The following is a 98,665-nucleotide window of genomic DNA, read 5'->3' as shown; positions in this document are numbered from 1 at the left end:
GACAGCAGTGGGCTTGACCCGAGTATCCATGCCGCAAGCACTTCGCTTGAATTTGACCCCGGCCAAACCACAGCCTACGCCGCCTCCTCCTTCTGCCCCGCACTTTCCGCCAGCTTGCGCGCGGCGACGAAATCGACCTTGCCCGAACCCAGCACCGGCACCTTGCCGATATTGACCTCGGCCGGCACCATCATGTCCATGGCGCCCTTCGATTTGGCGAAGGCGAGGAATTCGGCGCGGGTGGCGGTTTCGGCTTCGGTCAAGAGCACCAGGCGCTCACCCTTCTTGGGGTCGGGCAGCGACGAGACGACCGAGAGCGCGCCCGGCCAGAGCTCGGCGGCCAGCGTTTCGACGGCGGCGAGCGAAATCATTTCGCCGCCGATCTTGGCGAAGCGCTTGGCGCGGCCGCGGATCTTGACGAAGCCGTCCTCGTCGATGGTGACGATGTCGCCGGTGTCGTGCCAGCCATCGGCGAGCGGCTCGAGCACGCCGGGCTTTTCGGCGCGCAGATACCCGGCCATGACATTGGCGCCGCGCACATGCAGCCGGCCGCCCTCGTCGATGCCGGGCACCGGTTCGAGCTTCCACTCCATGCCCGGCAGGATTTTGCCGACCGTGCCGGAGCGGTTGTACATCGGCGTGTTGATCGAGATAACAGGCGCGGTCTCGGTGACGCCGTAGCCTTCCAGGATGCGCAGGCCGAATTTTTCCATATAGGTGTGGCGGGTCGAGGCCTTCACCGGCTCGGCGCCGGAGAAGATATAGCGGATCGAGCGGAAATCATACGGATGCGCGGTCCTCGCATAACCGTTGAGGAAGGTATCGGTGCCGAAGATGATCGTGGCGTTGGAGACATAGATCAGCTCCGGCACGATGCGGTAATGCAGCGGCGACGGATAGAAATAGACCGGCACGCCCGAGATCAGCGGCAGCACCGTGCCGGCCGTCAGCCCGAAGGAATGGAAGACGGGCAGGATGTTGAACACCTTGTCGCCGCTGTGGAAATCGATGCGGGCGGCGGCCTGGGCGGCGTTCGACAGGATGTTGCGGTGGGAGAGCACCACGCCCTTCGGCGTGCCTTCCGAACCCGAGGTGAAGAGGATGACGGCGGGATCGTCCGGCCGGCGTCTGACCAGCGGCCGGCCCTTGCGCAGGAGGCCGCGGATCTTGTCGAGCGCGCCGATTTCGGCTCTGAGATCATCGAGCCAGACGATCGTCACCTGCTTTTCCAGCTCCTCGATCACCGGGCCGAGCTTGGCCTGGGCGACGAAGGCGCGCGAGGTCAGCACGTGTTTCACCTCGGCGGCCTTGCAGGCGGAGAGGATATTGGCGGCCCCGGCGGTGAAGTTCAGCATAGCCGGCACTTTGCCCGCGCTCATGACGCCGAGAATGGTGGCGGCGGCGCCATTGGCATTCGGCAGCAGGACGCCGATGTTCGCCTCCGGGAAGCGGGCGCGGAACTTGGCGCCGAGCACGGCGGCACCGGTCAAAAGCTTGCCATAGGTGAGGCTGCCGGTGACCGGATCCTCGACGGCGAGCTTTTTCATGCCGAATTCCTGGGCCGCCTGAATGACGCGGCCGAGTACGGTCGACGAGGTATCGGCGGTCTCGAACAGCAGGTTCGACATCACCTGATAGAGGGCAGCCCCCGCCGCCGTGCGGCGCTTGCGGCCCTTCAGTTCGGCCGGCACCTCCAGCTTCACCGGCTCGAGAATGGTGACCTTGACCTTGGGAAACAGCCGGCGGCGGATCTTGCCGTCACCGAGATAGGAGAGATAGCTCTTCTCCAGCCCGTCGATCTTGACCGGCACCACCATCGAGCCGGTCTTGTCGGCGACCATGGCGGCGCCGTCATAGACCTTCATCAGCGTGCCGGTCACCGTCAGGCGTCCCTCGGGGAAGATGCCGATCGGGCTGCCCTCCTGCACCACCTTGATCAGCGAGCGCGTCGCCATCGGCTTGGTGGGGTCGAGCGGCAGGAATTTGCACATTTTCAGGAAGGGCCGCACCCACCAGGCCTGGGCGATCTTGTAATCGACGGCAAAGGTCGGCTCCTCCTCGGTGATGGCGAGCGCCAAGGCGCCGTCGAGCAGGCTGACATGGTTCAGCGCAATGATCGGCGCGCGGCCGGCCTTCTTGATATTCTCCAGGCCCTCGACCTCGAGCCGCATGAAGGCGCGGAACAGGATCGAGATGAAATCGCGGAAGGCATTGGTCGGCAGCGTCTTCAGCATCAGCCAGGCAACGGCAAAATTGAGGATGCCGAGGCCGATCAGAATCTGCGGTATGGACGCGCCGAGCTCCTGGATGAGGGCGACGAGGCCGAGGCCGACGGTGATGAACAGCGCCGAGAGCACATTGGCGGCACCGATGACGCGGGCGCGGCGATCCTCATGCGCCCAGGTCTGCAGGGCGGCGAAGGTGGGAACGGCGATGAAGGCGCCTGATATGGCCATGCCGGCGAGATCGATGGCGACGCGGATGGTGTTTTCACCGGCGAAGAAAGCGAGGATGGTCGTCGCATGCGCGGTCGAGGCCAGGCCCCAGAGGTTCCAGGCGAGATCGAGGCTGAAGAGGCCGAGCAGCGCCGTTCCCACAGGGGCCGGCAGCAGCACGATGCGGCCCGACGACATCCAGGCGGCAATGCCCGAGCCGACGGCGACGGCAATGGCGAAGACGGTGAGATAGGCGGGCACGACGAGCTCGGAGCCGCCGAGCAGCTCGGTGACCATGGTCGGCAGGATCGACAGCACGAAGGCGCCGACCAGCCAGAACCAGCAATTCATCAGCGCCGAACGCCACAGGCGTTTGTCGGCGCGGATTTCCATGACGAGCGTGTAGCTGGAGCGGATGACATTGCGGTCGATCTCCAGATCCGGCGCCTTGGAGCCGGTCGCCGGAATCATCCGGCTCGCCAGCCAGCAGAGCAGCGACAGCCCCATCATCATCGAGCCGAAGAGCAGCACATTGTCGCCGCTGGAAAAGGCGAGTGCTGCGATGATCGTGCCGGCGAGGATGGCGATGAAGGTGCCGCCCTCGATCCAGGCATTGGCCTTCGGCAGGTCGCGGCGCTCGAGGTGATCGGGCAGGATGCCGTATTTGATCGGCCCGAACAGCGCCGAGATGACGCCGAAGCCGAAGAGCGCCGCCATCAGCACAAAGATGGAGGAGAAGCCGAGGCCGACGACGGCAAAGGCGGCAATGCCGATCTCGCATCGTTTCAGCAGTTCGGCGACCTTCGCCTTGTCATGTTTGTCGGCCAGCTCGCCGCCGAGCGCGGAGAGCAGCAGGAAGGGCACGATGAGGATGACGCCGGCAAGCGTCACAAGCGCGGCACCCTCGCTTGCCGACATCTTGAAGAGGATGAGGAACACCAGCGTGTTCTTCAGAAAATTGTCGTTGAAGGCCGTGAGGAACTGGGTCCAGAACAGCGGCGCGAATTTTCTAGACGTCATCAGATTGTGTTGCACGGCGGGAGTCCTTCTTTAGGCTCGCAGAGAAGGCCACAGAGTTGTTACCCATTGGTTGAATGCGGCAACAACTCTGCGCTGTGGTTAAGGAAGATCAATCTTCATCGCTACGATTGAATTTGACGAGCAGTTTTTCCGTGCGGGCGTCCTCGACCTTGCGGATCAGCTTCTCGGATTCGGCATTGTCGCGCAGCGTCTTGGTGATGTTCACCGTGGTCTGCACCAGCATCAATATGCCCATGGCGAGATAGCCTTTGCCCCAGAGATCGAGCGGCATCATGTAGAGGCCGAGCACCAGCATGAAGGCGGCGGCGCCGAAGGAGATGTAGGAGAAGCTGACCCAGCTGGCGGAATGTTTCTGGAAACTGTCGTTCATTGCAGTGGCCCTTCAATTTTTAGGGGTTATTGGTTGGATGGATGAATTCAGGCGGCCGGCGTGATGCGGCTCTTCAGCCGGGCGAGCACGTCATCGGCCGATGAGCTGAGCGGCGCGCCGCAGCCGGCATTGGCAAGCTTTTCGATGATGCCGGCCGGCCGGGTGGTGCTTTCCATGTCCTTCAGGGCGGCCGCCGTCAGCTCGTTCTGGCTCTGGCGCAGGCGCAGGCGGGCCAGCGTCTCCTCGGCTTCGTCGAGGGTCGCCAGGCCGGGGCCGGCGACGGCGATATCGAGCTTCTGCGCCTCTTCGGTCGCCCGCGCCAGCCGCTCGCCGCGCTGCAGCTCCTGCAGCCGCGTCTCGGCGGCCCGAACGATGCCCTTCAGCTTGGCAATCGCGGTGGTGAATTGCGCCTGCGCCTTTTCCGACGCATCACGCTCGGCTTCGAGAAAGGCGATCGCCTCGGCCGCTTCCCGCGCCAGCCCGTCATTGCCCTTGCTGAGCGCCGCGATGGCGCGGCTTTCGAGATCGGCGATGCGGCCGACAATCGTCTGATGCTGCGCCCGCTCCTGCTCGTTCTGGGCGATGGCGACAGCGACGCTGCGGCGCGCCGACTGGATCGACTGGGCGGCATCGCGGATCTGCTGGGCCAGCAGCGGCACGGCGTTGCGATCGGCAAACGCCTGCTCGGCATCATGCGCCCTGCCCCGCAGCAATGCGGAAATCAATTTGAACATTTCTTTCCTCCGGTTTATGAACGTTGTTCACGAGTGTTGTTATGGCAGAATCATGAACGACGTTCAAGATAAATTTTGAACGTCGTTCAAAAAATCGAAGTGGAATGGTTAATGGCCGGCAGGCGAGAAGAAAAACGCGAGGATTTGAAGGCGCGGCTGATCGAGGCGGCGCGCGAGCGCATCGCCCGCGACGGGCTGACCAATCTGCGCGCCCGCGACATCACCCAGGACGCCGGCTGCGCGCTCGGCGGCCTCTACACCGTCTTCTCAGACCTCGCCGAGCTCGTCATCCACGTCAACTCGTCGACGCTGAAGGCGCTGGAGGCCAGGCTGACACTCCCCGAAGCCCGGGACAAAAGCCCGACCGATCGCCTGCGCAACCTCGCCCAGGGCTACCTCGCCTTCGCCGTCGAGCACCGCAACCTCTGGAAAGCGCTGTTCGACCACTTCCCCCCCGACACCAGCCCGACCCCGCAATGGCACCTCGACGAACATCTCTTCCTGATGGACGTGATCGCCGAACCGCTCGCCGAACTGCAGCCCGACATGCCCCCCCAAGACCGCGCCATCCGCGCCCGCACCCTCTTCGGCGCCGTCCACGGCGTCGTCAGCATCAGCCTGGAGGGCCGGTTCGTGGGATTGCCGCTGGAGCGGCTAGCGCGCGAGGTGGACGAGCTGGTGTTGACGATTGCGGCGGGGGCAGAGCGGAGACGGGAAGCGGGCGCGTGAGTGCGGCTGGCGGTGGATTTGGCAGGAACGCTCCCCCACCCTCCGTCGTCCTCGGGCTTGACCCGAGGACCCATGGCCAAGCACTCTAGGCCCACCACGCCGCACGCCGAAAGGAACCCCCATGAGCCGCATCTTCATCACCGGTTCCACCGATGGCCTCGGCCTCGCCGCCGCCCGCACCCTCATGAACCAGGGCCATGACGTCGTCCTCCACGCCCGCTCCCGCGAGCGCGCCGCCGCCATATCAGACACCTCAACCGCCGCCCTCGGCCTCGTCATCGGCGATCTCGCCAGCGCCGCCGAGACACGCTCCATCGCCGACCAGGTCAACGCCATCGGCCGCATGGACGCCATCATCCACAATGCCGGCATCTACCTCGAACGCAGCCGCGGCGAAACGCCTGAAGGCCACGCCAAGACGCTGGCGGTCAACCTGCTCGCCCCCTATCTCCTCACCGCCTGGATCACCCGCCCCGACCGCCTGATCTACCTCACGAGCGGCATGCACCGCAGCGGCGGCGGCAGCCTCGACGATATCGACTGGAAGCGGCGGCCATGGAACGCCAGCCAGGCCTATTCGGAAAGCAAGCTCTACATCGCCACCCTCGCCGCCGCCCTCGCCCGCCACTGGCCGGACGTCTTCAGCAACGCCGTCGACCCCGGCTGGGTGCCGACCAAAATGGGCGGCGCCGGCGCGCCAGATGATCTTGAGATGGGGCATCTTACGCAGACTTGGCTGGCGACGAGCGATGATGCCGCCGCCAAGGTCAGCGGCGGGTATTGGTATCATCGGCAGCAACGGGAGGCGGCGGCGGCGGTTGGTGATGTCGGGTTTCAGGATGCGTTGGTGGGGAGGCTGGCGGAGTTGAGTGGGGTGCGGCTGTTTGCGGAGCGCGGGTGAGGTGCGAGACCAGAGGCAGCCCCCGACCGGTTCGAAGTGCGATCGGTTTGAGTCGCAAGCCGCTGCCTGAGGAATTTCCCAATCCGCCTGGAACTCGACAAATTATCCTATTGCACTCGAAACCACAGGTGAGACGTCTAAGACCAACACTCGGAGTCGCGTGCGGTGCTCCACTGGAACCAACGAAGACAACGCCTTTTCAAGTTGAGAAGCTGATTTCGGCGTTTCGATAGACGACGGAGGTTTTGGTACTGTATTAGGGCGTTTGCCTCCATACCAAAAGACGACGTACAGCCCAAAACCATTTGCTTCGGGGTCACGCGTATATAAACGATCAAGCTGTTCGGAGCACGCCGACCAGATTTCTGAATGGTAATCCCGTTTAAGTTCAAGAGGTAGTTTTTGGCCAGGAGGAGGCAGAAGGACAATATCCGCTCTTTTATCCTGGTTCATATGGCCTTCCGGCTCCACACGAACTTCTATAGGGTCGAAAACTGGCCTCAAATGCATCACCAACGCATCTCGGGCGGATTCTTCGGATTTCGGACTCGTGAGACGTCCATATGAATCTTCATTCCAGAACACTTTTAATGCATCAATATTGTTATTTCGAAGTTGCTGCTCAACAGACCGAATATGAAAAACGGCTAACTCTAAGAGGTCGGCCATGTTGGCAGGTCGGCCGTTATTGAGCGCCCGAACGGCGTTTTCCCAAGTGGGCTGTTGGAATTCCTCTTGCCGACGCAATGAAGCCTGATTGGCAAGTGCGTGGCGCAAATGCTGTTTGTACGGAGCCAGCGTACTATCTTCCGACAACTGCTCCAGCGCGCACTTTGCCTCCTTGCCGGTTCTGGTGGATAGTTCATCTATAAGACGTCGCGTGAAATCATTGGCGTCCCAGTTATTTTTGCGGCCACTCCACCCGTCTTCAGGGTGCGCTTCGATCGGGAAATTGGAGCCAAACTGTTCAACCAGAAATTTGGCTTTCCAATCTGGAAGACCTTTTAATCCGTCATGATCAGTATTGATTGGAAATGCAAAGACAGCATTTTGTAACGCCCAAAGCATTTCTAATTTTCGGTTCGTTTCGATGTGCTTTAGCAACATATCGGGCAGTTGCTCCTCACAGGTCAAAAATGCTGTGGCCAACCAAATTTCGCGTTGCTCAACTCCAATTTCGTGCTCGGGGCTAGTAAGGAGTTTCTCAATAGCGCTATTGATTTTAAGCAAGAACCCAACATTGCTGAGGGCACTCGCAAGCAGCGTCCGGAGTATCTGTGGTGAGGCATTTGGGAAACGCCTCAAAAGGTCAGCGGTCGAAGCCCCGGACGCCGCCTTCAGGAGCTCATTTTGCGTCAGTCGATAAATTGCGTCAGAGCTGGCACGCCCATTGGCGAGATCTTCTTTAGCACATTCAAAAAACACTCGAACTGCAAAGTCTGCCCGCTCTCGATAACTAGCATCAAGCCAACCATGTATAGCTCGCTTATATTGGTTCTCCGTCTTGTCAAAAACCGGATAGTAAAGCTCTATTGCCAGTGCGGCTTCCAGTAAACGATCCGAAACATCGACAATAGTACCTCGGTTCTCCCAATCAATGTCACATCCGGCGATTATCGCCCGCCACCAAGGCTGAAATCGCTCCTTTCGCCGCAGATCAAGAATCTCGGAAAGAGAGGGCAATTGATGACTCTTATTTGCTGCTGCTTGGAAAGCAGCAAGAACAGTCTCAGTTCTCTCTTCACCTAGTTCAGTTAGCAGACGTTCACGGCGATCCGGTGTGTCAGCCACATCGCTGAAGATCGCAAAATATACATTTGCACACCAAGCCAGCCACCCCTTATGTTCGCCAGATCGAATTAGCCCCTCTGCCGCATCGAAATCATTTCGATGTTTTTGTCTGCTTTCCTCTGTCTTCGATCTCTCTGCCAAAGTTCGAACGGCAGCTTCATGTTCCCAACGATCAACCGGACACAAGGAAAGGTCCGTGAATTCCTTGGAAAAGGGCTCGCTCTGACTATAGGCGTAAAGCTGCTCAAACAACGCGCGGCTGTTGGAGGCATTCTGATAGACGTAGGTCAATGTCGCCGCATACGCTTCAGCACGCCTAGAGGATAATTGATCGATGTCTTCAACCACGATCATTAGTCTTGAAATTAGAGTCTCTGTTCCGAATGCGTGCAGAATCGTGCCAAAAAAATCATTTAGAATGACCCACCATCTCTCTGAACTTCTAGCTGACCAAGCCAAATCAAAGAAATCTTGCACCAGATGAGGGTGCTCCAATAGCCAATTGCGTAATTCGCTATGTTCCGACGAGCCTAAATTGGTGCTCCTCCTAAACACATAAAGGGCGGTCAACCATTGCCAAATTTTAGCCGATCCGGGCACAGGCTCCTGCTTCAAGGCCGCAACCACCAGCCGGGAAAAAAAAGTGACTACCTCGCTCTTATGCCGCCAGTCCGCTTGGCAGTGAGCTTCAATCACTGGAAATAGCGCATCTACCACCTGCACTACATCTGCTTCGGGCATGCCTTCGCTGAGCAGCCACAACTCGCCAACGACGTGTCTTCCTCTATCCTTGAGGTAACATCTAATGAGTTGGGCCACGTCATCGGCCGTAAAACATTCAGAAAACAAACTACGAATAATTTCGGCGGCCAACCGACATTGATCTCCCGAGAGAAGCAATCTTTCTCTCGTGTATCGGCTTATGCGATCCGCCGAATGCGGCGCTGTTCGAATTAACGCTTTAAAAGCGCGCTGCCGATCACCATAAGGTGCCGCCTCGTTTTCGAGGATTGTGAATAAATCTTCCTCCATTTCAGGAAGTTGCGGACCGTACGCTATAGCATCGAGTACGAAAAATCTGATGTGATAGTTCTCAGGTTCTCCACCGAGTATGCTGCGGAACCCTTCCACCATGTCGTGGCCTGAAAGATTGCCCAGAATTTCTTCGTCAATACCCCATTGTGTAAACCAGGGATCGCGTTCCGAAAGGTCTTGCAAGGCGCCGAGTAAAGTTCTTCTCGCAGCCGGAGACAAAGCCTTCGGGTCTCCATACAGCACGACGGCCAGCGGTTCTTTTTGTATAAGCTGATATGCATGACTCGGAAGGAAAACTGGTAACCAAGCATAGAGGCCGCGTAGTTCTAATGCTGGAATGCCGTCAACCGAAATCAAGCTTAAAGCGCGTCCGAGTGGGTATCCGGCCTTAACTATCTGCGACACCCATTTGGCAGCCAAGAATTCAGCAATAGTTCTATGGCAATAGGTAACAGAGTGATCGCCACATGTTTGGAAAGCTCGTCGGCCAAGTACGCTTAACACCGCGTCCTTGTTGGCGAATGGAGCGCTGTCGTAGGCTGCCCCGCCCAGCGATGCACTGGAACGCCGTAAGCTAACGCTTGGCTCATCCGAGATCAACATAGAGGCACAAACTGCGCCCGCTGCAGCCTCAAGTTCCGGTGGTTCGAACAGTTGTTTTGTTTGGTGTTCTTTAGTTTCGTTGTGCTCGCGAACAAGCAGTTTTGCCGCTTCGTTGAAGAGTTGGAACCGGGTCTCCGGCCAGATACCGCCTTTTACGACATCAGCTAACATGGTTAGGGTCTGAGGATTCTTCAGAAGCGGGCCTACGCCGCGCTTTTCAGCTTCATCGAAAAACCGCTCCGCATCACGGATATCTTTCTGGAAGAGCACGGCCTTCTGTTCTTCTGCATCAAGATCGTGAAGTTGCACGACAGCAAAGCCACCGTTTGCCTCGAAGTACGGCCTGAATAGTGTCAGGTCCGTTTCGCCGAGCCAGTCTAAAGCTCGACAAGAAATCCGGACACGTGAAGGCTTTGTTGCGAGAAGTTTTTCGACAATGACTCCGATGGAATCCGGATGGTCACTACGTGACCGCTTCTCATCGAGAGCGTCTATAAAGATGGTTTTCCCGGCTATATCAGAAGTGGCATATATGCCGAAGTTTCTAGCATGAAAAAACGTGCCACCCTCAACCTTGTTGGCGGCTGTCATCAATGTAGTTTTGCCTGAACCGGGATCACCAAGGACCACTAGGTTTGAGTATCTCAAAGCCTCCCCGAAAGAGCACAGACTAGTGGCTGCGTGGGAATCGTCACGAAGCAAAATTCTGACACTTCGGTTCAACATGTGTTACCAGGAGATTGCCCATTCGGTGATGAGAGTGGTACGCAGACACCAATATTGCAACTCATCGCGGTACAATTATCTGTTTATACAACCTTATTTTGATAACATGAAAGCTACCGATAGCGGCATGATAAAATGCGGCCTGATCTCGCGCGACCGTTATGGATAAATGGCTGGGGCGCCTGGATTCGAACCAGGGGATGGCGGTACCAAAAACCGCTGCCTTACCGCTTGGCTACGCCCCACCAGAGCTTTCGGCGCAAGGCGCCGGCTCAAATCGACGCCTGATTAGCAAAGCTCTCCGTCTGTCACAATGACTAAGTTGCGCATCGGGCAGATTTATGCGCTGCAGAGCGCAGCGGCCCATGCTAGGAATGGGCGGTGTCATCGGCCTCGAGAGCATCGCCCCGCATGGAAAGCCCCGCATTCGACCTTGCTTTCGAGCCGGCCTATGGGCGGGCCGTGCCGGTTGCGGCTGGGGTCGCGCGGGTCACGGCGGAGAATCCCGGGCCTTTCACCTTTTACGGCACCAACAGCTATATCGTCGGCGCCGCCTCGGTCGCGGTTATCGATCCCGGGCCGGAGGATGAGGCGCATTATCAGGCGCTGATGGCAGCGCTTGGCGGCCGCGAGGTGACGCATATCTTCGTCAGCCACACCCATCGCGACCACTCGCCGCTCGCCCGCCGGCTGCAGGCGGCGACGGGGGCGGTGACGGTGGGGCAAGGGCCGCATCGGCCGGCGCGGCGGCTTAGGGATGGCGAGAGCAATCCGTTTTCCGAAAGCTCGGATCTGGACTTCGTGCCGGATATCGCGCTCGGCGACGGTGAGACCATATCGGGCGATGGCTGGGCGCTGACATCGGTACCCACACCGGGGCATACGGCCAATCATGCCGCCTTCGCGCTCGAAGGCCGCGATACGCTCTTCTCCGGCGATCATGTCATGGCCTGGTCGACCTCGATCGTCGCACCGCCGGATGGCGCGATGGCGGATTACATGGCCTCGCTCGAGCGGCTGATGGCGCGCCAGGACCGCCTGTTGCTGCCCGGCCATGGCGGGCCGGTGACGGCGCCGGCGAGTTTCCTGCCGGCGCTGAAGGCGCATCGGCTGAAGCGCGAGCGGGCGGTGCTCGCCCGCATCCGGACGGGCGACCGTACGATTGCCGAGATGGTGAAGGCGATCTACAGCGATACCGATCCGAAGCTGCATGGGGCGGCAGCACTTTCCGTGCTCGCCCATATCGAGGATCTCGTCGAGCGCGGCGAGATCGCGGCGGATGGGCCGCCTTCTCTTGCCGCCACCTACCGGCTGTTGTAAGCGGGAGATGGGGAGATTACCATGACGCGTGCCGCTTACAGCTATCGCAACGATGCCGGCGTGCCGGATTTTGCCGATGACCAGCCGCTGATCGTCTTCGATGGCGAATGCGTCTTCTGCTCCGGCTGGGTGAAATTCGCGCTGAAGCACGACCGGCAGCGGCGCTACAGGTTCCTCGCCGCCCAGACGCCGCTCGGCGAAGCGCTCTACCGGCATTATGGGCTGAATGAGCGCGATTATGAAACCAATATCCTCATCGAAAACGGCCGCGCCTTCTTCAAGTCGGACGGCTCGATCCGCATGGTGGCGGGCCTCGGCTTTCCCTATTCGCTGGTGAAACTCTTCCGGCTGCTGCCGCGCCGCCTTGCCGATGTGCTTTATGAATTCATCGCCCGCAACCGGCTGAAGATCGCCGGCCGGCAGAGCTGCATGGTGCCGACGCCGGAGCAGCGCAGCCGTTTCATCGCATGAGCGGCGAGCGGCTTTCGCTGCTGATTATCGGCGGCTACGGCACCTTCGGCGGCCGGCTGGCGCGGCTACTCGGCGATGAACCGCGGCTGAGATTGTTGATCGCCGGGCGTTCGCTTGAAAAGGCCGACGATTTCCTTGCCGATCTCAGATCCCCGAAAGATGGCTCCGAGGGCCTGGGAAGCACCAATCTCGGGGCAACGCTGCAGGCGGTGGCCTTCGATCGCGACGGCGACCTTACCGAACAGCTGACGCGGCTGCAGCCCGATCTCGTCATCGATGCCTCCGGGCCGTTTCAGAGCTTCGGGGAAGACCCTTACAAGGTCGTGCGCGCCTGCATCGGGCTCGACATCGATTACGCCGATCTCGCCGACAGCACCGGTTTCGTCGCCGCCATCGGCGGGCTCGATGCCGAGGCGAGAGCGAAGGGCGTTTTCGCGCTCTCCGGCCTCAGCAGCCTGCCGGCGCTGTCCTTCGCCGCGCTCGATGTGATGGCGCCGCAGTTCGCCAGGATCGATGCGGTGGCGGCGGGCATTGCCCCTTCGCCGCATGTGAAGATCGGGCGCAATGTCGTCAGGGCGATCGCGAGCTATGCCGGCAAGAAAGTGCCGCGGCTCAGCGATGGGCAGGTTTCGAGCGGGCATGGGCTGATCGAGGCGATGCGGGTAACGGTGGCGCCGCCGGGTGCGGTGCCGCTCAAGAGCCGGAAATTCCTGCTGGTGGATGCGCCGGATCTGGCGTTACTGCCGGCGCGTGTTGACGGCCTGCAATCGAGCTTCACCGGTGTCGGAACCGAGCCGCAGCCGTTGCAGCGCCTGCTCGGCCTTTTCGCCCGGCTCGTCCGCCTTGGCCTCCTGCCCTCGCTAACGCCCTTCTCGCGGCTGATGCAGCGCGCCAGCCATGCGTTTGCCTGGGGCGAACATCGCGGCGGCATGTTCGTGCGCGCCAGCGGCATCGATACTGCCGGCAAGCGGCTGACGACGGGCTGGCATCTGATTGCCGAGGGCGATGACGGGCCGTTCATTCCGGTTATCGCAGCCGAAGTGCTGGTGCGCCGGCTGCTGGCCGGCGAGCGGTCCGCGCCCGGCGCCCGGCCGGCGGCGGGCGAATTGCGGCTCGCCGATTTCGAGGCGGCCTTCCGGCGGTTCAAGATCATCACTGGCATCCGCCGAGAATGCGAGGCGGAAGCCCAGCCGCTCTACCGGCAGATTCTCGGCAGCGCCTTCGACCGGCTGCCGCCCGCCATATCAGCCATCCATGCCGGCGGCGCACGCACTGCCTCCGGCCGGGCGCGGATCGAACGCGGCAGGGGCTTTCTGGCGCGGGCGGTGGCGCGGCTGATCGGCTTTCCCGCAGCCAGCGAGGACGTGCCGGTCACGGTGCGCTTTGCCGCCAAGGGCGACACGGAGATCTGGACGCGGACCTTCGGGGATAAGAGCTTCCGCAGCATCCTGGCAGAGGGCAAGGGCCGCGACCGGCACCTGCTGGCCGAAGTCTTTGGGCCGTTCCGGGTGCTGCTCGCGCTGGTACCGGAGGGAGAGAGGCTGCGGCTGGTGGTGCGCGGCTGGCGGTTTTGCGGGATTCCGCTGCCGCTGTTCCTGGCGCCGGGCGGAGAGACGTATGAGGAGGAGCGCGACGGGCGGTTCCACTTCTATGTGGAGATCGGCGGGCGGGTGACGGGGCTGGTGGTGCGGTATAGGGGGTGGCTGGTGGTGGAATGAGCGATGGTTTGCGCTGGCTTTAGGGATTATAAAAATAACCCACCGCAGCCAGATAATTTGGATTCTCTTGCAATTGTGAGGCCTGCAAGAGGATCAAAGCCTTTCCATTGGTCGCATAGTAATTGCCCGCCTTCTCAGCGTTCGCGCGCCACTCTTTCTCCCAGGTGCCATTACTGCAGTCCAATCCAACCGGGGAACCGGCGGTATTCAAAACATACCGTTCGTATATCTCCTTGGGCACTGGCGTATTTGCCCAATCCTCATATTGCAATCCATCCGGGCTTTTCAGATCAGTTGGAAACGCTGCGATGCCACGACGGCGGATTTCTTGAGTTTGTGTGTACGACAACTGATAAATTACGGCCCCGCAAGTTCCGGTACCATTCTGCGTCGAACCGTGGGAAAGGCGCTGGCCTATTTCAAATTCCGGCGGCAACGCCGAAGTCCATTGACGTCCTGAGCAAGTGGGCAACGAGGCCAACATGACGATGACAAACAGTGAAACAACCGACCACGAGATCAAGGTATAGGGTCGCACGCTGAAACGCTGCCTCGCAAGCTCAAACACTGCCTAAAATTATCGATCAACCCATGCCCTAAGTTGAACGCGCGAATAAGCCCTCGCGCAGGGTATGAAACCTTCAATCGGATGGCAATCTCCGCTTCGTGCGATGGGGCGCGATGGGATGATATAGTAGGGAGGCCGAGTTCGCGGCACCATACGAATGTTGGGCCTGCCGCACATCCGCAATCGGCCAGTAACACGGCATCGAGCCCTTTCAGAGAACCGCCAGTCAGCGGACTACACCGCCGCCCTCCCCGTCATTCCTCCTCGAGGCGTGTCTGGCCTCGGCGATCTCAACATCGCGCGGCGGTTCTTGCGACGAGTGATATAGTTGAATTTCGGTCGTTTAAACTGAGACGATACGAGAGAGGAATTATTCCATGGGAGACCAAAAGCGCCCGCTGCAGCCTGGAGATGCCGCGCCCGCCTTCACACTCGCCGCAGCCAATTTCGAGGGAACGGTCTCTTTCGCCGAGTTGAGCGGTCGCCCGTTCCTGATCGGCTTCTTTCGCGGGCTGCACTGCCCGTTCTGCCGGCGCCAGGTCGAACAGCTTGCCGGCATACAGCCCATCCTGCGCGCCTCCGGGGTGGAGACCGTGGCCGTTATCAACACGCCGGTGGAACGCGCGCGCCTGTATTTCCGCCACCGTCCGACGCCAGTAACGCTGCTATGCGATGCCGACTGCCACACCCATCGGGCCTATGGCGTGCCCCATGCCGAGTTCCTGCCCGATGAGAGCAGCAAGCAGCCCGAATGGCCTTATAGCGCGACGATGGCGCAGTTCCAGGCGGCGCGCATCAACCCTACGGGGGAGTTGCCGGAACCGCTACAGCCGATGGAAGCCAATACGGTGCTCAACGCCAAGGACCGCTTCGCGCTTGATGAAGCCGATATGGCGATCTTCGCCAACCACGCCAGCCAGCTCGTCGGGCATTTCCTGGTCAATGCGAACGGCACCATCGCCTGGACTCAAATCGAGGCGCTGGACGGACCGAACAGCCTTTGCATCTTCCCGAATGCAGCGGAGATCATCGCCGCCGCGGACGACCTTTGACGCTGATCTACAGCGAATGTCTGCCAACGCTGCATCGTTATCGGGTGATTGCTGCCGCCTTTGGCGGCACCGGAAAAGCGGTCGCGTTTGCCGCGCCGTATCCCGGCCCTTCGCTTGGGCTCAGGGCGTTCGCAACTGCAATCGATTCACCGGATCGATTGCTGGCGCTTTGCGCCACCGTTGCTCACCCACCGGCGATCCCCAGGAGTTCGGCGTCAAGCGCCTTCAGATAGTCATCCGCAATCGCGGCGCTGAAGCCGAGGTCGTGCTGGCCGTAGCGGGAGGCGACGCGGATGTCGACGAAGGTGGTTTCGGCCTCCTCGCGCAGGCGGATCAGGATATCGAAGCGCAGGCCGAGGATCAGCGTGCGGGTGGTGGCCTGCAGCGTCACGCCGTTGGCACCGCGGATGAGCTTGGCGACATCGTCGTCATAGGGGCGCGGTGTCGGCACGGGAACGATATCGGGTGCATCGGCAACCGCATCGTCGCCCGGCTGCGGCTTGGGCGTCTTATCCTCGAGATCGCGGCCCGGCTCGGTATCGCCACTGCTCCTCGTGATTGTGAAGCCGCTTTGCTTCGCGACCTTGCGCACCGCCTCCAGCACCCGGTCGAGCGCGCCTTCGTAGCGCCGGCCGGTCAGTTCGGGATAGGCGACCATCTGCTTTTCACGATCTTCCGGCGTCACCTCAGGGTTACGCTTCAGCCAGATCTGATCGGCCTTGGGCGGCGAAAGCCAGTCCGGAACGGAAACCGGATCGGTGGAAACGTCGTGGATATCGGGCAGCGTCATGTAGCGCTCGACGGCCGAGGCGCCGAGGGCCAGCGGAAAGGCGGCGTAGATCAGCGCCGCCAGCGCGCTCAGCCCGCCTTCGGCGCCCGTCATCCAGAGGCTGCGCAGGCCGACGGCAGCAAGCAGGGCGGCGAGCAATGCGCAGCCGGCGGCGGCAATGAGAAGCAGCACCAGATAGGGCGTGGCGAGACCGCCGAAGCGATGGGCGATCATCACCGCCAGCGCCAGAACCAGCGAAAATGCCCCGAGCAGCCGCGAAACGCGCGCGGCGCTGGAAACGGGACGGTCGAAGCGGATGGCCATCAAACTTACCGGTTGCTCGTCAGCGCCGCGCCAGGGACCACGCAAATCGCCATAAACCTGTTTAGTGCAAGATTCGGCTAAATTGAAACCGTTGTCTCAAGCATATCGGGCGGAATCCACGACGAAGGCGCCAGCCATTCCATAAGCCCTTGCTGATATGTCAAAAAAAGGCCATTCTGCCGCGGTTTCATCTCCGATTGCAGGACAGGAGAGACGGGATGATTTCACCCGAGATAGCAGCAAGGCCGCAGGCGTCTGCGCTTGGCGGTATCGACCAGTCCGAACCGATGCTGCCGATGGAGCTCGTCGAGCTCGAACTTTCGCTCGAAGGTTATGCTGGCGGCGATGCCGGCTTCTGCGAGGCAGTGCGCCAGGCAGCCGGCGTACCGGCGGCGAATTGCTGTTCGACCTTCCGGCCGGCGGCCTCATCGAGGATTGCCGGCGCATCGCGGTGCTGCGCATCCCGGACGACGGTCACGAAATGCGTGTCGTGCTGGCGCTGCTCGACGCCAACGGCACGGAAATCCGCATGCAGGCGCCTGACGAAGAGACGGCGCATCTGATGCGCTTCGCTGATGCCTTCGTCGAGCTGCTGGAGCGGATCTGAGCTTCAGAGCCCGGCGGTCGCTGGAACCTCCGGCATCAGTTCCTGGTCCCGCTTGCCGTGATGAGGGCGACGAGGTCCTCGTCGCCAGTTTGCCGCGCGATAGCGAGGGCCGTCATGCCGCTGTCGTCCTTGGCATCGGGATTTGCACCACTCTCCAAAAGAGCGGCGACAACATCAGGCCCATTCTGCTGGTTACCTAGCTGGGCGACCAGAGGCGTTCGGCCGCGATTGTCGCGAGCCTCAATGTCAGCCCCCTTTCCTATGAGGACATTCACCGCGTCAGGGTCGGTGACGATATGAAGAATGGTGATCCCTTCGTCATTCCTGGCGTTGATGTCGGCTCCGGTCGCTAGCAGAAGCTCCAGGATTTGCCGTTCAAAATACATGTCGAGAAGGTGGATAGGCTGGAATCGGTATTCATCGACCGACGTCGCCAGGGATGGTTCGGCTGCAAGCATGGTTCTTACGGTCGTGATATCGCCCGCATGGACGGCATCATGGAATTTCTTGACGACATCCGTATTGGCTGCGGCGGCCGAACTGAATGAAAGTCCCAAGATGGCGATCACGCGCAGGAAAAAGCGAAGCATTGTTACCCCGAAAATTGGGTTGGATCACATGAGAGTTCGGATTCAAATCCAGCACCCGCGCTTCCGCGTTACCGCCGCTCGGCCGCCGCTTCCGCGAGGCTGCGGAAGGGAAACTTGCGCCCGCATTCGCATTTGAGCATGAAGGATTCCTGGTGGTTGGAAGGACGCTGCACACCAAAGCCGCGCGGCAGCTGATCGACCTTGAAATCCGGATGCTTGCGGTTGGGGTCGTCGATCTCGGAGGCCTCGGCAAATCCGGCATTGCCGCATTGCGGACAGCTGAGTTTCTTCGAAAATCGATCGCGGATGGCCATGCTCGTCCCCATGCTTGAGAGGTCCCCTCTTACAGAGGAATGCCGGCTCGTGAAAGTGGAACCATCTTCCGGCGGTGCCGTTCCCTTCTGGAAAGGAGGCGATCATGCCGAACAGAGATCCGATCCCGACACCGACGACCGACACACCGCGCGGCCCGACGCCGACCCCCGGCATTCCCGACCGCATCCAGGAAAAACCGCCGCTGACGCCAGCGCAGGACCCCGGCGACACGAAGAACCCGCAGGACCCGCCGCTCGATCCGGCACTCCTGCCGATCGGCGATCCGGCGGGAGCAGCGTGATTTTGGTGAGAGCGTTACACCCTCCCTTATACCTGTGCTCGTCACAGATATAAGGGAGGAGAGGTAGGGGCTTGCCTCAAGTAAGGACAGACCGGCTCTGCCTATCTCCTCGCTTGACGCCCGCACCCGAATGGCATTTCCTCAGGGAAAAGCAAGGAATACCTCTGATGCGCGTCCCGATTCTCATCACCGTCATAACCACGCTCGCCGCCGGACTTTCCGCCTGCCAGACGATGACGCCGGAGGAGCGGCGGGCGGCGGATGAGCTGCGTTGCCTCGGTTACGGGTTTCGCCGCGGCACCGATGGCTTTGCCACCTGCCTGCAGCGCATCGATCTCGACCGGCGGGCTGAATCGCGGGCGCAGAGCGCCGAACTGATGCAGAGCATGGCCTGGGATCTCAACGGGCCTTATATTTACCGCGAGCGCTGGCACCATCGTCATTAAGGCTCGTCGCCCGCAGGTGCTTTCCGGTCGTCTTGGTATTTTCCCGCTGGGCTTTCAGCTCTGATATGACCGCCTGCGCGGCCGCTAGCCTCGCGATCGGCACGCGGAAAGGCGAGCAGGAGACATAATCGAGCCCGATCGTCTCGCAGAAGCGGATCGAGGCCGGGTCGCCGCCATGTTCTCCGCAGATGCCGAGCTTCATGTCCTGGCGGGTGCGCCGGCCGCGTTCGGCGGCGATGCTGATCAGTTCGCCCACACCGTCGAAATCGAGCGAGATGAAGGGATCGTGCTCGATGATGCCCTTGCGCTGATAAGTCGGGATAAAGGCGGAGGCGTCGTCGCGCGAGATGCCGAAGGTGGTCTGCGTCAGGTCGTTGGTGCCGAAGGAGAAGAATTCGGCCGCTTCGGCGATCACATGGGCGCGAAGTGCGGCACGCGGCAGCTCGATCATCGTGCCGACGAGATAATCGATCTTCATGCCGGCCTCGTTCATCACATCGCCGGCAATTTCGTCGATGCGCGCCTTGACGTAATCGAGCTCGGAGCGCAGGCCGACGAGCGGCACCATGATTTCAGGCACGACGGCTGCACCCGTCTCATGGGCTGCGGCCACGGCCGCCTCGAAGATGGCGCGGGCCTGCATCTCGACGATTTCAGGGTAGGAGATCGCCAGACGACAGCCGCGATGGCCGAGCATCGGATTGAACTCGTGCAGCGCATCGACGCGCTGGCGCAAAGCCAGAGCCTCCATGCCCATGGCGAAGGCGACTTCAGCCACCTCGTCGTCGGTCTTCGGCAGGAATTCATGCAGTGGCGGATCGAGCAGGCGGATCGTCACCGGCAGGCCGTGCATGACGGTGAAGAGGCCGGTGAAATCCGAGCGCTGCATCGGCAGCAGCTTGTCGAGCGCCAGCCGCCTGCCCTTTTCGTTTTCGGCGAGAATCATCTCGCGCATGGCGTGGATGCGCTCGCCCTCGAAGAACATGTGTTCGGTGCGGCAAAGGCCGATGCCCTCGGCGCCGAAGGAGCGGGCGGCACGCGCATCGGCCGGCGTATCGGCATTGGTGCGCACCGTCATGCGCCGGGCGCGGTCGGCCCAGCCCATGATGCGGCCGAAATCGCCGGAAAGCTCCGGCTGGATCATCGGCACCTCGCCCTTCAGCACCTGGCCGGCGGAACCGTCGATGGTGATGATATCGCCCTTCTTCAGGGTAACGCCGATGCCGAGCAGTCGCTCGTTGCGTTGATCGATGCGCATGGTGCCGGCCCCGACGACGCAGGGCGTGCCCATGCCGCGGGCGACGACCGCCGCGTGGCTGGTCATGCCGCCGCGTGTGGTCAGGATGCCTTCGGCGGCATGCATGCCGTGAATATCCTCGGGGCTGGTCTCGACCCTGAGCAGGATGACCTTGCGGCCTTCCGCCTCAGCCTCCACCGCCTCTTCCGCGGTGAAGACGATGGCGCCGGTGGCCGCCCCCGGCGAGGCCGGAAGTCCCGCGCCGATGACCTGGCGGTTGACGCGCGGATCGATCGTCGGATGCAAGAGCTGGTCCAGGCTCGAGGGTTCGATGCGCAAGACCGCCTCTTCCTCGGTGATCACGCCCTCGTCGACCATGTCGACGGCGATCTTCATCGCCGCCCGCGTCGAGCGCTTGCCCGAGCGGGTCTGCAGCATCCAGAGCCTGCCGCGCTCGATCGTGAATTCGATATCCTGCATATCGCGGTAGTGGATCTCGAGTTCGGAGCAGATGCGGCTCAGCTCGCGAAACGCCTCCGGCATCAGCTTTTCCATCGAGGGCTTGTCGGAGCCGGAGGAAAGACGCCCCTCCTCGGTGATGCTCTGCGGCGTGCGGATGCCGGCGACGACATCCTCGCCCTGGGCGTTGACGAGGAATTCGCCGTAAAGCGCATTCTCGCCGGTCGAGGGGTTGCGGGTGAAGGCGACACCGGTGGCCGACGCATTGCCGAGATTGCCGAAAACCATGGCCTGGATATTGACGGCCGTGCCCCAGCCTTCCGGAATATTGTGGAGCTGGCGGTAGGTGACGGCGCGCGCGCTCATCCAGCTGGAAAAGACGGCGCCGACGGCACCCCAGAGCTGGACTTCCGGGTCCTGCGGAAACTCCTGCTCCAGTTCCTCTTCGATCAGCCGCTTGTAGAGCGAGACGATATGCTGCCATTCCGAGGCGCTGAGTTCAGTATCGAACTCGTAGCCGAGCTTGGCCTTCTCGTCTTCCAGTATCTCCTCGAAGGCATCGTTGCCGAGACCCATGACCACATCGGCATACATCTGGATGAAGCGGCGGTAACTGTCCCAGGCGAAACGGGCGTCGCCTGCATCATGGCCGAGCGCCTGCACCGTCTCGTCGTTGAGGCCGAGATTGAGGACCGTGTCCATCATGCCAGGCATGGAGACGCGCGCGCCGGAGCGCACCGATAGGAGCAGCGGCTGGCTGCCCGAGCCGAAGTGGCGGCCGGTGATCGCCTCTATGGCAGAAATGCCCGCCCGCACCCCGGCCTTCAGCCCTTCCTCGATGTGTCGGCCGTTCTTGTAATAGGTGTTGCAGGCGTCACTGACGATCGTCAGTCCTGGCGGCACCGGAAGCCCGAGGCGGCACATTTCCGCGAGATTGGCGCCTTTGCCGCCGAGAATCTCCTGGTCGCGCGCCCGGCCCTCTGCCTGCCCGTCGCCGAACGTATAGACCCACTTGGTCATATTCCCCCCAACACCAAACCGGGGCTAGCTTAATCCCTTGGTGTTGAAATGAAAATCGACAAGTGCGGCAAAATGTTGCGCCGCACAATAAATCTGCATGCTTGCTGGCTATCGAACCGATTGAAAGATTTCGGCGCATAAAAAAAGCTTTGCGGGACTGCAACATGTCCCGCAAAGCCTTGTTTCCGTCCGGCCAGGAAAACCGGACGGGGGGTCCCTCAACCCAGGAGCGGTTCCTAAAAATCGCTCTGACCTTAGTTTTACGCAATTCCCGGGAACCACTTTAAGCTTTTTCCGGGGAATTGCCCACGGCATCCGGTTTTGCCCTCTGCCGGAACACCGCTTCGCGAATTCGATATGCGCAACGTTGACTGCCTGCTTTTCAGCAAAAATATCAGGTTGCGTTGAAACAACTTCTAATGCAAGTCATCGCAAAGAGCATCACCCAAATGGGGTACAGGCCGCCCGAGAGCCGACCTTTTTTGGTGTTTAATGCCAGTCTTTTGATTTTTCGCAATTTTTGGACGCAAACCCGCTCAGTATCCGCGCTGGAATTGCTCTGGCGCTTCATCCAGTTCCGGACGCAAAGAACCACGTTACGCTTCTGTTGAGGTTGCTTTAGGCGATCTCGCGCAACCGCTCAGCCGTCTGCAGGTCGACGGAGACCAACTGGGAAACGCCCTGCTCGGCCATGGTGACGCCGAAGAGGCGGTTCATGCGGGCCATGGTGATGGGATTGTGGGTGATGATGACGAAGCGCGTTTCGGTGGAAGCGGCCATTTCGTCCATCAGATTGCAGTAGCGCTCCACATTGTGGTCGTCGAGCGGCGCATCCACCTCGTCGAGCACGCAGATCGGCGCCGGATTGGTGAGAAAGACCGCGAAGATCAGCGCCATTGCCGTCAGCGCCTGCTCGCCGCCGGAGAGCAGCGTCATGGTCTGCGGCTTCTTGCCGGGCGGGCGGGCCAGGATTTCGAGACCGGCCTCGAGCGGATCGTCCGATTCGATCAGTTGCAGCTCGGCCGTGCCGCCACCAAAAAGATGGGTGAACAGCCGCTGGAACTGGGCATTGACGATGTCGAAGGCGGCGATCAGGCGCTCGCGGCCCTCGCGGTTGAGGCTCTGGATGGCGCCACGCAGCTTGCGGATCGCATCGATGACATCGTCGCGTTCCTTGACCAGCGTTTCGAGCTTCTCGCTCAGTTCCTTCTGTTCCTCGTCGGCGCGCAGGTTGACGGCGCCGAGGCGCTCGCGCTCCATCCTCAGGCGTTCGAGCTCGCGCTCGACTTCACGCGGGTCGGGGAGAGCCTGCATGGCCGGACGCCCGGTCAGACGCAGCGCCTCGTGCGGGGGCACGTTGAGGACTTCGCGGATGCGGCTTTCGCTTTCCTGCCGCTTCTCGCGGGCAGAGACGAGGCGCTCCTCGGCGCGGCCGCGCCGTTCGCGGCATTCGGCAAGCTCGGAAAGCGCCGTCGCCGCCTTGTGGTCGGCTTCGCGCTGGATGCGTTCGGCCTCGGCCAGGAGATCGCCGGCGTTTCGGCGCGCTTCTTCCGCCTTCTGCAATTCGCTGAGCAGGGCGCGGCGTTTGTCATCGAATTCATCCGGCGCCATTTCGAGGTCGGCAGCCTCTTCGCGCGCCTCTTCCTCGCGCTCGCGCAAGGTGGCGACATGATCTTCTCCGCTTGCCGCGCGCTGGCGCCAGGTCTCGCGCTCCTGGCCGATCGCGACGATGCGGCGCTGGCGGGCCTCATTTTCCCTGGCGAGACTTTCGTGGCGGGCGCGGCTTTCGGCGAGCGCGCCGCGATCCGTCGCAACTTCGGCCTGCTGGAAACGCAGCCGCTCATCGATCTCGGTCAGATCGGGCGCATCCTCCAGCTCGATGCGGGCATTCTCCTCCTGGACGGCGATCTCTTCGAGCTGCGCGCCAAGCTGGCTGGCGGCCTCGCTGACAACGTCACGGCGGCGGATCAGGTCGCCAGAGGCGCGCTCGGCAGCCGCGAGCGCTTCACGCGCTTCGCCGAGATGACGCGCCGACAGACGGCTCATATCGCGCGACTCGGCGAGCCTCCGCTCCTCCCCGCGGATCGCCTCGGCGGCGGCAACCTGCCGCTCCTCAGCTTCCACAAGCACGTCGCGGGCAAGCGCCGCCTCGCCCTCAAGTTCCGCCAGGCGGTTTTTCTGGGCGAGGCGAAGGGCAGCAGCGCTCGGGGCATCGGCACCCGTGACATGGCCATCCCAGCGGTAAACGGCGCCCTCTTTCGTCACCAGCCGCTGGCCGGGCTTCAGCGTCGCCATCAGGGACCCTGCATCAGCCTCCGCGACGAGGCCGATCTGGCGCAGACGGCGGGTCAGCGCGGACGGCGCACGAACGTGGTCGAGCAGCGGCGTAACGCCTGACGGAAGCGCCGGATCGGCGGCGCCATCGCCGTTTTCGGACCAATGGGCCGGCGCCTCGGCATCAAGCGGCGATTCGAGATCGTCGCCGAGGGCCGCACCCAGCGCGGTTTCGAAGCCGCGATCGACCTTCAGCTCTTCGGCAACTGGGGGAAATCTGCCCGCCGCCGCCCCGGCGGCCAGCATGCGGGAAATAGTGCGGGCCTCGGTCTCCAGCGCATTCAGCGCCGAACGGGCCTGCTCGACCGGCGCGCGCGACAGTGCCTCCGTCTGGCGGGCAGCGGCAAGCGCCTGTTCGACCGCCTGGACCGCGGCCTCGGCGTCGGCAACGGCGATTTCGCCGGCCTCGACCATCGCGCGCTTCTCCTCGGGATCGGGCAGGCCGGCAATCTTCTCGCCGATGGCCGACAGTTCCTGGTTCGCCTCGTTCATGTGGCGTTCGAGGCGCATCCGGCGATCGGCGAGATCGCGGATGGCGCGCTCGAGCTGATTACGGCCGGCGGCCGCTTCGGCACGTTCGGCCGTCAGAACGGTGAAGATGCGCTCGCTGTCGGCCAGCTTTGCGGCCGCCCCTTCGAAAGCCTCACGGGTTTCCTCGGCATAGCGGCCGGAATCGGCGAGGACCTCCAAGATCTCCGCCTCTTCGGCATCAAGCTTGGCGAGGATGACGGCATTGTCGGCCACCAGCCGCTCCTCGCGGCGAATATCCTCCGCAAGCTGGGCGAGCCGGCGCGTGAGTTCGTCGCGGCGGCGCAGGATGCGGCCGGCATCTTCCTCCAGCTGGCTTCTGGCGATCTGCAGTCGCTGCAACGCGGCGGCGGCGCGGGCTTCCCCCTCACGCAGTTCCGGCAGCTTGAGGCTGGCGATGCCCTGGTGCTTCGCCGCTTCCATCTGGACCTGCGCCTTTTCGGCGACGACTGATGTCGCCTGGTTCAGGGCGCTGTCGGCCTCGGCCTCGGCCTCCTTGGCCTGCACCCAGCGGATATGCAGAAGCATCGCCTCGCGAGCGCGAATATCGGCAGACAGCGTCTTGAAGCGGTTCGCCTGGCGGGCCTGGCGCTTCAGGCTCTCGATCTGGCTTTCCAGCTGCGAAGTGACGTCGTCGAGACGCTCGAGATTGCTTTCGGCGGCGCGCAGGCGCAGCTCGGCCTCATGGCGGCGCGAATGCAGGCCCGAAATGCCTGCCGCCTCTTCGAGCAGCTGGCGGCGGGCCTGCGGCTTTGCCTGGATCAGCTCGCCGATGCGGCCCTGCCCGACCATCGAGGGCGACCGGGCGCCGGTGGAGGCGTCGGCAAAGAGCAACTGCACGTCCTTGGCGCGGCTTTCCTTGCCGTTGATGCGATAGAGCGAGCCCTGCTCGCGCTCGATGCGGCGGGTGACCTGGATCTCGTCGGCATCGTTGAAGGCGGCAGGCGCGGTGCGCTCGGCATTGTCGAGATACAGCGCGACTTCAGCGGTGTTGCGCGCCGGACGGTTGCCCGAACCGGAAAAGATCACGTCGTCCATGCCGGAGGCGCGCATGTTCTTGTAGGAATTCTCGCCCATCACCCAGCGCAGCGCCTCGACAAGGTTGGACTTGCCGCAGCCGTTCGGACCGACGACGCCGGTCAGCCCGCGCTCGATGATGAATTCCGTCGGCTCGACGAAGGATTTGAAGCCGACCAGGCGCAGCTTGTTGAACTTCATGCAGAAATATCCACGGCAGGAAGCCCCCTCATCCGCCTGCCGGCACCTTCTCCCCGCTGGGGCGAAGGGGATGTGCCGCAACGTCTCGATCCCCTCTTCTCCCCAGCGGGGAGAAGGTGCCCGTAGGGCGGATGAGGGGGCCACACCCGCAAACTGCGCTGAAAACAAAAAACGGGCGCACGGCTTTCGCCGTCGCCCGTCATTTCGAAACGGTCCGGTTCAGAGCAGGCTGTCGATGAGCGCCGACATGGTTTCAACCGGCATGTCTCCAGAATAGCGCTTGCCATTGATGAGGAAAGTCGGCGTGGCGTTGACGCCGAAGTCCTTGGAACCTCTTTCCCGCGTGGCGTTCACTTCATCCAGAAGCTTCTGGTTCGTCAAGCATTTCGTAAAGCTATCCTCAGTAAATCCGGCCAGCTTCGACATCTGCAGCAGCGCGGCGCGGCCGTCATCGGCGGCGGCCCAGACCTGCTGCTGCTTGAACAGCATGGATACCATCGGGAAATACTGCTCCGGCGTGCTCAACTGCTCCGGATTGGAGGCATTGCAGCGGGCAAGCATGAAGGCGGCGGCAGCGCGCGGATCGAAGGGGAATTCGCGGATGATGAACTGCACCTTGCCGCTGTCGACGTATTTCTGCTTGATGGTGTCAAAGGTGGTGTTGTGGAAATGGGCGCAGTGCGGGCACGTCATCGACATGTATTCGACGATCTTGACCGGGGCATCGGCCTTGCCCAGCGCCATCTCAGGCAAGGCGCCGGGCTTCAGCACTTCGGCCATATCGACGTCGCCGTCGGACTGCGGCATTTCGGTGCCCGACGTGGCAGCCGTCTGAATGGTGTCGACATTGGTGCCGTCAGCCATGGTCTTGCCGGAGGACGAAGCATCGGCAGCGTCCTTGCTGTCGTTGCAGGCGGCAAGCGCTACGGCAGCTGCGGCGATGGCGATACCGCCCAGAAGGCGGCGTTTCGTCAGTTGCATTTCGGACATCTGCATGGGTTCCCCATAGGTATGAGAGTGACGGCGTGACTGTGCGATATAACGGCTGACGGCCGCTCACAAGCCACGGATCAGCAACTTCCTTCAAAGAATTGTGACCGTGATGGGACCGCCAGACAAAATTGCGATCGGTCGGCACGCAGATTCATCGGTATACGTCACGGCGATTGCCGATATGCACATGCCCCAGCTTCTCAGACTTGCGCTCGGCTGCGCGGAGGAACTCAATTCTCCAGGCCATGACGCTCCATCAGTTCGGCCAATGGCACAGTATCACTCTCACCCCGGCGAAGTTCTTCAAGGCACTTTTCGGCCAGATAGATATCTTCGAGATCATTGATATGTTCGAGGAGGGCTTGGCGGGCATAAAAGCTTTTGCTGCGGCCAGTGCGCCTGGCAAGGTCATCGAGCCGCGCTTCGACATCAGGCGGCAACCGCAAAACCAGCATGATTTCTCTCCCGTCTACTATATAAACGCGGCATCCGAGGTGCTTGATCTCCAGTGCTTCTTCACCACTGAAAAATCGAAGAGAGTTTAGCGTCAAGGTTCGCTGATGAGATCGAGGATGAGCCTCGCCAGCGGTTGCTCTGAGCCGGCAAAGCTCTCGATCATGGCGTCGATGACACGTTCGCGATCAAGCACTTCAGCATTGAACGGTAGACCAGCACGCTCGGCCAGAAGTGCGAGAAAGGTCAATTGGGTGCGGCCGTTACCCTCACGGAAAGGGTGTATGGCATTGATCTCGGCGAGGAGGTGGGCGGCTTGAACTGCAAAATCTGCTTGTGTCAGTCCTTGGAAATAGTTTGCCTGGGCCAATTCATGAAAAATCCGGCTCAGTTCATTAGCGATGAATTCGGGATAGCAGAACCAGTTGCCACCTTTGCCGATACGGATGGCACGGATCTCGCCGGCCCAGTCGTAGACATCCTGGAACAGGTGCCGGTGTAGGGCGAGATAGTGCGTGAGATCCAGATCGCCCTCCGGCCAAGGCTCATCCGAGCGGAGCACGAACATCGCTGTTTCGAACTCATCGAGCTCATTCTGATCCGTAAGGTCCAGTTTGTTGCGGAGCACGGGCGTGCCCAGATAACAGAGCGGGTCGTATTCGGCAGTATAGACCAACGTTCAGGCAGACTTGCGGACAAACTGCGCGCGGATCGCTTCACGGCGCGCTTCTGCCGGCTGGTCCTTAGTCTCGGCGAGGACCTCACGCATGCGCGAGCTGAGTACCAAGCCTTCGACCGCACTGATCTTTTCGGCACGCGCCTGGGTCAGGCGACCGATATTGGCATTGCGGGTCAAGTTCGGCTGTTTGCTCATCGTGACTCAGAACGTAGCACGACCGCATATGGACTCGCAAAAGGAATTCGTTTGATTTGAACGCCGGGATCACTGCGAGCACGATACAGATAGGCAAGCGGCAGGCAACGGATTACCGTCCTCGCTTGCCCATCACCGCGGTCCCTAAGCGCTGAATCGCCTGGCGCAGCTTGTCGCCCTCGATGCCTTCCATCATGCCTTCGAGCTTGCGGGCGGCTTCGCCCTTCAGCGGCTGCGGGGTGCGGGAGCGGCGGACGGCCTGGGAGACCGGCTTCTGGACGATGCGAATCTGGTGGACGGCTGCGAAGCCGAAGAAGCTGTTGATGCGCTGGATGAGTTCGCCCTGGGCATGGGTGAGGAAAAGCGCGCGCGCGCCTTCGCAGGCGATCGTCAGCACGCCGGGGCGAAAGCTGCCGTCATCGCCGCCGCGCGCCCAGGCGATCTTTTCCGGCCGGGTGCAATCGGCGAAATCCTCGCCGGCGATTTCGTCCCAGGAGCCGAGCAGCGCCGTGTTGATGCCGGCGCGCCGGGCCAGGACGGGATCGATCAGCCCATTCGCCAGCTCGGAAATCTGCTTCACATCTTTGCGTGGATAACTCATCGAAACCCTTCAGCGGCGGCGCGATTTGGCGGGACCGACTTGATCGCGCGGCATTGCTTCGCCAAGTATAGGGCCTTCCCCCCATCGCGGCAAATCATGACGATCACAACCCTCGACACGCCCTCGGCAAAGCCCCTTCTCGACTGGTACGACCGGCATCACCGCGACCTGCCCTGGCGCGTAGCGCCCGGCATGGCGGCGCGCGGCGTCAAACCCGATCCCTATCACATCTGGCTTTCCGAGGTGATGCTGCAGCAGACGACGGTGCAGGCGGTCAAACCCTATTTCGCCAAGTTTCTGCAGCGCTGGCCCGCAGTGACCGACCTTGCCGCCGCCGCAAACGATGAGGTGATGGCCGCCTGGGCGGGGCTCGGCTACTACGCCCGTGCCCGCAACCTGAAGAAATGCGCCGAAGCGGTGGCTAGGGAATATGGCGGCATCTTTCCTGACACGGAAGCAGGGCTCAAGTCGCTGCCCGGCATCGGCGACTATACGGCCGCCGCCGTCGCGGCCATCGCTTTCAACCGCCAGGCGGCGGTCATGGACGGCAATGTCGAGCGGGTGATCTCCAGGCTTTACGCGATCGAAACGCCGCTTCCGGCGGCAAAGCCTTTGATGAAGGAGAAAGTGGCGCTGCTGACGCCTGCGGCGCGGCCCGGCGATTTCGCCCAGGCGATGATGGATCTCGGCGCCACGATCTGCACGCCGAAGCGGCCGGCCTGTTCGCTCTGTCCGTTCCGGGGCGCCTGCGAGGCGTTGAGGCTTTCCGATCCCGAGCTCTTTCCCGTCAAGGCGGCGAAGAAGGAGAAGCCGGTGCGGCAGGGCGCGGCCTTCATCGCGGTCACCGCCGATGGTGAGATTCTTTTGCGGCGGCGGGCGGATAGCGGCCTGCTCGGCGGCATGACCGAGGTGCCGACGACGGCCTGGACGGCGCGCGTCGATGGCGAGACGTCGGCGGAAGCCGCCCCCTTCAATGCGGCATGGCAGGCCTGCGGCACCGTCGTCCATGTCTTTACGCATTTCGAACTCAGGCTTTCGATCTACCGCACGGCCATCGCCGCCACGGTCGACACGAATGACGGATGGTGGGAGCCGGTCACAAATCTTGAAGCGCAGGCCTTGCCGACCGTCATGAAAAAAGCGATCGCAGCGGCTATTCCTCTCGCGTTCAAAACATCCAAGGGATGACCATGACCACCGACATAAAGCATATCGTTTTCGACATCGGCAAAGTTCTTATTCATTACGATCCGCATCTTCCCTTCGCCCGCCTCATCCCTGATGAGACAGAGCGCAACTGGTTCTTCGCCAATATCTGCACCCATGACTGGAACATCGAGCAGGACCGCGGCCGCACATGGCAAGAGGCCGAAGCGCTGCTGATTGCCCAGCACCCGGCACGTGAAGAGCATATTCGCGCCTTCCGCAAATACTGGCACGAAATGGTGCCGCACGCCTATGAGGACAGCGTCGCGATCATGGAAGGGCTGATTGCCGAAGGCCACGACGTGACGATGCTGACCAATTTCGCCTCCGACACTTTCCGCGAGGCGCAGCAGCGTTTCCCCTTTCTCACCAAACCGCGCGGCGTCACCGTTTCCGGCGATGTCGGCCTGATCAAGCCGGATGCGGCAATCTACGACACGCATACGAAGAGCTTCGGCCTCGATCCCAGGGCGACGATCTTCATCGACGACGCGCCTGTTAATGTCGAAGGCGCCAAAGCCTTCGGCTGGAATGCGGTGCTGTTTTCGGGCGCGGAGAAGCTGCGCAGCGATCTCGCCGCTTACGGATTGAAGATCTGAGCCATGGCTTTCGACCCGGCAGAGGAAATCGAGCGCTTTCACGCCGCGATCAACGCCCTCGATTTTCCGGTCATCGAGGGGTATTTCGCCGAGGACGCCACCTATGTCTCGAACGGCGTCGGCAGCCTTGCCGGGCGGAGCGAGATCATGGCCGCCTTTCGGAAATATTTCGATGACTATCCCGATCAGACCGCGGAAAATTCGCTTGTCGAAACGCTGACGCCGCTGTCCGGCCGGGCCGTCTGGTCGCTTCGCGCCACCCACAGCAAGACGGGCCAGCCGCTGATCCGCGAGGGCGAGGAGACGATCACCTTCAATACGGAAGGCCGCATCACCCGCGTCGACGTCACCGATTACAAGGACTTCTGAACGGCCCCTCAAATAGAAGACGCCCGAGGTTCGAGCCCCGGGCGCCTTGGCCTTCTTCCGCAACTGGAGGAAACCGGAAGAAGGTATCTCGATCCGCCGAAGGTGCTGCTCACTCCACCTTTGCCAGATCACTGCGGATGACGGACCTGAGATCGTCGATCGGGCGCAGGGACTGCCCGTCTTCGAAATGCCAGAAGGTCCATCCGTTGCATGCATCGAGACCCTGTACCTTGGCGCCGAGACGATGAATGGAGCCGGCCTCGCCGCCTGATGCGACGGTGCCGTCGGCACGCACGATCGCGCTGTAGCGGCGTTTGGCGTCGGTCAGCACCTGGCCGGGCTTGATCAGGCCGCTTTCGACAAGCACGTTGAAGGCGACGCGCACCTCGGCCTTCTTGCCGGTCATGACGGTCAGTTCCGCCTTGCCGAGCGGCTCGACGGCGGCGATGCGGGCGGATGCCGCATCGATATAATCCTGCTCGCGCTCGATGCCGACGAAGTGACGGCCGAGACGCTTGGCGACGGCGCCCGTCGTTCCCGAACCGAAGAAGGGATCGAGCACGATATCGCCCGGCTTGGTCGAGGCCATGATGACGCGGGCGAGCAGCGCTTCCGGCTTCTGGGTCGGATGCACCTTCTTGCCGTCCTCGCCCTTCAGCCGCTCATTGCCGTTGCATATCGGAAAGAGCCAGTCGGAGCGCATCTGCACATCGTCGTTGGCGGCCTTCATCGCATCGTAATTGAAGGTATAGCCCTTGGCCTTGGCGTTGGGGCTCGCCCAGATCATCGTCTCATGGGCGTTCTGGAACCGGCGGCCCTTGAAATTCGGCATCGGATTGGTCTTGCGCCAGATGATGTCGTTGAGGATCCAGAAGTTCAGATCCTGCAGCGTCGCGCCGACGCGGAAAATGTTGTGATATGAGCCGATCACCCAGATCGAACCCGTCGGCTTCAAGACACGGCGGCAGGCCAGCAGCCAGGCGCGGGTGAAGGCGTCATAGGCTTCGAAGGAAGCAAATTGATCCCATTCGTCATCGACCGCATCGACCAGCGACTGATCGGGACGATGCAGCGTTCCGCCGAGCTGGAGGTTATAAGGCGGGTCGGCGAAGATCACATCGACGGAGTGGGTGGGCAAGGCTTCAAGGGCGCTGACGCAATCGCCCTTGATGATCGTGTCGATCCAGGACTCCGACCGGGAACCCGGGTTGACGGAGGCCTTGAGGTCGGCAAGCGGAAAAACTGATGCCATTCTGATACTCACTCATACGCTTTACGCTTAACTCTCCGTTATGGTTACGCAACTTAGTTACCAAAGCCTGAAGGGGCGGCCGATTTCGGGAATTTATTAGGGTGCCGCCCCGTCACGCCGCATCATGAACCTCGCGACTATCTGCCGGCACCTCGTCGCGTTCGAACATGCCGTAATCGCGCACTACGCTGGCGATGCGCAGGCGGTAGTCGGCGAAGATGCCGCCACGGCCGGCTTGTTGGGCTGCCCGGTGGGCTTCGAGGTTGCGCCATTTGCGGACGGCCTCCTCGTCGCGGAAGAAGGAGAGCGACAGCAGCTTGCCGCGGTTGGTCAGGCTCTCGAAACGCTCGATCGAGATGAAGCCGTCGATCTTTTCGAGCTCGGATCGCAATTCGCCGGCGAGGTCGAGATATTTGTGGCGTTCGCCCATATAGGGCACGACTTCGAAGATGACGGCGATCATGGCAGCACCAGCCTGGCGTGAGGGGCGGAGACGTTTTTGAGGAAGATGCGGTCCTCCTTGCGGATGAAGCCTTCGCGTCTGGCGAATTCGTAATTGTCGCGGCCGAGCGGATCGGCGGCCAGCCTGGCGCGGTAGGCTTCATAGACGGCGAGGCTTTCGATGTTGTAGACGCCGTAGGCGGTCGTCGCAGAGCCCTCATGCGGGCCGAAATAGCCGATCAGGTCGGCGCCGTTCCGGGGGATCGTCTGGCCCCAATTGCGGGCATATTCGGCAAAGGCTTCCTTCTTGAAAGGGTCGATCTGATAGCGGATGAAGCAGGTGATCATCGGTTTCTCCTTTTCGCTCCATCCGTTTTCGCACATTGCCTGACGGCGATGCTTCGGTTACGATCGAAGTATGAAGGAAGGTCCTGACATCGCGCAGATCGGCGCGCTCATCGGCGATCCCGCCCGTGCCAATATGCTGGCGGCGCTGACCGGCGGGCGGGCGCTGACGGCGACCGAGCTTGCCGGCGTCGGCGGCATCACCGTGCAGACGGCGAGCACGCATCTTGCCAAGCTCGAAGCCGGCGGGCTGCTTGCCCAGCGCAAACAGGGCCGGCATCGCTATTTCACGCTTGCCGACGAGGCGGCCGCACGGCTGATCGAAAGCATGATGGGCTTTGCCGCCGGACGGGGACATTTGCGCCATCGCCCAGGCCCGAAGGAGCCGGCGCTGCGCAAGGCGCGCATCTGCTACGATCATCTTGCCGGCGATTACGGCGTGCGCATGCTCGACAGCCTCATTTCCTCCGGATCGATCGACGCGGTCGGAGATGGCCTTGCGCTGACTGAAAAGGGTGAAAGCGACCTAAAATGCATCGGCATCGATGTCGGCGCGCTCAGATCGTCGCGCCGCCCGCTCTGCCGCTCGTGCCTCGACTGGAGCGAAAGGCGGGCCCATCTTGCCGGCAGCCTCGGCAAGGCTCTGCTGGCAAGCTTCCTCGACAAGGGATGGGCGCGGCGGGCGGCCGAAAGCCGCTCCATCCTCTTCTCGCCGGAAGGCGACCGGCAGTTCCTGAAGCTTTTCCCGCTGGAAACTAATTAGGCGCAACACGCACGCCGCGGAATCCGCCGCCGGCGATGTCGCTGCAAAACTCGCTCCATTCGCAACCCTCGCAGGCGCTTTTAAACTCTTCCATGGCGAAGCGCAGGCGAAGGCGGCGCAGAAGCCTTTCATCGGGCGAAATTCGCACCCCCTGCCCGACTGTGATGCGGAGCAGGCGACCGATGGTTTCTGCCGCGGCCTCGTCTCGGCGTGCAGGGCCGGGACTGAAACAATGGGCCGACGGATCTTGCAGAAGCGGCGCGCAGATGTCGTCGGGGCCGGAGACGATTTCGATATCCTCTCCGGCCGAAAGACGCGCGGCGATGCGGTGGTAATTGGCGATGAAGGCTGGCGTATAGCCTTCACCGACAAAGGTCAGCATGCAGAGCAGATGATGGGCGCGAAGCCGGACGGTCAATTCAGCCGCGTCCGGCCGGCATAGATCCGCAGGCCCTTCAGCATGGCGGCGGCGAGCGCGGATTTCAGCACGGCGCCGAGAATGAAGGGAGCAACGCCGAGAGCCCACGCCTTTTCCGTGCCGAGAAGAGAGGCGAGGTAGAGGCCGCCCATGGCAAGGCAAAGAAGATTGGCGGAAAAATGCGCGACGAAGCTCGCCACCACCCGGTCTCCTGTCCAGCCGTGCTCGGAAAGCCAGCCGGCGAGAGCGGCGATGACAGGGAAGGAAACGAGATAGCCGGCGGTCGGACCGGCGAAGGGCGCCAGGCCGCCGCTGCCGTTGGCAAGGACGGGCAAACCGAGCATGGCTTCACCGAGCCAGGCGAGCACGGTCAGCGCACCGAGACGCCAGCCGTAAAGCGCGCCGATCATGGTGACCGCAAAGGTCTGCATGGTGATGGGAACCGGCACCATCGGCACGGCGATCTGCGAGGCGAGCGCAAGCACCAGCGTGCCGGCGAGAACGAAGGCGGCTTTTACCGCCAGCGGCCTCGCGGAGAGACGCAATGGATCGAAGACAAGGCCGTGTGACGGATCGGACAGGGACATAGGCTCTCCTTTTCAAATTATAGATAATTTTTGATTTCATCTATTTTTATGAAAAGGATTCGACTCAAATGCAAGCTGACTGAGCTGACTTTGGATCAATTCCAACATTCGAGGCTCGCGAGTCGATGCAGACATGCGCCGCAACCGAATGAAAACGCTTAATTATTTAGCCGTCTCTTCGCCGACAAAATTATCTATAATTTTAGAGAAAGTCAGCCTACGATGGCGAAGGCGTCGGGCCCACCGCTCTTTTGAGCGGATTGCGGGGCGCGGCCGATCCATTGCACATGTTTCTGCAGAATGGCGGCGGCCTCTTCGGCCTTGCCCTGGCGAAGGGCGGCGAGGATGGCCCGATGGTCGTGATCCGTCCGTTTTTCCCAGCCGGAACGCCAGGCGGAAAAAAGAAAACGGGCGCTGGCCGCATGCAGATCATCGATGGCGGCAAGCAGGCGCGGCATGGCGCATGGGGAAAGGATCAGCCGATGGAAGCGGCGGTTGGCCTCCTCCCAGGCATGGACGTCGGCCGCGGCATCGCCCTCGCGCGCCGCCGCCTCGGCGGCATCGAGAATGGCGGGGGTCATGTGCCGGACGGCATGTTTCAGCGCCAGCACTTCGAGGGCGGCGCGCATTTCGGCGACTTCGCGCACTTCGGCGAGATCGAAGGAGGCAACGCGCACGCCCCGGCGCGGCTCGCTGATCGCCAGCCCCTGCGCCTCCAGCCGGCGGAAGGCTTCCCGCACCGGCACGTGGCTGGCTTGAAATTCCTCGGCGATATGGTCCTGCCGCAGGCGCGCGCCCGGTGGCAGTTCGCCGAGCACGATGCGCTCGGCGAGCACCCGGCTGATGCGGCTTGCGATTGTATCTTCCGGTTCCCTAGCCATGCACGTTCAGTAGCGGGCAGGTACCGGCTTGTCGAGGCCGGAGTGACCGTGTCTCGCGCCACCGATCCTATAGCCGGCGCGGAGCCGCCCGCGTGCCGCATCCCAGCCATGCCGGAGATCAGGTTGAGCTTTGGCCGGCCATCGTGTAAAGCCGCAGCATTCCCGGACAAGACCCAGACTTCCAGCAAGGCGTGAACATATGGACGGCTTCGACCTCATCATCTTCGACTGCGACGGCGTTCTGGTCGATTCGGAAATCATCGCGGCGGAAGTCGAATCCGGGCTTCTGACGGAGGCCGGCTATCCGATCGGCGCCGAAGAAATGGGCGAGCGCTTCGCCGGCATGACATGGCACAACATCCTGCTCCAGATCGAGCGCGAGGCAAGCATCCCGCTTTCGGCTTCGCTGCTGGAGAAATCGGAAAAGCTGCTCGACGCCAGGCTGGCGAGTGACGTGAAGGCCATTCCCGGCGTCGAATTCGCCATCTCCAGGCTGCCGATGAAGCGCTGCATCTGCTCGAATTCGAGCACGAAGCGGCTCGACATGATGCTGGGCAAAGTGGGTCTGAAGCCGCTGTTCGCGCCCAATATCTTTTCCGCCAAGGATCTCGGCGCCGACCGCGTCAAGCCGAAGCCCGACATCTTCCTGCATGGCGCGAGCCGCATGGGGGTTTCGCCCGACAAGACGGTCGTCGTCGAGGATTCCGTGCACGGCGTGCACGCGGCGCGCGCCGCCGGCATGCGGGTCATCGGCTTTACCGGCGCCTCGCACAGCTACCCCGCGCATGCCGACAAACTGACGGATGCCGGCGCCGAGACGGTCATCTCGCGCATGAACGACCTGCCGGGCGTCGTCGCCGCGCTCGCGGCATGGGAAGGCGTACTTTAAGGTTAGGCAACACCCTTTGCTCCCTCATCCCTGTGCTCGTCACAGGGATCCAGTGCGCCCAAGTCCTTGGGCGCGAAAGAAGACTACTTACGTCGACGATAGTCATTCACCGCGCCGACGCGCGATGAATGGATTCCCATGACGAGCGCAGGGCTGAGGGCATCCGAGCCCAGCAAAATTGCTTTTAGCTGCTCTTCTTGCTCTTTGCCGGCTGGGTATCGAAGCCGATGTTGACGCGGACCAGCGCGCCGGAGCCGACCGGCAGCTTGATGCCTTCCTTGCGGAAGATCACCTGCGCGCTCGCGGCACCCTGCGGGATCTCCGTCGGGAACTTGGTGACTTCGGAATAGAGCACGCTGTCGCCGTCGACGACGGAGATGCGGATCGGCAGCGTGACCGGACCGGGACCACCGGCCGGACCGGTGATGAGGCGCAGCTGCGCGACGATGGTCATCGTCAGGTTCGTGTCGTTCAGCGTGCACTGGCGGGTGTAATCGCCGACGGAGGCCTGGAGGACAATCTGCTGCGGATCGTCCTTCTTGCCCTTGGCGTAGGTGCGGAAGATCGCATCCTGGTCGCGCATGAAGATCTGCGGGCAGGCGCCCTGAACGACCGGGGCCGTCGTGCCTTGCGCCGTCGTGGCGGTGCCGATCGAAGGATTGTTCGAGGACGGATTGGCCGGCGCCAGCGGCATGATCTGGGCGTTGCCGTTCGGCTGGGCCGGCGGCGGCTCCGTCTTGCTGTCGCCGCCTACGCCGAGCGAGTTGCAACCAGCCAGCAGGGCAAGGAAAGAAGCAGAGACGATGAGACGCGAGACCTTGCCGAGCACGATATTCCACCCCTTGCACAAGCGTTTCTTGGAGGCCCCATGTCTTTTTCGCGAGGCCTTTCACGACGGTTTGCGATGGTCTATATCAGCGGCGCAAACAAAAATCGATTGGGTACGCGCCGTTTTGATGCACTTTTCGCCGCCGGATGCGGGCAACTTCAACAAGATAACGGCAATGGTGTGGCCTCGAGGGCAGCGCCTTGCCGGTTTGCGGCAAAGCGGGCCAGGCTGCGCCCGGCCGTATTTCCTCCAGCGATAGATCAAGGATAACGAACGTGGACTATATCTCGACCCGCGGCGAGGCCCCTTCCCTCGGCTTTTGCGACGCCCTGCTGACGGGGCTGGCGCGCGACGGCGGGCTTTATGTTCCACGCAAATGGCCAAGCTTTTCCAAGAAGGAAATCCGCAGCCTGCGGGGGAAGACCTATCAGGAGATCGCCTTTACCATCCTGTCGCCCTTCACCAATGGCGAGATCCCTGACGAAACCTTCCGGGCGATGATCGACGAGGCCTACGGCACCTTCCGCCACCCGGCGATCGCCCCGCTCGTCCAGACCGGGCCGAACAGCTTCGTGATGGAGCTTTTCCACGGCACGACCCTCGCCTTCAAGGATGTGGCGATGCAACTGCTCGCGCGGCTGATGGACTATGCGCTGGAAAAGCGCGGCGAGCGGGCGACGATCGTCGGCGCAACCTCGGGCGACACCGGCGGTGCTGCCATCGACGCATTCGCCGGGCGCGAACGCACCGACATCTTCATCCTCTTCCCGCACGGCAAGGTCTCGCCGGTGCAGCAGCGGCAGATGACGACCTCGACCTCGGCGAACGTGCATGCACTCGCCGTCGAAGGCAATTTCGACGACTGCCAGAACCTCGTCAAAGCGATGTTCAACGACGTGGCCTTCCGCGACAAGGTCAGGCTCTCGGGCGTCAACTCGATCAACTGGGCGCGCATCATGGCCCAGATCGTCTATTATTTCACGACGGCCGTGGCGCTCGGCGGGCCGGACCGGAAGATCTCGTTCACGGTGCCGACCGGCAATTTCGGCGATATTTTCGCCGGCTACTGCGCCAAGCGCATGGGCCTTCCGATCGACCGGCTCGTCATCGCCACCAACGAGAACGACATCCTGACGCGGACGCTGAAGACCGGCCGCTACGACATGAAGGCGGTCAAGGCGACGACGTCGCCGTCGATGGACATCCAGATCTCCTCGAACTTCGAACGGCTGCTTTTCGAAGCCTATGACCGCGACGCCTCGAAGGTGCGCGCGGCGATGGAAAGCCTGAAGCAATCGGGCGGCTTCGAGATTGCGCCGGAGGCGCTGAAGACGATCCGCCGCGACTTCCGCGCCGGGCGCGCCAGCGAAAAGCAGGTGGCCGAGACGATCCGCAAAACCCATGCCGAGACCGGCTATCTCCTTGATCCGCATTCGGCGATCGGCGTCTTCGTCGCTGAGAAGAAGGAGAAGCCGAATACGCCGATGGTGACGCTTGCGACCGCGCATCCGGCGAAATTCCCCGTCGCCGTAAAATCCGCCTCCGGTATTGACCCGGCGCTTCCGACGTGGCTTGCTGGTCTGATGGACAGGGAGGAGCGTTTCCAGATCATCAAGCCGGAGCTTAAAGCCGTAGAAACCTTTATCGGCCAGCACGCCCGCGGCGAGACGAAGGCAGGCGCAGAAAGATAGCCAATGACAGTTGAGTGCACCCGGCTGAAATCCGGGCTGACAGTAGTCACCGAGACCATGCCGCATCTCGAAAGCGTCGCGCTCGGAGTCTGGATCAAATCAGGATCGCGTAACGAGACGCTAGACGAGCACGGCATCGCTCACCTGCTCGAACACATGGCCTTCAAAGGCACGGCGCGCCGCACGGCCCGCCAGATCGCCGAGGAAATCGAGGACGTGGGCGGCGAAGTCAATGCCGCCACCTCGACCGAGACGACGTCCTATTACGCCCGCGTGCTCAAGGACCATGTTCCGCTCGCCGTCGACATTCTCGCCGACATCCTGACGGAATCGGCCTTCGAGGAGGAAGAACTCGAACGCGAGAAGCAGGTGATCCTGCAGGAGATCAACGCCGCCAACGACACGCCCGACGACGTGGTGTTCGACCGCTTCTCCGAGGCCGCTTATCGCGACCAGACGCTCGGACGGCCGATCCTCGGCACGCCGGAGACCGTTGTCTCCTTCACGCCGCCGCAGATCCGCACCTACCTCAGCCGCAACTACACGACCGACCGCATGTTCGTGGTGGCCACCGGCGCCGTCGATCATGAAGAATTCCTGCGCATGGTCGAGGATCGCTTCGCCAGCCTGCCGACTACGCCGTCGGCGCCGCCGGTCATGGAAGCGGCGCGCTATATCGGCGGCAGCGTGCGCGAGCCGCGCGACCTGATGGACGCGCAGATCCTGCTCGGCTTCGAGGGCAAGCCCTATCACGCCCGCGATTTCTACTGCTCGCAGATCCTCGCCAACATCCTCGGCGGCGGCATGTCTTCGCGGCTCTTCCAGGAAGTGCGCGAATTCCGCGGCCTCTGTTATTCCGTCTATGCCTTCCACTGGGGCTTTTCCGACACCGGCATCTTCGGCATCCATGCGGCGACCGGCGGCGAAAACCTGCCGGAACTGGTGCCCGTCATCATCGACGAGCTGCACAAATCCGCCGATCAGATCCACCAGAAGGAAATCGAGCGCGCCCGCGCCCAGATCCGCGCCCAACTGCTGATGGGCCAGGAGAGCCCGGCCGCCCGCGCCGGCCAGATCGCCCGGCAGATGATGCTCTACGGCCGGCCGATCTCCAATCCGGAGATGATGGAGCGGCTTGAGGGCATCACCATCGAGCGGCTGACCGATCTTGCCGGCCGGCTGTTCTACGACACGGTGCCGACGCTTTCGGCGATCGGGCCATTGGAACAGCTCGCGCCAATGGAAGACATCAAAGCCTCGCTTTCGGTCCCGGCGCCGAAGACGATGCAGGCAAGCCTCTGAGCCGCCGTCCGTTCCGCCGGGAGTGATCGATGCCAAAATCGGTTTTTCGGTTCCTGTCGCGGCAGCCGGAAGCGGTCGAGCTGGAAAACGACAAATATCTGCTGCGCCTGCCGCGCTACCAGGATTTCAGCCAATGGCACCGGCTGCGCGCCGAGAGCCGCAAGTTCCTGGAGCCCTGGGAGCCGACCTGGCGACGCGACGAGCTGACGGAGGGCGCCTACCGCGCCCGCGTCATCCGCGGGAAGCAGGAATATGCCTCGGGCCAGGCGATCCCGCTGTTCATCTTCCTCAGGGACAACATGACGCTCGTCGGCGGCATCACCATCGGCTACATAAGACGGGGTGCGGCGCAAAGCTGCATGATCGGCTACTGGATGGGCGAACGCCATGCCGGCCAGGGGCATATGTTTGCCGCCCTTCAAATGGTTATTCCTTATATCTTCACCGGGCTTGAGTTGCACCGTATCGAAGCAGCCTGTATTCCAGATAACGCGCGCAGCATCCGCCTGCTTGAAAAAGCCGGGTTTCAGCGGGAAGGCTATCTGCGCGGATATTTGAAGATCAACGGTCAGTGGCACGACCATGTGATGTTTTCACGTCTCGCCACCGATACGGATAAAGGCAGGAAAACCGACAGCCGATGACCAGAGACCGCATGCTGCCCAAGTCACCGTCCGGACGAGTGATCGCGGTGATCGCAGCCTTTTTCCTGGCGGCCTTCGCCCTCGTGGCGAGCGTTGCCCAGGCGGCCGAACCGGTGAAGATTTCCCGTGACGATACAGCCCTCGACCTGACGGCGACGACCGAGATCTACGCCAATCAGGGCGAGGCATTCCAGGTTTCGACGGCCGCAGGCGCCGACGGCATCCGCCGCCGCATCGAGGTTCGGGCCAGCTCGGAGAACCATCAGGGCGATTGGGCAGTGTTTGCGCTCGCCAATGTTTCCGAGGAGCAGCTCGAGCGCGTGATCGTCGCGCCGCATTTCCGTCTGGTCAATTCCAAGCTCTTCTGGCCGGATCTCGGCTCGCAGCGCATCATGGCGATCACGCCGAGCGAAGGTTTCGCGCTCGACCGGCAGCCGAGCGATGAGGCCGACGTCTTTCGCATCACGCTGAACCCCGGCGCGGTCATCACTTTCGTCGCGGAGCTTTCGACGCCGGAGCTGCCGCAGATCTATCTCTGGGAGCCGAACGCCTACAAGGATACGATCAACGCCTTCACGCTCTATCGCGGCATCGTGCTCGGCATCGCCGGCCTCTTGGCCGTGTTCCTGACCATCCTCTTCGTCGTCAAGGGCACCTCGATGCTGCCGGCGACGGCAGCGCTCGCCTGGGCGGTGCTCGGCTATATCTGCGTAGACTTCGGTTTTCTCGGCAAGCTGATCAGCGTCGCCTCGGCCGACCAGCGAATATGGCGCGCCTGCGCGGAAGTGGCGCTGGCCTCGAGTTTCGTCATCTTCCTCTTCACCTATCTGAACCTCAACCGCTGGCATGCGCATCTGGGTTACGCGACGCTCGCCTGGGTACTCGGCCTTGCCCTGCTCTTTGGCGTGGCGATCTACGATCCGTCGATCGCGGCCGGCATCGCCAGGCTATCCTTCGCGCTGACGGCGGCGACCGGCCTGCTTTTGATCATCTATCTCGGCTTCAACCGCTACGACCGCGCCATCCTCCTAGTGCCGGCCTGGGCGCTGACGCTCGTCTGGCTGTTCGGGGCGTGGCTGACGGTCACCGGCCGGCTCGACAACGACATCATCCAGCCGGCGCTCGGCGGCGGCCTCGTGCTCATCGTGCTCCTGATCGGCTTCACGGTGATGCAGCACGCCTTTGCCGGCGGCGCCTTCCAGCAGGGGCTGTTTTCCGATCTCGAACGGCAATCGCTGGCGCTGACCGGCTCCGGCGACATGGTGTGGGACTGGGACGTGGCGCGCGACCGCGTCGTCACCATTCCCGACGTCTCGATCAAGCTCGGCCTTTCCGCCGGCGCGATGCACGGGGCGGCGCGCAACTGGCTGCCGAGGCTGCACCCGGATGACCGCGACCGCTTCCGCGCCACGCTCGACGTGCTGCTCGAACACCGGCGCGGCCGGCTGAACCACGAATTCCGCATCCGCGCCGAGGACGGGCATTTTCATTGGCTGTTGATCCGCGCCCGGCCGGTGCTCGGCTCGAACGGCGAGATCATCCGCTGCGTCGGCACGATCGTCGACGTGACGGAGCAGAAGAATTCCGTCGAGCGGCTGTTGCACGATGCGCTGCACGACAATCTGACCGGACTGCCGAACCGGCAGGTCTTCCTCGACCGCCTGCAATCAGTGCTGGCGCTGGCGCCGGGCGGGGAAACGCTGCGCCCGACGGTGATGGTGATCGACATCGACCGCTACAAGCTGGTCAACGATTCGCTCGGCGTCGCAGCCGGCGACAACATCCTCATCGCGCTGACGCGGCGCCTGCGCCGGCTCCTGAAGCCGCAGGATACGCTGGCGCGGCTTGCAGGCGACCAGTTCGGCCTTATTCTCGTTTCCGAGCACAATCCGGCCAAGGTCGCCGATTTCGCCGACGCGATCAGCAAGGCGATCATGGTGCCGATCAATTTCTCCAATCGCGAGATCATCCTGACGGCCTCGATCGGCCTCGCCTCCTGGGTGGATCGCCAGGAAAGCGCCAGTGGCCTGCTCAGCGATGCAGAGCTTGCCATGTACCGGGCAAAGCGTGCCGGCGGCAACCGCGTCGAGCCGTTCCAGCCGGCCTTCCGCGATTTCGGCACCGACCGCCTGCAGCTGGAAACGGACCTGCGCCGCGCCATCGAGCGCAAGGAACTGTCGATGGTCTACCAGCCGATCGCGCGGCTGGAGGATGCCGAGGTCGCCGGTTTCGAGGCCCTGATGCGCTGGGAACATCCCAAGCGCGGCAATATCCCGCCCTCCGAATTCATTCCGATCGCCGAGGCTTCCGATATCATCGGGGCGCTCGGCATATTCGCGCTCGAGCAGGCGACCAACGATCTGATGAGCTGGCAGCACCAGACCGGCGAACTGCCGATCTTCGTCTCGATCAACCTGTCGAGCGTGCAGCTGCTCAACAACGAGCTCTACGACGACGTGCGCTCCGTGCTCGCCAAGACACATTGCGAGCCCTCGCGCCTCAAGCTCGAACTGACGGAATCCATGGTGATGGAGAATCCGGAACAGGCGCGGCTCGTGCTGCAGAAGCTGAAAGAAGCCGGCATCGGCCTCGCGCTCGATGATTTCGGCACCGGCTACTCGTCGCTGGCCTATCTCACGCGTTTCCCGTTCGACACGATCAAGCTCGACAAGACGCTCGTGCGCGGCGGCAACGACAAGAAGGCGACCGTGCTGAAATCCGTGATAGCAATGGCGCGCGAGCTGGAGATGAAGGTGGTGGCGGAGGGGATCGAATCCGACGAGGATGCGATCGAACTCGCCAAGATGGGCTGCAATTACGGGCAGAGCTATCATTTGGGCCAGCCGGCGACTTCGGAAGCGGTCCTGCGGCTGCTGCGGGAGCGATTTCCGCTGACGAAGCGGGCCTGACCCGCGAGGCCGATCCAGCCGGTTTCGGCGCAGCCGGGCGATTCCTGCCGCTGCGCCGACCTCCCCAATAATGACCATTGACCACCGGCCGGCGATCTGCGCTTTTCTTTCATCCCAACAGGAACATTCCATGCTCAAGCTGCTGCTCGCCCTTTCCATGAGCGTTCTTTGCGTCTCGCCGCTTCAGGCGGAGGATATTCATCCCGTCACCAAAAGCTGCCAGCCGGGCGCGAAGCAGGCCCACTGCGAGAGGTGGACGAAAGAGTTCAAGACAGCCCTGGAACAGGCCCATAAGGGCGATCACGGAGCACAGGTGATCGTGGCTCTCTGCCTTTCCTCCGGCTGCCATGGCGCCGTGACCATCGATAGAGCTGCGTCCTGCAGCTGGCATCTCGTCATCGCCAATTCGGGGGCTGCGACCGTGCTCGACGCTTCCAACCTGCGCAACACCTGCCGACCGATGACGGCGACTGAGAAAGAGGAAGCCCGCGCACTTTCCGGCGATCTCGTCCGGAAGATCTACAAGCGCGCACCTGCTGCGACCGACCAGATGTAACTCTTAGATTCCGACGCGCCCCAACGCGAGCGTGAAAATAAACCCCATTGCCCTCCCCGCTTTCGCGGCTATTCTGCCGGCACAGAAAATCGGGAGGAAGACTGATGATCCTGCACTGCGTATTCCTGCGGCTGAAGACGGCGGTGACGAGTGAAGACAAGCAGTCCCTGTTCGACGCGATCGTCGCGCTGAAACAGGTCATTCCCGGCATACTGGATATCAAATACGGGCCGAACGTTTCGCCCGAGGGGCTGCACGGCGGCTTCGTCGACGGCTTTGCCGTCACCTTCGAAAGCCCCGAGGCGCGCGACGCCTATCTCATCCATCCCGAACATGTGACTGTGGGCGAACGCCTCGTCTCCTCGACGGACGGAGGCCTTGCCGGCATCCTGGTCTTCGACCTCAATATTTAAGAGCGCACCTGGGACGGCTGGGCCATGAATCAGGAAATCCGGCTTTTTGGCGCGATCGCGATCCGGCCCGCCGTCCTTGCTCTCATTCCCCGGTTCGAAGCGGCGACAGGTTTGATCGTTGCGGCCAAATGGGAGGTCAACCCTGCCGTTAAGAAGCAGATTGACGCCGGCGAGCCTTTCGATCTCGTCATCATCAATCCGCCCATGGTCGACGATCTCATCGCCTCGGGAAAGGTCGAGCCCGGCAGCCAGGTCGCGTTTGGCCGAATAGGAATGGGCGTGGCGGCCCGGGCGGGCAGCCGGCCGCTCGACATCGGATCGGTCGAGGCATTCAAACATGCATTGCAGAGCGCCGGATCGATCGCCTATGCCAGTGACGGCAGCAGCGGCGCCTACTTCTCCGGGCTGCTGGATCGCCTGGGAATAGCCGAGGAGGTGAAGCCCAAGCTCGTGGCCGCACCGGGAGGACAGACAGCGGCGGCGGTCGGCCGGGGGGAAGCCGAGCTGGGGGTCGTCCCCGTGACTTCAATTCTCGCGGCCGCGCCCGATGTCATGCTTGTCGGCCGGTTTCCGGCAGAGCTTCAGAGTTACATCGACTTCGCTATCGGCATCGGCGCCAGCGCAAGGGACGCAGAGGCCGCCAGGCAACTGTCGGAGTTTCTGGTGTCCGCTGCCATTGACGACATGCTGGCGGCAAGAGGTGTCGAGCGCCGCTGATGCGTGTCGCGCGGAAGTGCGCCGCGGTTCCGAACAACGGCGCACGACCTGCAGCATCGATCGTCAGCTCGATTTGGCCATGGCGGCGGCAAGCTGGTCGACATTGTACCTGAACATCTTTTCATAGGTCGGCGCCGGTCCCTTGGCGTCGGAAAGGGATTCGACATAGAGCTCGCCGCCGGGCTCGGCGCCCGTTGCCTTGGCGACCTGCTTGACTAGGCGCGGATCGTTGGAGTTTTCGAAGAAATAGGCCTTCACATGCTCGCTCTTAATCTGCTCGATCAGCTTGGCGACGTCGGCAGCCGAGGCTTCGCTTTCCGTGGAAAGACCGAGGGGCGCGAGGAAACTGACATTATATTCGCGGCCGAAATAGCCGAAGGCGTCATGGCTCGTCAGCACCTTGCGGCGGTCGCCCGCCACTTGGTCGAATTTCGAATGGGCGTAAGCGTTCAGCCTATCCAACGTTTGCGTATATTTCTCCGCATTGGCCTTGAAGGCGGCCGCATCGGCCGGATCTGCCGATGACAGCGCCTTCTCGATGTTGGCGACCCAGATCTTGACGTTGACGGGGCTGTTCCAGACATGCGGATCGGTGATGGTTTCGCCGTCCTCTTCCATGGTGCGGGTGTTGATGCCTTCGGAGACCGTGACCGGTTTGCCCTTATAGCCCGAGGCGGTGATCAGCCGGTCCATCCAGCCTTCCAGCCCTTCGCCGCTGACGAAGGTCACCTGCGCCGCGTTAAGGTTTTTCGCATCGGCCGGCGACGGCTCGAATTCATGGGGGTCGCCGTTCGGACCCACGAGGCTCTTCACGTCGACATGATCGCCGCCCACCTGTTTGACGACATCGGCGAGCACGGTGAAGGAGGCGACCACCTTCAGCGTTTCGGCGGAGGCCGGCGTGGTGGAGAGCGCCATCAAAGCGGGGATAGCTGCGGAGAGAAGCAGTCTATGCGGTATCATCGAAGTCTCCTTGGGATCAGCCCTTCAGATGTGGGCGGGGAAAGAAGCGCCGAGCCAGACCGGAAGGCGCAAAAAAGATCGAAAAGGCGTAGATCAGCGCCGCCGTCATGATGATCGTCGGGCCGGAGGCGAGTTCGAGATGGTACGAGGCGATCAGGCCGAAATAGCCGGAGGCAGCCGCGCTCAGGGTCGCGACGGCAATCATGGCCGGCAGGCTGCGGGACCAGAGCTGGGCGATCGCGGCGGGCAGCATCATCAGGCCGACCGCCATCAGGGTGCCGAGCGCCTGGAAGCTGGCGACGAGATTCAGCACCACGAGCAGCAGGAAGAGCACATGATAGACCGGCCCGCGCCCGCCGACGGCGCGCAGGAAGCCGGGATCGAAGCACTCCGCCACCAGCGGCCGATAGATGAAGGCGAGGACGACAAGCGTCAGCGAGGTGATAGCGCCGATCTGGTAGAGCGCCGGAGCATCGATCGCCAGGATCGTGCCGAACAGCACATGCAGCAGGTCGATGTTCGAGCCGCGCAGCGAGACGATCAGCACGCCGAGCGCCAGCGAAGCGAGATAGAAGCTGGCAAAGCTCGCGTCCTCCTGCAGCACGGTCATCCGGCTGACGGCACCTGACAGCAGCGCCACCGACAGGCCGGCAACGAGGCCGCCTAAACCCATCGCCGTCAGCGACAGGGAGCCCGCGACGAGGTAGCCGATCGCGGCCCCCGGCAGAACGGCGTGGCTCATGGCGTCACCCATCAGGCTCATGCGCCTGAGCATGAGGAAGACCCCGATCGGCCCCGAGCCGAGCCCGAGGCAAAGGCAGGCGACCAGCGCGCGGCGCATGAAACCGAAATCGGCGAAGGGTGCGAAGAAGATATCGTAGGCCGTCATGCCGCCGGCGCCTCTTCAGGACCGCATGCCTCGGCGTCCTCATCCCAGCGCTCGGCCATGGCGCGGGCTTTCAGCAGATTGGCGGATGACATGACCTCGGCGGTCGGCCCCCAGCCGACGAGTTCACGGGCGAGCAGCAGGGTCTGCGGAAAATGTGCACGGACGAGCTCGAAATCGTGCAGCACGGCGATGACGGTACGGCCTTCGCCATGCCAGCGAACGACGATATCGAGCAGATCCCTCGTCGTGCGGGCATCGATCGCCGTAAACGGCTCATCGAGCAGGATGGTGCCGGCATCCTGCAGCAGCAGGCGGGCAAAAAGCACGCGCTGGAACTGGCCGGCCGAGAGCGAGCCGACATGGCGCTTGCCGAAACCTTCGAGCCCCACGGCCGAAAGAGCCTCGCCTGCCCTTCTGATGTCGGCCGGAGCGACACGGCCGAAGGCGCCGGCAGTCTTCCAAGCGCCGAGCATCACGGTATCGATGACCGAGATCGGAAAACGCCGGTCGATCTCGGCCGCCTGCGGGAGATAACCGAATTCTGCGCGCCCCAGCCGGTGCTCCACCCTGCCCTCGGCGGGCCGAAGCTCGCCCATGATCGCCTTCAACAGCGTCGACTTACCGGCCCCGTTCGGCCCGGCGATCGCCGTCAGGCTGCCTGACGCAAAGGAGCCGGAGACATGATGGACGGCCGGATGACGGTCATAGGCGACAGTCAGATTGTCGAGACGGATCAGCGGCGTCATGGCAGCAGGACCGCCCAATGGATGACAAGCCAGAGCACGGCAATGAGCAGAAAAACCCCGATCACTCTCGATAAAGCCGATTGCCCCAAAAGGCTGATATAGAGGCGGTCGCGGCTCGGGGGCATGGCTCGTCCTGACAATGTAATAACATTACGGTTATGTTATAACGATTGCGGCGAGATTGAGGCGAGACCCGTGCGTTGTTCCGCAAATGGAAAAGGGCGACCGAATGCCGCCCTTCATCGCTTATTTTGAAGAAAAGATCAGAGTTGCTCGAGCATCGCGGCCGCGCCCGAAACCGTTGCCTGGCCGGGGCTATCCTCAACGTTCAAAGACTTCACCACGCCGTCTTCGACCAGCATCGAATAGCGCTTGGAGCGCAGGCCGAGGCCGCCGGCGGAGAGGTCGGCTTCGAGGCCGATGGCCTTGGTGAAGCCGGCGTCCCAATCGGCGAGGAAGTGGATCTTGCCGAGACCACCGGAGGATTGCGCCCAGGCGCCCATGACATGCCAGTCGTTGACGGCGAGGACGGCGATGTCGTCGATGCCCTTGCCGAGGATGGTGTCGCGGTTTTCGAGATAGCCCGGCAGGTGGTTCAGCGAGCAGGTGGGCGTGAAGGCGCCCGGCACGGCAAAGAGCACGACGCGCTTGCCAGCGAAGAGCTGCTCGGTGGTGATTTCCACCGGACCGTCAGCGGTCTTTTCCTTGAACGTGGCGGCAGGAAGCTTGTCGCCGATCGCGATGGTCATGGTTTTCTCCTGGGTTTCTGGCTCGGGCGCCGGCTTGTCGGTTTCCGGCCTGGCGGGTTCGGGGCGAACTATAGATCCCGATCATTCAAAGGCAAGGGTGGTCTCCATCGCCTTCTTGCCGTCAACGACCAGCACACCCCAGCGCTTGCCCGAAATGTTGTAATTTTCCGGCAGCTTGCCGATCGCGATATCGACCTTGAAGCTGGCGCCGTCCCGTTTGCCGCCGATCTGCTTGGTGAAGGCATGGCCGCTCGGGCCGGTGACGATGATGTCGGGGGCATCAATCCCCTCGCCCGGCAAAGCGAGCGTCAGCGACAGCGTCTTCATATCAGGCGACATTGCATGCGCCCTCACGTCGAAGTCCACCGACGGCGGCTTCGGCAGGCTCGCCTCGGCCGCCTGAAGGATCGCCTCTTCTTCGGGCTGCGACTGAATGGCCGGCCCGAGCTTCAGCGACAAATTCGCCTGGAAGGGAATGCAGATATCTTTGCAGATGCCGATGAAGGCAGTCGCGTCGATTGCCACCGGCCCCTTGCCTGCCGCCGAAAGCGCAAGCGGCAGGGTCACCGGCGCGTCATAGGCGATATCCTCGATCCCGTTCTTGAAAAAATGCTTCGGAACGGGATAGGCCATGGCGTCGAGCGTTACGCCGCTCTCCGGCGCGAGGGTCAGCTGAGGCGGAATGCCGCTGTTGCCGGGCTCGCGCCAATAGGTGATCCAGCCGGGTTTCGGCTCGATCTGCAGAGCGGCGCGGATCTTGCCGCCGGGATCGGCCGGCAGTGCCACGAGGCGCATGCGTCCGCCCTCGTTCTGCGCCCAGGCGCTCATTTCCGCATGGACGGAGCCAAAGGGAACAAGCGCTGCGGCGGCCGAAACGGCCGCAATTAAAAGCTTTCGCGGGTTCACGCAAATAATCATCATGGAACAATGGTTTACCGAAAGCGGCGTTTGGCCGCCAGAAGCCGCGGCCATTTAAATCTTCATTTTCGGTTGATTGATTTGTGACATTGGCCCATGTTTCCTATGTCGAGGCCTTGTGCGGTCTGGCAGCAGGAGGAACGATGTCCTTATCGACGCTGAAGAACAGACGGGAACGTGGCTTCTTCGATGGCCAGTTCCTCATCGCCATGCCTGGTATGGAAGACCGCAACTTCGCGCGCACGGTGATCTACATCTGCGCCCATTCGGATGCCGGGGCCATGGGCTTCGTCATCAACCGGCCACAGAGCCTCACCTTCACCGACGTTCTGCTGCATCTCGACATGATCAAGCAGGAAGATTCGATCGTGCTGCCACAGCGGGCGCGCGATTTCCCGATCCAGACCGGCGGGCCGGTGGAAAGCGGCCGCGGCTTCGTGCTGCACTCGGACGATTATGCCAGCGACTCCTCGATCCCGGTCAGCGACGACATCTGCCTGACCGCGACGCTCGACATCGTGCGCGCCATTTCCAAGGGCGCCGGGCCGAAGCGGGCGACGATGCTGCTCGGCTATTCCTCCTGGGCGGCCGGCCAGCTCGAAAACGAGGTGGCCAATAATGGCTGGCTCACCTGCCCGGCCAACGAGGAAATGATCTTCGATCGCAGCCTCGAGGACAAATACGAACGGGCGCTCGCCAGCATGGGCGTCACGGCCGCCATGCTTTCGGCCGAAGCCGGCCACGCCTGATAGGCCGGAACGAATAGTCCCGACTGACGTTTTCACTCGGCGAACGGGGATAAGATATTCCCCGCTGACGAAGGAGACATCGGACGATGGGCAGCACCAGCGACAAGATTTCGGGCAAGGCGAACGAAATTGCCGGCAAGACCGAACAGGCCGTCGGCAAGGCCACGGACAATCGTGACATGCAGGCCAAGGGCGCCGTGCATGAAGCCAAGGGCAAAGGACAGGTCGCGACCGGCAAGGTCAAGGACAAGCTCAAGGGCGCCATCGACCGGCTGTGAGCCAAACGCTCATTCTTCATGATGCCTGCCGCGCGCTCGCCCGGCGGGCATTTTTTCATCCGCTACCCATGCTTTGCAGAAGGCATTTACGATGAAGCTTTTCGCTTGCGACAATTGCGACCAGGTCGTCCACTTCGACAACCGCCATTGCGTGCGCTGCAACCATCGCCTCGGCTTCCTGCCCGGCGACCTCGCGATGCATGCGCTGGAGCCGCGCGACGAGACGGTCTGGCAGCTCGTTTCCGACCCTAACCGCGACCTGCGCTTCTGCGCCAATGCCGGCCTCGACATCTGCAACTGGCTGGTGGAGGGCGACAGCGAATTCTGCCTGGCCTGCCGCCATAACCGGCTGGTTCCAAACACCGGTACCCAGGACGGCATCGACCGCTGGCGGCGCATCAGCCAGGCGCAACGACATCTCTTCTATTCGCTGCTGCGCTGGAAGCTGCCGCATCCCGACCGGATGCAGGATCCGCAAGGCGGCCTCGTCTTCGATTTCCTCGAGGATTCCCTGCAGGATAACGGCTATGTCGTGCCCGCCATAACCGGCCACGAGGAAGGCCTGATCACTATCCGCGCCGCCGAAGCCGACGATGCGACGCGCGAACAGGCGCGCACGTCAATGAACGAGCCCTATCGCACGCTGCTCGGTCATTTCCGCCACGAGGCCGGGCATTTCATCTGGAACAAGCTGGTGCGCGACCGCGATGGCCTGGCGGATTTTCGAGCCGTGTTCGGCGACGAGCGGCAGGATTATGCGGCAGCGCTCGAGAAACATTATGCCGGCGGCGCGCCCCTCGGGTGGCAGAACAATTTCATCAGCGCCTATGCGGCATCCCACCCCTGGGAGGATTTCGCCGAATGCTTCGCGCACTACCTCCATATCGTCGATACACTGGAGACGGCGCGCGCCTTCGGTATCGCCATCGATCCCCGCGGCCATGAAGAGATCGCCGGCGAGGTTGATTTTCTCCCCTACAGGGCAGAGAGCGCCGAACAGTTGGTCAGCGCCTGGGTGCCGCTCAGCCTGGCGATCAACGCCATCCAGCGCAGCATGGGCCAGCCGGATTCCTATCCCTTCGTGCTCTCCTCGCCTGTCGTGGCCAAGCTCGAATATCTGCACCGGCTGATCCAGGGAGCCGCCGCGGCGCGGCAACAGATGGGGTGAGCCGGGTTTAAAACGAAACCGCCTTGCCCTTCTTGAACGGCTCCATGCCCCGGCGCGCAAGTTCGTCGGCGCGTTCGTTTTCCGGGTGACCGGCGTGGCCCTTGACCCAGTGCAGCGTCACCTTGTGGCGGTTGCGGGCTTCTTCCAGCGCCTGCCAGAGCTCGGCATTCTTCACCGGCTTCTTGTCTGCTGTCTTCCAGCCGTTTTTCTTCCAGCCGAAGATCCACTTGGAGATGCCATCCTTGACGTAGGCGCTGTCGGTATAGAGATCGACCTCGCAAGGCGTCTTCAAGGCCTGCAGCGCCGAGATGGCCGCCAGCAGTTCCATGCGGTTGTTCGTCGTGTCCGCCTCGCCGCCACAAAGCTCCTTTTCGACGTCGCCATAGCGCAGCACGGCGCCCCAGCCGCCGGGGCCGGGATTGCCGGAGCATGCGCCGTCGGTGAAGATATCGACGTGTTTCATAGGCTGAGCCCGTATTCGGCGGCCGAGCCGATCTGGCGGTGGAAGCGCAGCTTGCGGAGATATTCGAGCGGGTCCTTCTTGGTGACCATGGCGCCCTCAGGCGTCGTCAGCCAGTCGTAGAGCCGCGTCAGGAGGAAACGCAGCGCCGAACCGCGCGACAGCACTGGCAAGGCTGCGATTTCGGCCTCGCCCAAGGGTCTGACGCTTTGATAGCCCTCAAGCATCGCCGTGCCCTTGGTGATGTTGTAAGCGCCGTCCTTCTCGAAGCACCAGGCATTCAGGCAGATCGAGACGTCATAGGCGAGCAGATCGTTGCAGGCGAAATAGAAATCGATCAGGCCCGAGAGTTCGTCGCCGAGGAAGAAGACGTTGTCGGGGAAGAGGTCGGCATGGATGACGCCGGCCGGCAGGTCCTTCGGCCAGGCGGCGGAGAGGAAATCGAGCTCGTCGCCGATCTCGCTCTGCAAACCGGTCTCAACCTCGTGGGCGCGAGCCTCCGACTTCTCCCAGAGCGTCCGCCAGCCGTCGATCGAAAGCGCGTTCGGGCGCTTCAGCTCGAAGCCATCGCCGGCCACATGCATCTCGGCAAGCGCGCGACCCACTTCGCGGCAATGTTTCGCCTCCGGCTTCCTCAGCCACATGCCTTCGAGAAAGGAGATAAGGGCGGCCGGACGGCCGGAGAGCGAGCCGAGCAGCGCGCCGTCCCGGCGCGGCAGCGGCAGCGGGCAGGAAAGGCCGCGGGCGGACAGATGCTGCATCAGGCCGAGGAAGAACGGCAGGTCGCTCTTTTCCACGCGCTTCTCATAGAGCGTCAGGATCAGCGGTGCCTTCGAGGTATGAAGCAGGAAATTGGAGTTTTCGACGCCTTCGGCAATTCCCTTGTAGGAAAGCAGGCTTCCCGCATCATATTCGGTCAGGAACCATTTCAGGTCGTCTTCGGCGATATCGGTATAGACTGCCAATTGAGGTCTCGTCTTTGCATTGTTGATAATGGATTGCCCGGAGCGAACGGCCGGGCTGCGATGAGGCTCGACCTAGCCGTTGACGAAGGCCATGTCGGCGGCCGTCAGCTCGATGTTGCGCAATTCGCGATTGACCAGGAAATTCTCGGTTTCCTGCACCGTTTCGGCCAGCTCGACGCGGGCGTCGAAGCGGGCGCGAAACGCCTCGATGATCTCGTTGACGATCACCTCGGGCGCGGAGGCGCCGGCGGAAAGGCCGAGCGTCGAAATCGCGCCGATATCATCCCAGTCGAGCTCGGCGGCGCGCTGCACCAGGATCGATTTCTTTGCCCCTGCCCTCAGCGCCACTTCGACGAGGCGCTTGGAATTGGAAGAATTCGGCGCACCGACGATGACGAAGAGATCGCAGCCGGGGGCCGCCTGCTTCACCACTTCCTGGCGATTGGTCGTCGCATAACAGATCGAATCGGCCGCCGGCGCCGTCAAATTGGGGAAACGCTCATGCAGGCGGGTGATGACGCCGGCCGTATCGTCGACCGAAAGCGTCGTCTGCGTGACATAGCCGAGGTTGTCCGGATCGGGGGGAACATAGGCGTCGGCATCCTCGATCGTCTCGATCAGCGAAACCGACCCCTCCGGCAGCTGACCCATCGTGCCGATCACCTCGGGATGGCCGGCATGGCCGATGAGCACGACATGGCGGCCAAGGCGGTTGTGGCGCATCGCCTGTTTGTGGACCTTGGAAACCAGCGGGCATGTCGCGTCGAGATAGAAGAGATTGCGGCTTGCCGCATCCTCCGGCACGGATTTCGGAACCCCGTGGGCGGAAAACACCACCGGCTGGGCGCGATGTTCGGCCGGGATCTCATCGAGCTCCTCGACGAAGACGGCGCCCTTGGCCTCGAGACCCTCGACGACGTACCGATTGTGGACGATCTCATGGCGCACATAGACCGGCGCGCCGTAGGATTTCAGCGCCAGCACGACGATCTGGATGGCGCGGTCGACACCGGCGCAGAAGCCACGCGGCCCGCAGAGCCTGATCGTCAAGGGAGGTTTCGCCGCAATATTCATGTTTGTTCCGTCAGAATTCCTCATTCCTGTGCTCGTCACAGGAATGAGGGAGAACTTGGCTACGTCCAGCTTCAACAGCAACGCCCCGCGTGCGGGGCAACCGACCTCTAGCCCAATATAAGCGAGAATTGAAGCGATACTATTGCCGAGGCGCCTTGCCGGGTTTGCGGAACCAGGAGATCGCGACCACGACGATGAGAACGGCGGCAAGCCCGTACCAGGTGAAAGCGTATTGAAGGTGATCGTTCGGCAGGTCGACCTGGGTGACGCCGCCGATCGGCAGGCCGGCCGGATTGGGCGTGGAATCGGCATCGACGAAAAACGGGATGACGCGCGCCTTGTCCAGCCCGACGCTGTCGGCCATGACGTCGAGGTCCTTCCAGTAGAAGATGTTCTTGGCGACATCGTTGTCAGGCACGAGCCGGGAAGGCTTGCCCGGGAGCTTGGCGCGGGCCAGGCCGGTGACGGTCTGCTGGTCCGTCAGCTGACCCTGCATGCGCATTTCAGGCTCTTTGTTCTCATAGGGAACGAAGCCGCGGTTGACGAGGAGATAGCGCCCGTCGGCAAGCTCCAGCGGGGTATAGACGTAAAAGCCGGTCTGACCGCGCCATGTGGCGAAGAAGTGCCGTTCCTTGTTGTTGATGTAGCGGCCGGTGGCTGTCACCTTGCGGTATTCGATGTCGCCGCCTGCAGCCGCCATCGCTTCGATATCGGCAAGCGGCACCGGGGCTGAGACTTCGCGCGCGGCGATATCGGCGAGCAGGCCTTGCTTCCAGTAAAGGCGCTGCACCTGCCAGGTTCCGAGCGAAATCAGGATGGCGAGTGCGATCAGCACCAGGATGCCGGTGACGACGGGCAACCGGCGGCGCGGCGCGGCATGGTCGGTATCAGTCACTCAGGCGTCCTTCGCGGGCATTATGGCGGTACTGCATGGCGATCAGGATACCCTTGAACCAGCGCAGCGTGAGCAGCGAGAGGATGATCGTCAATGGCCCGAAGAGCAGGATATGCACCCAGATCGGCGGCCCGTAATTCACCTGCAGCCACAGCACCATGCCGATGATGATGAAACCGACGATGAGAATGACGAAGACGGCAGGCCCGTCCCCGGAATCGGCGAAGGAATAATCCAGGCCGCAGGAGGCGCAGCGCGGTTTCAGGCCGAGCAAACCATCGAACAGCTTGCCCTGGCCGCAGCGCGGGCAGCAGCCCTTGATGCCTGTTTTCACCGGATCGACGGGGGGAAAATGCGCGCTGTCCTCGCTCATGCTGTTCCTTCCAGCGGCCTCTTGCGACCGCTGCATTCGATGCTGCCTTAACTCTCCCATAAAGTATTCGCATCCCGAATGGAAATGCCTGCGCGGTAATGATTCGCGCCAAACAGAAGAAGAAGACTGATGACCAATGACAACCATGCCGGCCAGATCATTATCCTGAACGGCGCACCGCGAAGCGGCAAATCCAGCATTGCACGCGCAATCCAGGACCAATTCGAGGGGCCGTGGATCAACCTCGGCGTCGATACCTACAATGCCATGACGCCGAACCGTTACTTGCCCGGCATCGGCCTGCGGCCGGGCGGCGAGCGGCCGGACCTTGAGGAACTGGTGCCGTTCCTCTATGCCGCGCTCTACGAATCGATCGCCATCCATGCCGGGTTGGGGCTTAATGTCGTGGCCGATCTCGGCCATCACGACAGCTATTCGCGACCGCTCGGCATTCTCGGCGATTGCGCCCGGCGCCTGGAAGGTTTTTCCGTGCTGTTCGTCGGCGTGCGCTGTCCGATCGAAACGATCATGCAGCGGCGAGAGATCAGCCAGGAGGGGCGCGAGACACTGTATCTCCGCGCCACCGAAGACATTCCCGCCCCCGAACCGGTGCAGCGCTGGCAGCACGAGGTGCATCACCCGGGCATCTACGACATGGAGGTCGATACCTCGGTGCTGACGGCGCTGGAATGCGCCGAGGCGATCCGCCAGCGGCTCGACCTCGGCATTCCCGAGCCTTCTGCCTTCGAAAGGTTGGCAGGCCAGCGTTGAAATAAAAAAGGCGGGGCCAATGGCACCCGCCTTTTGATTTGCTTCCTGCCTCGATCAGCCTGCGGCTACCGGAGCGCCCCAGCCGCCCCAGACGTAGATGCAGAAGAACAGGAACAGCCAGACGACGTCGACGAAGTGCCAGTACCAGGCGGCCGCCTCGAAGCCGAAATGCTGTTTCGGCGTGAAGTCGCCGCGCAGCGCGCGAAGCAGGCAGACCAGCAGGAAGATCGTGCCGACCAGAACGTGGAAACCATGGAAGCCGGTCGCCATGAAGAAGGTCGCGCCGTAGATCGAGCTCTTGAAGGCGAACGGCGCATGGGCATATTCGTAGGCCTGCACGCAGGAGAAGAAGATACCGAGCAGCACGGTCAGCGTCAGGCCCTGAATCAGGCCCTTCCGGTCGTTGTGCAGCAGCGCATGGTGCGCCCAGGTGACCGTCGTGCCCGACAGCAGCAGGATGACGGTGTTGTAGATCGGCAAGTGCCAGGGATCGAGCACTTCGATGCCCTTCGGCGGCCAGACGCCACCGGTATAGACCATGCGGGAGGCCTGGATGGCTTCGTTCGGATACAGGCTGGCGTCGAAATAGGCCCAGAACCAGGCGACGAAGAACATCACCTCCGAAGCGATGAACATGATCATGCCGTAGCGCAGGTGCAGCGAGACGACGCGGGTATGGGCGCCTTCGTGCGCTTCCTTCACCGTATCGGCCCACCAGCCGTACATGACGTAAAGAACCAGCACCAGGCCGATGTAGAAGAGCCAGGGATTGGCCAGTTCTATTCCGGCAAATTTGAAAGAGCCTGCGCTGAGGTAGCGCATGTAGCAGACGCCGCCGAGCGCCATGATGAAGGCGCCGAGCGAGGCGAGAATCGGCCACGGGCTCGGATCGATGATGTGGTAGTCGTGATTTTTCTGGTGAGCATCGGCCATGTAGCTATCCCCGGATGTCTTCCTTCACTCCGCTCCCGGCATAGCCGGAAACAAGCCTTGATCAAAGTTTCTTTTCAATCTTCTGCGTTCCGCCCTCATTCGAAGCCACCGGCTTCGGACCCTCTTTGGGGTAGAACGTGTATGATAGCGTAACCGTATGGATATCTTTCGATTCCACGGCCTTGACGATCTCCGGATCGATGTAGAACACCACCGGCATTTCCAGCTTCTCGCCCGGCTTCAGGTCCGTTTCCGTAAAGCAGAAACATTGCACCTTGTTGAAATAGGCGCCCGCTTCGCCCGGCGTGACGTTGAACACCGCCTGGCCGCGCTGGACCTCGTTCGAACGGTTCTCGGCGACGAAATTCACCTGGATGGTCTCGCCGATCTTCGGATTGACCTCGCGCTCGACCGGCTTGAAATTCCACTGCAGGCCGGGAGCGACATTGGCATCGAAAGTGACGCGCATCTTGCGGTCGAGAACGACGCTCGACATCTGATCGACGCGCTGCGTCGTGCCGTTGTAGCCGGTCACCTGGCAGAAGAGGCGGTAGAGCGGCACGGCGGCGTAGCTCATCGCGCCCATGCCGAAGACGAAACTCAGGCACATCATGACGACGGCGCCGTTGTTGCGGCCCTGCTTCTTCGGCGCGGCAGCGTTCTCGCTCATCCCGTTATCCCCGCGCTGAACTTCACGATGGTGATCGCGTAGAAAAGGATGACGAGGCCGGCAAGCACCAGGCCGAGGGCGATGTTGCGGTTGCGGCGCGACTTGCGCTGCGTTTCCGTGAGCTTGACCATGTCCATCAGAACCAATCCCCCGCATGCGAGACCAGCAGCCAGGCCAGCCGGTCGAACATCAAGGCGGAGAACACGGCGAAGAGATAGAAGATCGAAAAGCCGAAAAGCTTCTTCGCCGGGATCATCTTCAGATCGCCGTCGGGCATGCGCCAGACGGCGATGGAACAGTATATGAAGATCACGCCGAGGACGGCAGCGACGAGGCCATAACCGAAGCTCGCGAAACCGAGGAAGGACGGCAAGACCGCGCAGACGGCGGTCAGCACCGCATAGGCGACGATCTGATGCTTGGTCGTGCGCTCACCGGAAACATTCGGCAGCATCGGCACGCCGACGGCCTCGTAATCGCGCATCTTGAAGAGCGCGAGCGCCCAGAAATGCGCTGGCGTCCACAGGAAGATGATGAAGAAGAGGACGGTGCTCTCGATCGTCACCGAGTTCGTCACGCAGGCCCAGCCGATCATCGGCGGGAAGGCGCCCGCGGCGCCGCCGATGACGATGTTCTGCGGCGTCGAGCGCTTCAGCCACATGGTGTAGACGACGGCATAGAAGAAGATGGTGAAGGCGAGGATGCCGGCCGAAAGCCAATTGACGGCAAGGCCGAGGATCACGACCGAAAAGCCCGACAGCACCAGGCCGAAGGCCAGCGCTTCGGAGGGGGCCACGCGGCCGGCCGGGATCGGACGGTTGGCCGTGCGGCTCATGATGGCGTCGATATCGGCATCGTACCACATGTTGAGCGCGCCGGAGGCACCGGCGCCGACAGCGATGCAGAGGATGGCGATCAGGCCGAGGACGGGATTGATGTGACCCGGCGCCAGCACGAGGCCGGCAAAGGCAGTGAAGACCACGAGCGACATGACCCGCGGCTTCAAGAGTTCGAAATAATCGCGCGCGCTTGCTTCCGACATCTCGCCGTCCTCTGCAAACACCTCGTGATTGTCGATAACCGTCATCATTCAGTCCTGAATTTCTCCGGATCAGGACGCCGTATCGGATGCGGCGTCCTGATGTTCCGCGCGATTTACTTGATGCGCGGAAGCTGTTCCCACTGGTGATAGGGCGGCGGCGAAGGCAGCTGCCATTCGAGCGTCGTTGCGCCCTCGCCCCACGGATTGTCGCCTGCGACGCGCTTCTTGGCGAAGGCTTCGAAGACGCTGTAGAGGAAGACCAGTACGCCGAAGGCCGAGATGTAGGAGCCAACGGACGAGACGTAGTTCCAGCCGGCGAATGCATCCGGATAGTCGATGTAGCGGCGCGGCATGCCGGCGAGGCCGAGGAAGTGCTGCGGGAAGAACACCAGGTTGACGCCGATGAACATGATCCAGAAGTGCAGCTTGCCGACGAACTCGCTGTACATGTAGCCGGTCATCTTCGGGAACCAGTAATACCAGCCGGCGAAGATCGCGAAGACGGCGCCGAGCGACAGAACGTAGTGGAAGTGAGCCACGACGTAATAGGTGTCATGCAGCGACCGGTCGAGACCGGCATTGGCAAGCTGGACGCCGGTGACGCCGCCGACCGTGAACAGGAAGATGAAGCCGATCGCCCAGAGCATTGGCGTGCGGAACGAGATCGAACCGCCCCACATCGTCGCGATCCAGGAGAAGATCTTCACGCCCGTCGGAACGGCGATGACCATCGTCGCGAAGACGAAGTAACGCTGCGCATCGAGCGAAAGGCCGACCGTGTACATGTGGTGGGCCCAGACGACGAAGCCGACGGCGCCGATCGCGACCATGGCATAGGCCATGCCGAGGTAACCGAAGATCGGCTTCTTCGAGAAGGTCGAGATGATGTGGCTGATCATGCCGAAGCCCGGCAGGATGAGGATGTAGACCTCGGGATGACCGAAGAACCAGAAGAGGTGCTGGTAGAGGATCGGGTCGCCGCCGCCTTCCGGAGAGAAGAAGGTGGTGCCGAAGTTGCGGTCGGTCAGCAGCATGGTGATGCCGCCTGCCAGAACCGGCAGCGACAGCAAGAGCAGGAAGGCGGTGATCAGCACGGACCAGGCAAACAGCGGCATCTTGTGCAGCGTCATGCCGGGGGCGCGCATGTTGAGGATCGTGGTGATGAAGTTGATCGCACCGAGGATCGACGAGGCGCCGGCGATGTGGAGCGCGAAGATCGCAAGATCAACGGCTGGTCCGGGCGTGCCGCTCGTCGCCAGCGGCGGATACATCGTCCAGCCGCCGCCCGTGCCGTAGGCGCCTGCCGGACCTTCGACGAACATCGACAGCAGCAGGAGAATGAAGGCGGGAACGATCAGCCAGAAGGAAATGTTGTTCAGACGCGGGAAGGCCATGTCGGGCGCGCCGATCATGATCGGCACCATCCAGTTGGCGAAGCCGCCGATCATCGCCGGCATGACCATGAAGAAGATCATGATCAGCGCGTGCGCCGTCGTGAACATGTTGAACATCTGCTTGGCGCCGTCGATCGCGGCATCGCCCTCATAGCCGTAGACCATCGAGGCGAGACCGTGGAAGATCTGGATGCCCGGCTCCTGCAGCTCCATGCGCATGGCGACGGAAAGTGCGCCGCCGATGATGCCGGCAATGATCGCGAAGATCAGGTAGAGTGTGCCGATGTCCTTGTGGTTCGTCGAGAAGAGCCAGCGATTGGCGAAGCCCGGCTTATGCCCATGATCATGGTGATCGTCATGTGCGTGGTCATGGTGAGCGTGACCATGAGAATGATCGTCGTGAGCGGAAGGTCCAGCCATTGTCCCGATCCCCTTTATTACTGTGCGGCGTTTTCGGCGACGTCGACGGTCTTTGCGGGACCATCGGTTGCGGCCATGAGTGTCTTATAGGCGCCGGGCAGGTCGCTGGCGGCCGTGGTCAGCCACTGCTTGTACTTGTCCTCGGAGACGACGCGGATGGCAATCGGCATGAACGCATGGTCCTTGCCGCAGAGCTCGGAACACTGGCCATAGAACAGGCCTTCGCGCTCCGCCTTGAACCAGGTTTCGTTCAGGCGGCCCGGTACGGCATCGATCTTGACGCCGAAGGACGGCATGGCGAAAGCATGAATAACGTCGGTCGGCGCCGCGGTCACGAGAACGCGCACCGTCTTGTTGACAGGCAGAACCAGCTCGTTGTCGACGGCGAGAAGGCGCGGATAGACCGACTTGTCTTCCTTGCCGGCGGCGGCGCGGTCCTGGTCCTTCAGCAGGTAGGAATCGAAGGCGAGCGGCGTTTCGCCCGAACCCTCATATTCATAATTCCACTGCCACTGGGTGGCGGTCGCCTTGACCGTGACGTCGGGGTTTTCAGGCAGCGTCAGCTGCGCCGTCAGAAGATTGAAGGAGGGAATGGCGAGAAAGAGCAGCACCAGGACCGGCCCCACGGTCCAGACGACTTCGATCAGCGTGTTGTGGCTCGTCTTCGACGGCACCGGGTTCGCGCTGGCGCGGAACTTGAAGCAGACGACAATGAGCAGGATCAGAACGAAGAGCGTGATCGGAACGATAAACCACAGGGTATATTGTTCGAACCAGTGGATATCCCGCATGATCGGCGTCGCCGCCGGCTGCAACGTCGCCTGCCACGGCATCGGCTGGTCGGCATATGTGCCGGAAGCAAAAAGCAGACAGACCAGCGCGGTCAGAGCTGCATAAGCCTTCTTCATCACCTTATTATCTCCCTCGAGCGCTTGACCTGCAAAATCGAACGCAGAATCCTTGCCATCTTCAGCGCTTCAAACCACAGTTTGGCATTTGCCGCAACAGGCCAGAGCAATTGTCTATGCGGCATTTTTGCTTAAAGAGCAGGCAGCCGGGACGCCAAAACATCCCAAGTTTTTCATCAGCATATGAAAAACCGCCTTTCCGGCCAATCCGGCCGCCGCACATTCTTGCCGAAAGGTCCAATTTCTGCCGCAGTCCCCCGGTTTTCACGGGGTGGGGCTTTTCATTTTCCATGGGCGGCTTCAACAATAGCGGCAATGATTCGATATCCAGAGGTTTTCATGGGTTTCCGTTCCCTCGCGCGGTCGCTTCTTCTGACCGCCAGCATCGCGGCCGCTGCGACGACGCCCGTTTTCGCACAGCAGCCCGCCGCTCCCTCGCAGGCAAAACCGCCGGCCGCCGCCCCTGCTCCGGCGCCGCAGCAGCCGGCACCCGCCACTCCGAATGTCGAACAGGTAACCCCGGGCCAAACGCAGCCGCAGGCACCCGGCACAGTGAAATCCAATCATGGCGCGTGGTCGGTCGTCTGCGACAAGCCGGCCGGCGCTTCGGCCGAACAATGCGCGCTGATGCAGAACGTCATCGCCGAGGACCGGCCGGAAGTCGGACTTTCCGTGGTCGTGCTGAAGACGGCAGACCGCAAATCGAAGATCCTGCGCGTGCTTGCACCGCTGGGCGTGCTTCTGCCGAACGGACTTGGGCTCAATGTCGACGGCAAGGATATCGGCCGCGCCTATTTCGTGCGCTGCTTCGCCGACGGCTGCTATGCCGAAGTCGTGCTCGAGGACGAACTGCTCAAGACTTTCCGCAGCGGTGCGCAGGCGACCTTCATCGTCTTCCAGACGCCGGAAGAAGGAATCGGCATTCCCGTCGATCTCAAGGGCTTCGCCGAGGGCTTCGACGCCCTGCCCTGACAGCTGGGCCTTGCTCGGACAATCCATCAGACCTACATCGGCTTTGAGCACTCCTGCTCTTCAGCGGAGCATAAGACATGACCACCGATCTCCTGACGCTTTTCGATGCCGACGAAGCGGCGATGCGCAAGCATGTCGCCGAGGCGCTGTCTGGCGCCGATGACGGCGAACTCTTCATCGAGCATGCGCAGGCGGAAGCGCTGACCTTCGACAATGGCAGGCTGAAGGGTGGCAGCTTCAACACCGAACAGGGCTTCGGCCTGCGCGCGGTTGCCGGCGAAGCGGTCGGATATGCCCATGCCGGGGATCTTTCCGTCTCGGCGCTGAAGCGCGCAGCCGATGCGGTCGGCGCCGTGACGCGCGGTTATTCCGGCGCTTACGCGGCCGCACCGCAAGGCACGAACCGCAAACTCTACACCGACGAAAATCCGATCGGCTCGCCGACCTTCGAGGAGAAGGTAAAGGTGCTGACCGATATCGACGCCTATCTCAGAAACAAGACCGACAAGGTGCGGCAAGTCACTGCTTCGGTGGCGGCGAGCTGGCAGGTGGTCGACATCCTGCGTGCCGATGGCCGCCGCGTGCAGGATATCCGCCCGATGACGCGCATCAACATTTCCGTCGTCGTCGGCGATGGCGACCGGCAGGAAAGCGGCTCCTATGGCCAGGGCGGCCGCATCGGCTTCGGCGATTTCATCGCGACCGGAAGCTGGAAGCAGGGTGCCGACGAGGCATTGCGCCAGGCGCTCGTCAATCTCGAGGCGATCGACGCGCCGGCGGGCACAATGGACGTCGTTCTCGGCTCCGGCTGGCCGGGCGTAATGCTGCACGAGGCCGTCGGACACGGACTGGAAGGCGATTTCAACCGCAAGAAGACGTCGGCTTTCGCCGGCCTCCTCGGCCAGATGGTCGCCGCACCCGGCGTCACCGTCGTCGACGACGGCACGATCGACAGCCGCCGCGGCTCGATCACCATCGACGACGAAGGCACGCCGTCCGGCTACAACGTGCTGATCGAAAACGGCAAGCTCGTCGGCTACATGCAGGACCGGCAGAACGCCCGGCTGATGGGCATGCAGCCCACCGGCAACGGCCGCCGCCAAGGCTATGCCCATGTGCCGATGCCGCGCATGACCAACACCTATATGCTCGGCGGCGACAAGACGCCCGAAGAGATCATCGCCTCGGTGAAGAAGGGCGTCTATGCCGTCTCCTTCGGCGGCGGCCAGGTCGACATCACCTCCGGCAAGTTCGTCTTCGGCTGCACCGAAGCCTATCTGATCGAGAACGGCAAGATCGGCGCGCCGATCAAGGGGGCAATGCTGATCGGCAACGGGCCGGACGCGATGAAGCGGGTCTCGATGATCGGCAACGACATGAAGCTCGATACCGGCATCGGCAATTGCGGCAAGGCCGGCCAGTGGGTTCCGGTCGGCGTCGGCCAGCCGCATCTGCGCATGGATCAGATCACCGTCGGCGGCACGCAGGCCTGAGGCAGAGGGATCGTCGATGGCGGAAATCGAAATTAGAGCTTTTACCGCCGACGACGCCGATGACGTGCTTTCGGTAATCCTGCCGATCCAGCGCGAGGAGTTCGGCATCAATATCACCGCGGATGCGCAGCCCGATCTCAGGGTCATCCCGGATTACTATCAGTCCGGCAAAGGGCAGTTCTGGGTCGCCGTCAAGGACGGCGCGATCGTCGGCACGCTCGGGCTCAAGGATATCGGCAACGGCCAGGCGGCATTGCGCAAGATGTTCGTCGCCGCCGAGGTTCGCGGCCGCGAACACGGCGTGGCGGCGCGGCTTCTCGACCGCCTGTTCGCCCACGCCAGGGATGCCGGCCTCACCGATATCTTTCTCGGCACGACCGACAAGTTCGTCGCCGCGCATCGCTTCTACGAGAAGAACGGCTTTGTCGAGATCGCGAAGGCCGACCTGCCCCGCTTGTTTCCGCTGATGCCGGTGGACAGCAAATTCTACCGGTACAAATTCGCCTGAGAGAGCGGACGCTGCACCAGAATAGCGGCTGCGAGGGAGATGAGCGAGCATCTCTTTTAAGCCAGCATTGTCATAAATCTGTCATAAATCTGAATTCGCCCCTATCTCTTCAAAGAGATAGGCGTTAGGACACGGCCGTCACGGATGGCGGACCGCTTTCGCTGTCTTAGCGCAGACCAAGAATCGCGAGGTCCTCATGCTTGGTTGGTTTCGGAAATTGATGCCGCGCGAAGACCGGTTTTTCGCTCTCTTCGAACGGCATTCGAGGACAATCGTCGACGCCGCACAGGCGCTCGACAGGTTGCTGTCCGGCATCGAGATCGAACGCCAATGCGAGACGATCGTGAGATTGGAAGATCAGGCGGACGATATCACGCGTGAAGTCATGCAGGCCGTGCGGCGTAGCTTCATCACGCCCTTCGATCGCGGCGATATCAAGGATCTCATCCAGTCCATGGATGACGCGATCGACATGATGCACAAGACCGTCAAGACGATCCGTCTCTTCGAGCAGACCAGCTTCGATCCCGGCATGCAGGAAATGGGCAAGACCGTCGTCGAGGCCGCCAACCTCATTGCCGAGGCGATCCCGCTGCTTGACCGCATGAACGCCAACGCGCCGCGGCTCTCCGCCATCGTCGAGCAGGTCACCCGCGTGGAAGGCCGGTCCGACGAACTGCACGAGCAGGGCCTCAAGGATCTGTTTCGCCGGCACGGCGCCAACAATCCGATGGCCTATATGATCGGCAGCGAAATCTATGGCGAGCTGGAAAAGGTGGTCGACCGTTTCGAGGATGTCGCCAACGAGATCAGCGGCATCGTGATCGAGAATGTCTGATGGACGCCGCGCTCGCCCTTCCCCTTCTCGTCGGCCTGATTGGCGTCGCCCTGCTGTTCGATTTTCTCAACGGCCTGCATGATGCTGCCAATTCGATTGCGACGATCGTATCGACGCGGGTCCTGAGGCCGCAATATGCGGTCTTCTGGGCTGCCTTCTTCAATTTCATCGCCTTCCTGTTCTTTGGGCTGCATGTGGCCGAGACGCTCGGAACCGGCATCATCGATCCGGCGATCGTCTCGCCGCAGGTCATTTTCGCAGCGCTGATCGGCGCCATCGTCTGGAACGTCGTGACCTGGATATTCGGCATTCCCTCCAGTTCCTCCCATGCGCTGGTCGGCGGGCTGGTCGGAGCGGGCCTTGCCAAAGCAGGATTGAGTTCGATCGTCTGGAGCGGTCTTCTCAAGACCGCGGCCGCGATCGTCATGTCGCCGATGATCGGCTTTCTTCTGGCGCTGTTTCTAATTCTGATCGTTTCCTGGGCCTTCATCCGGCAGACCCCGTTTGCAGTCGACCGGTCGTTTCGTTTCCTGCAATTCGTATCGGCGTCCCTTTATTCGCTCGGCCATGGCGGCAACGACGCACAGAAGACCATGGGCATCATTGCCGTGCTTCTTTACTCGCAGGGCTACCTCGGCGGCAGCTTTCACGTGCCGTTCTGGGTCGTTCTTTCCTGCCAAGCCGCAATGGCCCTCGGCACGCTGTTCGGTGGTTGGCGCATCGTTCACACGATGGGGTCGAAGATCACGAGGCTCAATCCGATGCAAGGCTTCTGCGCCGAAACGGGCGGCGCTTTGACACTCTTCGGCGCCACATGGCTCGGCATACCGGTTTCGACGACGCACACCATTACCGGCGCTATCATCGGCGTCGGCGCAGCGAGGCGCGTGTCTGCCGTCCGGTGGGGGCTCGCAGGCAATATCGTGGTCGCGTGGGTCGTGACCCTGCCGGCGGCGGCGATGATTTCGGCGCTTACCTTCTGGCTGGTAACGGGATTGAGCAAAATCCTTTAACGTCGATGCCGTCCGGGAGATGGCGAAGCGCTTACGCGTCGGGCTTCTGCACCGGCTGGAACAACCACTTCCGTTCGATCGCGGCGGCGAGGTCGATGTCGTTGCGGCGGGCGAAGAGCAGGATATGGCCGAGCAGATCGGCGGTTTCGTCGGCAAGGTCGCGGTCGAGTTCTTCCTGTGTCCGCTCTCTGCGACGGCCGCGACCGGTCAGCCGGTTCCAGGCCTGAGTGAGTTCACCCACTTCCTCCTGCAGCTTCAACAGAAACCAATCGGCGTCACGCTCGATGCCGTTGGCTGCGGCATAGGCAGAGGAAGACATTTCGAACTGATCGGCGAGACGACGCAGCATGGGCGTTCTCCTTTTGTTTATGGAGGAGACGCTGATTCCCGATGAATGTCCAGAGTGGCTCTGCCTAAGCTACCGCGGCAATTAGCCGTGGTCCGGCAGCAACATGCAGTCATAGGAGCGCTGCTTCAGCGCATCGCAGGCAGACAGCGCGGCGTCCTTGCTGGCGAAGCCGACGAAGCGGGCGCGGTAGATCCTATTCGCGCCCTGCCCGACAGCCTCGGTATACGGCGAAGCCGAAACGAGCGGGGCGCCGCCTTCCGACTGCGCCTGGGCGAGAAGAGCCCGCGCCGCATCGGCGCTGGGTGCGGCCGAGATCTGGATCTGCCAGTTTCCACCGACTTTTTCCGCCGATGTCTTCGGCGCCTTGCCGGCATTCAGGATCTCGTCCATCGCGGTCGGACGTTCGAGCGGCACAACGGCATCATCGGCGTAAGCCAGGCTTTCGGGAGCCGTGTTCTTCGGCGCGATCTCGATGGTCGAGCGCGGCGCGTTTGCCGGCACCGGAACATCGGAGGCCTCTGCTGCCGAAGCGACTTCGACAGGCTCTTTAACGCCGACGCTCGCAACCAGCCTTGCGCCGCCGGAGGACGAGGCGCGGCCGAGATAGCGGTCGAGCAATGCTGCCATCTTGTCGTCGCGGCTGCGGGCGGTGCGGCCGCCGAGCACGACGCCGACGACGCGGCGGTTGCCGTCCTTGACGGCGCTGACGAGGTTGAAGCCGGAGGCATTGGTGTAACCCGTCTTGATGCCGTCCATGCCCTGGTAGCGATACATGAGATTGTTGTGGCCGCGGACGGTCCGGCCGCGGAAATTGAAGCTTGCCGCCGAGAAAAGCCGGTACTCGTTCGGATAGTTCTTCATCAGCGCCACGGCGAGCGTCGACATGTCGCGCGCCGTCGTCACCTGGCGCGAATTCGGCAGGCCGGAAGCGTTGACGAAGACGGTGCGGCTCATGCCGAGCTGGCGGGCCTTCGCCGTCATCATCCGGGCAAAGCCGCTTTCCGAACCGCCGAGCTTCTCGCCCATGGCGGCGGCGGCATCATTGGCCGATTTGACGATCATTCCATAGACCGCCTCGCGCACGGTGATCGTGCCGCCCGCCTTGACGCCAAGCTTGGTCGGCGGCCGCGCGGCGGCGTATTTCGACATCCTGATCGGCGTATCCCAGCTGATCTTCCCGCGCTTCAATGCCTCGAAGGTGAGGTAAAGCGTCATCATCTTCGTCAGCGAGGCGGGATGGTTCAGCGTGTCGGCGTTCTCGGAGGCAAGAACCTTGCCGGTGCGGGCATCGAGGATCAGCGAAGCACTGCCGGCAAGGGCGGCAAGCGGCGCCGAAACGGCAAGCGTTACGGTCAAAACAGCCGCCAAAAGCTTTCTCATGCACTTCCCCTCAATGCGCTGGCTCTCGATAAGACCGGCACTTGTGCCGTAATGTGACAGAAGCCGCAAGTTTGGCGCGACTTTGAGGCAACGCCTACTAATTTTCTAGTCTTTTCATCGTCTTGGTTAACAAGGCATGAAGAAACCTGTGCTATGTCGGGATTCAGCAAGGCTTAAGTTGCGCCTGCTAGTTTCGGCAAACCTAGAGCATTTTCCGATTTCTCCAAGCCGAAAATGCTCTCTCTTCGTTTTCACGCATTCCTGATGCAAAGGCACTGCGCATTTTTGTCGGAATTGCTCAAATGGGCGGGCGCCGCATGACGGGACAATGGAAGCGACTGGCAAAACGCGCGGCGATCGCCGCCGGGCTGGAGGCATCCTGGTTTCTCGCCTCGGCCGGCCGGATGCGCGCGGCGCGCGGTCGCGGCGTCGTCTTCACGCTGCATCATGTCCGTCCGCACGCGCCCCAGGCCTTCGAGCCGAACGCGCATCTCGAAATCACGCCCGGCTTTCTCGATGGAACACTGCGGCAGCTGAGGCGGGAAGGCTACCGCTTCGTACCGCTCGATGCGGTGCCGGCATTGCTGGCGGAGCCCGAGGGTGCGCGGCCATTCGCAGCCTTCACGCTCGACGATGGATACCGCAACAATCTGGAGCACGCGCTGCCGGTCTTCGAGCGGCATCAGGCGCCGTTCACGGTGTTCGTCGCCGAAGGGTTTGCCGAGGGCTCGCACAGCATCTGGTGGGAAACGCTCGCCATCCTGCTGCGCCAGGCGCCGGAGCTGCGTTTCGATTTCGGCCGCGGCAAGGAGCGCCTCGGGCTCGACAACCCGCAGCAGCAATGGAATGCCTTCGACCGTTTCGCCGCCTATATCCACCGCTCCGACGAGGCCCGCGCCGTCGCCGCCATCGACCTGCTGGCGCGGGAGAATGGCATCGAGCCGACGGATATCACGCGCGACCTGGTGATGGGTCCCGGCGAGCTGCAATGGCTCGCCGGGCGTCCGCTCGCAGCGCTCGGCGCGCATACGATTAGCCATCGCGCGCTTGCCCGCCTGCCGGAAGCCGAAGCGAGAATCGAGATGCAGGTGTCGGCCGATTACATCGAGGCGCTGACCGGCAATCGCCCGACGACGATCGCCTATCCCTACGGCACGCCTGAGGCCGCGACCGGCCGCGAGGCGCGGATTGCCGGCAATCTCGGCTTTGGGGTCGCCGTCACCACGCAGCCGGGGCTACCGGCTGTCGGCCGGACGACCTATCTGCCGCGCATTTCGCTCAACGGCTTCTACCAGAAGCGACGCTACGTCTCCGCACTCGCCTCCGGCATACCGCTGAAGCTCATGGGCCGGTAAGCCCGTCAGGGATACATTCTCACCTTTTCCCATTCGCCTTCCGGCGACGGCCGGCGGAATTCGATGCGATCGTGCAGGCGGAATTTCTGGTCCTTCCAGAATTCGATCGAGGTGGGGCGGATGCGGAAACCGGACCAGTGGGCGGGGCGCGGGATATCGCCGAGGGCATAACGCGCGGTATATTCCGCCACGGCCTTCTCCAGCGCAAACCGGCTTTCGAGCGGGCGGGACTGTTTGGACGCCCAGGCGCCGATGCGGCTGCCGCGGGCGCGTGTTTTGAAATAGGCGTCCGCCTCGCCATCGGTCACGATCTCGACCGGGCCGCGCAGCCGGACCTGGCGGCGCAGGCTTTTCCAGTGGAAACACATGGCGGCTTTTTTCTGCCCCAAGATTTCACGACCTTTCTGGCTCTCGAAATTGGTGTAGAAGACGAAACCGTCGTCATCGAATCCCTTCAGGAGAACCATGCGGACATTGGGAAGACCATCCTCATCGACCGTGGCGAGCGCCACGGCATTGGGATCGTTGGGCTCGGAAGCCTCCGCTTCTTTCAGCCATTCGGCAAAAAGCTTGAAGGGCTCGCCACTTTCGGTAAAGTCACCGCTTGTTAACTCGTTTGCCGACATATTAGCTCAAATGCCCCGGATTATTCAAAAATCGCCCAGCTTTTCATAACTGGACAGGATGCAGGGTGGAAGTCATAGCAAAGTCATATCGCCATACAAAGGCCCTGCGGCGACGCGGCAGCGCGTTCTTGGTCATGGGCATCGCGATGCTGTCGCTTTCCGGCTGCCTTGCAGGCGGGATGGATTTTCTGAGTGAAGCCAAGGTCGACCGGTCGGTGGCAACCGGAACCGTGCCGCAGACGCCGCCGAGCACCGATACGCTCTCCGACGAAATGACCGTGCGCAACGCCGTGACCTCGGCCGACGTGCATAAGCTTGAAGGCCAGCCGCTCCCCTGGGCGAATGCATCGACGGGCAGCGCCGGCGTCATCGATACGATCGTCGAGAACAATGAATCCGGCCAGGTCTGCCGCCAGTTCCGCACGACGCGCCATTCCTATGTCGGCATCGCCAAATTCTACGGCAAGACCTGCCTCGTCGGCGGCGGCAACTGGCAGCTCCTGAGCTTCCAGCCGGAAAGCTGATTGATCCCCGGGAATCACCCCTCCCCTACCGCACAAGCCAAAGCCCTGCGGCGTCTTTGCGCGCCAGAAAGAATCACGGCGCTCCGGAAGTTAACGGCCGGTCGCGTTCTGCCGAATGCTTAGCAAAGAGCTAACCATTCGGGGCAAAACATCTCCTGTCTCCCAATAGAAATAAGAAGTGATTAGCAACTCGGCCGCACGATCGGGGCTGAGAACGGCTCTCCCTGCCTTTGCGGCGGGTGGCGGCTGACGAGTTGATATTGGACTTTAGATATTGGGCGGGGATGCCGGGCAAGGACATGGGCCTGCCGCATCACAACACCGGCGGTTTACATGCGCGATCCTTATAAGATTCTTGGCGTCAAGCGCGACGCGGCGGCAGACGAGATCAAGGCGGCCTGGCGCAACATGGCCAAAGCCGTCCATCCCGATCATAACAGGGACGATCCGACGGCGGCCGCCCGGTTCGCCGAAATCGGCCGCGCTTACGAGACGCTGAAGGATCCGCGCAAGCGCAGCCTGTTCGACAATGCCGTGCGCATGGCGGAAGCCAAGAAGCAGGAACAAACGATCATGCAGCAGCGCCAGGCTGCCCGCGAAGCCGCCGTCCGCGCCAAGGCGGCGCAGGCCAATGCCGAACGTGTGATGGAAGAGCTGGCGCGCGCCGCCCAGAAGGCGGCTGCCGACAGCGCCAAGCAACAGGCCGGCTCCGGCGAAGCCGCTGAAGAAATGGTGGAGCGCATCTTCGGCGCGCGTGCGGCTGCCGGCGGCCAGGCGCAGAGCCGCGCCCAGCAGGCTCCCTATCAGCAGGCTCCATATCAGCAGGCCCCGCAGCAGCAAACACAGAGCCAGACGCAGGCCGAGGCCGGCAAGCGCCCGGATGGCGAGACCGCCGAGAACGACATGAAGGGCGACGGCGAGCCCGGCGACACCGCGGCCAATGCCGGCGCCAACCTGTCGCTGCCGCTCAGCATTCTGACGTCGCTGGTGCGCCGTTTCACCGGGGCCAAGGATGCGGCTGCCGAAAAGGCGCCTGACGAGGTGGCGACAGCGACGGTCACGATCGACGACGTGCTCAAGGGCAGCTGGGTTACCGCCTCGCTGCCGGAGGGGCGCGAAATCGGCTTCGCCCTGCCGGCCGGCACCACGGACGGCCATGAGGTGCGGCTCAAGGGACAGGGTTTCAAGCTGCCGGGCATGCAGCGCGGCGACGCCGTCATCGCCATCCGTATCGCGCCCGATCCGCGTTTCAGGGTCGACGGTTTCGATCTGCACGCCGTATTGCCGCTCAGCATCGAAAATGCCGTGCTCGGCACCGAGGCGCACATCGATGGCCCGAACGGGCCGCTGAACGTGACGGTGCCCGCATGGTCCGGCTCGGACAAGACGATCCGGATTGCCGGTCAGGGTCTGCCCCGCGAAGAAGGCGGAAGGGGCGATCTGGTCGTCGAATTGCGCATCATGCTGTGGGAAAAACCCGACGACAAAGTCACCGATCTCATGCGGAGCATGCGCGAAGGCCTGTTCCTGTGAAATTTTTATGACATTCGCACCCTTTGTTACGATACCTAACAGTTGATGATCTCGGCCAAGCTTGAACCGATTAACGGCCTATGCCATAGGCAGGATCGATCAGATTCCTAGGGAGCGAAATATGGCTCAAGCATCCGGCCTCATGGCAGGCAAACGCGGCGTCATCATGGGTGTCGCCAACAATCGTTCGATTGCGTGGGGTATTGCCAAGGCCATTCATGCACAGGGCGGAGAGGTCGCGTTCACCTATCAGGGCGATGCGCTGAAGAAGCGCGTCGAGCCGCTCGCGGCTGAAATCGGCGCGACGCTCGTCGGCCACTGCGACGTCGCCGACGAATCCACCATCGACGAGGTTTTCGCAAACGTCGAGAAGCTGTGGGGCAAGATCGACTTCCTCGTGCACGCGATCGGCTTCTCCGACAAGGACGAGCTGACCGGCCGCTACGTCGACACCTCGGCCGACAACTTCGCCAAGACGATGCAGATCTCCGTCTATTCCTTCACCTCGGTCGCACGCCGCGCCGAGAAGCTGATGACGGAAGGCGGTTCGATGCTCACCCTCACCTATTACGGTGCGGAAAAGGTGATGCCGAACTACAACGTCATGGGCGTCGCCAAGGCCGCGCTCGAAGCCAGCGTCAAATACCTCGCCGTCGACCTCGGGCCACAGAACATCCGCGTCAACGCCGTGTCGGCCGGACCGATCAAGACGCTCGCAGCCTCGGGCATCGGCGATTTCCGCTACATTCTGAAGTGGAACGAGTACAATGCGCCGCTGCGCCGTACCGTCACCATCGAGGAAGTCGGCGATGTCGGCCTCTATCTCCTCTCCGATCTGTCACGCTCCGTCACGGGCGAAGTTCACCACGCCGACAGCGGTTATCATGTCATCGGCATGAAGGCGGTCGACGCACCCGACATTTCGGTCGTCAAGGACTGATTTCTCCATAAACGGAGCCGAGACCGTGCTTATCTACGTGATCAGACACGGCCAGACCGACTGGAATGCCGAGCGCCGCCTGCAGGGTCAGAAGGACGTTCCGATGAATGCCGTCGGCCTCGAGCAGGCCCGGCAGAACGGCATTGCCCTTGCGGAAATCCTCGGCGACACGGTCGGCGAATTCGATTTCGTCGCAAGCCCGCTCGGGCGCACGCGCGCGACCATGGAGATCATGCGCGCCGCAATGGGGCTGCCGCCGCTCGCCTACCGCACCGATCCCAGGCTGGTGGAGATATCCTTCGGCGAGTGGGAAGGCTCGACGCTCAAGGAATTGAAGGCGACGCAGCGCGAAAGGGTGGCCGAACGCAACGCCTCGAAATGGGACTTCATCCCGCCGGGCGACGACGCGGAAAGCTATGAAATCCTATCCTGGCGCACCGGCTCATGGCTGAGTTCCGTCGATCGCCCGACGGTCTGCGTCACCCATGGCGGCGTCATCCGAACGCTGTTCCAGATGATCGCCGACCTGCCGAAGAGCACCGCTGCCGAAGGCGGGATCCCGCAGGATCAGATCGTCAGGATCGACACCGGCGAGCGGACGATCGCCTGGCTGTAAGCATCGTCTAGGCTTATGCAGCTATGTCGGGACAATGGGATGCGGTCAAAGGAAGGCACGCCGCATAATCCTACGCGACGCGCCTCCGTCAAGCCCGCCTACTTGACGATATCGAGATCGTTGATGACGCGCTTTCCGTCGACCTCGGTATAGAAGACGATCACCTTCACGCCGGCTTCGAGACCGTCGAAATTGAATTCCTCGGGCGCCTGATAGGTCTTGCCGTCATCGAGCGTCAGCACGAGATTTGCCGTATCGACCTTCTTGATCGTCGCCTCCACATCGGCGCTCTCGGCAAAGCCGCTCATCGGCGACAGGAAGCTTGCTGTAGCCAAAAGCGTGGCGACGACGAAACGCATGGCGACAATCCTTTTGAAGCGCTGCACGAGAACATGACCGGCCACAGATAAGCTCCTGAATATGGCGAAAATTGCCCGTAAGAATGGCTTTTCCCGCCCAATTGATGAATAGGATTTTAAATATAATCAAGACAGCGCGTTAACCGTGTCTTTCTCCTCCTCCCCGAACTGTCCGGCATCGAATGCGGGCAAGCGTAAATTAACCCTCGGGCCCTACAGTTGCTCGCGAACACGAGGGTCTTATCTTGCTATCCAGGCTGGGCGACAACAAGCAGTTTCGGCGCGTGTTGAAGAATACCCGCGTCTCTTTTCTGGTTTCGTCGCTTGCCGCCCTCGTCGTTATCATGGTGGGCGTCGCTCTCGACCGGGCCAATACTGCGTCTTATGTACGCGAACTTCATATCCGCACCGAAAACGAGACGAATCTCATTCGCGCCCGCGTCATGGCGCAGATCAGCATGGACCTTAGCATCGTCCGCGATCTTTCGAACCTGATCTCCCTCACCAGCACCGCGAATGGGGAGGAAATGGAACGCCAGATCAACTGGCTGCTGATCCAGAACCCGCCTTTCATTCATATCGCCGTCGCACCCGACTTCATCGTCAAAGACGTTCATCCGCCGCAATCGGGGAGCGAGCGTATAGGCCGCGACGTTCGCGAGGCCCTCTTCTCGCGCCAGGCAATGACGACGGCGGCCGGCGATCAGACAGCGCGTTTTTATGGTCCGATCCAGGCCGACGGGCGGGATGCCTTCGCCATCTTCTTCCCCGTCTTCGTCAAGGAGAACGGCGAGCGGCGGATCTGGGGCGCGGTCGAAGTCACCATCGACCAGAAGATGTTTTATGAGGCGGCGGGGCTGCTGCCGGCCCGCGACCGCGAGAACCAGGAACGCTATCCGCATCTCGATCATCTCTCGATCGCCATCCGGGATATCGGCACGGCAGGCGCGGCAGTGGCACCTTTCTTCGGCCCGCCCGATATGGACGGCAAGGATCCGGTGCGCCGGAAAATCGCCTTTGCCGGGGGCAAGTGGGAGGTTTCCGCCGTGCCGACCGGCGGCTGGGAGGCAATCCCGGAGAACCGGACCGAGCTGCGCCTGATCGTCCTCGCCGCCGGCTGCATCATCATCATCCCGATCTTCTTCGTGACGCTGCTGCTCGGCGAACGCAACCGCAACATCACCGAGCTGGAGACGCGCGAAGCAAAACTGCTGGAACTGTCGCAGCGGCTCAATCTGGCACTTGAATCCTCCAATATCGGCATCTGGGAACTGCAGGATCACGCCAATAGCGTGCTCTGGGACGCCCGTGCCGCAGCCCTGCACGGCAAGACGGCGGAAGAAGGAGCCAGGCCGCTCGACGAATGGCTGGCGGCGATCCTGCCCGACGACCGCGAAATTGCCGAAGTGCATTTCTTCAGCTGCAGCATCGCCGGCGCCGCCTGCACGGGGCAATACCGCGTCATGCTTGCCGGTGGCGGCATCCGCCACCTGCGCTCGGTCGGCGCCTTCTATACGGATGCCGGCGGCACGGGCAAGACGATCGGCATTGTCTGGGACGTGACTGCCGATGCGGAGACGACCGACAATCTGCGCCGGGCCAAGGATACGAGCGAGGTCAAGAATGCCGAGCTGGAGCTGGCGCTCGAAGAGCTTTCGAGCCGCGAGGGGCAGCTCGCCGAGCTTTCGAGCCGGCTCGATCTGGCGCTCAATTCCTATCAGTGCGGCATTTGGGAGGCGCGGCCCCATCGGGGCGGTTCGATCTGGAACGAGCGAATGTACGAGCTCTACGGGCTCGAACCCCGCCACGGCTTCATGACCGAGGAGACATGGCTCGGCTGCATCCATCCCGAGGACCGGGGCCTGGCGCTCGAAAGTGCGCGCTATTTCAAGCAGCCGGGCGATACGCATACCCTCGTCTGCCGCGTGATCGCGGGCGACGGCTCGGTGCGCTACGTACGCTCGGTCGGCAAGGTCCACCAGACGGCGAGCGGCGAGATGAAGATCATGGGCATCGCCTTCGACGCCACCGAAGACGTGCTGATGACGATCCGGCTGAAGGCAGCCAAGGACGAGGCAGTCGCCAAGAATATCGAGCTCGAGCTTGCCAAGAACAGGATCGAACACAACTCGCTGCACGATCCGCTGACCGCGCTCGCCAATCGGCGCAAGCTCGACATCGCGCTCGAAACCCTGACCAAAGACGGCGTCCTGCAGCGGCAGAAATTCGCGATCCTTCATATCGACCTCGACCGCTTCAAGGAAATCAACGACACGCTCGGCCATGCCGCCGGCGACGCCATGCTCGTGCACGCCTCGAGGGTGCTCGCCAGGAACGTCCGCGGCAGCGATATCGTCGCGCGTATCGGCGGCGACGAATTCGTCATCCTCGCCGTCGATGTCGACGACGCGCAGATGGCCGAGCTCTCGGCGCGGATCATCGAGGAAATGCGCCAGCCGATCGATTTCCAGGGTTTCTCCTGCCGCTGCGGCGTGTCGATCGGTGTCGCGCTCGCAAACGGCATCCATGTCGATGCCCGCAAAGTGCTGATCAATGCCGATATCGCGCTCTATCGGGCAAAGAGCATGGGCCGCAACCGCTTCGAATTCTTCAATCACAATCTTCAGGCCGATATCGTCAACACCAAGCGCACGGCCGACGAGATCCTCGCCGGCATCGACAATGGCGAATTCACCGCCTGGTATCAGCCGCAATTCTCAGCCCGCACGATGGAACTGACGGGTGTCGAGGCACTGGTGCGCTGGAAGCATCCGTCCAAGGGGCTGCTGACGCCCGACAAGTTCCTGCGCATCGCCGGCGAGATCAACGTCGTGCAGACGCTCGACCGGATCGTGCTGGAAGCGGCGCTGCGCGACAGGATGCGCTGGGCCGCGCGCGGCATTGCCGTTCCCAAGGTCTCGGTCAATGTCTCGGCGCGGCGGCTGCATGACGGCAGCCTGCTGGAATCGCTCGCCGACCTGCATATCCGTCCCGGCGAGCTTTCCTTCGAACTGGTGGAATCGATCTTCCTCGACGAGAGCGAGGACGTCGTCTCGCACAATCTCGAGCGCATCAAAGCGCTCGGCATCGATATCGAGATCGACGATTTCGGCACCGGTCATACCTCGATCGTCAGCCTGCTCAAGCTGAAGCCCAAGCGGCTGAAGATCGACCGCCAGCTGGTGCAGCCGATCATCGGCTCCTCGCAGGAACGCGCGCTCGTCAGCTCGATCATCGAGATCGCCCGCTCGCTCGGCGTCGAGACCGTGGCCGAAGGTGTAGAGACGGCAGCCCATGCCGAACTGCTGCGCGATCTCGGCTGCGATATCCTGCAGGGCTATGCATTCTCGCGGCCGCTCTCCTTCGACGATTTCGCCACCGAAGCGGCCGGAACCGGATGGCGCCTGGCGTCATGATCGCCGCCTGCCGGGCGTCCTCGCTTCCGCTGTTCGCAAAAGTGGGAAACAGCATTTCCCGAGCGTGCCGGTTCCGCGCAAAGAAAGGCTTTTGCCTCGGCGGTTTTTTGGCCTATGAGTGTCGCGCCTTTTCAAGCAATGGCGCGACCGGCTTTGGCGCGCCACCCGTGGGAACACATGTCGCACAATACATTCGGTCACCTCTTCCGCGTAACCACCTGGGGCGAAAGCCATGGTCCGGCGCTCGGCTGCGTCGTCGACGGCTGCCCTCCGGGCCTGCGTTTCAAGCTCGAAGACCTGCAGGTCTGGCTCGACAAGCGCAAGCCCGGCCAATCCCGCTTCGTCACGCAGCGGCGCGAGGACGACCTGGTGAAAGTGCTGTCCGGCGTCATGCTCGATGCCGACGGCGAGACGATGACGACAACCGGCACACCGATCTCCATGCTGATCGAGAACACCGATCAGCGCTCCAAGGATTACGGTGAGATCGCCCGGCAATACCGCCCCGGCCATGCCGATTATACCTATGACCTCAAATACGGGATTCGCGACTATCGCGGCGGCGGCCGCTCCTCGGCGCGCGAGACGGCGGCACGCGTCGCGGCCGGCGGCATCGCCCGCCTCGTGGCGCCCGGCGTCACTGTGCGCGGCGCACTGGTGCAGATCGGCAAGCACAAGATCGACCGCCGCAACTGGGATTGGGACCAAGTCGGGCAGAACCCGTTCTTCTCGCCTGACGCCGCGATCGTGCCGGTCTGGGAGGAGTATCTCGACGGCATCCGCAAGGCCGGCTCCTCGATCGGCGCCGTCATCGAAGTGATCGCCGAAGGCGTGCCCGCCGGTCTCGGCGCGCCGATCTACTCGAAGCTCGATCAGGACATTGCCTCGCTGCTGATGTCGATCAACGCCGTCAAGGGCGTGGAGATCGGCAATGGGTTCGCCGCCGCGGAAACCTCGGGCGAGGACAATGCCGACGAGATGCGCATGGGTAACGACGGCACGCCGATCTTCCTTTCCAACAATGCCGGCGGTATTCTGGGCGGCATCTCCACCGGGCAGCCGGTCGTGGCGCGTTTCGCCGTCAAGCCGACGTCCTCGATCCTGACCGAGCGCCAGTCGATCGATGCCGAAGGGAAGAATGTCGACGTCCGCACCAAGGGCCGGCACGACCCCTGTGTCGGCATCCGCGCCGTGCCGATCGGAGAAGCGATGGTCGCCTGCGCCATCGCCGACCATTATCTTCGCGATCGCGGCCAGACCGGCCGCCTGAAATAGGAGCGCCCCATGCCTTATGACCAGAAGCGCGTCGTCGATGCCATAAGGGCCTTCGAAGCCGGCGAAATCGTCGTCGTCATGGACGATGACGACCGCGAGAACGAGGGCGACCTGATCGTCGCGGCCGTGCACGCCACGCCGGAGAAGATGGCCTTCATCGTTCGCCATACGTCAGGCATCGTCTGCGCGCCGATGCCGAAGGAAGAGGCCAAGCGCCTCAACCTCAATGCCATGGTGGCGGAAAACGATTCCGCCCATACGACGGCCTTCACGGTCTCGGTCGATTTCAAGCACGGCACGACCACAGGCATCTCCGCCGACGACCGCACGCTGACGGTGCGCAACCTGGCCAACCCCAATGCCGGACCTTCCGATTTCGTCCGTCCCGGCCATATTTTCCCGCTCGTCTCCCGCGAGGGTGGCGTGCTGATGCGCTCCGGCCATACCGAAGCGGCCGTTGATCTCTGCAAGCTCGCCGGCCTGCCGCCGATCGGCGTCATCTCCGAGCTGGTCAACGACGACGGCACCGTCACGCGTGGCCCGCAGGTGGTCGAATTCGCCGAGCAGCATGGGCTGAAGCTCCTCTCCGTCGCCGATCTCATCGCCTATCGCCAGCGCAAGGAAACGCTGGTCGAACATGGTGCAAGCTTCGATATCGAAACGCCGTTCGGCAAAGCCAAGGCGCATACCTATTCTCTTCCCTGGGATCCGATGCAGCACCTCGCCGTCGTCTTCGGCGATATCCGTGACGGCGTCGATATCCCGGTCCGCCTGCATCCCGAAAACGTCGCGGAAGATCTCTTCGGCAAGAAAAGCCCGGTCGACTTCTACATGCAGAAGATCGCCGAGGAAGGACGCGGCGTCATCGTCTATCTGCGCGAGGGGTCCGTCGGCGTCGGCCATTACGACAATGGCCGCAAGGCCCGCAGCCAGGGCCGCGAAGCCCATACGGAAGCGCAGACCCGCGACAGCGAATGGCTGGAAATCGGCCTCGGCGCACAGATCCTCAAGGATCTCGGCGTCAGCTCGATCAAACTGCTCACCAGCCGCGAGCGGCACTATGTCGGCCTGGAAGGTTTCGGCATCAAGATCAGCAAGACGGAGATCTGCTGAGCACTCCCCTTCTCCCCAGCGGGGGTCCGAAGCACGGGTCGAGGCGCGTGGCTCGACCCCGGTCGGTGGCCCGAAGGGTCGGATGAGGGGGCCGCACGGCACGACATTTATTGCCCTTCGCTTACGCTCAGCGCATTCGCGGCTTTGCCGCTCACCCCCTCAGCTGCCTGCCGGCATCTTCTCCCCGCTGGGGAGAAGCGGCGTCGTGGCCGCGCCTCGGTTCCTCGTTGAGCAAGATTATATCGGACGACTTCGCTTACCCCCGCCACCCCTCCAGCAGCACAACCTTCTCCACGCCCGCAAACCGCGCAAGCCGGTCGAGCTCGGCCTCCAGCTTCTCCAGCCGCCCCGCCGAAGCCTTCACGCCCGGTTCCAGCCAGAGCCGCTTGACGTCGAGCGTCGACTTCTTCCGATCTGCTTTCATGTCGATCCGGCCGATCAGCCTGTTTCCTTCGAGCAGCGGGAAGACATAGTAGCCGTATTCGCGCTTGGCTTCGGGCACGAAAACCTCGATGCGGTAGAAGAAGCCGAAGAGGCGTTCGGTGCGGTTGCGGTCGCGGATCATCGGATCGAAGGGACTGAGCACGCGGATGCGGGGCGGCGCATCCGGATAGCTGTCGAGCGTCGAGAAGAAATCGGCAAAAGCCCAGGATGACCGCGCCTTGTCGCCGAGCGCCGGTTCGATCAGCACCTCGGCCAGTTCATCGCGATGGGCGGCGACCCAGGCCTTGGCCTCATCGGGCGAGACCAGATTCCAGAAGGCTGCAATCTCGCCATGGGTGGCGAAGCCGAGGCGGGTGAGCGCGCTGCGGCAGGCCCAGTCGATGAAGTCTTCGCGACTGACCTCCGGTTCGCGGAATTCCGCCGGAATGACCCGCTCCGTGAGATCATAGATCTTCTGGAAGTTCGAGCGGCCGGCGATGGCGAGCTTGCCCGTGTGCCAGAAATATTCGAGCGCCGTCTTGTTCGGATGCCAATTCCACCAGCCTCCCGAAACGTGGCCATCGGCCTTAACGTCGCGTGCTAGCATCGCGCCGTCGCGCCGCACGCGCTCATAGGTCTCCTCGAAGGCCGCCTCGAAGCCCTCGCCGCGCCATTTGCGCCAGCGTTCGATGAGGACCTTCTCCTGGTGGCGGAACTTGTGCTTCCAATAAACAAAGAAGGCGCTCGGCAGGATGGAGGCATCGTGTGTCCAGTGCTCGAAGAGCGCTCGTTCCTTCTCAAGCAGAGCTTTTAGATGTTCGCGCCGATAGGTCTGATTGCGGGAGAACAATATTTGATGATGCGCCCGCTCCACCATCTGGATGCTGTCCACCTGGACGAAACCCAGCTCGTGGATGAGCTGCAGCAGCCCTGATTTGGTCAAGGCGCGGTTCGGTGGAGCGCTGAGCCCCTGCTTGGCGAGGAAGACGCGGCGGGCGTCGGAATTGGAGAGCAGATTCGTCATGCGCGCATCATAATCCGGAAAATCTTCCTAGCCACCCGATATTGAGCACGCAATATCGACGGATTTAGCTCTTTCATCGCGAGGGATAAGCCGTATAGAAGCGGATCGCATGGACGTGAGGGCTGGTTTGGATATTCGTTTCGAAGGTGCCGGGGTTAGTTTCGGGACGCGGGTGGCGCTGGAGCCGCTGACGCTTGCTCTCGGCGATAAGCGCATCGGTGTCATCGGGCTCAACGGTTCGGGCAAAACGACCTTCGCGCGGCTGATCAACGGATTGACGAAGCCATCGATCGGGCGGGTCATCGTCAACGGCCGCGATACGAGCGATGAAAAGGCGGCCGCGGCCGATGTCGGCTTCATCTTCCAGTCGCCGCAGAACCAGATCATCCTGCCGATCGTCCGGGACGACATCGCATTCGGGCTGAAGCGGCGCGGTTTCACCAAGGCGGAAATCGAGGCGAAGGTCGAGGGCGTGCTTGCCCGCTTCGGCGCCGAGACGCTCGCCGGTCGCCGGGCGCACGAGCTTTCCGGCGGCGAGTTGCAGGTGGCGGCCCTCTGCTCCGTGCTTGCGACAGGGCCGAACATTCTCATCCTCGACGAGCCGACCAACCAGCTCGACCTCAAGAACCGGGCGCTGGTCGAAAAGATCATCGCCGGCCTGACGGAAAGCGCCATCGTCATCACCCACGACCTGGAACTGATCGCCGATTTCGAACGGGTGCTGCTGTTCCACGAGGGTCGGCTTGCCGCGGACGCGCCGGCTGCCGAAGCGATTGCCCGCTACAGGGAGATCGCCGCCTGATGCAGTCGCTCTATGTCGAAGGCAACAGCGCAATGCATCGGCTTTCGCCACGCGTAAAGCTGGTGTCGCTTGCGATCGTCAGCGTCGTGCTGTTCATCAGCGAGAACATCGCCCTTCTTTCGGTCGCCGTGCTGCTGGCGGCGATCGTCTGCCGGATGGTCGGCATGCCCATGGCGGAGGGATTGAGGCGGCTGCGGCCGATCTTCCTGACGATCGCCGTCGTGGCGCTGTTCAACCTCATTTTCAACCCGTGGCACGACGCGCTGGTGACCCTGCTGCGGCTGACGGCGCTGATGCTTCTGGCCGCCGCCGTCACGGCCACGACGACCATTGCCCAGTTCATCGACGAGGTGACGGCGCTTGCCCGCCCGCTGGAGCGCACCGGCCGGGTGCAGGCCGACGACATAGGCCTGGCCATCGGGCTCGTCTTGCGCTTCGTGCCGGAAATTCTCGGCCGGCATCAGGCAATCCGCGAGGCACATAGGGCGCGCGGACTGAAGATCCGGCCGACCACGCTGCTCGCGCCGCTGATCATCCTGACGCTCAGGGATGCGGATAATGTCGCCGCGGCGATTGACGCGCGCGGCATTCGGCGGCATGGGAATTAACAATCTATCAATACGGAGTTCATGATGAGCACCCGCGACCTCGTTCTTACCGCTCTCTTTGCCGCGATCATCGTGGCGCTCGGCCTGCTGCCGCCGATCACGCTCGGCTTCATTCCGGTGCCGATCACCGCCCAGTCGCTCGGCGTGATGATGGCCGGCGTGGTGCTCGGCGCCCGGCGCGGCGCGATTGCCGTGGTGATCGTGCTGCTGCTGGTCGCCTTCGGGCAGCCGGTGCTTTCCGGCGGCCGCGGCGGCCTTGCCATCTTCGCCTCGCCTTCGGCCGGCTTCCTCATCGGCTGGATCTTCGGCGCCTTCGTCACCGGCTATCTCAGCGAACGTCTGGTCAACCACCAGCAATCCGGCCTGGTGCAGACGGTAAGCTTCTTCCTCGCCGCGATGGTCGGCTGCATCGTCGTGCTCTACGCCTTCGGCATTGCCTATCTGGCGACCGCCGGCGGTATGGGCTTCCCGAACGCCTTCATCGGCTCGATGGCTTATCTGCCGGGCGACGTGACCAAAGCTTTCGTCGCCGCCCTCCTCGGCCGCGCGGTCATGGTCGGCTATCCCCTGCTCCCGGCGCGCGCCTAAGCCTGGAAGCCCGATCTATCGGCAAATGCCGACGATGACCGCCCTTCACACGAGGGCGGCCACTTTGCGTTGCGGCCGCCTTGAGTGTCGCTTGCGTTGTCGACTGACCCAGCGACGGGCGGCGGAATCGACATCATTGTGTCTCACTGCGATGGTCAAGCGCCGCACCTAAACCCGGGACTCCTTCGTCCGTAAACCTGATGCGCGTTGCCCCAGCCTGTCGAAAGCTGATCGCAAGGCACTGCGGATCGGCGGCTCTCCCCATTTGCACACTGCCAGCGACATCGCACAGACGATCGCAACGGCCAAAGCAAGCGCAATCAGCGGCGTCATCCCCAGAGCGGTCAGCCAATCGAGAAGTTGGACGCCGATCGCGAAATGCAGGAGATAGAGCGGATAGGTCATGGATCCGAGGGTTTTGACCAATCGAAGGAGAGAGTTCGGCAGACGGCTGATCCGCTCGCTATAGCCCACGCTTGCAACGATGAATATCAGCCCCGCCAGCCAAATCGAGAGGGCCGGAAACGGCGAGAAGGAATGACCCGCTGCGGCGAGCGTGCGATCGCTGGTGCTCAAGCCTGCCATGTATATCTGAACAGCCCCTGTCACCAGAGCGCAGATCAAACCCACCCAGGCAATTCGGTTCATCCGGCCTTGAGACAAAAGCCATATGTAGATTCCGATGGCAAATTGGCAGCCATAATAAAAGGGTATCGCTCGCCAGGCAGTGTCCGTGAATATCGCCAGGGTGGCTGAATCAGGAAAGGCAGATAGGAGGAAAATGAAAGCTGTGCTGGCCAGCGACAGGCCGAGCGCCAAGGCGGGCATCCTCGTCTTTTGCCCGGCCGCGCACATGATGAAGACAAGGGCGTAGAAGCAGATCTCACAGGCCAAGGTCCAATATTGGCCATCGATCCATGGGCCGCCGGGGTAGAGCGTGATCGACCGCAGATAATTCTTGATGATGCGCCTGTTCACGTCTTCGGTCGCGATAACGATCAGCGTCAGGGATGCGCATATCCACACCGCCGGATACAGCCGCAGAATTCGCCCCTTGAGAAATGACATCGCACTGGCGGAAGCGGCCGAGTTGACGATGACGAGTCCCGATATGACGAAGAACAATTCAACGCCAACCCATCCTGGCTGGGCGACATTCTCGATCAGGGGCATTTTATACGGTCTCAGATAAAAGGGCGAAGCCCAGGAAGCAAATCCAAGATGAAACACCGTTACCATGAGCGCACACACAAATCGCAATGCGTCGATGCCGTAAATATATCGGCTTCCGGCCTCAGATTTTGCCATACTTTATTTTCTCCAACACCTTGCCCAGCGCCGCCTCGACTGACATAGGGCGCAAGACAGCCAGGACGAGCAAAAATTAGATTCAGTGTTGGATCCGTTGGTCTGCTTGCCTGCCAAATCTCGGCACCGCCCAAAATTCGGGCAACAAAAAACCGCCTTAAGGCGGTCGGGCATTCTATCGATTTTTGTTTGATCTAGTCTCCTCCACCTCCGTCGCCGCCGTCACAGCCGCCATCGTCCGAGGCCTCGAACCAGCCTCCCCCGCCATCGCCGGAACTTCTTGAACTGCGCTTGCCAGTCGCGAATATCAAGGCAAGAACCAGGGCGAAAAATGCGAGGGGCATCGCATTCGAGAAAAATGTATCCAATCAGTATCCTTTCGTTTTCCATCAGGAAATCTTGTTTCCTGATCGAAAGTGTAGATTATTTTTCAATCTCCGCAATAGCCCCGATATGAAACTTTCATGACATTCCAGATCACGTCAAAATGAACGGTTGCCCAGTGGTCGCCAGTCTATTCCATCATCGGCGGACTGGCGGATCGGCACTCCGCCGTGAACCATTCCGCAAAGCGACGAACCGGCTTCTTCGCCCAAGAGCTGGTGATCAGATAATATCCCTGGGTTTCTGCCGTCGAAATATCCGAAAGCACGACGAGGTCGCCGCGATCGATTTCTCGCCGAAACACTTCGACAGGGCATAGTGCAATTCCATGCCCGGCGATCACCGCCGTGGCAAGAATGTTGAAATCCTGGAATATAGGCCCTCGAAGCTGCTCGGGCGCCGTAACCTCAGCCTTTCGGAACCATTCTTTCCAGCCGTCCACGGATTCATCGTGCAGCAGGTCGGCGGCCGCAAAGGGGACGCTGTCGGCGGTCCAATTCCGCTTGGCCAGATAATGAACGCTGGCCACCGGCTGGTTGCGCCGGGAGAAAAGCAGGCGGCTCTCCCGTCCCCCTGACAAGTCTTCCCCCATGGTAATGAGAACATCCAGGCTTTCGTCATCGAAGCGCTCTTCCGCTTTTGCATAGACGATCCTGACATCAAGATCGGGATCGCTCTCCCGGAAAGATGGAAGTGCCGGAACCAGCCAGCGCGACGCGATCGAAGGAATGCATCCCACGGTTATCGAACGCATATTGTGGTCTCTGCGCATGTTGCCGGTTGCGTGGGCGATGGCGGCCAGCGAGCCCGAGACGGCCAGATAATATTCGGCGCCCGCCGGCGTCAGCGCGACGCCGCGTCCGGATTTCTGCAGCAGCTTGCGCCCCAGCCAGGTCTCCAGATGTTTGATCTGATGGCTGATCGCTGCGTGAGTCACATGCAGTTCGTCTCCGGCCTTTGACAGGCTCATCAGCCGGGCGGTCGCTTCGAAGGCTCTCAATGCGTTCAGCGGCGGCAGTTGCATATGTTCGAATTCCTTACATAAGCAGCAGGATTCACTGTCCGCCTGATATGTCAAATCTTTCAACGGAAGTCAGTGCTGTGAACGGATTTTGGCCTCGCTCAAGGCCAGATCATATGTAAAGTATTCTTACAATTCACTCAAATTAGATCATTTGAAATGAGCAGCCGCTCCGGTGCCTAATGACTTGTGGAGAACGAAACATCTCCGCCATTCGCGAGGAGAAGAACATGTTTGTGAGAAGCCTGAAAGAAGTGGAGCAGACCGAGCGTTTCGTCGATTGGGGCAATGGCACAAGCCATCGTCTGCTGACCAGGGATGACGGGATGGGATTTACGGTCTGCCACACCGTCGTTCGCGCCAACACGGAAGCCCTGCTGCAGTACCGCAACCACCTGGAGGCCTGCTACTGCATCCAGGGAGCAGGCGAGGTCGAGGATATGGACGGCAATGTCTTCCCCATCCGCGCCGGCGATATCTACGTTCTCGACAAACACGATCGGCACTATTTGCGCGGTGGCAAGGATGAGGATCTCATCCTCGTCAGCGTCTTCAATCCACCGTTGAAAGGGACGGAACGTCACGATCTGAACAATAGAAGCGGTTCGGAATACTGAGCCACCCCCTCCGCCGCAAATAGCGTACATCGCGCCGTTCAGGTTTTTCGCCGCCGCGGGCGATGGCCTACGGCGGAAAATGATGGGCTCGGCGGCCTTACGTCAAACCAGCCCCGGCACAACGAACACCAGCCAGGCGACGATCGGGCCGATAATGGCAATCAGCGCGCTGTAGACCAGCAGCTGCTTGAGGACCTGGTCTCGCCTGTCATCCGGCGCATTGGCAACCACGAGGGCACCATTGGTGGAGAATGGGCTGGTGTCGACGATCGTTGTCGAGATCGCGATGGCGGCGACGACGCCGATGGCGCTGACATGTCCCTGCATGAGGAAGGGGACCGCTAGCGGGATGATCGCGCCGAGCAGCGCGGTCGAGGATGCAAAGGCCGAGACGATGGCGCCGGTAAAGCAAAGCAGCAGCGCCACCAGCAGCGGCATGCCGAGGCTGGATATGCCGTTCGCCACGTAATCGACGGTACCCGCCTTCTCCATGACGCCGACATAGGTGATGATGCCTGATATCAGCAGCACGGTCGACCAGCTGACCTTGTCGATTGCCGCCTTCTGGGTCTTCGGGGACAAAAGCGCGAGAGCGACGGCCACGGTCATGGCGACGAGGCCGACATTGAACTTGAAAACCAGGGCGCCGATGCCGAGCGCCGTCAGGCCGATCAGGGTGGTAATTCTCTCGTTGTTCAGACGCAGCGTCGCGGCGGTATCGGCCGCCGTGCCGTAGGCATGGTCCCGGATGGGCTTTGCCGGCGTGCCGCCATGACCTCTGATCGAGGCCGACACGCCCTCGGGATGCAGTTCGGGCAAGGGGCCAAAGGATGCTGCGGGAACGTGCTTCATGACCTTTGCACCGCCGAAAACGAAGAAGACCAGCACCGCTATCGCCAGGTTGAAGAAGAAGCTGGAGAGAAACAGGGACGTCGGAGCAAAAGGCAGGCCGGCTTTGGCAACGATCTGGTTGGTGATGCCGCCATAGATGCTGATCGGTGAAAAGCCGCCCGCCTGCGCGCCGTGGATCACCATCAGGCCCATCATGACGGGGTGAATCCGGTACTGGATGGCAAAGCTCAGCGCAACGGGCGCGAGGATGGCGACGGCGGCGGGCCCAAGAGCGCCGAAACCGGTAATGACGGCGGCGACGAGGAACATCACCCAGGGGATCAAGCCGATGCGTCCGCGCACCAGGCGGACGGCGCATTCGACCAGCCAGTCGATGGTGCCGTTGATCTGCGCGATGGCGAAGAGATAGGTGACGGCGACGAGCGTCAGGAACAGATCGCTCGGAAAGCCGGCAAAAATATCGGTGGTTTTCATGCCGATGGTCATGGAGCCAAGCACGAAAGCGCCGGCAAAGGCGAGCGCGCCCATGTTGATCGGCTGGATCGTCGCAACGATGAACATCGCGACCAGCAGGCCTATGGCCAGTATTTCAATACCCATGATTCCCCTCCCTCCGACGCCTCCAGCGCCGTGGTTGCTGTTTGCAATATCGATGCGGATACCGACGCGCCCTCCTCCCAGAGGGCGGTCGTCTTACGTCCCGGTGTAAAGATCGGCGTACTGCTGCCGCAGGATGTTCTTCTGAACCTTGCCCATCGTGTTGCGCGGCAGGTCCTCGGCGAAGATGATGCGTTTGGGCTGCTTATAGCGCGCGAGGCGATCCTGCAGCGCGCTGACGATGGTCTTTTCATCCAGGCCGGCGCCGGGCTTGCACACCACGACGGCTGTTACACCTTCCCCGAAATCGGGATGCGGCACGCCGATCACCGCGCTCTCGACCACGCCGTCGATCTGGTCGATCTCGCTTTCGACCTCTTTCGGATAGATGTTGTATCCACCCGAGATCACCAGATCCTTGCCGCGGCCGACGATGTGCACATAGCCGTCCCGGTCGATCTTGCCGAGATCGCCGCTGATGAAGAACCCGTCCGCGGTGAACTCGGCCGCGGTCTTTTCCGGCATGCGCCAGTAGCCCTTGAAGACGTTCGGTCCCTTGATCTCGATCATGCCGGTTTGTTCAGGTGCCAGCACCAGCCCGGTGGCGGGATCGGTGACGCGCACCGTCACATCAGGCAGCGGCAGACCGACCGTTCCGGCGATGCGCTTCCCATCATAGGGGTTGGAGGTGTTCATATTGGTTTCCGTCATGCCGTAGCGCTCGAGGATCGCGTGACCGGTCCGCGCCTGGAACTGGCTATGTGTTTCTGCAAGCAGCGGCGCCGAGCCTGAGATGAAGAGGCGGATATTGGCTGCCGCCTCCTTGCCGAAATGCAGGCTTTGCAGGAGGCGCACGTAGAAGGTCGGCACGCCCATCAGCATCGTTGCCTGCGGCATCAGTGAAACGACTTCGTCGGCGTCGAATTTCGACAGCAGGAACATCGAGGCGCCGGCGAGCAATGTGACGTTGGTGGCGACGAAGAGCCCATGCGTGTGGAAGATCGGCAGGGCATGGATCAGCCGGTCGCCTGACGTGACGCGCCAGTAGTCTCTCAGGGTCAGGGCGTTCGAGAGCAGGTTTCCATGCGTGAGCATCGCTCCCTTGGAGCGTCCCGTCGTTCCCGAGGTGTAGAGGATCGCAGCCAGATCATCGGCGGAGCGCGAGGCGTCGACAAAGTCGGCCGGCTCGTCGCGCGCCAGATCGAGCAGGGAGCCGCTGCCGTCAGCATCGAGCGTCTCGATGATCGCGCCGCGCGGCCTGGCGACTGTCTCCACGCCTTCGCGGGCGGTCGAGGCAACCACCACCAGACGCGGCTCCGCGTCGCCGATGAAGTAGTCGAGCTCGGCCAGCGTATAGGCGGTGTTGAGCGGCAGGTAGACGGCGCCGCTTCTGAGACAGGCGAGATAGAGGATCAATGCCTCGGCGCTCTTCTCCACCTGCACCGCGACCCGATCGCCGGGGCGAATGCCGAGCGTGTCCATCGCGCCGGCAATGCGGCCGGAAAGAGCGAAGGCCTCGTCATAGGTCCATGTTTGCCCGCTGCCGGTCCGCATGAACGGTGCGCCACCGGGTGCGGCGGCCCGCATGGCGTCGAAAAGATGGTTGCTCACTTTCGCCCTCCTCCAAGCGTGGAATTCATCAGTTGCGCAAATGCGCGAGAGCCTTGCTGGCCATTGCCGCCGCGGCGGCCTTCATCGTTCTGGTCGAGCAGGTTTTTGACCGCAGGCGAGGCGATCACTTCGCCGCGCTGCGCTAAGGCCTCGTGGTTGGCCACGATGTCGTCGAGCTTGTAGAGATAGTTGACCATCAGACCATGCGCCTGCTGCATCGCCTTCGGCGAGCGATCGCCGAGAAAATTCACTCTTTCAAGCCGGGCGCCATTGCCGAGATGGAAGCGGGCGACGGGATCGACCGGGCGGCCCTCCGGCGTGCGTTCGGTCAGGAAGTAGCGGGCCGCAAGCGGCAGCAGCACGCGCTCCACGTCGGCCGCGCTACTCTCCTTGTCGGGCCAGTTCGGATCGTCGAGCAAGGTCAGCGTTTTCAGGGCCGCTTCGGAGAGAGACCGATCGCCGGTCGCGGCGCGCACCTTGGCAAGCCAGCGGGCAAAACCCGGGACGGGCGATAGCGTGACGAAATTCTTGAGACCCGGCAGGTCCTTGCGCAGATCTTCCACGACCTGCTTGATCAGGAAATTGCCGAAGGAGATGCCGCGCAGGCCATCCTGGCAGTTGGAGATCGAATAGAAGACGGCCGTCGTCGCCTCGTCGGCATTGATCTGCTCCCGCCCCTCGTCGAGCACATCTGCGATCGCTTTCGGCACGGAGCGGGTAAGCGCCACTTCAACGAAGACGAGCGGCTCATCGGCCAGCCGCGGATGGAAAAAGGCAAAGCATCGGCGGTCGGCCGGCGCCAGACGACGGCGCAGCTCCTCCCAGCCGGCGATCTCGTGCACGGCCTCGTATTTGATGATCTTTTCGAGAATGGAGGCCGGCGTCGACCAGTCGATGGGCCGCAGCGTCAGAAAGCCGCGATTGAACCAGGAGCCGAACAGATGCGTGAAGTCGGCGTCCAACGCTTGATAGGCTTCGGACTGGTCTTTCGAAGCAAGCAGCTGCTGACGCATCCGCACGAGCCTGGCGGTGCCGTTCGGCGCGTGATTCAACCGGCGCAGGAGCTCCTGCCGCCGCGGTTCCGCCGCCTGATGCAGTGCGATGACCGCAGCGGCGCTTTTGTCCGTGCGGTAATTTTCCATTGCCTGGTCGAGCCTCACCGTGTCGGGCCCGAACTTTTCATGCAGCATATGGAAAAATGTCTGCGCGCCCTCGCTGTCGAGCGCGCCCCAGCGATCGAGTATCTCGGCCGCAAGGGCCATGCCGGATGCTTCACCCCGGCTCGACAACAGCATCTCGCAAAGCGTCTGCAGATCGACTTTTGCTGCGACCTGGGTGTTGCGCGAGCCGGAAAACAGAAGCTGGCGCCCGTGATCCGTAATGCTTTGCAGCATGTCGGTGAAGAAAGAAGCTTCGGGCATGCCATTCTCCTCTCTTCTGAAGGCGGCCGCATTATAGGCGCCTTGGACACTGCTTCCCATCGCAGGGCTTCATCTGTAGTATGTACATTGTCACTCCTCGTACACGAAGTCAATGTTTGTGTATACAAGAATGGCATTTATGTATGAAGGAAGCGAGAGACATGTCCGAGAATGTCGGCCGGTGGCTACGGGATGAGATTGAAAATGCAATACTTTCCTCCGAATTCGTCCCCGGCGAACGGCTAGACGAAACCGTGCTCGCCAATCGCTTCGGCGTATCGAGAACGCCGGTGCGCGAGGCGCTGATGCAGCTCGATGCGATCGGACTCATCGAAATCCGCCCGCGCCGGGGCGCCGTCGTGATCGATCCGGGCCCGCACCGCATTTACGAAATGTTCGAGGTCATGGCGGAGCTCGAGGGCCTGGCGGGATCGCTCGCCGCACGCCGGCTGGACAAGACCTCCCGGGACGCGATCACCGCCAGCCACAGCCGCTGCGAGCAGTCCGCCGGCGCCGGCGACAGCGACGCCTACTATTACGACAATGAGGAATTCCATAAGGCCATCTACGCCGCGAGCCGCAGCGACTTCCTGCAGGAGCAATGCGTGCAATTGCACCGACGCCTGCGCCCCTATCGCCGTCTCCAGCTGCGCGTGCGCAACCGCCTGTCGACCTCCTTCTTAGAACATTGCGCCATCGTCGATGCGATCTTTGCCGGAAACGGAGATGAAGCCCGCCGCCTGCTGCGCACACATGTCGGCATTCAGGGGGAAAGGTTCAGCGACCTGGTCGCCAGCATGGCGGCGAGATAGACTGTCCTAATCCAAGAACCGGTAAAGCCAGTCGCGCGTTTCCTCCGGCAGCGAGGCCGGCTGCTGATCCTCGCCGCTGCGGGCCTGCCAGATGATTTCCACCTCGGCGGCGCGCTCCTCCCCCGTATCGATCGAGACGATGAAGCCGATGGAGCGCACGCCGATCTTGTCGACCGCGGCGGTAAAAAGGGCCGGCTCGTCGTAATGCAGCGGGCGGTGGAGAACGCAGGTAATCTTGCTGGCGTTATAGACCGGTTCGTCCTCGACCTCGGGCCGCGACGACCAGAAGCTTGCAATGACGGATTCGGCATAGGAAATATAGGAGGCCAGAAACATCCGGCCGGTCATATCGACATCGCGAAACGGCACATGTATTTCCGTCACACCCGGGCGTTTCGACTGACTCATCAACAACTCTGCCTGCAAAATTCCCCGTTAACGACAGTAGCACGGCGTTTTTCGAAGTAAACGGCTGAGATGACAGGAATTTATAATGCTGCCGCCGGCGAGATGGTGCGGCGGAGCGCTTGTTGAAATCATCAGGCGATGCCCCATCTGCTGTGGAACATGACACAAGCGGCCGATAGAGTGTCTCCATGAGCACCCGTCTTTATGAACACCCGATCTTCCTGGAACATGTGACGCCTTCCGGCCATCCGGAGCGGTCGGATCGGATCCGCGCCATCAATGTCGCGCTGGAACATCCGAATTTCGAGCGGCTGGAGCGCCGGCAGGCGCCGCAGGCGAGCGAGGATGCGGTGCTGCTGGCCCATCCGGAAGAACATCTTGCCGCGGTCATGCGGGAGATCCCCGACGAGGAAGATCGGATCAACCAGCTCGAAGCCGATACCTACGCCAGCCAAAAGAGCCTGCAGGCGGCGCTGACCGGCATCGGCGGCGCGATGGCGGCGGTCGACGACGTCTTTCTGGGCCGGGCCGACAATGTCTTCGTCGCCGCCCGGCCGCCCGGGCACCATGCCGAAAAGACGACGGCGATGGGTTTCTGCTTCTTCAACAATGCGGCGATCGCCGCCCGCCATGCACAGAAGGCGCATGGCGCCGAGCGCGTCGCCATCGTCGACTGGGACGTGCATCACGGCAATGGCACGCAGGATATCTTCTGGGACGACCCTTCGGTGCTGTTCTGCTCGACGCATCAGATGCCGCTCTATCCCGGTACCGGCGCCAAGGAGGAGAAGGGCAAGCACAACACCATCGTCAACGCGCCGCTTTCGCCGAATGTCGGCAGCGATCATTTCCGCGAGGCGTTCAAATCGCGCGTGCTGCCCGCACTTGCCGATTTCCGGCCGGATCTCATCATCATCTCCGCCGGCTTCGACGCGCATCACCGCGATCCGCTGGCGCAGATCAACCTGACCGGCGAGGATTTCGACTGGGCGACCGGGCGCATTCTCGAACTGGCGGACAGGCATGCGCAGAACCGGGTCGTCAGCCTGCTCGAAGGCGGCTATGATCTGGAAGGGCTCGCCGAATCGGCGGGCATGCATATTCTGAGAATGATGAAGGGTTGAGAATGACTGACAGCGCCAAGCCGGAAGTGACCGGCCTTTCCTTCGAAAAGGCGGTCGCCGAACTCGAAAGCATCGTTGCGCGGCTCGAACGCGGCGACGTGGCGCTGGATGAATCGATCGAGATTTACGAGCGCGGCGAAGCGCTGAAGAAACATTGCGAGACCCTGCTTTCGGCGGCCGAAAACCGCATCGAGAAGATCAGGCTCGACCGCGCCGGCAAGCCGCAGGGCGTCGAGCCGCTGGACGGGGCCTGAGCGCAGCGACGCGGCCTTTCTAAGGCGCTTGGCGATCGGCTTGCGGCCGATCTATGATCCCCTTCAAGAACCATGAGGGGACAGACAATGACGGACAGATTGGAAGGCAAGGTCGCCATTATCTCAGGCGGCGCCACCGGCATGGGTGGTGCCGCCTCGAAGCTTTTTGCCGCGGAAGGCGCGCGCGTCGCGATCATCGACCGCAATGGCCAGGCGGCGGCAGAGACCGTCAAGGCGATCCGTGATGCCGGCGGCGAAGCCGACCACTGGACCGCCGATGTCTCGGATGAAGCAGCCGTCAACGCCGCCGTTGCAGGCGTCGAAGAACGTTATGGCGCGGTCACCGTGCTGTTCAACCATGCCGGCACCATCGTCATCAAACCCTTCCTGGAAACGACCGTTCAGGAATGGGACTGGCTGCACGCCGTCAATGTGCGCTCGATGTTCCTGATGACCAAGGCCGTGCTGCCGAAGATGATTGCGGCCGGGGGCGGCTCGATCGTCTGCACCTCGTCGATCTCTGCCGTCGCCGCGACCCCGATGGAAGTGCTTTACGACACGACGAAAGGCGCCGTGCATATGTTTGCCCGCGCGATTGCGGTAGAGTTCCGCGACCGCAATATCCGCTGCAACGCCGTCTGCCCCGGCTTCATCCGCACGCCGCACGGCCTGCGTGAGGTCGCCGACCTGCAGGCGCTCGGCGTCGATGTGTCAGATGCTGCCATCGCCGCCCAGCAGGGACGGATCGGCGAACCGGAAGACGTGGCGCGAGCCGCCCTTTATCTCGCGAGCGACGACTCGAGCTTCGTCAACGGCGCCCACCTCTTCGTCGACAACGGCTTCACCGCGATCTGAGCGGACATGTTCGATTGGACGCGCCACGCTCCAGCCCCTATCTATCGCGGATGCTTCTGAGATCGGAGACCTGTCATGTCCTTCTTTCCCGGTAAAGATCCGCTGCCCGGCGATGCCTTCGCCTGTGACGCGATCGAGAACCTGATCATTCCGCGCACCAGCGATATCGGCGGTTTCCAGGTGCGGCGCGCGCTGCCCACGCGGCAGCGGCGGCTCGTCGGGCCGTTCATCTTCTTCGACCGCATGGGGCCGGCGATCCTGAAGCCGAACGAGGCGCTCGACGTCAAGCCGCATCCGCATATCGGGCTGTCGACGGTCACCTATCTCTTCGACGGCGAGATCCGCCATCGCGACAGCCTCGGCACCGAAAAGGTCATCCGCCCCGGTGACATCAACCTGATGACGGCGGGACGCGGCATCGTGCATTCCGAACGCACGCCCGAAAATTTGCGCGGCCATCCGCTGCTGATGTCGGGGCTGCAGACCTGGCTGGCGCTGCCCGACGACAAGGAGGAGATCGATCCCTCCTTCGCCCATACGGAAAAGACCGAGATGCCGCTGATCGAAACGTCAGGCGTGCGCGGGCGGGTGGTCATCGGTTCGTTCGAAGGCATGACGTCGCCGGTCGGCACCTTCTCCGATACGCTCTATGTCGATCTCAATCTGGAGCCGCGCGCCAGCTTTCCCTTCGGCGCGGGCCATGAGGAGCGTGCCGTCTACGTGCTCTCGGGCGAGGTGGTGATCGCGGGCGACCGTTTCGCCGCCGACCAATTGCTGGTCTTCCGGCCCGGCGATCCCATCACGCTCGAAGCCGGCAGCGAGGGCTGTCACCTGATGCTCTTCGGCGGCGCGGCTTTGAATTCGAAGCGCTACATCTGGTGGAACTTCGTCTCTTCCTCGAAGGAGCGGATCGAAAAAGCCAAGGAGGAGTGGCGCACCGGCCGCTTCGATATCGTCCCCGGCGACGAAGAGGAATTCGTGCCTTTGCCGGAAAGCTGAACCATAAGGATTAGAAGAAATAGAGCAGGATATCCTTCGAAAACCGCTCACACTTTTCGATATCATGCTCTAAGGTCAAACCTTCGGTTCCTGAAATGCACTTGTTTTGCCGCATTCTAATCGAATAAAGCGAGACAAGGAAAAGCAAGAAAGAGCGCCCGCCCGTGACACAACTGCCGAAGACCCCCCTGCTCGACCAGGTCACCTACCCCGCAGACCTGCGCAAGCTCGAGGATCGCGACCTGCCGCAGCTTGCGCGCGAGGTTCGGGACGAAATGATCGACGCCGTGTCGCGCACCGGCGGCCATCTCGGCGCCGGTCTCGGCGTGGTCGAGCTGACAATCGCCATCCACAGCGTCTTCGACACGCCGAACGACCGGCTGATCTTCGATGTCGGCCATCAATGCTATCCGCACAAGATCCTCACCGGCCGGCGCGACCGCATCCGGACGCTGCGCCAGGAAAACGGGCTGTCCGGCTTCACCCGCCGGGCGGAGAGCGAATATGACCCCTTCGGGGCGGCGCATTCCTCGACCTCGATCTCGGCCGGCCTCGGCATGGCGATCGCCGCCGATCTCGACAAGACCGACCGGCGCGTCATCGCCGTCATCGGCGACGGGGCCATGTCGGCCGGCATGGCCTATGAGGCGCTGAACAATGCCGGCGCGCTCGACGCCCGCCTCATCGTCATCCTCAACGACAACGACATGTCGATCGCGCCGCCGACGGGCGCGATGAGCGCCTATCTCGCCCGTCTCGCCTCCGGGCGCACCTATATGGGCTTCCGCGACTTCGGCAAGAAGCTGACGGCCTATCTCGGCAAGAATATCGACCGGGCGATCACCCGCGCCGTCGAACATGCCCGCGGCTACGTTACGGGCGGTACGATGTTCGAGGAGATGGGCTTCTATCATATCGGGCCGATCGACGGTCATTCCTTCGACCATCTGCTGCCGGTGCTGCGCAACGTGCGCGACAACGGGCGCGGGCCGGTGCTGATCCATGTGGTCACGCAGAAGGGCAAGGGCTATCCGCCGGCGGAGGCCGCAGCCGACAAATATCACGGCGTCAACAAGTTCGACGTCATCACCGGTGCGCAGGCACGGGTGAAGCCGAATGCGCCGAGCTATACGAGCGTCTTTGCCGAAGCGCTGGTGCAGGAAGCCACTCTCGACGACAAGATCGTCGGCATCACCGCCGCCATGCCGAACGGCACCGGCCTCGACAAACTCGCCGAAGCCTTCCCGTCGCGCTGCTTCGATGTCGGCATCGCCGAGCAGCATGCCGTGACCTTCGCCGCCGGGCTTGCGGCCGAAGGCTACAAGCCGTTCGCCGCGCTCTATTCCACCTTCCTGCAGCGCGCCTACGACCAGGTCGTGCACGATGTGGCGATCCAGGGCCTGCCGGTGCGTTTCCCGATCGACCGCGCCGGTTTCGTCGGCGCCGACGGGCCGACCCATGCCGGTTCGTTCGACACCGCCTTTCTTGCCACCCTGCCCGGCTTCGTGGTGATGGCGGCGGCCGACGAGGCCGAACTCAAGCACATGGTGCGCACCGCCGCGGCCTATGATGCCGGCCCGATCTCGTTCCGCTATCCCCGCGGCGAAGGTGTCGGCGTCGAGATGCCGGTGCGCGGCGAAATCCTGCAGATCGGCAAGGGCCGTATCGTCAAGGAAGGCGCAAAAGTGGCGCTGCTCTCCTTCGGCACACGGCTTGCCGACTGTCTGCTTGCCGCCGAGGATCTCGATGCGGCCGGGCTTTCGACGACGGTCGCCGATGCACGCTTCGCCAAGCCGCTCGACCACGACCTGATCCGCCAGCTTGCCCGCCACCACGAAATGCTGATCACCGTCGAGGAAGGCTCGGTCGGCGGCTTCGGCAGCCAGGTGATGCAATATCTTTCAAGCGAAGGCCTGCTCGACAACGGGCTGAAGATACGTTCGCTCGTCATGCCCGATATCTGGATGGAGCAGGCCAAGCCCGAAGCGATGAATGCCCATGCCGGGCTCGACCGCGCCGGGATCGTTTCGACGGTGTTCCGGGCGCTGGGGCGCGGCGTTGCGGTTGGGGTGGCTGGGTAGATCTTGGCTGCCATATCATCATGAAAAAGGGCGGCGCATCCACTGCGCCGCCCTCTTCGTTTGACGTCCCTTTCCGAGAAAGAGCGCCCTATCAGAACTCCGTCCAGTCCTCCTGAACGGCGACTGCGGCGGTTGCCTGCCGGCCGCCGAAGGCCTTCGTGACCTTGCCGGCGAGAGCGCGGGCCGGAGACGCGACCGGGCGGGACGCCGTGCTGGCGACGGCGGCGCGCGGTGCGGCGGTACCAGTTCTCGCCTGGCCGAGCTTGAACTGATGCAGCAGCTCGTCGAGGGCGCTTGCTTCCTGAGCGAGCGCATGGCTTGCCGCTGTCTGCTCTTCGACCATCGCCGCGTTCTGCTGCGTGCCCTGGTCCATATTGTTGACGGCGGTGTTGATTTCCTGCAGCCCGATCGACTGTTCGCGCGTGGCGGTGACGATCGCGTTGACGTGGTGGTTGATCTCCTGCACCTCGGCAACGATCGCTTCCAGCGCCTTGCCGGTTTCGCCGACCAGCGATACGCCGGTCTGGACATGGGTGCCGGAATTGGTGATCAGCGCCTTGATCTCCTTGGCGGCATTGGCCGAGCGCTGGGCGAGCTCGCGCACTTCCTGGGCAACGACAGCAAAGCCTTTGCCGGCTTCGCCGGCACGCGCCGCTTCGACACCTGCGTTGAGCGCGAGCAGGTTGGTCTGGAAGGCGATGTCGTCGATGACGCCGATGATGTTGGAGATTTCACCCGAGGACTTCTCGATCTGCTCCATGGCGGAGACGGCCTTGCGGACGACTTCGCCGGACTTTTCGGCGCCGAGACGGGTGCGCTCGACGAGA

At 62.2% G+C, this 98,665-nt stretch carries 98 protein-coding genes, 1 tRNA gene and 1 pseudogene (1 of these 100 only partly in view); 48 read left to right on the top strand and 52 right to left on the bottom strand.

Annotated features, from left to right (window positions below; genetic code table 11):
* Positions 1-74: 74 nt before the first annotated feature.
* The 3 genes from CO670_RS13640 to CO670_RS13630 form a co-directional block, all read right to left on the bottom strand.
* Positions 75-3,470 (bottom strand): acyl-[ACP]--phospholipid O-acyltransferase, encoded by a 3,396-nt coding sequence (locus CO670_RS13640; protein ID WP_097590717.1) that lies wholly within the window; start codon positions 3,468-3,470, stop codon positions 75-77.
* 94 nt (positions 3,471-3,564) lie between these two features.
* Complete coding sequence (locus tag CO670_RS13635) at positions 3,565-3,846, bottom strand: YiaA/YiaB family inner membrane protein (protein ID WP_071087443.1); 282 nt, start codon at positions 3,844-3,846, stop codon at positions 3,565-3,567.
* A 47-nt stretch (positions 3,847-3,893) separates the two neighbouring features.
* Positions 3,894-4,580 carry a PspA/IM30 family protein gene (locus CO670_RS13630; protein WP_097590716.1) on the bottom strand — a complete coding sequence of 229 codons (687 nt, stop codon included), beginning with the start codon at positions 4,578-4,580 and terminating at the stop codon, positions 3,894-3,896.
* Positions 4,581-4,691: 111 nt separating this feature from the next.
* On the opposite strand from CO670_RS13630, the gene CO670_RS13625 reads away from it, so the two are divergent.
* Positions 4,692-5,309, top strand: coding sequence for a TetR-like C-terminal domain-containing protein (locus CO670_RS13625; protein ID WP_097590715.1), 618 nt, complete (start codon positions 4,692-4,694; stop codon positions 5,307-5,309).
* A gap of 121 nt (positions 5,310-5,430) precedes the next feature.
* Positions 5,431-6,210: an SDR family NAD(P)-dependent oxidoreductase gene (locus tag CO670_RS13620; RefSeq protein WP_097590714.1), complete on the top strand. Its 780-nt coding sequence runs from the start codon at positions 5,431-5,433 to the stop codon at positions 6,208-6,210.
* A gap of 102 nt (positions 6,211-6,312) precedes the next feature.
* Here CO670_RS13620 and CO670_RS13615 read toward each other — a convergent pair whose 3' ends face one another.
* A complete protein-coding gene (locus tag CO670_RS13615) occupies positions 6,313-10,230 on the bottom strand; it encodes a hypothetical protein (protein WP_097590713.1) in 3,918 nt (1,305 codons plus the stop codon).
* Between the two features lie 305 nt (positions 10,231-10,535).
* Positions 10,536-10,610: transfer RNA gene (locus CO670_RS13610), tRNA-Gln, on the bottom strand.
* Positions 10,611-10,776: 166 nt separating this feature from the next.
* Here CO670_RS13610 and CO670_RS13605 point away from each other — a divergent pair.
* From CO670_RS13605 to CO670_RS13595, 3 genes are read left to right on the top strand one after another with little or no spacing between them, the layout of a single operon-like run.
* Complete coding sequence (locus CO670_RS13605; RefSeq protein WP_097590712.1) at positions 10,777-11,685, top strand: MBL fold metallo-hydrolase; 909 nt, start codon at positions 10,777-10,779, stop codon at positions 11,683-11,685.
* 21 nt (positions 11,686-11,706) lie between these two features.
* The gene (locus CO670_RS13600; RefSeq protein WP_097590711.1) at positions 11,707-12,156 is read left to right on the top strand and encodes a DCC1-like thiol-disulfide oxidoreductase family protein; all 450 of its coding nucleotides are present in this window, start codon (positions 11,707-11,709) and stop codon (positions 12,154-12,156) included.
* Entirely contained in the window at positions 12,153-13,874 is a 1,722-nt protein-coding gene (locus CO670_RS13595) for a DUF4166 domain-containing protein (RefSeq protein WP_097590710.1), read from the top strand. Before CO670_RS13600 ends, CO670_RS13595 begins: the two co-directional genes overlap by 4 nt.
* A gap of 19 nt (positions 13,875-13,893) precedes the next feature.
* Here CO670_RS13595 and CO670_RS32500 read toward each other — a convergent pair whose 3' ends face one another.
* On the bottom strand, positions 13,894-14,412 hold the full coding sequence (locus CO670_RS32500) for a hypothetical protein (RefSeq protein WP_141502274.1): 519 nt from the start codon (positions 14,410-14,412) through the stop codon (positions 13,894-13,896).
* Between the two features lie 407 nt (positions 14,413-14,819).
* On the opposite strand from CO670_RS32500, the gene CO670_RS13585 reads away from it, so the two are divergent.
* Positions 14,820-15,494 carry a redoxin domain-containing protein gene (locus CO670_RS13585; RefSeq protein ID WP_097590708.1) on the top strand — a complete coding sequence of 225 codons (675 nt, stop codon included), beginning with the start codon at positions 14,820-14,822 and terminating at the stop codon, positions 15,492-15,494.
* 184 nt (positions 15,495-15,678) lie between these two features.
* Here the strand turns inward: CO670_RS13585 and CO670_RS13580 are convergent, their stop codons facing one another.
* Positions 15,679-16,587: a DUF1499 domain-containing protein gene (locus CO670_RS13580; protein ID WP_097590707.1), complete on the bottom strand. Its 909-nt coding sequence runs from the start codon at positions 16,585-16,587 to the stop codon at positions 15,679-15,681.
* Positions 16,588-16,805: 218 nt separating this feature from the next.
* Here CO670_RS13580 and CO670_RS13575 point away from each other — a divergent pair.
* Positions 16,806-17,194, top strand: a pseudogene (locus tag CO670_RS13575) (hypothetical protein).
* 35 nt (positions 17,195-17,229) lie between these two features.
* On the opposite strand, the gene CO670_RS13570 reads toward CO670_RS13575, so the two are convergent.
* Positions 17,230-17,784, bottom strand: a complete 555-nt coding sequence (locus CO670_RS13570) for an ankyrin repeat domain-containing protein (protein WP_097590706.1) — start codon at positions 17,782-17,784, stop codon at positions 17,230-17,232.
* Between the two features lie 68 nt (positions 17,785-17,852).
* Positions 17,853-18,098 carry a hypothetical protein gene (locus CO670_RS13565; protein WP_088678599.1) on the bottom strand — a complete coding sequence of 82 codons (246 nt, stop codon included), beginning with the start codon at positions 18,096-18,098 and terminating at the stop codon, positions 17,853-17,855.
* Positions 18,099-18,202: 104 nt separating this feature from the next.
* Here CO670_RS13565 and CO670_RS13560 point away from each other — a divergent pair, with 104 nt between their 5' ends.
* Together CO670_RS13560 and CO670_RS13555 are read left to right on the top strand one after the other, a co-directional pair.
* Positions 18,203-18,400, top strand: coding sequence for a hypothetical protein (locus tag CO670_RS13560; protein WP_029531594.1), 198 nt, complete (start codon positions 18,203-18,205; stop codon positions 18,398-18,400).
* A 167-nt stretch (positions 18,401-18,567) separates the two neighbouring features.
* The gene (locus tag CO670_RS13555; RefSeq protein ID WP_097590705.1) at positions 18,568-18,846 is read left to right on the top strand and encodes a hypothetical protein; all 279 of its coding nucleotides are present in this window, start codon (positions 18,568-18,570) and stop codon (positions 18,844-18,846) included.
* Here CO670_RS13555 and ppdK read toward each other — a convergent pair.
* From ppdK to CO670_RS13520, 7 genes are all read right to left on the bottom strand, one after another.
* Positions 18,800-21,562 (bottom strand): pyruvate, phosphate dikinase, encoded by a 2,763-nt coding sequence (gene ppdK, locus CO670_RS13550; protein WP_097590704.1) that lies wholly within the window; start codon positions 21,560-21,562, stop codon positions 18,800-18,802. The two genes, CO670_RS13555 and ppdK, sit on opposite strands and share 47 nt — an antisense overlap.
* 618 nt (positions 21,563-22,180) lie before the next feature.
* Complete coding sequence (gene smc / locus CO670_RS13545) at positions 22,181-25,642, bottom strand: chromosome segregation protein SMC (protein ID WP_097590703.1); 3,462 nt, start codon at positions 25,640-25,642, stop codon at positions 22,181-22,183.
* A 219-nt stretch (positions 25,643-25,861) separates the two neighbouring features.
* On the bottom strand, positions 25,862-26,638 hold the full coding sequence (locus CO670_RS13540) for a DsbA family protein (protein WP_097590702.1): 777 nt from the start codon (positions 26,636-26,638) through the stop codon (positions 25,862-25,864).
* 227 nt (positions 26,639-26,865) lie between these two features.
* A complete protein-coding gene (locus CO670_RS13535; RefSeq protein WP_097590701.1) occupies positions 26,866-27,090 on the bottom strand; it encodes a DUF6290 family protein in 225 nt (74 codons plus the stop codon).
* 92 nt (positions 27,091-27,182) lie between these two features.
* On the bottom strand, positions 27,183-27,764 hold the full coding sequence (locus CO670_RS13530; RefSeq protein WP_097590700.1) for a Fic family protein: 582 nt from the start codon (positions 27,762-27,764) through the stop codon (positions 27,183-27,185).
* A gap of 3 nt (positions 27,765-27,767) precedes the next feature.
* Positions 27,768-27,962, bottom strand: coding sequence for a hypothetical protein (locus CO670_RS13525; RefSeq protein ID WP_097590699.1), 195 nt, complete (start codon positions 27,960-27,962; stop codon positions 27,768-27,770).
* 112 nt (positions 27,963-28,074) lie between these two features.
* Entirely contained in the window at positions 28,075-28,563 is a 489-nt protein-coding gene (locus CO670_RS13520; protein ID WP_097590698.1) for a DUF721 domain-containing protein, read from the bottom strand.
* A 96-nt stretch (positions 28,564-28,659) separates the two neighbouring features.
* Here CO670_RS13520 and mutY point away from each other — a divergent pair, with 96 nt between their 5' ends.
* The 3 genes from mutY to CO670_RS13505 are packed head-to-tail and all read left to right on the top strand — an operon-like array spanning position 28,660 to position 30,737.
* Positions 28,660-29,751 (top strand): A/G-specific adenine glycosylase, encoded by a 1,092-nt coding sequence (gene mutY, locus CO670_RS13515; protein WP_097590697.1) that lies wholly within the window; start codon positions 28,660-28,662, stop codon positions 29,749-29,751.
* Positions 29,752-29,753: 2 nt separating this feature from the next.
* On the top strand, positions 29,754-30,368 hold the full coding sequence (locus CO670_RS13510) for an HAD family phosphatase (protein WP_097590696.1): 615 nt from the start codon (positions 29,754-29,756) through the stop codon (positions 30,366-30,368).
* Between the two features lie 3 nt (positions 30,369-30,371).
* A complete protein-coding gene (locus CO670_RS13505; protein WP_097590695.1) occupies positions 30,372-30,737 on the top strand; it encodes a nuclear transport factor 2 family protein in 366 nt (121 codons plus the stop codon).
* 109 nt (positions 30,738-30,846) lie between these two features.
* Here CO670_RS13505 and CO670_RS13500 read toward each other — a convergent pair whose 3' ends face one another.
* The 3 genes from CO670_RS13500 to CO670_RS13490 form a co-directional block, all read right to left on the bottom strand.
* Positions 30,847-31,989 (bottom strand): site-specific DNA-methyltransferase, encoded by a 1,143-nt coding sequence (locus CO670_RS13500; protein ID WP_097590694.1) that lies wholly within the window; start codon positions 31,987-31,989, stop codon positions 30,847-30,849.
* 112 nt (positions 31,990-32,101) lie between these two features.
* Positions 32,102-32,452, bottom strand: a complete 351-nt coding sequence (locus CO670_RS13495; protein WP_097590693.1) for an antibiotic biosynthesis monooxygenase — start codon at positions 32,450-32,452, stop codon at positions 32,102-32,104.
* Entirely contained in the window at positions 32,449-32,778 is a 330-nt protein-coding gene (locus CO670_RS13490; protein ID WP_097590692.1) for an NIPSNAP family protein, read from the bottom strand. The genes CO670_RS13495 and CO670_RS13490 overlap by 4 nt, the downstream gene beginning before the upstream one ends.
* A 70-nt stretch (positions 32,779-32,848) precedes the next feature.
* Here CO670_RS13490 and CO670_RS13485 point away from each other — a divergent pair, with 70 nt between their 5' ends.
* The gene (locus CO670_RS13485) at positions 32,849-33,538 is read left to right on the top strand and encodes a metalloregulator ArsR/SmtB family transcription factor (RefSeq protein WP_097590691.1); all 690 of its coding nucleotides are present in this window, start codon (positions 32,849-32,851) and stop codon (positions 33,536-33,538) included.
* Here CO670_RS13485 and CO670_RS13480 read toward each other — a convergent pair.
* The 3 genes from CO670_RS13480 to CO670_RS13470 form a co-directional block, all read right to left on the bottom strand.
* Positions 33,531-33,920 (bottom strand): DUF1284 domain-containing protein, encoded by a 390-nt coding sequence (locus tag CO670_RS13480; RefSeq protein WP_348628103.1) that lies wholly within the window; start codon positions 33,918-33,920, stop codon positions 33,531-33,533. The two genes, CO670_RS13485 and CO670_RS13480, sit on opposite strands and share 8 nt — an antisense overlap.
* Before the next feature lie 32 nt (positions 33,921-33,952).
* Positions 33,953-34,543 (bottom strand): biotin transporter BioY, encoded by a 591-nt coding sequence (locus CO670_RS13475; protein ID WP_097590689.1) that lies wholly within the window; start codon positions 34,541-34,543, stop codon positions 33,953-33,955.
* 212 nt (positions 34,544-34,755) lie between these two features.
* Positions 34,756-35,424: a GntR family transcriptional regulator gene (locus CO670_RS13470; RefSeq protein ID WP_097590688.1), complete on the bottom strand. Its 669-nt coding sequence runs from the start codon at positions 35,422-35,424 to the stop codon at positions 34,756-34,758.
* A gap of 199 nt (positions 35,425-35,623) precedes the next feature.
* On the opposite strand from CO670_RS13470, the gene CO670_RS13465 reads away from it, so the two are divergent.
* The gene (locus CO670_RS13465; protein WP_097590687.1) at positions 35,624-36,313 is read left to right on the top strand and encodes an HAD family hydrolase; all 690 of its coding nucleotides are present in this window, start codon (positions 35,624-35,626) and stop codon (positions 36,311-36,313) included.
* A 184-nt stretch (positions 36,314-36,497) separates the two neighbouring features.
* Here the strand turns inward: CO670_RS13465 and CO670_RS13460 are convergent, their stop codons facing one another.
* A complete protein-coding gene (locus tag CO670_RS13460; protein ID WP_176538933.1) occupies positions 36,498-37,145 on the bottom strand; it encodes a hypothetical protein in 648 nt (215 codons plus the stop codon).
* Positions 37,146-37,408: 263 nt separating this feature from the next.
* Here CO670_RS13460 and thrC point away from each other — a divergent pair, with 263 nt between their 5' ends.
* From thrC to CO670_RS13425, 7 genes are all read left to right on the top strand, one after another.
* Positions 37,409-38,833, top strand: a complete 1,425-nt coding sequence (gene thrC / locus CO670_RS13455) for a threonine synthase (RefSeq protein ID WP_097590722.1) — start codon at positions 37,409-37,411, stop codon at positions 38,831-38,833.
* Positions 38,834-38,836: 3 nt separating this feature from the next.
* A complete protein-coding gene (locus tag CO670_RS13450; protein ID WP_097590686.1) occupies positions 38,837-40,135 on the top strand; it encodes a pitrilysin family protein in 1,299 nt (432 codons plus the stop codon).
* Between the two features lie 29 nt (positions 40,136-40,164).
* Positions 40,165-40,779, top strand: a complete 615-nt coding sequence (locus CO670_RS13445; RefSeq protein ID WP_097590685.1) for a GNAT family protein — start codon at positions 40,165-40,167, stop codon at positions 40,777-40,779.
* Entirely contained in the window at positions 40,776-43,688 is a 2,913-nt protein-coding gene (locus CO670_RS13440; RefSeq protein WP_097590684.1) for a sensor domain-containing phosphodiesterase, read from the top strand. The genes CO670_RS13445 and CO670_RS13440 overlap by 4 nt, the downstream gene beginning before the upstream one ends.
* Positions 43,689-43,818: 130 nt before the next feature.
* The gene (locus tag CO670_RS13435) at positions 43,819-44,244 is read left to right on the top strand and encodes a hypothetical protein (protein ID WP_097590683.1); all 426 of its coding nucleotides are present in this window, start codon (positions 43,819-43,821) and stop codon (positions 44,242-44,244) included.
* 104 nt (positions 44,245-44,348) lie between these two features.
* Positions 44,349-44,657 carry a Dabb family protein gene (locus tag CO670_RS13430; RefSeq protein ID WP_097590682.1) on the top strand — a complete coding sequence of 103 codons (309 nt, stop codon included), beginning with the start codon at positions 44,349-44,351 and terminating at the stop codon, positions 44,655-44,657.
* Positions 44,658-44,681: 24 nt separating this feature from the next.
* Positions 44,682-45,374: a substrate-binding domain-containing protein gene (locus CO670_RS13425; protein ID WP_097590681.1), complete on the top strand. Its 693-nt coding sequence runs from the start codon at positions 44,682-44,684 to the stop codon at positions 45,372-45,374.
* 63 nt (positions 45,375-45,437) lie between these two features.
* Here CO670_RS13425 and CO670_RS13420 read toward each other — a convergent pair whose 3' ends face one another.
* The 5 genes from CO670_RS13420 to CO670_RS13400 form a co-directional block, all read right to left on the bottom strand.
* Entirely contained in the window at positions 45,438-46,337 is a 900-nt protein-coding gene (locus tag CO670_RS13420; RefSeq protein ID WP_097590680.1) for a zinc ABC transporter substrate-binding protein, read from the bottom strand.
* A gap of 16 nt (positions 46,338-46,353) precedes the next feature.
* Positions 46,354-47,226, bottom strand: coding sequence for a metal ABC transporter permease (locus tag CO670_RS13415; protein WP_097590679.1), 873 nt, complete (start codon positions 47,224-47,226; stop codon positions 46,354-46,356).
* Positions 47,223-47,972 (bottom strand): metal ABC transporter ATP-binding protein, encoded by a 750-nt coding sequence (locus CO670_RS13410; protein WP_097590678.1) that lies wholly within the window; start codon positions 47,970-47,972, stop codon positions 47,223-47,225. Before CO670_RS13410 ends, CO670_RS13415 begins: the two co-directional genes overlap by 4 nt.
* Before the next feature lie 263 nt (positions 47,973-48,235).
* Complete coding sequence (locus CO670_RS13405) at positions 48,236-48,721, bottom strand: peroxiredoxin (protein WP_097590677.1); 486 nt, start codon at positions 48,719-48,721, stop codon at positions 48,236-48,238.
* Between the two features lie 81 nt (positions 48,722-48,802).
* Positions 48,803-49,642 carry a protein-disulfide reductase DsbD domain-containing protein gene (locus tag CO670_RS13400; protein WP_097590721.1) on the bottom strand — a complete coding sequence of 280 codons (840 nt, stop codon included), beginning with the start codon at positions 49,640-49,642 and terminating at the stop codon, positions 48,803-48,805.
* 140 nt (positions 49,643-49,782) lie between these two features.
* Here CO670_RS13400 and CO670_RS13395 point away from each other — a divergent pair, with 140 nt between their 5' ends.
* The 3 genes from CO670_RS13395 to CO670_RS13385 all read left to right on the top strand — a co-directional run bounded on the left by CO670_RS13395 (position 49,783) and on the right by CO670_RS13385 (position 51,834).
* The gene (locus CO670_RS13395) at positions 49,783-50,388 is read left to right on the top strand and encodes a YqgE/AlgH family protein (RefSeq protein WP_097590676.1); all 606 of its coding nucleotides are present in this window, start codon (positions 49,783-49,785) and stop codon (positions 50,386-50,388) included.
* An 86-nt stretch (positions 50,389-50,474) separates the two neighbouring features.
* Positions 50,475-50,666, top strand: coding sequence for a CsbD family protein (locus CO670_RS13390; protein WP_097590675.1), 192 nt, complete (start codon positions 50,475-50,477; stop codon positions 50,664-50,666).
* Positions 50,667-50,757: 91 nt separating this feature from the next.
* Entirely contained in the window at positions 50,758-51,834 is a 1,077-nt protein-coding gene (locus CO670_RS13385) for a putative zinc-binding metallopeptidase (protein WP_097590674.1), read from the top strand.
* Between the two features lie 7 nt (positions 51,835-51,841).
* On the opposite strand, the gene rnhA is transcribed toward CO670_RS13385, so the two are convergent.
* From rnhA to CO670_RS13360, 5 genes are all read right to left on the bottom strand, one after another.
* Complete coding sequence (gene rnhA / locus CO670_RS13380) at positions 51,842-52,297, bottom strand: ribonuclease HI (RefSeq protein ID WP_004673069.1); 456 nt, start codon at positions 52,295-52,297, stop codon at positions 51,842-51,844.
* Entirely contained in the window at positions 52,294-53,259 is a 966-nt protein-coding gene (locus CO670_RS13375; RefSeq protein ID WP_097590673.1) for a homoserine kinase, read from the bottom strand. Before CO670_RS13375 ends, rnhA begins: the two co-directional genes overlap by 4 nt.
* Positions 53,260-53,331: 72 nt before the next feature.
* On the bottom strand, positions 53,332-54,333 hold the full coding sequence (ispH, locus tag CO670_RS13370; RefSeq protein ID WP_088678444.1) for a 4-hydroxy-3-methylbut-2-enyl diphosphate reductase: 1,002 nt from the start codon (positions 54,331-54,333) through the stop codon (positions 53,332-53,334).
* 139 nt (positions 54,334-54,472) lie between these two features.
* Complete coding sequence (locus tag CO670_RS13365; protein WP_097590672.1) at positions 54,473-55,228, bottom strand: SURF1 family protein; 756 nt, start codon at positions 55,226-55,228, stop codon at positions 54,473-54,475.
* Positions 55,221-55,601, bottom strand: a complete 381-nt coding sequence (locus tag CO670_RS13360) for a DUF983 domain-containing protein (protein WP_097590671.1) — start codon at positions 55,599-55,601, stop codon at positions 55,221-55,223. Before CO670_RS13360 ends, CO670_RS13365 begins: the two co-directional genes overlap by 8 nt.
* A 129-nt stretch (positions 55,602-55,730) precedes the next feature.
* Here CO670_RS13360 and CO670_RS13355 point away from each other — a divergent pair, with 129 nt between their 5' ends.
* Positions 55,731-56,372: a chloramphenicol phosphotransferase gene (locus CO670_RS13355; protein WP_097590670.1), complete on the top strand. Its 642-nt coding sequence runs from the start codon at positions 55,731-55,733 to the stop codon at positions 56,370-56,372.
* Positions 56,373-56,426: 54 nt separating this feature from the next.
* Here the strand turns inward: CO670_RS13355 and CO670_RS13350 are convergent, their stop codons facing one another.
* The 7 genes from CO670_RS13350 to CO670_RS32490 all read right to left on the bottom strand — a co-directional run bounded on the left by CO670_RS13350 (position 56,427) and on the right by CO670_RS32490 (position 62,031).
* Complete coding sequence (locus tag CO670_RS13350) at positions 56,427-57,305, bottom strand: cytochrome c oxidase subunit 3 (RefSeq protein WP_088678448.1); 879 nt, start codon at positions 57,303-57,305, stop codon at positions 56,427-56,429.
* 61 nt (positions 57,306-57,366) lie between these two features.
* Positions 57,367-57,975 carry a cytochrome c oxidase assembly protein gene (locus CO670_RS13345; protein WP_097590669.1) on the bottom strand — a complete coding sequence of 203 codons (609 nt, stop codon included), beginning with the start codon at positions 57,973-57,975 and terminating at the stop codon, positions 57,367-57,369.
* Positions 57,972-58,112 (bottom strand): hypothetical protein, encoded by a 141-nt coding sequence (locus tag CO670_RS32935; protein WP_097590668.1) that lies wholly within the window; start codon positions 58,110-58,112, stop codon positions 57,972-57,974. Before CO670_RS32935 ends, CO670_RS13345 begins: the two co-directional genes overlap by 4 nt.
* The gene (locus CO670_RS13335) at positions 58,112-59,062 is read right to left on the bottom strand and encodes a heme o synthase (RefSeq protein WP_088678605.1); all 951 of its coding nucleotides are present in this window, start codon (positions 59,060-59,062) and stop codon (positions 58,112-58,114) included. Before CO670_RS13335 ends, CO670_RS32935 begins: the two co-directional genes overlap by 1 nt.
* 68 nt (positions 59,063-59,130) lie before the next feature.
* A complete protein-coding gene (ctaD, locus tag CO670_RS13330) occupies positions 59,131-60,831 on the bottom strand; it encodes a cytochrome c oxidase subunit I (protein WP_097590667.1) in 1,701 nt (566 codons plus the stop codon).
* A 17-nt stretch (positions 60,832-60,848) separates the two neighbouring features.
* Entirely contained in the window at positions 60,849-61,739 is an 891-nt protein-coding gene (gene coxB / locus CO670_RS13325; protein ID WP_097590666.1) for a cytochrome c oxidase subunit II, read from the bottom strand.
* Between the two features lie 61 nt (positions 61,740-61,800).
* Positions 61,801-62,031: a hypothetical protein gene (locus CO670_RS32490; protein ID WP_141502270.1), complete on the bottom strand. Its 231-nt coding sequence runs from the start codon at positions 62,029-62,031 to the stop codon at positions 61,801-61,803.
* 23 nt (positions 62,032-62,054) lie between these two features.
* Here CO670_RS32490 and CO670_RS13320 point away from each other — a divergent pair, with 23 nt between their 5' ends.
* From CO670_RS13320 to CO670_RS13300, 5 genes are all read left to right on the top strand, one after another.
* Positions 62,055-62,711, top strand: a complete 657-nt coding sequence (locus CO670_RS13320; RefSeq protein WP_176538931.1) for an invasion associated locus B family protein — start codon at positions 62,055-62,057, stop codon at positions 62,709-62,711.
* A gap of 77 nt (positions 62,712-62,788) precedes the next feature.
* Positions 62,789-64,204, top strand: a complete 1,416-nt coding sequence (gene tldD / locus CO670_RS13315) for a metalloprotease TldD (RefSeq protein ID WP_097590665.1) — start codon at positions 62,789-62,791, stop codon at positions 64,202-64,204.
* Between the two features lie 16 nt (positions 64,205-64,220).
* Positions 64,221-64,712 (top strand): GNAT family N-acetyltransferase, encoded by a 492-nt coding sequence (locus CO670_RS13310; protein WP_097590664.1) that lies wholly within the window; start codon positions 64,221-64,223, stop codon positions 64,710-64,712.
* A 196-nt stretch (positions 64,713-64,908) separates the two neighbouring features.
* Positions 64,909-65,550 (top strand): DUF47 domain-containing protein, encoded by a 642-nt coding sequence (locus tag CO670_RS13305; RefSeq protein WP_097590663.1) that lies wholly within the window; start codon positions 64,909-64,911, stop codon positions 65,548-65,550.
* A complete protein-coding gene (locus tag CO670_RS13300; protein ID WP_097590662.1) occupies positions 65,550-66,563 on the top strand; it encodes an inorganic phosphate transporter in 1,014 nt (337 codons plus the stop codon). The genes CO670_RS13305 and CO670_RS13300 overlap by 1 nt, the downstream gene beginning before the upstream one ends.
* A 31-nt stretch (positions 66,564-66,594) precedes the next feature.
* Here CO670_RS13300 and CO670_RS13295 read toward each other — a convergent pair whose 3' ends face one another.
* Positions 66,595-66,912: a MazG nucleotide pyrophosphohydrolase domain-containing protein gene (locus CO670_RS13295; RefSeq protein ID WP_097590661.1), complete on the bottom strand. Its 318-nt coding sequence runs from the start codon at positions 66,910-66,912 to the stop codon at positions 66,595-66,597.
* Positions 66,913-66,993: 81 nt separating this feature from the next.
* Positions 66,994-68,292, bottom strand: coding sequence for a D-alanyl-D-alanine carboxypeptidase family protein (locus CO670_RS13290; protein WP_097590660.1), 1,299 nt, complete (start codon positions 68,290-68,292; stop codon positions 66,994-66,996).
* A 317-nt stretch (positions 68,293-68,609) separates the two neighbouring features.
* Here CO670_RS13290 and CO670_RS13285 point away from each other — a divergent pair, with 317 nt between their 5' ends.
* Complete coding sequence (locus tag CO670_RS13285; protein ID WP_097590720.1) at positions 68,610-69,647, top strand: polysaccharide deacetylase family protein; 1,038 nt, start codon at positions 68,610-68,612, stop codon at positions 69,645-69,647.
* A gap of 5 nt (positions 69,648-69,652) precedes the next feature.
* On the opposite strand, the gene pdxH is transcribed toward CO670_RS13285, so the two are convergent.
* Positions 69,653-70,273: a pyridoxamine 5'-phosphate oxidase gene (gene pdxH, locus CO670_RS13280; protein WP_097590659.1), complete on the bottom strand. Its 621-nt coding sequence runs from the start codon at positions 70,271-70,273 to the stop codon at positions 69,653-69,655.
* 65 nt (positions 70,274-70,338) lie between these two features.
* Here pdxH and CO670_RS13275 point away from each other — a divergent pair, with 65 nt between their 5' ends.
* The 4 genes from CO670_RS13275 (at position 70,339) to CO670_RS13260 (ending at position 73,886) form a co-directional block, all read left to right on the top strand.
* Positions 70,339-70,797 (top strand): RT0821/Lpp0805 family surface protein, encoded by a 459-nt coding sequence (locus CO670_RS13275; protein WP_097590658.1) that lies wholly within the window; start codon positions 70,339-70,341, stop codon positions 70,795-70,797.
* A 333-nt stretch (positions 70,798-71,130) separates the two neighbouring features.
* Positions 71,131-72,330 carry a DnaJ C-terminal domain-containing protein gene (locus CO670_RS13270; protein WP_097590657.1) on the top strand — a complete coding sequence of 400 codons (1,200 nt, stop codon included), beginning with the start codon at positions 71,131-71,133 and terminating at the stop codon, positions 72,328-72,330.
* A gap of 121 nt (positions 72,331-72,451) precedes the next feature.
* Positions 72,452-73,270, top strand: coding sequence for an enoyl-ACP reductase FabI (gene fabI, locus CO670_RS13265; protein WP_088678463.1), 819 nt, complete (start codon positions 72,452-72,454; stop codon positions 73,268-73,270).
* Positions 73,271-73,295: 25 nt separating this feature from the next.
* The gene (locus tag CO670_RS13260; protein ID WP_097590656.1) at positions 73,296-73,886 is read left to right on the top strand and encodes a histidine phosphatase family protein; all 591 of its coding nucleotides are present in this window, start codon (positions 73,296-73,298) and stop codon (positions 73,884-73,886) included.
* A gap of 98 nt (positions 73,887-73,984) precedes the next feature.
* Here the strand turns inward: CO670_RS13260 and CO670_RS13255 are convergent, their stop codons facing one another.
* Positions 73,985-74,245 (bottom strand): DUF1344 domain-containing protein, encoded by a 261-nt coding sequence (locus tag CO670_RS13255; protein ID WP_003569889.1) that lies wholly within the window; start codon positions 74,243-74,245, stop codon positions 73,985-73,987.
* A gap of 245 nt (positions 74,246-74,490) precedes the next feature.
* Here CO670_RS13255 and CO670_RS13250 point away from each other — a divergent pair, with 245 nt between their 5' ends.
* The 3 genes from CO670_RS13250 (at position 74,491) to ribB (ending at position 80,049) form a co-directional block, all read left to right on the top strand.
* Positions 74,491-77,661 (top strand): EAL domain-containing protein, encoded by a 3,171-nt coding sequence (locus CO670_RS13250; RefSeq protein WP_097590655.1) that lies wholly within the window; start codon positions 74,491-74,493, stop codon positions 77,659-77,661.
* A 177-nt stretch (positions 77,662-77,838) separates the two neighbouring features.
* Positions 77,839-78,936, top strand: a complete 1,098-nt coding sequence (aroC, locus tag CO670_RS13245) for a chorismate synthase (protein WP_097590654.1) — start codon at positions 77,839-77,841, stop codon at positions 78,934-78,936.
* 9 nt (positions 78,937-78,945) lie between these two features.
* Entirely contained in the window at positions 78,946-80,049 is a 1,104-nt protein-coding gene (gene ribB / locus CO670_RS13240; RefSeq protein ID WP_088678466.1) for a 3,4-dihydroxy-2-butanone-4-phosphate synthase, read from the top strand.
* 256 nt (positions 80,050-80,305) lie between these two features.
* Here ribB and CO670_RS13235 read toward each other — a convergent pair whose 3' ends face one another.
* Entirely contained in the window at positions 80,306-81,496 is a 1,191-nt protein-coding gene (locus tag CO670_RS13235) for a winged helix-turn-helix domain-containing protein (protein WP_097590653.1), read from the bottom strand.
* A 127-nt stretch (positions 81,497-81,623) separates the two neighbouring features.
* Between CO670_RS13235 and CO670_RS13230 the strand changes: the two genes are divergently transcribed.
* The 3 genes from CO670_RS13230 to CO670_RS13220 are packed head-to-tail and all read left to right on the top strand — an operon-like array spanning position 81,624 to position 83,494.
* Positions 81,624-82,298, top strand: a complete 675-nt coding sequence (locus tag CO670_RS13230; protein ID WP_097590652.1) for an ABC transporter ATP-binding protein — start codon at positions 81,624-81,626, stop codon at positions 82,296-82,298.
* Entirely contained in the window at positions 82,298-82,906 is a 609-nt protein-coding gene (locus CO670_RS13225; RefSeq protein ID WP_097590651.1) for an energy-coupling factor transporter transmembrane protein EcfT, read from the top strand. Before CO670_RS13230 ends, CO670_RS13225 begins: the two co-directional genes overlap by 1 nt.
* A 24-nt stretch (positions 82,907-82,930) precedes the next feature.
* On the top strand, positions 82,931-83,494 hold the full coding sequence (locus CO670_RS13220; RefSeq protein WP_088678470.1) for a biotin transporter BioY: 564 nt from the start codon (positions 82,931-82,933) through the stop codon (positions 83,492-83,494).
* A gap of 168 nt (positions 83,495-83,662) precedes the next feature.
* On the opposite strand, the gene CO670_RS13215 is transcribed toward CO670_RS13220, so the two are convergent.
* Together CO670_RS13215 and CO670_RS13210 are read right to left on the bottom strand one after the other, a co-directional pair.
* Positions 83,663-84,802: an acyltransferase gene (locus CO670_RS13215; RefSeq protein WP_097590650.1), complete on the bottom strand. Its 1,140-nt coding sequence runs from the start codon at positions 84,800-84,802 to the stop codon at positions 83,663-83,665.
* Between the two features lie 514 nt (positions 84,803-85,316).
* The gene (locus tag CO670_RS13210; RefSeq protein ID WP_097590649.1) at positions 85,317-86,210 is read right to left on the bottom strand and encodes a LysR substrate-binding domain-containing protein; all 894 of its coding nucleotides are present in this window, start codon (positions 86,208-86,210) and stop codon (positions 85,317-85,319) included.
* Positions 86,211-86,437: 227 nt separating this feature from the next.
* On the opposite strand from CO670_RS13210, the gene CO670_RS13205 reads away from it, so the two are divergent.
* Complete coding sequence (locus CO670_RS13205) at positions 86,438-86,824, top strand: ectoine synthase (RefSeq protein ID WP_088678471.1); 387 nt, start codon at positions 86,438-86,440, stop codon at positions 86,822-86,824.
* Between the two features lie 102 nt (positions 86,825-86,926).
* On the opposite strand, the gene CO670_RS13200 is transcribed toward CO670_RS13205, so the two are convergent.
* The 3 genes from CO670_RS13200 to CO670_RS13190 all read right to left on the bottom strand — a co-directional run bounded on the left by CO670_RS13200 (position 86,927) and on the right by CO670_RS13190 (position 91,305).
* On the bottom strand, positions 86,927-88,276 hold the full coding sequence (locus CO670_RS13200; RefSeq protein ID WP_097590648.1) for an SLC13 family permease: 1,350 nt from the start codon (positions 88,274-88,276) through the stop codon (positions 86,927-86,929).
* Between the two features lie 93 nt (positions 88,277-88,369).
* The gene (locus CO670_RS13195; protein ID WP_097590647.1) at positions 88,370-89,884 is read right to left on the bottom strand and encodes a malonyl-CoA synthase; all 1,515 of its coding nucleotides are present in this window, start codon (positions 89,882-89,884) and stop codon (positions 88,370-88,372) included.
* The gene (locus tag CO670_RS13190) at positions 89,881-91,305 is read right to left on the bottom strand and encodes a malonyl-CoA decarboxylase (RefSeq protein ID WP_097590646.1); all 1,425 of its coding nucleotides are present in this window, start codon (positions 91,303-91,305) and stop codon (positions 89,881-89,883) included. The genes CO670_RS13195 and CO670_RS13190 overlap by 4 nt, the downstream gene beginning before the upstream one ends.
* Before the next feature lie 161 nt (positions 91,306-91,466).
* Here CO670_RS13190 and CO670_RS13185 point away from each other — a divergent pair, with 161 nt between their 5' ends.
* Complete coding sequence (locus CO670_RS13185) at positions 91,467-92,117, top strand: GntR family transcriptional regulator (protein WP_097590645.1); 651 nt, start codon at positions 91,467-91,469, stop codon at positions 92,115-92,117.
* A gap of 6 nt (positions 92,118-92,123) precedes the next feature.
* On the opposite strand, the gene CO670_RS13180 is transcribed toward CO670_RS13185, so the two are convergent.
* On the bottom strand, positions 92,124-92,525 hold the full coding sequence (locus tag CO670_RS13180; RefSeq protein WP_097590644.1) for a thioesterase: 402 nt from the start codon (positions 92,523-92,525) through the stop codon (positions 92,124-92,126).
* 188 nt (positions 92,526-92,713) lie between these two features.
* Between CO670_RS13180 and CO670_RS13175 the strand changes: the two genes are divergently transcribed.
* From CO670_RS13175 to dxs, 5 genes are all read left to right on the top strand, one after another.
* Positions 92,714-93,649, top strand: a complete 936-nt coding sequence (locus CO670_RS13175) for a histone deacetylase family protein (protein WP_097590643.1) — start codon at positions 92,714-92,716, stop codon at positions 93,647-93,649.
* 2 nt (positions 93,650-93,651) lie between these two features.
* Complete coding sequence (locus tag CO670_RS13170) at positions 93,652-93,903, top strand: exodeoxyribonuclease VII small subunit (RefSeq protein ID WP_088688675.1); 252 nt, start codon at positions 93,652-93,654, stop codon at positions 93,901-93,903.
* Positions 93,904-93,990: 87 nt separating this feature from the next.
* The gene (locus tag CO670_RS13165) at positions 93,991-94,758 is read left to right on the top strand and encodes an SDR family oxidoreductase (protein WP_097590642.1); all 768 of its coding nucleotides are present in this window, start codon (positions 93,991-93,993) and stop codon (positions 94,756-94,758) included.
* Positions 94,759-94,833: 75 nt separating this feature from the next.
* Positions 94,834-95,757 carry a pirin family protein gene (locus CO670_RS13160; RefSeq protein WP_097590641.1) on the top strand — a complete coding sequence of 308 codons (924 nt, stop codon included), beginning with the start codon at positions 94,834-94,836 and terminating at the stop codon, positions 95,755-95,757.
* Between the two features lie 164 nt (positions 95,758-95,921).
* Positions 95,922-97,838 carry a 1-deoxy-D-xylulose-5-phosphate synthase gene (gene dxs, locus CO670_RS13155; RefSeq protein WP_097590640.1) on the top strand — a complete coding sequence of 639 codons (1,917 nt, stop codon included), beginning with the start codon at positions 95,922-95,924 and terminating at the stop codon, positions 97,836-97,838.
* A 91-nt stretch (positions 97,839-97,929) separates the two neighbouring features.
* Here the strand turns inward: dxs and CO670_RS13150 are convergent, their stop codons facing one another.
* Positions 97,930-98,665, bottom strand: partial view of a methyl-accepting chemotaxis protein gene (locus CO670_RS13150; protein ID WP_097590639.1) — the 3' end only. Its footprint extends 1,211 nt past the window's final position; the window shows 736 of its 1,947 coding nt (coding positions 1,212-1,947); the start codon falls outside the window, past its right edge; the stop codon is at positions 97,930-97,932.

Origin of the sequence: Rhizobium sp. J15 (assembly GCF_002531825.1) — a bacterium.
In the GTDB taxonomy this organism is placed as follows: domain Bacteria; phylum Pseudomonadota; class Alphaproteobacteria; order Rhizobiales; family Rhizobiaceae; genus Rhizobium.
This window is presented reverse-complemented; position numbering and strand designations above follow the sequence as displayed.

Excerpts from the sequence above, each read along its gene's own strand:
- CO670_RS13635 (WP_071087443.1), bottom strand. The coding sequence starts at position 3,846 with ATGAACGACAGTTTCCAGAAACATTCCGCCAGCTGGGTCAGCTTCTCC.
- CO670_RS13630 (WP_097590716.1), bottom strand. The coding sequence starts at position 4,580 with ATGTTCAAATTGATTTCCGCATTGCTGCGGGGCAGGGCGCATGATGCC.
- CO670_RS13625 (WP_097590715.1), top strand. The coding sequence starts at position 4,692 with ATGGCCGGCAGGCGAGAAGAAAAACGCGAGGATTTGAAGGCGCGGCTG.
- CO670_RS13620 (WP_097590714.1), top strand. The coding sequence starts at position 5,431 with ATGAGCCGCATCTTCATCACCGGTTCCACCGATGGCCTCGGCCTCGCC.
- CO670_RS13615 (WP_097590713.1), bottom strand. The coding sequence starts at position 10,230 with ATGACAGCCGCCAACAAGGTTGAGGGTGGCACGTTTTTTCATGCTAGA.
- CO670_RS13605 (WP_097590712.1), top strand. The coding sequence starts at position 10,777 with ATGGAAAGCCCCGCATTCGACCTTGCTTTCGAGCCGGCCTATGGGCGG.
- CO670_RS13600 (WP_097590711.1), top strand. The coding sequence starts at position 11,707 with ATGACGCGTGCCGCTTACAGCTATCGCAACGATGCCGGCGTGCCGGAT.
- CO670_RS13595 (WP_097590710.1), top strand. The coding sequence starts at position 12,153 with ATGAGCGGCGAGCGGCTTTCGCTGCTGATTATCGGCGGCTACGGCACC.
- CO670_RS13585 (WP_097590708.1), top strand. The coding sequence starts at position 14,820 with ATGGGAGACCAAAAGCGCCCGCTGCAGCCTGGAGATGCCGCGCCCGCC.
- CO670_RS13580 (WP_097590707.1), bottom strand. The coding sequence starts at position 16,587 with ATGGCCATCCGCTTCGACCGTCCCGTTTCCAGCGCCGCGCGCGTTTCG.
- CO670_RS13570 (WP_097590706.1), bottom strand. The coding sequence starts at position 17,784 with ATGCTTCGCTTTTTCCTGCGCGTGATCGCCATCTTGGGACTTTCATTC.
- CO670_RS13565 (WP_088678599.1), bottom strand. The coding sequence starts at position 18,098 with ATGGCCATCCGCGATCGATTTTCGAAGAAACTCAGCTGTCCGCAATGC.
- CO670_RS13560 (WP_029531594.1), top strand. The coding sequence starts at position 18,203 with ATGCCGAACAGAGATCCGATCCCGACACCGACGACCGACACACCGCGC.
- CO670_RS13555 (WP_097590705.1), top strand. The coding sequence starts at position 18,568 with ATGCGCGTCCCGATTCTCATCACCGTCATAACCACGCTCGCCGCCGGA.
- ppdK (WP_097590704.1), bottom strand. The coding sequence starts at position 21,562 with ATGACCAAGTGGGTCTATACGTTCGGCGACGGGCAGGCAGAGGGCCGG.
- smc (WP_097590703.1), bottom strand. The coding sequence starts at position 25,642 with ATGAAGTTCAACAAGCTGCGCCTGGTCGGCTTCAAATCCTTCGTCGAG.
- CO670_RS13540 (WP_097590702.1), bottom strand. The coding sequence starts at position 26,638 with ATGCAGATGTCCGAAATGCAACTGACGAAACGCCGCCTTCTGGGCGGT.
- CO670_RS13535 (WP_097590701.1), bottom strand. The coding sequence starts at position 27,090 with ATGCTGGTTTTGCGGTTGCCGCCTGATGTCGAAGCGCGGCTCGATGAC.
- CO670_RS13525 (WP_097590699.1), bottom strand. The coding sequence starts at position 27,962 with ATGAGCAAACAGCCGAACTTGACCCGCAATGCCAATATCGGTCGCCTG.
- CO670_RS13520 (WP_097590698.1), bottom strand. The coding sequence starts at position 28,563 with ATGAGTTATCCACGCAAAGATGTGAAGCAGATTTCCGAGCTGGCGAAT.
- mutY (WP_097590697.1), top strand. The coding sequence starts at position 28,660 with ATGACGATCACAACCCTCGACACGCCCTCGGCAAAGCCCCTTCTCGAC.
- CO670_RS13510 (WP_097590696.1), top strand. The coding sequence starts at position 29,754 with ATGACCACCGACATAAAGCATATCGTTTTCGACATCGGCAAAGTTCTT.
- CO670_RS13505 (WP_097590695.1), top strand. The coding sequence starts at position 30,372 with ATGGCTTTCGACCCGGCAGAGGAAATCGAGCGCTTTCACGCCGCGATC.
- CO670_RS13500 (WP_097590694.1), bottom strand. The coding sequence starts at position 31,989 with ATGGCATCAGTTTTTCCGCTTGCCGACCTCAAGGCCTCCGTCAACCCG.
- CO670_RS13495 (WP_097590693.1), bottom strand. The coding sequence starts at position 32,452 with ATGATCGCCGTCATCTTCGAAGTCGTGCCCTATATGGGCGAACGCCAC.
- CO670_RS13490 (WP_097590692.1), bottom strand. The coding sequence starts at position 32,778 with ATGATCACCTGCTTCATCCGCTATCAGATCGACCCTTTCAAGAAGGAA.
- CO670_RS13485 (WP_097590691.1), top strand. The coding sequence starts at position 32,849 with ATGAAGGAAGGTCCTGACATCGCGCAGATCGGCGCGCTCATCGGCGAT.
- CO670_RS13480 (WP_348628103.1), bottom strand. The coding sequence starts at position 33,920 with ATGCTGACCTTTGTCGGTGAAGGCTATACGCCAGCCTTCATCGCCAAT.
- CO670_RS13475 (WP_097590689.1), bottom strand. The coding sequence starts at position 34,543 with ATGTCCCTGTCCGATCCGTCACACGGCCTTGTCTTCGATCCATTGCGT.
- CO670_RS13470 (WP_097590688.1), bottom strand. The coding sequence starts at position 35,424 with ATGGCTAGGGAACCGGAAGATACAATCGCAAGCCGCATCAGCCGGGTG.
- CO670_RS13465 (WP_097590687.1), top strand. The coding sequence starts at position 35,624 with ATGGACGGCTTCGACCTCATCATCTTCGACTGCGACGGCGTTCTGGTC.
- CO670_RS13450 (WP_097590686.1), top strand. The coding sequence starts at position 38,837 with ATGACAGTTGAGTGCACCCGGCTGAAATCCGGGCTGACAGTAGTCACC.
- CO670_RS13445 (WP_097590685.1), top strand. The coding sequence starts at position 40,165 with ATGCCAAAATCGGTTTTTCGGTTCCTGTCGCGGCAGCCGGAAGCGGTC.
- CO670_RS13440 (WP_097590684.1), top strand. The coding sequence starts at position 40,776 with ATGACCAGAGACCGCATGCTGCCCAAGTCACCGTCCGGACGAGTGATC.
- CO670_RS13435 (WP_097590683.1), top strand. The coding sequence starts at position 43,819 with ATGCTCAAGCTGCTGCTCGCCCTTTCCATGAGCGTTCTTTGCGTCTCG.
- CO670_RS13430 (WP_097590682.1), top strand. The coding sequence starts at position 44,349 with ATGATCCTGCACTGCGTATTCCTGCGGCTGAAGACGGCGGTGACGAGT.
- CO670_RS13425 (WP_097590681.1), top strand. The coding sequence starts at position 44,682 with ATGAATCAGGAAATCCGGCTTTTTGGCGCGATCGCGATCCGGCCCGCC.
- CO670_RS13420 (WP_097590680.1), bottom strand. The coding sequence starts at position 46,337 with ATGATACCGCATAGACTGCTTCTCTCCGCAGCTATCCCCGCTTTGATG.
- CO670_RS13415 (WP_097590679.1), bottom strand. The coding sequence starts at position 47,226 with ATGACGGCCTACGATATCTTCTTCGCACCCTTCGCCGATTTCGGTTTC.
- CO670_RS13410 (WP_097590678.1), bottom strand. The coding sequence starts at position 47,972 with ATGACGCCGCTGATCCGTCTCGACAATCTGACTGTCGCCTATGACCGT.
- CO670_RS13405 (WP_097590677.1), bottom strand. The coding sequence starts at position 48,721 with ATGACCATCGCGATCGGCGACAAGCTTCCTGCCGCCACGTTCAAGGAA.
- CO670_RS13400 (WP_097590721.1), bottom strand. The coding sequence starts at position 49,642 with ATGATGATTATTTGCGTGAACCCGCGAAAGCTTTTAATTGCGGCCGTT.
- CO670_RS13395 (WP_097590676.1), top strand. The coding sequence starts at position 49,783 with ATGTCCTTATCGACGCTGAAGAACAGACGGGAACGTGGCTTCTTCGAT.
- CO670_RS13390 (WP_097590675.1), top strand. The coding sequence starts at position 50,475 with ATGGGCAGCACCAGCGACAAGATTTCGGGCAAGGCGAACGAAATTGCC.
- CO670_RS13385 (WP_097590674.1), top strand. The coding sequence starts at position 50,758 with ATGAAGCTTTTCGCTTGCGACAATTGCGACCAGGTCGTCCACTTCGAC.
- rnhA (WP_004673069.1), bottom strand. The coding sequence starts at position 52,297 with ATGAAACACGTCGATATCTTCACCGACGGCGCATGCTCCGGCAATCCC.
- ispH (WP_088678444.1), bottom strand. The coding sequence starts at position 54,333 with ATGAATATTGCGGCGAAACCTCCCTTGACGATCAGGCTCTGCGGGCCG.
- CO670_RS13360 (WP_097590671.1), bottom strand. The coding sequence starts at position 55,601 with ATGAGCGAGGACAGCGCGCATTTTCCCCCCGTCGATCCGGTGAAAACA.
- CO670_RS13355 (WP_097590670.1), top strand. The coding sequence starts at position 55,731 with ATGACCAATGACAACCATGCCGGCCAGATCATTATCCTGAACGGCGCA.
- CO670_RS13350 (WP_088678448.1), bottom strand. The coding sequence starts at position 57,305 with ATGGCCGATGCTCACCAGAAAAATCACGACTACCACATCATCGATCCG.
- CO670_RS13345 (WP_097590669.1), bottom strand. The coding sequence starts at position 57,975 with ATGAGCGAGAACGCTGCCGCGCCGAAGAAGCAGGGCCGCAACAACGGC.
- CO670_RS32935 (WP_097590668.1), bottom strand. The coding sequence starts at position 58,112 with ATGGACATGGTCAAGCTCACGGAAACGCAGCGCAAGTCGCGCCGCAAC.
- CO670_RS13335 (WP_088678605.1), bottom strand. The coding sequence starts at position 59,062 with ATGACGGTTATCGACAATCACGAGGTGTTTGCAGAGGACGGCGAGATG.
- ctaD (WP_097590667.1), bottom strand. The coding sequence starts at position 60,831 with ATGGCTGGACCTTCCGCTCACGACGATCATTCTCATGGTCACGCTCAC.
- coxB (WP_097590666.1), bottom strand. The coding sequence starts at position 61,739 with ATGAAGAAGGCTTATGCAGCTCTGACCGCGCTGGTCTGTCTGCTTTTT.
- CO670_RS32490 (WP_141502270.1), bottom strand. The coding sequence starts at position 62,031 with ATGGAAAATGAAAAGCCCCACCCCGTGAAAACCGGGGGACTGCGGCAG.
- CO670_RS13320 (WP_176538931.1), top strand. The coding sequence starts at position 62,055 with ATGATTCGATATCCAGAGGTTTTCATGGGTTTCCGTTCCCTCGCGCGG.
- tldD (WP_097590665.1), top strand. The coding sequence starts at position 62,789 with ATGACCACCGATCTCCTGACGCTTTTCGATGCCGACGAAGCGGCGATG.
- CO670_RS13310 (WP_097590664.1), top strand. The coding sequence starts at position 64,221 with ATGGCGGAAATCGAAATTAGAGCTTTTACCGCCGACGACGCCGATGAC.
- CO670_RS13305 (WP_097590663.1), top strand. The coding sequence starts at position 64,909 with ATGCTTGGTTGGTTTCGGAAATTGATGCCGCGCGAAGACCGGTTTTTC.
- CO670_RS13300 (WP_097590662.1), top strand. The coding sequence starts at position 65,550 with ATGGACGCCGCGCTCGCCCTTCCCCTTCTCGTCGGCCTGATTGGCGTC.
- CO670_RS13295 (WP_097590661.1), bottom strand. The coding sequence starts at position 66,912 with ATGCTGCGTCGTCTCGCCGATCAGTTCGAAATGTCTTCCTCTGCCTAT.
- CO670_RS13290 (WP_097590660.1), bottom strand. The coding sequence starts at position 68,292 with ATGAGAAAGCTTTTGGCGGCTGTTTTGACCGTAACGCTTGCCGTTTCG.
- CO670_RS13285 (WP_097590720.1), top strand. The coding sequence starts at position 68,610 with ATGACGGGACAATGGAAGCGACTGGCAAAACGCGCGGCGATCGCCGCC.
- pdxH (WP_097590659.1), bottom strand. The coding sequence starts at position 70,273 with ATGTCGGCAAACGAGTTAACAAGCGGTGACTTTACCGAAAGTGGCGAG.
- CO670_RS13270 (WP_097590657.1), top strand. The coding sequence starts at position 71,131 with ATGCGCGATCCTTATAAGATTCTTGGCGTCAAGCGCGACGCGGCGGCA.
- fabI (WP_088678463.1), top strand. The coding sequence starts at position 72,452 with ATGGCTCAAGCATCCGGCCTCATGGCAGGCAAACGCGGCGTCATCATG.
- CO670_RS13255 (WP_003569889.1), bottom strand. The coding sequence starts at position 74,245 with ATGCGTTTCGTCGTCGCCACGCTTTTGGCTACAGCAAGCTTCCTGTCG.
- aroC (WP_097590654.1), top strand. The coding sequence starts at position 77,839 with ATGTCGCACAATACATTCGGTCACCTCTTCCGCGTAACCACCTGGGGC.
- ribB (WP_088678466.1), top strand. The coding sequence starts at position 78,946 with ATGCCTTATGACCAGAAGCGCGTCGTCGATGCCATAAGGGCCTTCGAA.
- CO670_RS13235 (WP_097590653.1), bottom strand. The coding sequence starts at position 81,496 with ATGACGAATCTGCTCTCCAATTCCGACGCCCGCCGCGTCTTCCTCGCC.
- CO670_RS13225 (WP_097590651.1), top strand. The coding sequence starts at position 82,298 with ATGCAGTCGCTCTATGTCGAAGGCAACAGCGCAATGCATCGGCTTTCG.
- CO670_RS13220 (WP_088678470.1), top strand. The coding sequence starts at position 82,931 with ATGAGCACCCGCGACCTCGTTCTTACCGCTCTCTTTGCCGCGATCATC.
- CO670_RS13215 (WP_097590650.1), bottom strand. The coding sequence starts at position 84,802 with ATGGCAAAATCTGAGGCCGGAAGCCGATATATTTACGGCATCGACGCA.
- CO670_RS13210 (WP_097590649.1), bottom strand. The coding sequence starts at position 86,210 with ATGCAACTGCCGCCGCTGAACGCATTGAGAGCCTTCGAAGCGACCGCC.
- CO670_RS13205 (WP_088678471.1), top strand. The coding sequence starts at position 86,438 with ATGTTTGTGAGAAGCCTGAAAGAAGTGGAGCAGACCGAGCGTTTCGTC.
- CO670_RS13200 (WP_097590648.1), bottom strand. The coding sequence starts at position 88,276 with ATGGGTATTGAAATACTGGCCATAGGCCTGCTGGTCGCGATGTTCATC.
- CO670_RS13190 (WP_097590646.1), bottom strand. The coding sequence starts at position 91,305 with ATGCCCGAAGCTTCTTTCTTCACCGACATGCTGCAAAGCATTACGGAT.
- CO670_RS13185 (WP_097590645.1), top strand. The coding sequence starts at position 91,467 with ATGTCCGAGAATGTCGGCCGGTGGCTACGGGATGAGATTGAAAATGCA.
- CO670_RS13180 (WP_097590644.1), bottom strand. The coding sequence starts at position 92,525 with ATGAGTCAGTCGAAACGCCCGGGTGTGACGGAAATACATGTGCCGTTT.
- CO670_RS13175 (WP_097590643.1), top strand. The coding sequence starts at position 92,714 with ATGAGCACCCGTCTTTATGAACACCCGATCTTCCTGGAACATGTGACG.
- CO670_RS13170 (WP_088688675.1), top strand. The coding sequence starts at position 93,652 with ATGACTGACAGCGCCAAGCCGGAAGTGACCGGCCTTTCCTTCGAAAAG.
- CO670_RS13165 (WP_097590642.1), top strand. The coding sequence starts at position 93,991 with ATGACGGACAGATTGGAAGGCAAGGTCGCCATTATCTCAGGCGGCGCC.
- CO670_RS13160 (WP_097590641.1), top strand. The coding sequence starts at position 94,834 with ATGTCCTTCTTTCCCGGTAAAGATCCGCTGCCCGGCGATGCCTTCGCC.